This is a genomic window from Desulfuribacillus stibiiarsenatis (genome assembly GCF_001742305.1).
Classification (GTDB): domain Bacteria; phylum Bacillota; class Bacilli; order Desulfuribacillales; family Desulfuribacillaceae; genus Desulfuribacillus_A; species Desulfuribacillus_A stibiiarsenatis.
In genome coordinates, this window is record NZ_MJAT01000003.1 from 1 (window position 1) to 105,998 (window position 105,998).

Below are 105,998 nucleotides of genomic sequence, written 5' to 3' on the forward strand. Positions count from 1 at the left end.
CTCCGGTTTCCCGGGGTTATCCCAGTCTTACAGCCAGGTTACCCACGTGTTACTCACCCGTCCGCCGCTAATGTTCAGAAGAGCAAGCTCTTCATCACATCCGCTCGACTTGCATGTATTAGGCACGCCGCCAGCGTTCGTCCTGAGCCAGGATCAAACTCTCCAATAAAAGTTCAATTCTGATGTCAGAAGTCACTGACTTGTGAATAGTTTGTCTGTTCTATCAACATAGCAGGTTTCCTGTCCTGCGCAGTCTGCATTCTTTCGAATGCGAGAATTGACGTTGTTATGATTGCACTATACAGTTTTCAAGGAACTTTTTGATGGATTGTTTTTGCTTCAACCCACGCTTGTTTGTTTCGTTTGTGTCATCGCCTTGTTTTTAGCGACTTTTATATCATATCACAGCCAGTTTGTTGTGTCAACATGTTTTTTGAATTCTTTTTTAATGCTAACTCCATTTCGACTATGATATGTTTGAAACTAAAAAATAAATGCCGCTATCGGAGCGACATTTATCATAGTATCACGTTTCGTACACCAAGCGCAACAAGAAATATTTTACAACTCTATAGATAAATGAGTGATATGGACGTCTGACCTTCTACTTAAGTCAATAAAGTTATTCTCAACTTTAACTAGTGGTTTTAAAGGGGCCGAATTATTGATGAGAATAATCTCTCCAACCATTTCATTCGATAGTATAACCGTTTTTCCAATGCAGTAGTCCATTAATCCACTGACAAATTTCGTTACTACGTTAGGATCTAGTTTACCAAAAGCATCTTCGCTGATTTGTTTCAGAACATGGTATATGTTATCTGCTTCTTTATATTCCCGATTCGATGTCATTGCGTGAAAGATATCGGCTACGGCAACTATTTTACTATACGGATGAGTTTCAAAACCTTTTCTTCCATAAGGATATCCTTTTCCGTCTTCTCTTTCATGATGCTCAAGAGCTGCCAATACTACACCCTGGTTAATTCCTGTTACTTTCTCAAGAATTTCATAACTATATATAGGATGCTTTTTGATTTCATTATATTGATCATGATTTAATGGGCCTTTTTTCATTAGTATATCATTTGAAATCTTAGCTTTTCCTATATCATGTAATGTTCCAGCGAGACCAATCTGCATTAATTCATTGTCTTTATAGTTTAAAAAACGAGCAATCACAGTAGAAATAATCCCAACACCAATCGAGTGTTTATAAGTGTATTCACCAGCTGCTCGTAGCTGATTCATGACGAGTGATATCTTGGGTTGTTCACAAACCTGTTCGAGTAGCGGTTTAATTGCTGTTCGAATTTCAAGCAATGGTACCTTCTTCGTATATTCTACTTGAAGCATAATGTTTTTGATAACACTAACAGCTTGGTTATAATTCTTCTCCATTTCGATTTGAAGTGGGTTCTTAACTGTTGCTGTTGTGCTTGGAATTTTATCGCTGGCCTTCTTCTCAGGTACTTTCAATGGGGTCTGAGATTTCTTTTCCTCTATAACCTTCACTGTCTCTATAGTAAAAGCTTGTAATAACTCTTTATGATAATCCTCAGTACGAGAACCTTTATATAATATCACTCCGCCCATTGGACTTGTTACATTTTCGGCTAACTGCAACCCAGGTTTGAGCTGGTCAACTTTTATATCCACTTTAATTTCTGACAAAAAACTCACCCCAATCCTGATGGCGTATATTACTTACTCAAATTGATTCATGTATCCTTTAACATTATAATCTTAATTTATTAATATATATTATATTATAAGATGCTAAAAATCTATATATTGGACATCTAATTTTATCCATTTTTAGATTAGTTATATTCTAATTTACTAAATCTGTACGACTAAAAAACATCAGAATTCGTCAATTGTTTTTATAAAACTCTTAAGGAACAGTAGAAAACTTGGTATTGATCAGCCCCTGGCGAAGAAAAAACAGGCTACCAAAATGATGAAAAACTCATCTTATAATAGCCTGCTCATGATTTTGCTTATTTGTTTCATTTTATTTTTACTTAATTAATCTTATTCTTCATCCAATTCAACATCTTCTGTGGCAATAATTTTAGCAAATGTTGACACCTTATCATTATCTCCCACACGGATAATACGAACACCTTGTGTTCTTCTACCTAATTGAGAAATGCCTTTTACATCTTGTCGGATAACGATACCGCTTTGTGTAATTACCATGACTTCTTGTTGGTCATTCACTATTTTAAGTCCCACAACAGGACCGTTCTTATCTGTAACATTAATCGTACCAATACCCTTACCTCCACGAGTCTGTGGACGGTACTCATCTTCTTTGGTACGTTTACCATATCCGTTTTCAGTTATTACGATGACATCTTCATTCTCGACAACCACATCGATATCAACGACCACATCATCCTTAGCCAAGGATATTCCTCGAACTCCAGAAGCTGTTCGGCCCATTTGACGGACTTCTTTCTCTTGGAAACGAATTGCTTTTCCTTTTTTCGACCCAATAATGATTTCGCGGGATCCATCTGTCATAAAGACGCCAATTAATTCATCTTCTGGACGAAGCGTAATGGCAATTAAGCCACCCTTACGGATGTTTTGGAAGTCTGTAAGCTCTGTCTTCTTCACTTGGCCTTTCTTGGTTGCCATGAATAGATAGCTATCTGACTTGAAACATCTTACAGGAATCATCGCATTAATCATTTCACCAGGTTCGATTTGAAGTAAGTTAACAATTGCTGTTCCCTTAGCTGTACGACTACCTTCTGGAATTTCATAGGCCTTTAGACGATAAACCTTACCACGGTTGGTAAAGAATAATACATAATCGTGGGTACTCATCATAAATAAGTGTTGTAAGAAGTCTGACTCTTTCGTGCCTAAGGCAGATACACCTTTACCACCACGTTTTTGGCTCTTATAGGTGCTTACTGGAATACGTTTTACATACCCATAATGAGTTAATGTAATAACGACATCTTCCTCCGGAATTAGGTCTTCTATATCAATTTCATCAGAATTCTGAGTAATGATAGATCTTCGCTTATCGTTAAATTGGTCTTTAATCTCTAATAACTCTTTTTTAATAATCGCTAAGATTTTAGCTTCATCAGCTAATATAGCTTCCAATTCTTCTATTAACTTTAATAATTCCGCATATTCTTCTTCGATTTTTTCGCGTTCTAAGCCTGTAAGCTTTTGTAAACGCATATCTAAGATCGCTTTTGCTTGTTCCTCAGAAAGATGGAACGTTTCCATTAACCCGATTCTAGCATTTTCTACTGTATCGGAAGCACGGATCAGTTTAATCACTGCATCTAGGTGATCTAATGCAATGCGTAAGCCCTCTAAGATATGAGCTCGAGCTTTCGCTTTTCTAAGATCAAACTCTGATCTACGACGAATAATTTCTTTTTGATGCTCAATATAATAATGAATAATTTGCTTAAGATTCAATACTTTTGGTTCGCCGTCAACAAGTGCCAGCATATTCACACCAAAAGATGATTGTAATTGCGTCTGCTTGTATAAGTTGTTTAAAACAACGCTACCATTTGCATCTCTGCGCAATTCTATTACAATACGCATTCCCTCACGGTCAGATTCGTCGCGAAGGTCCGTAATGCCATCGATTTTCTTATCTCTAACGAGTTCTGCTATTTTCTCTATCAGCCTAGCTTTATTCACCTGATATGGAATTTCCGTAACAATGATACGCTGCTTGCCATGGTTCATATCTTCAAAATGCGCTTTTGCACGCATGATGACAGAACCTCGACCAGTACGATAAGACGAGCGTATACCTTCTTGTCCTAAAATTTCTCCACCCGTTGGAAAATCTGGACCCTTTACATATTCCATTAGTTCGTCGATTGTAATGTCATTGTCTTCTATGTAAGCGACACAACCATCAATTACCTCTCCAAGTTGGTGAGGAGGAATGTTCGTTGCCATACCAACTGCTATACCTGAAGCTCCATTGACTAATATGTTCGGGAAACGGGATGGTAATACCAGTGGTTCTTTGAGCGTATCATCATAGTTCGAACCGTAGTTTACCGTTTCTTTCTGAATGTCCCTTAATAATTCAACTGCGATCTTCGACATTCTCGATTCTGTATAACGCATCGCTGCTGCTGCATCACCATCGACAGAACCGAAGTTACCGTGACCATCAACAAGCATATAGCGATAAGAGAAATCCTGCGCCATACGGACCATCGTGTCATAAACAGCTTGGTCACCGTGTGGATGGTACTTACCGATAACGTCCCCTACAAGTCTAGCTGACTTTTTGTAAGGTTTATCTGGTGTCATACCTAATTCATTCATAGCGTATAGAATTCTACGATGAACTGGTTTTAAGCCGTCACGAACGTCTGGTAGTGCACGACTTACAATTACGCTCATCGCATAATCCATAAAAGAATTACGCATCTCATCACTTATATTAATCGGAAGTACCTTCGAACTTTGTTCTTCCATCTATCTAACCCCTCATTTCTCTGTAGAAAACTTAAACCTATACATCTAAGTTACGCACATATTTCGCGTGTTCCTGAATAAAATCACGTCGTGGGTCTACTTTATCACCCATCAATGTCGTAAATATTTCGTCTGCTTCAATCGCATCATCTAAACTTACTTGTAGCAACGTTCTACTTTCTGGGTCCATAGTAGTTTCCCAAAGCTGCGTTGGATTCATTTCTCCAAGACCCTTATAACGTTGAAGTGTTATTCCTTGATTTCCTAGCTCTTTCGATACTTCCTGCATTTCTTTATCACTGTAAGCATAACGTATCACTCTACCTTTTTTCACTTGATATAATGGCGGTTGAGCAATATATACATAACCTTTCTCTATCAGCTCTGGCATGTAGCGATAGAAGAACGTAAGAAGTAATATACGGATATGTGCACCGTCTACGTCGGCATCTGTCATGATAATTAGTTTATGATAACGTGATTTCTCAATATTAAAGTCATCACCAATACTTGTCCCAAGGGCAGTAATAATATCTCGAATTTCATTATTGGATAATATCTTGTCGAGTCTTGCTTTCTCAACGTTAATGATTTTCCCCCTTAGAGGCAGAATTGCTTGGAAGTTACGATCTCTTCCTTGCTTTGCTGAACCACCCGCTGAATCACCTTCCACCAGATATAATTCGCTGATTGTTGCATCTTTCGTTGAACAATCCGCTAACTTACCAGGCAGTGCACTAAATTCTAATGCATTCTTACGTCGCGTTAATTCTCTAGCTTTTCTAGCTGCTTCACGAGCACGACTAGCAGTAATCGATTTTTCAATAATTTTCTTGGCTGTGCTTGGGTTCTCTTCAAGGAATTCCATATACTTTTCTGAGAAGAAGGAATCAACAACCCCACGAACTTCACTATTCCCTAGTTTGGTTTTTGTTTGTCCTTCGTATTGAGGATCTGGAATTTTCACACTGATAATTGCTGTAATTCCTTCGCGAACATCATCACCCGTAAGGTTTGCATCGTTATCCTTCAGTTGATTATTCTTTCTAGCATAATCGTTAATTACACGAGTCAAAGCGCTTTTAAATCCTGCTTCGTGAGTACCGCCTTCGTGTGTGTGTATATTGTTGGCATACGAAAAAATATTACTAGTATAGCCATCGTTATACTGTAACGACACCTCACAAATAATATCATCTTTCTCTCCTTGAACATAGAAAGGAGGTTCATGGATAGGAGTTTTATTTTTATTTAAATACTCAACGAACGTAATAATACCGCCATCATATTTAAAAATATCTTGTTTTTCTGTACGTTCATCCGTAATGGCTAATTTGATACCACCGTTAAGAAACGCCATGTCGCGAAGTCTAGCAATGATTGTATCGTAATTAAATTCTTGCGTTTCCGTAAAAATAGTAGCATCCGGCTTAAAGGTAATCTGTGTACCCGTACGATCGGTTTCTCCTAATTCCTTTAACTCGGTTTCTGGTACTCCACGATGATATGTTTGTGTATATTTCTTACCATCACGGCATATTTCTACGATTAACCAATCAGATAAGGCGTTTACTACGGACGCACCTACTCCGTGCAATCCTCCTGAAACCTTGTATCCTTTACCATCGAACTTTCCGCCAGCATGAAGTACTGTAAGTACAACTTCAACCGTAGGAATTTGAAGTTTCGGATGTAATCCCACTGGAATCCCACGGCCATTATCTGAAACTGTAACACTATTATCTTGATGCACAGTAATATCAACGGTATCACAATGTCCTGCTAATGCTTCATCAATACTATTATCTAGTACTTCCCATAATAGATGATGAAGACCTCTCTCACTTGTCGATCCTATGTACATACCTGGTCTTTTTCTTACTGCTTCAAGACCTTCCAAGACTTGAATCTGGGTTTCATCATACACATTTTGATTCACGTTCATAGATTATCTCCTTCTATCCTAACTTTCTATTATTACACAACATATAGTTCTAAATTAATATACGAATGCCGATTTTTCCTCTACTCATTGTACTATAGTTTCTAGTAATTACAAATCCACTACAAATTTCCTACGTAATGCGATCGTTTTTTCAATGTAAGGGATGATATAGGGGAGTAATAAACATTCTTTGATGTGACAACGTAAGATTTCGTTTCACCTTCATCGATTGTGACGACAAAACCTTCTTCATCAGCCACATGTAAAAATTCTTTCATACTTTCAGCAGAATCTTTCATTTTCACATCAATGATAGCTATGACATCTTTAATAGGCACTAAAACATTGGCACCTAAGTGAATAAACATAAATTCACCCCTTAATTTTAACTTTTTTTCACTAGATTTCCACCATGTATAAAAAAGAAATCCGCTCTTTTCATAATTTCATGTTCGATACCTATTATATCAGTTGTTGTAACAAAAGTTTGAATATCTTGCCCAATACTATCTAATAATTGTTTTTGTCGGTGTTGATCTAACTCTGACAATACATCATCAAGTAGTAAGATTGGGTAATCCCCAGTTGATGATTGAATATATTGGAGTTCAGCAAGTTTTAATGATAAAGCCGTCGTCCTTTGTTGCCCCTGTGAACCATAAATTTTTGCGTCAATTTCATTGATTGAAAAATCAAGTTCATCACGATGAGGACCACAATTGGTAGTTCCTGTGGCCATATCCCGATCTCTATATTTTATTAGTTTTTCCTGAAAATCGTCAGCTAAACAATTAGCTGAATATGTTAATCGCAGCTTCTCTTGGCCATTGGTAATTCGATCATGAATGTCTTCTGCCAACTCTTGAATTTTATTTACAAATTGTTGGCGAGCTTTAATTACTTCTTTCCCGTACTCAATTAACTGTAAATCCCAAAGCTCAAGGGTTGGTAGAAGCGATGGCTTTTTGTATATATCTTTTAAAAGTTGATTCCGCTGCTGTAAGACTTTTTGGTAATGAGCTAAATCACTAACATATTTAGGCTTTAACTGTCCCAATGCGCGATCAATGAATCTTCTTCTCTGCTGTGGTGATCCCTTTATCAATTGTAAATCTTCTGGTGCGAATAATACAACTTTCACTTGTCCTAAATATTTGCTGATTTTCTTTTGTTCTAAGCGATTGATTAGTACTTTTTTCCCTAATGGATGAATTTGAACCTCTAATTCCGTCGGTCGATCATACAGGATCAGTTCACTCTGAATACGTGCATGCTCGCAGCCCCAATAAATTAATTCCCGGTCTTTATTGGTTCTGTGTGATTTCGTAAACGCGAGCAAATAAATCGACTCTAGAATATTGGTCTTTCCTTGGGCATTATCCCCAACAAAAAAGTGAATTTGTCCATCGAAGGAGATATCTAACTTCTGATAGTTACGATAAAACTCTAACCTCAGTCGTTGGAGGCGCATATGACGAACTCACCAATTCCTTGAATATCGATTGTATCATTGTTATATAATTTTTTTCCACGCTGAGAATTTAACTCACCATTCACACGGATCACCGCTTCCGATAAGAAAAATTTAACTTCTCCACCTGACGAAACAATGTCCTCTTTTTTCAATAGTTGCCCTAATGTAATATATTCGTCTTTAATCTTTACCTGTTTTTGTTCCATTATTTTTCACCTTTATCTTTTAGTAGATGCGAATCGGTAGTACTAAATATAAGTATTTGTCAAAATCCTTCGGCTTAATAATAAATGGGCTCATAGATCCAGTAAATTGGACTAAAATATTTTCTTCATCAATAATTCTTAAAGAATCTAATACATATTTCGTATTAAAAGCAATCAGTAACTCTTCACCCTCTACGTGGTTTGGTTGAATCGATTCATTGACCTTACCGATATCTGGTGAATTGGAGCTTATCATTATCAAATCTTGTTTTATGTTAAATTTCACTTCATTGTTTTTATTTTCGCGAGCTACCAAGCTTACTCTTTCCAAGGAATCTAACATTTCTCTTTTATTAATATCTAATGTCGTTTTCGCTTGTTGTTGGATAATACGGGTTACATCAGGATATTGGCCATCAATTAAACGGGAATAGAATAAAATGTTATCCATTTTCATTAACAGCTGATTATTTGCTATTACGATTTCGACTAATGTATCGCTATCTTCAAGAATCTTACTTAACTCTAATAAGCTTTTTCCTGGCACGATTATATTTTGGAATGAGTACTCAGAGTCTGCCTCTACAACTGCTTCCCTCATAGCAAGGCGATGACTATCCGTTGCAATAAATGTGAGAACTCCACTTTCTAAACTCCATTTTACACCAGTAAGTACGGGACGCGTTTCTTCATTGGCAACAGCAAAAACTGTTTGACGTATCATACTCTTTAATAGGTCACTAGGAACACTAAACACTCGATCTTCAATAATTGTAGGTAGCTTTGGGAATTCCTCACTATCTAAACCATGTAAGCTAAACTCCGATTGTCCACTTTTAATCGTAATTAAGAATTGATTGCTAACTTCGATTTCTAATAAATCATGGGATAGCTTTCGAATAATCTCGTTAAAATATTTAGCCTTTAAACAAATCGAACCTTCTTGTTCAACGGTAAAGTTCTGCACTTGGTTCTTTTCTTTAGGAATTGTGTATTCTACACCAATCTCAAGATTTGTTCCTGTAATGCGAATATAATCGTTTGTGACTTGCAATTTTAAGTTTTCCAAAATAGGAATAGTGCTTTTCGAAGCAACTGCTTTTACAACGTCTTGAACAGCTTGTATTAATGATTCTCTAACTATGGAAAATTTCATGGCATAATACCTCCGACTATATCATATATATATATTTTAAAATCGTATTAGTAGTAATAAGGGCAGTGGATATGTTGATAACTCTCACCGAATGGATGGAGCAAGCCTATACACAATTTAATAACATGTGCATAGGCTTCTGAATGAAAAAAACGTTATCCACAGGTGGATAATTATTTTAGTTTTAAGCAGATAGCTTCTATCTTTTTCTGAAGGTCTGTATCCTTAGCCAGCTGGGTTGATATTTTTTCATGGGCATGGATAACAGTCGTATGATCACGTCCACCGAATTCCAATCCGATTTTTGGTAAAGAACAGTCCGTTAGTTCACGACATAAGTACATTGCGATTTGTCTAGGAAATGCAACAGATTTTGTCCTCTTTTTAGCTTTAAAATCACTCATTGGCATTTGATAAAAATTCGCGACTATTTCTTGAATCCTTGGAATTGTAATCATTCTTGGAATCTCTTCATTGATAATATCTTTTAAAGCTGCAGCAGCTAGATCTAAGTTGACATCTTGATTCATTAAAGAGGAATAAGCAACGACTCGGATTAAGGCACCCTCTAACTCACGAATATTGGTGTCAATCTTATTCGCAATATAGACAAGCACGTCGTTATCGACATCTAAATTCTCAGCACGTGCTTTCTTACGTAATATTGCAATTCTTGTTTCTAAATCAGGGGCTTGAATATCTGTAATCAGTCCCCATTCAAATCTTGAGCGAAGGCGATCCTCTAATGTCGGAATTTCCTTAGGTGGCCGGTCACTGCTGATAACAATTTGCTTACCTTCCTCGTGAAGGGAATTAAATGTATGGAAAAACTCTTCTTGAGTTTGTTCTTTTCCTGCTAAAAACTGAATATCATCAATCAATAAAATATCGATATTGCGATATTTGTTACGGAAATCAACAGTTTTATTGTCACGGATGGAATTAATAAATTCATTCGTAAATTTTTCCGAGGATAGATAGAGAACTTTTAATTTTGGGTTATGCTCTAGCACGAAGTTCCCAATCGAATGCATGAGATGGGTCTTTCCAAGTCCTACCCCACCATAGATAAACAAAGGATTATATGCTTTAGCAGGAGCTTCTGCTACTGCTAACGAAGCTGCATGGGCAAATCGGTTCCCAGCACCGATTACGAAAGTCTCAAAGTTATAACGATCGTTTAATTTAAAATTAGAATCTTCAATTGCAGCTGGTGGTTTAGAAACTATAATCGGTTGTTGAGCTGGTTCAAATTGATCTATTTCATTCTTTGGTATGACAAATATTACATTCAGCTCTTTATTTAATAATTGGTACAAAGCATCCTTAATAATTAAAAAATAATGTTTTTCTAACCAGCTTCTAGCAAAATCATTTGGTACTCCAACAGTAATAGTGTCCTGTTCGAAAGTGATTACAGCCGTGGATTTTAACCAAGTTTCAAAACTAGGCTTACTAACACGTTTTTGCACAATCGAGAGTGTTTTGTTCCAGAGGTCTGCATACTGCTCAGACATGAGAAAACCTCCTTATAAGCGAAATAGTATGACATGATGATAAAAGTTAAAGAATTGAGAAATATAAATAAAGTGAAAAAAAGTTTCGCACATATAAACGTGGATAAAAATTAGGGGATAATCACGTAACAGGCATGAAAAACCGAGAAATTTGGAGAAAAAAAATACAGTTATCAACATATGTTGACAAGATGTACTAACAATCCACAAAGTATTATCCACAAGGTTATACACATGCTGTGGATAAAAATATAGCTAGAAAATTATCCACATACAAAACAATTAATAATATATCAAATAAATGGCCTAATCGCAATGGGTTTTCTCAGACTTATCCACAAATCAAGACCTAGTGGATAAAAGTTATTCACAGTACTATATTTTGTATACAACCTGTTAAAAACTATGTGGATATTTGACGAAATGAAAAAATCGTTATCCACAATCAATTTTCCTTGACATTTGCATGAATTTTTCTTATAATTTTCAAGAATGTCTTTATTAAACGTAAATCATATTGTGTAAGCGTCAATGACCAATGTCATTTTGGTGTAAACAAGTTTTAAGGAGGTGCCGCAAGATGAAACGCACATTTCAACCGAACAATCGTAAGCGCAAGAAGGTTCATGGATTCCGTAAGCGCATGAGTACAAGCAATGGCCGTAGGGTTATAGCAAATCGTCGTAGAAAAGGCAGAAAAGTATTATCAGCATAAGGCCACAATCATGTGGTCCTTTTTTTATATGTTTTTATGTATAAAGAGGAAGAAAGATATGGTGTTGCGAATACCAAGTTTTCTTTGCACTATCTGAGCTATTAAATTTAAGGTAGATAGTATAAGCGCAACTAAGGTATTCGAATTGCCCAAAAAGGCATTGCGAATACCAAGTTTTCTTTAAAATAGTTGTTTAATTACAGTAAAACTTTGCTATAATGGTGAGTGTAATAGAATCGGGGTGTCAATTTGCATAGAAAGCATCGTCTCTCAAAAAATGAAGACTATATTAAGGTGTATAAAAAGGGAAAATCCCTGGCTAACCGATTTTTTGTTTTCTACATATTCGATCGAAAAGATGCACAACCATTTCGATTAGGGATTTCTGTTAGTAAGAAGGTAGGAAATGCTGTCATACGTAACCAGGTCAAGAGGTACGTCAAAGCTGTAATCGAGAATTATATAGAGGCTATGCCTGTGGGCAAAGACTTTGTGCTCATTGCAAGAAACCCTGCGAACAAGATTAACTATCATGAGACAAAGGATGCAATTGGACATTTATTAAAGAAAAGTAAAGTAGTAGACAAGTTATAAAAAGAAATGAATATAAATATATGGGAGCGTTTCTATGAAACGTATGGCACTTGTACTAATCTATTTATATCAGAATGTCATTTCACCGTTGAAGGGGCCATCATGTAGATTTTATCCGAGCTGCTCCGAATACAGTAGACAGAGCTATATTAAGTTTGGTTTTATAAAAGGTACATACCTAACACTACGTAGGGTTGCGCGTTGTCATCCTTGGAATCCAGGAGGTTTTGATCCTGTCCCATAGGATGTAATGATAGATTTGGTACAATTACGAGGAGGAAGAGTTTTGTCACAAAGACGTTTTTCAAGCAAAGCAGCACTATTATTACTTTTAGTTTTCGTATCATCTATTTTCATGACAGGCTGTACAGTTGAACAGATGCAGCAAACAGAGTTAGATCGTAGTGGAATTTGGGGATCATTTGTAGGAATCTTATCTGATTTAATGGACTACGTAGGGGAAACATTAGGAAGTTACGGGGTTGCAATCCTTGTAGTAACCATTATCATTCGTTTCATTACTCTCCCATTCATGATTAAGCAAATGAAGAGTATGAAAGCAATGCAAAGGCTACAACCGGAAATGACAAAACTTAAGGAAAAATATAAAGATAATCAGCAAAAGCTTAATGAAGAGACTATGAAGCTTTTCCAAAAGCATAATGTAAATCCATTAGCAGGTTGTTTGCCACTGATTATTCAAATGCCGATACTGATCGCTTTTTATCAATCGATTATGTACAATGTTCATATTCGTGAAGCGAGCTTTTTATTCTTCGAGCTAGGGCAAAAGGATCCGACTTACATTTTGCCAATATTAGCAGCACTGACTACTTATTTACAACAAAAGACTATGACGATTAGTCAAGATAACCCACAAGCAAAGGCGTTATTATACTTAATGCCAGCTATGATTTTATTCATCAGTGCAACTCTACCATCTGCATTAGGATTGTATTGGGTGTATAGTAACATATTCTCAATTGCTCAGAATTATTTCATGTATCGTGATACTGGCGTAAAGCAGGAGGCAGCGAAATGAGAAAATTAGTAGAGAGCGCGAAGACAATCGATGAAGCGATTGCATTAGGTTTATCGAAATTGGGGCTTCAAAAAGAGGAAGTAGAAATTAATATCATAACTGAGCCAACCAAAGGTTTTCTTGGATTTGGTTCGAAAAATGCAGAAGTAGAAATTATCGTAAAAGATAATCCAATTGCACAAGGGAAAAAAGTGCTATCAGAGATTTTTGGAGCGATGGACTTAAATGTACAGATTGAAGATTATAAAGAAGATGACCAAATTGTTTTTAACATTGTAGGCGATAATTTAGGAGTATTAATTGGCAGAAGAGGACAAACTCTTGACGCATTACAATATCTCCTGAATCTATCTGTTAATAAAAGTAAAGATTCAAATACACGATTCTTACTAGATGCAGAATCCTATCGTGAGAGAAGAAAAAAGACTCTTGAAAGTTTAGCTCAAAAGCTCGCGAATAAAGTTCGCAAATATAAAAAAGATGTTGTCCTTGAGCCTATGGCGCCATATGAGCGCAAGATTATTCACACGTATCTGCAGAATGAGAAAGGCATTTATACAAGAAGTCAGGGGCAAGAGCCGTTCCGTAAAATTGTGATTAGTGCCAAAAAACATACAGAAGTATAATGAGAAATACTTAGTAAGATGTAAAACCACAACAAATAGTTGTGGTTTTATCTTTTTTTATGGATAGAACTGGTGTAATATAAAGTTTTAAGGGAAATATGAAAATAATGAATTCTCGTTATTTCGTTATTATAGAAGGAAGTGTGTAAAATGAACCAGGATACAATTGCAGCGATTGCTACTGCTATTGGAGAAGGCGGTATCGGTATAATCCGCGTAAGTGGTATAGATGCTATTCACATTGTGGATAAGATTTTTAAAGGAAAAGTTTCTTTATCCACAGTGGAAACTCATACGATACATTATGGTAAAATAACGAACCAAGATAATCAGATGATCGATGAAGTATTAGTTTCTGTTTTTAAAGCACCAAGAACTTATACATCAGAAGATGTGGTAGAAATCAATTGTCACGGCGGAGTTTTACCTGTAACTAAAGTATTAGAGCGTACGATTGAAGCAGGAGCACGCTTAGCAGAGCCAGGCGAATTCACAAAAAGAGCATTTCTCAATGGCCGTATCGATCTAAGTCAAGCAGAGGCTATCATAGATGTCATCCGCTCTAAAACGGATCTGTCATTAAAGGCTGCAATGTCACAGGTTCAAGGAAAGCTTTCGAATGATATCGCGAATTTACGCAATAAAATGATTGAACTTATGGCTCATATAGAGGTTACGATAGATTATCCAGAACATGATGTAGAAGAGGTTACAAAAGATCGTGTAGTAAATACATCAAAAGAGGTAGTAGTAGAAATCGACAAGCTTCTAGAAAACTCAGAACAAGGAAAGATTATTAGAGATGGGATATCAGCAGTGATTGTAGGAAGACCAAATGTAGGAAAGTCATCACTACTTAATGCCATACTTCGAGAAAATCGTGCCATCGTTACAGATATCCCTGGCACAACTAGGGATATCCTAGAAGAGTACATAAATGTAAAAGGTATTCCCGTTCGAATTATAGATACGGCAGGCATTCGAGAGACAGAAGATGTTGTTGAGAAGATTGGCGTAGAACGTTCTAGAAAAGCAATGGAAGACGCAGATTTAACACTATTAATCTTAAATGCATTTGAAGAGCTTCATGAATATGATATAGAGCTTTTAAAGGCGATTGAGGAAAAGCACGCAATTATTGTATTGAATAAAACAGATTTACCGCAAAAAATTTCTAAAGATAGTATTAATAGCTATCTAAAGAATCAACCGATTGTTTCGCTGTCTGCAAAAGAGGAAGAAGGAATCGAGGATTTGTATTCGGAAATTGAGCGCATATTTTTAAGTGGACAAATTCGCCAATCAGATTTTTCTTTTGTAACGAACACAAGGCATATTGCATTATTAAAAAGTGCAAGAGCGTCGGTGCTTGACGTATTACAAGGGATTGAACAGGATATGCCTATGGATATTTTAGCGATTGACTTAAAGACTGCTTGGGATACCTTAGGCGAAGTGGTAGGAGAGACTGTAAGCGAGGGATTGATTGATCAACTATTCTCGCAATTCTGTTTAGGGAAGTAGTACGAGCTATATAGCGTATATATGTAAGGACAGAAGTTTATGTAAGGACAGAGTCTATCGTGGGGTGAAGGAATGGAATACGTGGCCGGAGAATTTGACGTTATTGTTGTAGGGGCAGGGCATGCAGGATGTGAAGCAGCTTTAGCAGGCGCTCGAATGGGTTTAAGAACTTTAATCATTACGATTAATATGGATAGTATCGCTCATATGCCTTGTAATCCTGCTATTGGTGGTCCTGCTAAGGGCCATGTGGTAAGGGAGATTGATGCTTTAGGTGGAGAAATGGGTCATAATACTGACCGTACCAATATTCAAGTAAGAATGCTGAATACTGGAAAAGGACCTGCTGTACATGCATTACGTGCACAGGCAGATCGTCATTTATATGCAGCATCGATGAAACAGGTGTTAGAAAATACCGAAAACCTTACGCTACGCCAGGGTTTAGTCGAGAAATTATTGATAGAGAACCTGACAATCCAAGGAGTTGTTCTTCAAACAGGAGCTAAGTATCTTGGAAAAGCAGTAATTATAACAACAGGGACATACTTAAAAAGTAGAATTATCATTGGTGATGTAAATTTCAGCAGCGGACCGAACGGTATGCTAGCATCAAATAAGCTGTCTGAGAGCTTAGTGGAGCATGGAATACAGCTCGTGCGCTTTAAAACTGGAACACCACCTCGAGTGAATAAGAATACAATTGACTTCTCGAAAATGTCGATTCAACCAGGGGATCCAAGTTTTTTACCGTTCTCCCATGCACTTTGCGACTATAATCGACCTAAACATGACTGCTGGTTAACCTACACTACGGATAGAACGAAAGAAATTATATTAAGTAACCTTAATCGATCGCCTTTATACTCAGGGGCAATCGAAGGTACAGGACCTCGCTATTGTCCGTCTATTGAGGATAAGATTGTTCGTTTTAGTGATAAGCCAAGCCACCAAATTTTCCTTGAGCCAGAAGGCGAGAATACTATTGAATATTATGTGCAAGGCTTCTCTACTAGCTTTCCAGAAGATTTACAAATAGAAATGTTACGCTCGATTGCTGGACTAGAAAATGTTCAAATGATTCGACCAGGCTATGCAATCGAATATGATGCTGTGATTCCGACACAGTTAAAAGCAACATTAGAGCTAAAAGACATCGATGGACTATATACTGCTGGACAAATCAATGGCACATCAGGTTATGAAGAGGCTGCTGGCCAAGGGATTGTAGCTGGAATCAATGCGGTTCTGAAGATTCAAGGAAAAGAGCCACTGATTCTCGAACGTTCGGATGCATACATCGGTGTCATGATTGATGACCTAGTGACTAAGGGAACGATGGATCCCTATCGTTTATTAACATCAAGGGCAGAATATCGCTTAATATTACGTAACGATAATGCAGATTTACGTCTCACAGAAATGGGCTATAAAGTAGGCCTTGTGAAAGAGGAAGCATATCAGCGATTTACGCGTAAGAAAGCACTGATAGAACAAGAATTAGAGCGATTAGAGAGCATTAAGCTTCGACCGAATCTAGAGACAATTCAACAGCTCGAAGCGTTAGGGACCGCACCAATCGTCAATACGACATCATTACGAGAACTTTTACGACGTACTGAAATCGAGTATGACCATATTTTACAATTTGCCCCGATTGAGCAACCGTTGCCGAAGGAAGTCATCGAGCAAGTTGTGATTCAGACGAAATATGAAGGGTATATTAAGAAGCAATTGGAACAAATCGTGAAAAATAAAAAGCTAGAAAATCGCAGAATTCCTGAAGACATCGATTATATGAGTATATCTGGGATTGCACTAGAGGCAAGAGATAAATTGAATAAAATTCGCCCTCATTCCGTTGGACAAGCAGCTAGAATCTCAGGCGTGAACCCGGCAGATATATCAATATTATTGATCTACCTAGAGCAATTACGTAGAGGAGGTAGCAATTATCATGGACAATCTTAGGATGAAAGTTCAAGAAAACTTTCAAAGCTTAATGGAAGGACATGGTGTGTCATTAACGGATAAGCAGCTCGACCAGTTTTATCAATACTACGTGATACTTGTTGAATGGAACGAAAAAATGAATTTAACGGGAATCACAGAAATATCTGAAGTCTATATTAAACATTTCTACGATTCATTGACATTAGCATTATCATTTCCTAAGATTCAAGGGAAATTTACCGCCATCGATGTTGGAAGTGGCGCTGGTTTTCCAGGGATTCCACTGAAAATTGCGTTTCCTGAATTGGAGATTACGTTTCTTGACTCATTAATGAAACGAATTAATTTCTTAAAAGCCGTAACAGAGCAATTAGGCTTGCAAAATTGTCATTTCGTCCATGGAAGAGCAGAAGAAATTGCCCAGGATGTTAAATTTCGCGAGAAGTATGATATATCTATTGCAAGGGCAGTCGCAAGGTTAGCTGTACTTAATGAACTCTGCTTGCCGTTTGTGAGAGTCAATGGCTCGTTCTATTCGATGAAGGGACCAGATATTGACGCAGAACTACTAGAAGCCAAGCAATCTATTAAGGTTTTAGGCGGAAAAGCAAATAAAACACAAGCGTTAGAGCTACCAGAGGGGCACGGCCAACGGAGTATTATAGAAATTAAGAAAGTGTCACCAACACCAAAGAAATATCCTAGAAAGCCTGGTACACCAGCAAGGACTCCTCTCATATAGGGGAGTTCTTTGCTGTGTTTATGCGTCAGTGCAACTAAGGCAATCTCTTCCAAAGCTTGGCGAACATCTAGTTTTCTTTAATCAATAGGAAGGAAAATAGGGCAACAGTAGCGAATAGATATAGTACCTATGATTTAGGAGTGGTAACATTGAAAGAACCAATTTCTCGTTTATTTGGTAGTAAGTGGGGACAGACGGTCGCAGAAGAAGTGGTAGAAAAAGAGGTAGCTGTGACAGAGCAAACGGATAAAATCAATCAAATCTTAGTCGCACTAATCGATCCTAGCCCATATCAGCCACGTACCGTTTTTGAGGATGATAAATTAGAAGAATTGTGCCAAACAATTAAGACGCATGGTATCATTCAGCCAATTGTTGTACGTAAAATGTCAAATCGTTATGAGTTAATCGCAGGGGAAAGAAGACTAAGGGCGGTTAAAAAACTTGGTCTCGAAACAATTCCGGCGATTATTCGTGATATGAATGATACGCAAGCAGCGTCTGTAGCACTGATTGAAAATCTTCAACGTGAGGGACTTACTTCGATTGAGGAAGCTGTTGCTTACAAGAAGCTTATAGATATCCATGGATTAACCCAGGAAGCCCTTGCCCAAAGGCTTGGAAAAGGACAATCGACCATTGCGAATAAGCTTCGATTGATTCAGTTACCTGATGCTATTCAAGAGGGTCTAATGCAACGTTCAATCACAGAGAGACATGCTAGGGCGCTACTACAATTAAATGATGCTGAAGAGCAACAAATGAAGCTTTTCCAAGAGGTAGTTCAAAAGGGACTAACAGTTAAGCAATTAGAGAATAAAATAGAACAGTTAAAAGCGAAAGAGGAAGAAAAACCTAAGGCAAAACGTACGGGTTTCTCTCGCGATGTACGGATTGCGAGAAATACGATTAATCAGTCGATTGAAATGGTGAAAAAGATCGGCATGGCTTTGAACGTTGAAGAAGAAGATTTTCAGGAATTCTATCAGATTGTAATAAAAATTCCTAAATAGAGAATATCAGTAAAAAATAGTGAACATTACCTACTCAGGTTTAAGCTGAGTAGTTTTTTTGCCACTATGTATTTCCTATTAACTGTGAGATAATAGATGAACACATGTAATCGATTGAGTAAGCATTTTTGCTAGCTAATAAACGTTAGAAAACGAGGTGAAACGGTTGGCCAAAGTAATTGCCATAACCAATCAAAAAGGCGGGGTAGGTAAGACTACAACGGCAGTAAACTTAAGTGCTTGTTTAGCACAACTAGGGAAGAGGGTCTTAATTATAGACGCTGATCCTCAAGGAAATTCTACGAGCGGATTAGGAATTAATAAAGCAGATATTGAAAATTGTATCTATGATGTTTTAATTGAAGAGATTCATCCAATGGAGGCTGTCCAAGAGACTACAACCCCTAACCTTTACATACTACCGGCTACAATTCAATTAGCAGGCGCGGAAATCGAATTAGTACCGATTATGTCGAGAGAAATACGTCTCAAGAGAGCAATTCAACAGCTTTCTGATAACTATGATTATATTATAATTGACTGTCCACCGTCACTAGGTTTACTTACAATCAATTCATTGACGGGATCTAATTCAGTATTAATTCCAATCCAATGTGAATTTTACGCGTTAGAGGGGTTAAGTCAGTTATTAAATACAATACGCTTAGTACAGAAACATCTTAATACTACATTAGAGGTCGAAGGCGTATTATTGACAATGTTTGATGCTAGGACGAACCTAGGGATTCAAGTCATAGATGAAGTTAAGAAATACTTCCAAGACAAAGTATACACCACTGTTATTCCGAGAAATGTTCGCTTAAGTGAAGCTCCAAGCCATGGCAAGCCAATTATTATGTATGATGGAAAATCGAAAGGTGCGGAAATGTATTTAGAGCTTGCTAAGGAAGTGATTGAGAACAATGAGCGTAACTAAATCAAACAAAGGTTTAGGAAAAGGCCTGGGGGCATTACTAGGCACAGAGACGATTTCTGACAAAGATCAAGTTTTGAATATCTCAATTAATGATATTCGTCCCAATCCGTATCAGCCGAGAAAAGTCTTCAACGATCAGGCAATCGCAGAATTATCTCAATCGATTATAGAGCATGGCGTTATACAGCCTATAATCGTGAAGAAGACATTACGTGGGTACATTTTGATTGCAGGAGAAAGACGGCTTCGTGCTAGCAAACTAGCTGGTTTAGATACAATTCCTGCTGTTGAAAGAGATTTTACCGATGAACAAATAAGAGAAGTTGCGCTAATAGAGAATCTGCAAAGGGAAGATTTGAATCCTATCGAGATTGCAGATGCTTATGACAAGTTAATACGAGAGCTTGACTACACTCAAGAGCAGTTAGCTAAGCGAGTAGGGAAGAGTCGACCGCAAATTGCTAATTTCCTGAGACTGCTTCAACTTCCGGAAGAAATCAAGGATAATGTTTCACGTGGAACAATTTCCTATGGTCATGCTAGAGCTTTATTAGGAATTGAAAGCAAGCAACATCAGAAACTATTAGCGGAACGAATTATACAAGAAAAACTTAGTGTTCGAGAAACAGAAGAAATCGTGCAGAATCTATCAAATGTTTCACGTGAAACAAAACAGAAGAAGAAAGTACGGTATCGTGATCCGAATATAGTAAGTTTAGAGAAACAACTGGAATATGTTTTAGGTACTGGAGTTAAGATTGTACCAGGGAAGAAAAAAAGCAAAATAGAAATCGAGTATTTTACTGACGAGGATTTGGAAAGAATACTAAAGATACTAGACACGAATTAACAACCAGTTATAGGGTTGTTTTTTCTTTATAAACAAAGCTATTAGTCATCAGAAATTACCAAACTGTGATGATGGATTAAAACATTACAGGACATGCTTTGGTTTTTTGGTAAAGAGCTGCTCTTTTCAGGGCTTAAATACTTCAGACTATAGAATGAGGTGTGAGATGGAACGCTACATATACTTAGATAATGCCGCATCTAGCTGGCCTAAACCTCTGGAAGTAGCAACAGCTACTTATAATGCAATCACCAACTACGGAGCGAACCCTGGCCGTGGGGCGCATAAGCTCGGCTTGGAGGCGGGCAGAATCGTTTATGGATGTCGAGAAAAGCTGGCAAAGCTATTCCACGTAGAGAATCCAAGCAACATTATCTTTACTAAGAATACGACGGAATCTCTTAACATCCCGCTAATGTCTTTTCTGAAGGCTGGCGACCACGTTTTAACAACAAGCGTGGAGCACAATTCCGTCATACGCCCTTTAGAATATCTTTTGACAAAGGGTATTACATATTCCATGATTCCTGCCACTCAAACAGGTGAAACAGACCTCAACGAACTGGAAAAGCAACTTAAACACCATACGAATACTAAACTTTTAGTGGTTTCGCACGCTTCCAATGTGTTGGGAACAATCCTCCCCTTAGAGGAGATCTGTAAACTGGCGAAGATTTATAATATTACAGTTCTTGTGGACGCTGCCCAGACGGCAGGTGTTATAGATATACCAGTAGAGAAATGGGGAATTGATTTTCTTGCGTTTCCAGGACATAAGGGGTTATATGGGCCACAGGGGACTGGTGGGCTTTACATTCACCCTGAAGTTGTATTGGAGCCAATCCTATATGGTGGGACCGGAGGGAATTCTGAATCAAAGCAGATGCCAACAGTTCGTCCTGATCGGTTTGAAAGTGGAACTCCGAATACTCCAGGACTTGCAGGGTTAAAAGCCGGAGTTGAATTTATTCAGTCTGTAGGGATGGATAAGATACGGGAACATGAGTCTATGCTTGTGGCGCTATTATTAGACAAGTTACAACACATGCCGTTAATTCAGACGTATGGACCACCAATAGGAATTGAACGAGCAGCAGTTGTCGCCTTTAATATAAAAGGCATTGAGAGCAATGAAGTTGCTTATATGTTGGACAAGATTTATAACATCGGGGTAAGGGCTGGCATGCACTGTTCTCCTTGTGCACATACAACTGCGGGAACGTTACAACAGGGGATTGTAAGAGTTTCTCCTGGATATTTCAATACCCATGCAGATATAGATACATTTGTAGATGCAATTGAGGAAATCATCGAGGAAATTTAAATGAAATGTAAAAGTATAATATTTAGATAGAATAATATAGATATGGGGATGGGTAGTAAGTTATGGAATTGTTTTCAGTATTACAAGGGACATTTGTAAACGGTGGTGCGATTATTCTAGGCGCATTGATAGGTATTGTGCTACCGAAGATTCCAGATCAATATAAAACGACGGTCTTGCAGGCAATAGGGTTGTCAGTGATTGTGATAGGAATTGGTATGGCAATGGGGACACAGAACGCTCTTATTATGATTATGAGTGCTGTCATTGGTGGAATTATCGGAGAATTGCTTCGTCTTGAAGATCGAATCGACCAATTGGGCGTTCGAGTAGAAAAGATATTTGCTAAGCGAAGTAATGGAATATCCGATGGAAAGATTGCGAAAGGATTTGTATTTGCCACTCTCATTTATTGTGTTGGCTCAATGGCAATTGTCGGAGCTTTGGACAGTGGACTGGATCTGAATCACGATGTACTTTATACAAAATCAATGCTAGACGGATTTAGCTCCATTATATTCGCTTCTACGATGGGGATTGGGGTAATGCTCTCTGCGTTTTCAGTCCTTATTTACCAAGGTATAATTGCTTTACTAGCAAGTTCATTAACCGATGTCTTAAATGACAGTGTTGTCAATGAAATTCGTGCAGTTGGCGGTCTACTTATTATGAGTATTGGACTCAATCTATTAGAAGTTATTAAGATTCGAGTGGGTAACCTATTACCGTCGATTTTCGTAGCTGTAATCATTATGATTATACTAGAAATGTTAGGAATAATAATATAGAAGTTATAATCTAGTAATTAAAGTTTTGAAATTAAATAAAATAATCAACCTCCTTGCCGATATTATGGATAGCAATGTTTTCCATTCTATTGCGGGAGGTTTTTTTATGCTCATTGAGTCATCTAGTATCACAATGCGGTCAGAACATCGGAAACAGGAACGGTATGAGAGAAATGAGAAACTAGAAATGTGGGTTGGTACTGCGCCAAGTGCTCAAGGCAATAGTGCTACGATCAATTCGAACGGTAACCAGCGTAGCGACCTATTGATTATTTCTCAAGAGGCAAGAGAAGCACAAGCGCAAGAAGTGATTACTATATCCAACCAAGAAGAAAATGATCCATTCGAAATCACGAGCTACCAAAAACAAAAGATGTTACTTTTACAAACACTATTACAAGCGCTTACAGGGAAAAAAATTAAGTTTTATGGTATCGATGAGGAAGCAAACAGAAATCAAGAAGTAGGGCAGCATAAGGCAATAAGATTAGGGAACAATGTAGCGAACCAAGCTCCTAAAGGATGGGGCATAGCGTATGATTTAAGTGAATCCTATTATGAATCAGAGAGAATGAACTTTTCCTCGCAAGGAACGATTAAGACTACCGACGGAAAGGAAATCAACTTTTCTATTGATGTATCTATCAGTCGATCATTTGCGCAACATAATAGTATAAGTTTTCGAGCGGGGGATGCGGTTGTGGTTGATCCACTCGTGATTAACTATAAAGGGACATCAGCTGGTCTATCAGAGAAGAAGTTCTCATTTGATCTAACTATGGATGGTATGCCGGAGCAAATATCAATGTTGAAGCCGGGTAGTGGCTTTTTGGCACTAGATCTCAATGGAGATGGAAAAATCAATGATGGAAGTGAGCTGTTTGGCCCTAAAACAGGCAATGGCTTTTCAGAATTAGCTAACTATGATGAAGATGGTAATGGATGGATTGATGCTAATGACTCCATCTATGAGAAATTGCAGATATGGACCAAAGACGATCAAGGAATCGATAGACTATTTGCAATTGGCGAACTGGGGGTCAGCGCAATATATTTAGGGAATATCCACACCCCATTTGACTTTAAAGACTCAAATCAACAGCTTCAAGGCCAATTAAGTCGTACAGGAATCTTTGTCAATAAAAATGGAACAGTAGGCACAGTTCAGCAAGTCGATTTAGCAACATAACCGCTCTCCCAGCTACAGAAATGGAGTATTGGTAACGACGTTGAGTCAAAAAACAAGCAAAAACAAATACTTGAAAATAGGCGTTTTTAGAAAGAATGTTATGCTATAATAGGACCTACAATAGATACTTTAAATTACTAGAGGAAGAATAGAATGAAATCCTTTCTACAAAAATTAAAAGAATATATAACTGTTGAACGTTCTATTCTTTCGGAGATGAACGCTATTAATACGCAACGAATTCAATATATGGCATGGGTGATGTGTGTTGTACATATCGCTCATGTCTTATTCTTTTGGCTCTACACGCCAAATCCAGACGATATGAATGCGTACAATTGGCGGATAGGAATCCTTGCAATCCATAGCGTAATGTTCTTCATTGCGATGATTGTAGGGGCTATCGCTAGAATGATTGCTCGAAAAGAATTAACGGACTCAAGAATTTCATTTATCTTCCAAGGTAGTGTCATCCTTTTATATTTAACGTTTGCCGTAGTTACGTGTGTTATTGACCAATTAGTTACGGCACAAATCCTGCCTTTTTTTGCAGCAAGCATAGGAATAGCTGTTGTCATATTGATTCATCCCGCAGTTGTAGTAATTAACTATACATTAGCATTTATGTTGCTATACCATGTGCTTGAGATAACGCAGCACAATCAAGAATTATTGCTATCCCTACAAGTTAATAGTATCACTGCGATAGGTACCGGTTTTGCCGTTGCGGTCCTATTATGGAAAGTGCAAGTAGAAAGAATCAAGCAACAAAGAAAAATCGAAGAACAAACAAAAACTCTTGAAGAAAAGAATGAACAGCTTCGATATCTTGCCACACATGATTCCCTTACGAACCTATATAACCGTGCGTATTTTTTGACCCATGTGATAGATCAGTTAAAAAGCAAGGATGTAGGTGAAGCATGTTTAGTGATTTTGGATATTGACCATTTTAAATGGATTAACGATAACTATGGACATCCAGCGGGCGACTATGTACTTAAAGAGATTGCGAGCTTAATCCAGAGATTGTTACAATCGGGCGATATTGCAGCACGAATTGGCGGAGAAGAGTTCGCGTTGTATGTGGCAAATTCATCAATCGCCAAGGGTAAAGAATTCGCTGATGAGATAAGGGCTGCCATCGAGGACGAACGCTTTGAGTATGCAGGAGCTGTTATAAAGGTTACCGCTAGCTTTGGCGTTGGACAATTAAATCACAGAGACAACGAATCTTTATTAGCTACTTATACCGAAGTAGATAAGGCATTGTATCAAGCTAAGGATTTAGGTAGAAATAAAGTTCAAATAGTAGCATAACATGCGAACGGATTTGGAGCGTTAATAAGCGCCTAAATCTGTTTTTTTATGTTTACTATTAGAGAGTATCTATTTAGTGTAGAAAGTATAGCGGTGTATTAGCAATAGCAGCAGTAAACTGCTGTATTTATGGGTCAGTCAAAGATAGCACTCTAATGAGCAAACAAATATAACAGAAAATATGGTTGACAAAACCAGTCGCTGTGCATATAGTATATATACAGATATACACATTGATACACGATTTTTGGAAGGAGGATATTCATTGAACATCATTATTTCGAATACTTCACCAGAACCATTATATGAGCAGATCGTGAGACAGATAAAAGAAGCGATTGTAAAGGGAGAGCTAGTATCTGGAGAGCCATTACCATCAATACGGAATTTGGCAAAAGATCTGAATATTAGTGTCATTACAACGAAGAGAGCGTATCTGGAGCTTGAGCGTGAAGGATATATTACAATCGTTTCTGGGAAGGGAACCTATGTATCGGGCCAATCGAGTGAACTATTGCGCGAAAAGCAATATAAAAAAATTGAAGGACTAATGGTAGAGATAGTAAATCACAGCAAAGTCGCAAACATTGAAGTTGCGGAATTAGTGGATTTATTAACTCTGCTTTACAAGGAGGATTAGAATGAAGCACATATTAGAAATTAAAAATTTCTCAAAACGATATCAGTCGTCTGCCATAGAGAATATATCATTTTCTTTAGAGCCAGGGTATGTTATGGGCTTAATTGGTCCCAATGGTGCTGGGAAAACAACAATCATTAAAGCGATTATGAATCTTATTAAAAAAGATGATGGGGTAATCAACGTATTCGGCCTAGATCATATAGTTCATGAGCAAGTGATTAAAGACCAAATTGGCTTTGTATATGACGAGAACTACTTTTATGAACACTTAACACCCAAACAAATAGAGAGCATAATATCACCATTTTATTCAGAATGGAATCATCAATTATTTAAAAGTTACTTAGAGCGATTTGAAATCTTACAAAACCAGAAAATAAAACAAATGTCTAAAGGGATGAAGATGAAATTTTCTATAGCAATGGCCCTTAGCCATAACGCAAAATTGCTCATTTTAGACGAACCAACGGCAGGCCTTGACCCAATTGTAAGAAGGACAATTCTAGATATTCTAAGGGAAGTAATTGCGGGTGGCGACAGAAGCGTATTGTTCTCTACTCATATTACCGGAGATTTAGAGCAAATCGCTGATTATATCACTTTTGTTCATCAAGGGAAGTTAATCTTTAGCAAGGAAAAAGAGGAACTTTATGATCAATATGCGATTGTTAAGGGAGAAAAAGGGATATTAGATCGAGATATTCGAAAGCTTTTTCTATCTGTAGATGAGAATCCATATGGGTTTGAAGGTCTAACAGCCCATATCGATCAATTGAGGCCACTCTTAGACGAGCAAGTCATCATAGAAAGACCAACATTAGAACAAATCATGGTTTATACAGTGAGGGGGAAGTGCTGTGATTAATTTGCTTAGAAAAGAAATATTGATTCAAAGAAAAAGTTTTTTCTTTGCAGCGTCTTATTCGTTATTTTTACTCGTTGTATTTAATAATCCAGGATATGATCTAATGGCATATGTGATAGGGATAACCGCTATAGCAATTGTGTTCTGCATGAATGCAACAAGCTTAGATGAACGAAATAAGTCGAGTGTTATTTGGCGGAGTTTGCCGATTCGACATGAAGATATTGTAAGAAGTAAGTATTTGAGTGTGTTTCTATACGTGATATTTGGGGCAGTTGCAATGGGTGCTAGTGGAATCTTACTTCAACTTACACCATTGAGTGGAATCCGCTATATTCAAATTCATGATCTAATACTGGCAATAATTTTCACTATGCTTGCCATGTCGATATATTATCCAATCATATTTCGGTTTACGAATCAAACCTTCCGCTATGCAGGAATGGCGATTTTCCTAATCTTCTTCTTTTTTCCTAACTTTTTTGGTGGGTTGATTCTCTCAAGACTACATGTCAATGAAAATGACGTTAGCGGTTGGCCTGAAATAGTTCAAACCCTTGTTGGGACACCATTCATCTCACTGCTAATAATAGCAACGCTAGCGACTACGGCTTTCTATTATGTATCCTATAAGCTATCGGTAAGATTCAACAAGAGATTAGAGTTATAAAGATAACTCTAGTTGCACTTATTTCGCCTGTACCCCTTGTGGGTGAAGCTTGGCGGTACTTATCTTCTACTTTCACCTCAGGCACGTAATGGCACTAACTATTTTAAAATAGAAGAACTTTCTGTAGAAGAGGAGTATAAGTAAACGCCGCTGAGATAAATGACAATGCTGTTGCAGTGATAGCAATTAGGAAGTGCCAATTAGGCACTTCCTAATGCATTTGCGATTGCTTCTTGATAAATTGTCTTGAGTGGAATCCCAGTTACATTTGCTACTTGACGACAATCTTCGAACTCAGGAGCATAATTAATCTCTTCATCATGTAAGTGGCCTACTTTTACGCTGATTTTATGACCGCGTACTGTTACGTCGTGATACGTTCTATGTAATGACTCTCTAGCTACTGGCCAAAGCCGTACGCCTAAGGTAGAAGATTCACGAAATATCATTTCTTTGACCCTAGGGAGTGCCGAAGTATCCGTTAGAACTTTTAGGATGGAACCATTCCGCCCTTTTTTTATAATCGCTGGTACGATTGTTACTTCCTTAGCCCCAGCTGACATGATTTGGTCAATCATATATTGATACAGTTCTGGCTGCATATCATCGATTGTCGTTTCAATAGCATACATGGTTTGATGGTTGAAGGGTGTTTGAATCGATTCTACGTTAGGAAGGATTTGCGACTGTTCATCGACTTTGCTCCCTAGTACTAGACGTAAAATGTTTGGCTGCTCTAAATCCTTTTTGCCGGCACCATAACCAACTTTTTCAACGACCATGGAAGGAATTTGTGCAGAATAAGAATGAACAATTGTTTTGAGTATGGCGGCACCCGTTGGAGTTGTTAACTCATGTTCAATCATGACACTCCGGATTGGAACTCCTGCAAGGATTTCTAAAGTCGCAGGCGCAGGAATAGGGAATAGCCCATGATCACAGGACACAGTCCCATACCCCGTAGGAACATGACCACAGATAATCTGATCTACTTGTAACTGGTCGATACAAATGGCTGCTCCAATAATATCTATAATGGAATCCATGGCACCGACTTCATGGAAATGGACTTTTTCAATCGTTGTACCGTGAATTTTTGCTTCTGCTTCAGCAATGCATTGGAAAATCTGCATAGCAATCGACTTTACACTGTCACTAAGAAGACTGGTTTGAATGGTGGCATGAATATGATGTAAATGTCGGTGTGCATGCGTATGCTTCATATATTCCCCATGACCGTCGTGCACTTCGTGGGTAAGAAAGGTGATATCAGTCGCTAAACAGCGGATACCCTCTTTCTTAACAACTTCAAATGAAATTTTGAAAGGATCTACGGCTAATGACTGTAAGCTACTACACAATACCTCTTGATCCACCCCTAAATCAACGCAAGCAGCTAAAAACATATCTCCAGAAATCCCCGACACTGGATCAATATATAGCACTTTACTCATACTACGCCTCCTAATCGGTAAAATTATGAATCGCCTTGCAGATATTCCCTGCTGCTATGGCGGCACCGAAACCATTGTCTATATTCACGACAGTAATGCCACTCGCGCAGCTGTTCAGCATCGTTAAAAGTGGGGCTAGCCCTTGAAAGTGGGCGCCGTATCCGACGCTTGTAGGAACTGCAATCACTGGACAAGAGACAAGGCCGCCTACTACACTTGGTAAAGCACCCTCCATACCAGCAATGACAATGACAACTTGTGCCTGCCGTAAGGATTCAATGTGTGCAAATAGTCTATGAATACCGGCAACACCGACATCATACACTCGTTCTGTTGTAATACCAATCGCATCTAATGTAACGACTGCTTCTTCAGCTACAGGGATGTCAGAGGTTCCAGCTGCTACGATGGAAACTTTATATGGTCGTAAAGCAGTGCTTGGAGAACCTAAGGTGATACAACCTGCAATCGCATGATACATAGCTTCGGGGTTAAGTTCCTGCACAGCTTTGTAATGTTCTTGGGTAGCGCGGGTCGCAAGCACAATAGGTGAGTGCTTATAAATAGTGTTCATAATACTTGCGACTTGTTCAGGGGTTTTACCCATACTAAAGATTACCTCAGGAAAGCCATTACGTTCTGCGCGATTATGATCTACTTTAGCAAAGCCAAGGTTTTCAAAAGTTAGAAGCTGAGAAGCATCGTCAATCGATATAGAGCCTGATTGTACTTTTGCTAAAATGCTTTTTATTGTAGACAATACGGGCAACCCCTTAACTATTTGTATTCGTTGCAGTAATCCTGCGGTTCATACTCCCTGTCTGATAACCTTGTAGGTCAAGAGTGACATAATGGAAACCTAAGCCTCGTAATGCGTCGGATATCTCATGATAATTTTCCAATATGATAGGGAAATCTTTAGGATATACTTCAATACGAGCAATTGCATCATGGTGACGGACTCTTATTTGTAGGATTCCCATTGACTTCAAAAACTCTTCGGCTTCTTCAATTTGAGTAATTTTTTCTAATGTAATTTTTGTTCCATAGGGTATTCTAGAAGATAAGCAAGCAAATGAGGGCTTATTCCACGTAGGTAGTCCCATTTCCTTCGAAATTAGACGTATTTCTTCTTTCGTAAGCTTTGCTTCTAGTAAAGGGCTACGAATGGACAGGTTATGTAAGGCTTTAAAACCTGGACGATAATCGCTTAAGTCGTCATAATTCGAACCATCACAAATCGTCGATATATGTTCTAACTTCGCTATATCTAATAAATGAGTGAACAAACCAGTCTTGCAATGGTAGCAACGATCCGTATCATTATTCACGAAATTCGCATTTCGCAACTCTTCTATTTGTGTTACAATATGCCTTACCGAAAAACTTTTTGCTAACTGTACGGCACTATCGACTTCCTTTTGTGGAAAGGTTTCTGATGCAGCCGTTACTGCTAGTACCCGGTCGGAAAGGACATGCTTTGCTCTAGCTAATAGAAACGTACTGTCTACACCACCGGAAAACGAAATCATGATACGATTCATAGAAATCAACAATTGATCGAGAACTTGCAATTTATCTTGTAAATCAGGGTGTAAGTTCATTAGGTCCTCCAATGTTAAAAAATTAAGATGAGGTGTGTGAAATGTTGTTACCGTTCCCGTTAGAATATTTAGTGTTTGGTATGTTAGGTATTATCATTCTATTGTTATTCGTTGTTATTTCTCAAGCAAAGAACATTTCTAAAGTGAATAGAAAATATAATAAGCTAATGCGTGGCATGAATGACAATAATGTAGAAGAGATATTAATGAAATACATAAATCATGTAGACGAGTTTGGCAAGCGCTTACACGCAAGTGAACTAGAAATAGAGAAGATTCATGAAATAGTTGGTGCAAGGGCCGGTCGATTTGGCATTAAGCGTTACAATGCGTATGATGAATCTGGTAATGATCTAAGTTTCTCACTATCTCAAATCAACGATCAAGGAAACGGTTTCGTTCTTACTGGGATTTATGGAAGACACGAGCAAAGAATCTATGCGAAACCTGTAATAAATGGCGCTTCACAATACACTTTAACGGATGAAGAAAAAGAAGTCATAGCGAAAGCATTAGAACAAAACTTAAAGAAAACTTGACATTCGCCAAGCTTTAGCGAAGAGAATGACTTAGTTGCACTGACGCAAAAACACAGTAATTTATTACTGATGTGTTGCTAATGCAAAGCTATGTACATCAGATAAATTTATCTCAGCGGCGTTTACTAATACTCCCACTTCTATAAGTGGGAGATAAGTGCCGCCAAGCTTCGAAATAAGTGCAACTAGAGTTCAGGTGGAGTAAAAACTCCATCTGAACTAAGTTTTCTTTATAAATTCTGATATACCAAGATAATCATAACATATTTTGCATAACAAACTAACTTATGAATATATAAAAAATAAATAGAATGGGGGTACAATATGCGTCAAAATGCGTTGTTACTGTGTGTTATAGGATTAGTGGCAAGTTTCATTGTAGGTTGTGGTGGGGCAAAGACTTCTGCGAATGTGGAGGATATTTACCAAAGCTCTGTAGATGCGATGGCAAAAGCAAACTCATATTCCTTCCAAATGGAAGTAGACCAAACTTTAGACATCCCTGATGAACAAGAAATGCATACGGTCGAGTCAAACCTCGTAATGAACGGAAAGATGGTTGAGAACCCACTCGCGATGGAAATGGTAATCTCCATGAATATGAATGATAGCCTCATGGAGGAACTCGATGAATTCGAGAACCTGGACCTCAAATACTTCATTAAAGACCAAGTCGTATATATGCAAAACCCGATGTTTGGTGATCTTTGGGTGAAAGAGGCAATGACAGAGCTTGCAGATTTTGGGTTTGCCTTTGAACCGAGCGCCTTATCCACATATTTCGGCCATGGTCTTAAGCAAGCAAAGGTCACAGAAGAGGATCGATATTACGTACTTTCCATAGATGGTACGAACGAACAAGTAAAGAAGTCGATGGAAATGCTATTAGATGCGATTATCAATAATTCAGCAGTAAGTAGTTTAGCTGAAGAAGGTGCTGTCAAAACTGAAGATTTCTTGATTGAAAAGTTGAGCTTTACAATCTGGATCGATAAACAGACTAGGTATCAAGAGAAGATAGAAATGGATTTGGGCCTGAGCGTAACAGCAGAAGGACAAACGCTGAAAATTCAACAGATCATGAACGCCTCGTTCCATGACTTTGCCAAACACAAGGAAATTCTAATACCTGCTGAAGTAGTAGAAAAAGCAATAGATATTGAAACGTTATGGGATCAAAGTATGGAATTATATGATTTAGATGGGCTAATTCAAGAGCCTTAAACGACAAATTATATACTGCGAAAAGTTAACATAAACCCATTAGCTAGCCTACGATGTCAATCGTAGGCTTTTTTATACCAAATTTTGCTATAATTCGACAAAATATTTAGCCTTTTTCAACAGATTTTTAAAAAAAGCAGGAAAAATGATGCTGTAAGTAGAATTATATAAAGCTATGTTTTTTTACAGCATGCAATTTGTCATTGGGAGAGGTAACATGGACAAGGAAAAACGCAAACACTTTACCATCATGATTATCCCGCACTCCGAGAAAAAATCCGTCGTTCTCAACGTACCAGTATATATTTTTAAGATTATATCAATCATGTTGGTTATGACTTCCATTCTATCGATTATGTTTATTAAACAGTATTATGATTATCGGGAAGAAGCGAAGTACGCACAACGCAGTAAGCAAGAAAATAAGAATCTCACAAGAGAATTCGCATCTGTGGCAAAGGATGCGATTGCACTACGGGATAAAGTAGCGGAAATAGAAGAGCTTGATATTTTGATTCGTAAGCAAAATGATTTTGACCCTACGAAATCCTACTATTCAGCAGAAAACCGTAAGGCACTTGCCCAGGGTGGACCAGAAGATAAGACTAAGGTTACAGCTAGTTCAGTGGTAGCATCAGAAGCGCAAGAAGCAATTCAGTTGATTAAGGAATCAGTACCTGAATTACAAGAAAGTCTTGAGGAATTACATACCTTAATGGAGAAACGGAATTCAGAAGAATCTGCGAAGCCATCGATACGACCAACTTCAGGAAATATAAACTCAGGGTTTGGTTATAGAAAAGACCCATTTACCTTTAGACCGGACTTCCATACAGGGATTGATATTGCTAACCGTACAGGTACACCAATCTATGCGACAGCAGATGGTAAAGTCATCCATGCGAAATATGACGGCGGATATGGGCGAAGTATTCTAATCTATCATGGGGATGGAATCTCTACTCGATATGCCCATTTGTCTCGCTATGCAGTAGACGCAAACGCAGAAGTGAAAAAAGGTACATTAATAGGCTATATGGGATCATCCGGCAGGTCTACTGGACCACACTTGCATTATGAAGTAATCATCAATGGAAAGCCAACAGATCCTACAAAGTTCTTGCCATAATTCAGGAGGTCAAAATGTTTAAAAAACCAGCACAAAGAGTTGATAAAGTAGATACAGTAATAGGTCCAGGGACAGAGTTTGAGGGTCATATTAAAGCCACGGGAATCGTAAGAATCGATGGAAAAGTAACTGGAAAAATTGAAACTTCTGGTGATGTGGTTATTGGAGACCAAGGGGAATTAAAGGCAGATGTTTCTGCGAATAACATAACAATTGGCGGAAAAATATTCGGAAACGTCAATGCAAAAGAAAAGGCGACAATTCTACAAAAAGGTTTTGTCGAAGGAGATATAGAAACTAAGAACATTGCCATTGAAGATGGAGCGACATTTAAAGGTCGTTGTATTATGGGAGAAGACAAGGGCAATGGATTTAATGCTCAGAAGAAAGAGCCAATCAAGGCGAAATAGATTGTACAAGGCAAATACGACGAATATAAAAGAGGCATTTCAAAGCAAATACTTGCGATGAAATGTCTCTTTTTTAGCAATCTAGATTTTACGAATTTTCTTTATGCTCTGATACTTTGCACTTGTCTGATCGGCAAAGCGGATGGTTGCTTTGTCCGGATTAGGGCGATGCTTAAAGCCCTCGCAATCGTGTCTGCCATTTTCATGACTAGACTTAAACGCGTATTCTGTAACACAAGATACTCCATAAATCCCCCAACGTTTACCGTACCTGTGATATATACATCGCCAACCTCAGGAAGTTCTTTATTTACACCTGCACCTGGCTTGAGAGATCCAGTACCTATTGTAATATTACCAACACTGTTTAATTTACCCAAACAAGCGTCAATGGCTATAACGAACGGGTTGTGATACTTTGATTCGATTTCATTCATCGTATCCGATAGATTCATAGCATGTACAGGATCGTCGAGTGTTCCTCTGATGTCGGCCTGATTCACTTGATATGTTTTGAGCTTTGTCCCAACTAAAGGACCTAACGCATCACCAGTCGATCGATCGGTGCCAATACAAACGATAACGATTTCTTGATTATCAGCTCTATGTTGTAGAGCATTCCGAAGCAACTCTACGATTTTAAACGTTGCATTTGGAATCGTATGATCCACTTTTTGAAACGTGCTTTCTTCTTGCGCTGGGTGCTTTCTATTAAACATTCCTATCTCCCCTAAAAAATAAAGTACTCACAGTATGAGAAAGAAAGCACAGTTTTATACATACTATTGTTAATAGAAGTAATATGAATTGGTTAAACGCGCTTTTTTCCTATAAAGGGGCACTTGTCTAAAAGGGAGAATAGAAAAAGACACTTATGATTGATATAATAATAATTGCTTGGATACTGTGGGGGACAATCTATGGGTTAAGGATTCACGTACTCTTTTTAGTAGGTGATTTTTGTGCTATTCTATTAGTTACATGGCTATATCAATCACTTGCCATGCTAGCAGTTAGTGAAGTTACCTGGCAGAAATATAAGCATGCAGTTGTCGATTTTTATCTTTGGCTAGAGCCATTGCAAAGCGTACAGTTACAAGGCGACAGATTGGAGCATATCATTGTTGATATATTCTCATATGTATTGCTTATATTATTTTTGTTTGCTGCATTAGGAATATTCCGGAACCTAGTAGGGGCATTTTCAGAGACAATGATGAAAAAGAGCATCGTCAATGCGATACTAGGATGTTTACGCAACGCACTCATAGCAACAATGCTGCTAGCGTTACTTCCAAGACCTATACTAAAAACCTATTGGCTTGGAGAGATTATGAAAGATTCTATTTTTATGTTGTTATTTTAAGGAGACTAATAATGCTTCGTAGATATAATGGACTGATTACCTTTGACTCCACACATCAAGCACTGAGGATGGAATCAATTTTGGATACGAAAAATATTGACTTTGACATCCGACCAATTCCTCCGAGTATATCGGCAGGATGCGGGCTTGCGATTGAGTTTTATTTGACAGAGTTGGAAATGATTCAAGAGGTCATGCATAGTCACGAAATTGTCTATCATTCGTTATATGAGAAATTGGACAAGGCCTATCAAGTCTTGGAATAGGAGGACGCCTGATGACTGGGATACCAAACATCGAATATGGATTAAACGACGTAGTCGAATTGAAAAAAGGACATCCATGTGGGGCAAACGAGTGGAAAATCATTCGTCTAGGGATGGATATCCGTGTGAAATGCGAAAATTGTAATCGCAGTGTTTTGATCCCGCGCAATAAATTTAACCGCAGAATCAAAAAGATTCTCATGAAGGGCAATCCTAACGAGTCAGCAGAATAGCTTGTCTTTGCTTAGGAATCCATGTATTATTAGATAGAATTATAAACAGAAAAATAAAAGCAGCCTGCTCCTATTACGACAGGATGTTTGAAAGAAAATAAGGAGTTGTATATATGTCTCACTCGGTTGGTATTGTAGGTTTACCCAACGTAGGGAAATCTACTCTTTTTAATGCTATCACACAAGCAGGTGCGGAATCGGCGAACTATCCGTTTTGTACAATCGACCCTAACGTTGGAGTTGTACAGGTTCCAGATGAACGTCTTGTCAAGCTTACAGAACTTGTTGTCCCGAAAAGTGTCGTCCCGACGGCGTTTGAATTTGTCGATATTGCAGGGCTTGTCAAAGGTGCAAGTCGTGGGGAAGGGTTAGGGAATAAATTCTTAGCGAATATCCGTGAAGTGGATGCAATAGCACATGTTGTGCGTTGTTTTGTCGATGAGAACATCACCCACGTATCAGGAAAAGTCGACCCTATCAGCGACATCCAAACGATTAACTTAGAGTTAGTCTTGGCCGATTTAGATTCCGTCGAAAAGCGGGCAGATCGTGTCAAAAAAATGCTCAAAGCAAACGATAAAAAAGTACAGCAGGAATATGATTTGCTAGTAAGGCTACAAACAGCTCTAGAAAATGAGAAACCAGCTCGTAGCGTCGAACTTTCAGATGACGACAAGATTATCATGAAGGGCATCCATTTGCTAACAAGTAAGCCTGTTCTATATGTAGCGAACGTCAGTGAAGAGGAAATAACGGATGTCGAGAATAATCCATACGTGAAAATTGTAAAAGAGTTTGCTGCCCAAGAGGGATCTGGGGTAGTAGTTATCAGTGCTAAGGTAGAATCGGAAATTGCCGAGCTTGAAGGGGAAGATAAGGCGATGTTCCTTGAAGAGCTAGGTATCGAAGAATCAGGATTAGATCAACTGATTAAAGCTGCCTATAAACTACTAGGATTATATACGTACTTTACAGCAGGGGTGCAAGAAGTTAGGGCTTGGACGATTCGCAAAGGAATGAAAGCTCCGCAAGCGGCAGGTGTCATTCATACAGACTTTGAACGAGGATTCATCCGCGCCGAAGTAATCCATTATGATGAATTGGTGCAAGTTGGCTCTATGGTTGCAGCTAAGGAAAAGGGCTTGGTTCGACTCGAGGGTAAAGAATATGTGGTCAATGACGGAGACGTTATGCTATTTAGATTTAATGTGTAAACAATCAACGAGACGCTGCAGAATCTGTATGCGTCTTTTTTTGCAGTATTAGTAATAAATTTTACGGATTTCACTTGCATCTTATGTACTTAGTGCATTCTAGTATTATTCATACTTGGAGTTTCAGAATAATCAAAAATAGAGGAGGATATAGTATGAAGCTGACATTTGAAGAATGGCTAGTGAAACAGAACTTCTACGGGAAAGAGCAGTTTGTTCAACAGAACATAGAGGAGCTGAGCATTACTCGTGAAGCTGCTGAAAAGCGCTGGGTACAAGTTGAGAAGCAACTGAGAACTAGATATGAGCAAGATTTAAATAAGACATGAATATGACGTATCAAAAAAAAATAATGGGATGAAAACTAGGACTTGCATATACGCTTGTGAATTGATATAATCAACAATTGGTAGCTGTATTTTATTTAAGAAACAGCCGTCCTTGCTTTTGCACTTGCAAAAGCCGTTTAGTCCAAAAGGAGGTGAATGTATGCGTAAATATGAAATGATGTATGTTTTACGCCCTGATTTGACAGAAGAGAAGATTGCTGAGGTTGTTGAGAAGTTCAAGAACATTATCATAAACCAAGGTGGAGAAATTACTGCTTTCAAAGAAATGGGAAAACGTCGTTTAGCTTACGAGATTAAGCACATTAAAGAAGGTTTCTACTTTCTTAAGAATTTCGATGCTACACCAGAAATCGTAGCTGAGCTTGATCGTGTAACTCGTATTACTGATGAAGTAATCCGTTTCCTGATATTCCGTGTAGACCAATAATCTCACGAATAACAAGGATGATCACACAAAGTAATCGAGAAGACGGAGGGGAACGAAGATGATTAACCGTATCGTATTAATTGGTCGCCTCGGAGCGGACCCAGAATTAAGATACACTCAGCAAGGTACAGCTGTTATTTCTTTCGACGTAGCTGTCAATCGACAGTTTAAAAGCGGAGATGGAAGCCGTGAAGCCGATTGGATTCCAATCGTAGCATGGAGACAGTTAGCGGAGTTGTGTGCTCAATATCTGAAAAAGGGTAGCCAAATAGCAATTGAAGGCCGTTTACAGACTAGAAGCTACGAAAATAAAGACGGACAAAAAGTCAAAGTCTTTGAAGTACTAGCTGAGAATGTACAATTCCTAGATCGAGCTTCTGAAGCTGGACAAGGTGGAACCGGTAATAAAGGCTATCAAGGTCAAGAGAGTACGAATCGTTCCAATTATAATGACCCCTTCGCAAACAGTGATAAGGTAATCGATATTTCTGATGATGACTTACCATTTTAATGAAACAGTAAGGAGGGATTCTCTTGCGTAAACAACGTGGAACTAAGAGACGTCGCGTATGTGCTTTTTGTGTAGACAAATCAAACACAGCGATTGACTATAAAGAAGTGAATAAGCTAACGAAGTTTGTCACGGAACGTGGTAAAATTTTACCTCGACGTATTACAGGAAACTGTGCAAAGCACCAACGTAAACTTACAACTGCAATTAAGCGTTCACGTCAACTTGCTTTGTTACCATACACAAACGAGTAAGATGGAATGTAGAAAAGGGCACAAATTGTGCTCTTTTTTCATTACCAGAATTTATATAAAATTCTGGTAATAAGTAACGGCAACTAAGGCATCCACCTGCTCCTTAAAGGCTTGGTGTATGCCAAGTTTTGTTTATAATATTTTCATCGTTACATCGGATTTTTAGCAGGATATAGGTAGATAGATGTTGAAAGTATATGGATTAGGGAGGTGCGTTTTCGTGGATAATGGAAAGGACTTTAATATTGCTAAAAATGTGAAAATCATAGAGTGGCTAAAAACAGAAATACTAGATAGTATAGCCGGTTTGTTCAAAGGGTTACAAAAAGGTAGTGAACAAGTATTTGTCGATTTTCTAGCGAATATTATTGTACTGACTTATGTATTAGGTCGACGCCTAGGCTTATCGTTTCGCGAGTTAGACCAAGAAGTATTAAATCAAATCGCGCAAAACAAAGAAAGCGGTCATCAGCTAGAGGAATGGTTTGGTGATTTATCAGCACTCCAACAACACATCGATAAGAGGTAAGAGGTGAGTCATGGATAAACAGCAACAACTGCGTGGGATGATTGAAGGGGCTATTTTAAGCGCAGTGTGGGTAATTTTATTGTTTTTAACATTGTATACGCCGCTTGCTTTAGTAGGTGTAGTCATATTGCCATTACCATTTACAATATTGACGTACCGCAAAGGGTTATATACGGCAGGGATCACTGCAATTGTAGCCATCGTATTAGCATTAGTGTTTAACTTACTAGTGATTGGTTTTATCTTAATTCTCAACAGCATCATTGTTGGAATTGTGACGGGGTATTTCATACGGGAACGTAAGCAGCCAGGAGTTATATTCTTAGCAATTAGCTTGTCCATCCTTGCAAGTAATTTATTATCTCTTGCACTGTTATCTGCTGTTACGAATTATAATTTAATTACTGATTTATCGAATACCTTAAAGGAATCCATGGCGTTATCAGAATCAATTTTTGCAGGCCTTGGAGTGAGTGCCGTTTTAACAGAAGCAAATATTGATGAAATGGTGCATATGGTAAGAATCTTACTTCCGTCAATATTGATTGCTATTTCTGTTATAACTGCTTACGCATACTACCATATTGTTAGCTATGTGCTGAAAAAGCTTCAAGTACGTATTGCGAAGTTGCCTCCAATTCAAGATTTTCAATTACCGAAAAAAGTTCTATATAGCTATTTCTTTGCTACTATAGGTATTATATTTTTTATGCTTACAGGGTCAACGGATCACTTCATGTATTCACTGCTAATCAATATTGTCCAGATTTTATCACTGGCATTAGCAGTACAAGGAATAGGCTTATTGCTATACTATATGAATCGTAAGGGTTGGCCGAAAATTTTAAGGATTCCTATATTGATTCTTTGCTTGCATCCTATTCTATTGCAAATCATGACGTGGGTCGGTATGTTTGATATTCTGTTTAACTGGCGGAAATTGCCGAAATAAGTTAGGAGCTGTGCCCAGTGAAAGTATCCGCGATTTATAACCGTGGTCCAAGGTTTTTCGCATATTATTCCATGATTCTATCAATTATAGTGATTGCTATTTTATATTTCTATAATGAATTAGTATCAGCTATCGCCCTTTGCGTATGGCTCGGCTTAGTATTGTATTTTAAACGCGTGGAATTCCGATATACGGAGGACATGGAAGAGTTCGTGCTTACAATGGCTAGGCGGATTAAACGAAGCGAGAATCATGCAATGGCGTTCTTGCCAATTGGTGTTGTTGTGGTAGATGGTGACGGTGATATTGCGTGGTTTAATAACTATGTAACGGAAATCATGGATTTACCATTGCGGGTAGGAGAGAAATTTCTTAGCCAATGGGCAGAAACGTTCCATTTAATTAACAAGGCGGGCGCTATTCAGGAATCAGCGCAATTTTCTCTTTCAGAGCATGTGTATCGAGTCCAATATGTAAAAGAAGAAGGAATCGTCTACTTCATTGATCAAACGAGTTATATAGAAATCGAATCCAAACTACGTAAATCAAATGTAGTAATCGGTCTATTACAATTAGATAACTTCCATGAGATGAGTAAGGACCTAAACGAGCATGATGCATCGCTTTTGTTAGCAGAAGTCATGACCTTAATTTTCGAATGGGCCCATAAATATAAGATACTTATTAAACGTCTTCAGCAAGAAAGTTACATGCTGATATTAGATACAGAGAAACTAGAAGCCCTAGAGAATGATAGGTTCTCAATCTTAGACCAAGTTAAGCGGTTAGAAGAGCGGACAGATGTCATGATTACGGTCAGTATGGGGATAGCTGCAGGATTGGCTGATACAGTATCGAAGGGACAGCAAGCGCAAGAAGGTCTTGACCTAGCATTAGCACGAGGTGGAGATCAGGTAGCAATTAAGCGGGGCGACAAGGTAACGTATTACGGTGGTCGTTCAGATGCTGTAGAGAAGCGTACCAAAGTAAGGGCACGAGTTACGGCGCATAGTTTGCGAGAGCTTATCATTGCTTGTGATACCGTGTATATAGCGCCTCATATCGATCCCGATCCAGACGCTTTAGGGTCTGCTATGGGTGCTCTTAGTATAGTTCAAAGCGTGGGCAAGACAGGATATATTGTGATTGATAAACCGAACCCATCAATACGGAAAATCCTACGATACTTAGAAGAGCATGGTATGGGAAAATATATTGTCACACCTGAAGTAGCAATATCCGGCATGCGCAAGAAAAGTCTGTTGATCTGTGTTGACCATCATAAACCTAGTTTGACGATGGATAAGCGACTACTTACGTTAACGAGCAACATTGTTGTTATAGATCATCATCGACGGGGTGAGGAGGTTATTGATAAGCCTTCACTGTTATACGTAGAACCGTATGCATCTTCCACCTGCGAATTAATTACGGAATTAGTGGAATATCAATATAAAAAAGTACGTTTATCACAAATTGTTGCAACACTTCTGATGGCAGGGATAGTGGTCGATACCAAGAACTTTGCTTTCCATACAGGAGCTCGTACATTTGAAGCTGCATCTTACTTAAGAAGAGAAGGTGCCGATAATCTAATTATGAGTCGTCTGCTCGCCGATGATTTTGACCTATTTGTCGAACGTTCAGAAATTGTTCGCAAGGCAGAAGTGTTACCAGGTGGAATCGCCATTGCAAAGGCGAAGAAAAACGAGAAATATGGGACAGTAATCATTGCCCAAGCGGCGAATACATTAATTAGTCTGGAAGGAATTCGAGCATCCTTTGTACTGCAAGAAGTAGATTATGGCGTTGCTATATCAGCACGTAGTCAAGGGGATGTCAATGTCCAATTGATAATGGAGCAACTCGGTGGCGGTGGACACTTAACGACAGCAGCCGCGCAACTACGAGATGTGAATTTAGAAGAGGCAGAGCGAATGTTACACGAGGTATTATCAAAAGTGAAAACTGAGGGAGGATTATAAAATGAAAGTTATATTTCTTGCAGACGTGAAAGGCATAGGGAAAAAGGGAGAGGTAAAAGAAGTAGCAGAGGGTTATGCTCGCAATTTCCTACTTCCAAAGGGTCATGCTGTAGAAGCAAATACAGGGGCAGTCAAACAACTGGAGCAGAAGAAAGAAAGCGAACAAAAGAAGCAACAGAAAGAGCTTGAAGAGGCGAAGCTACTTGCTAAGAAAATCGATGAAACAACCGTTATAATCAAAGCAAAATCAGGGGAAGGCGGACGTTTATACGGAGCTATCACTTCTAAGAATATTGCCGATGAGTTAAAAAAACAAAATATCGTAATTGATAAGCGTAAGATTGACCTAGACGATGCCATTCGTACACTAGGTGTGACGAAGGTGGAAGTAAAAGTATATCCGAAAGTTACAGGAAAGTTAACAGTCCAAATCACCGAAGAATAACACATATTTGCCTAATGGGAGGCTAAACCATGGACGAGTTGTCGTTTGATCGACTACCACCCCATAATACTGAGGCTGAACAAGCCGTTTTGGGATCTATATTACTGGATAATAATGCATTAGTTACTGTAAGTGAATTTTTGCAGCCGGAAGATTTCTATCGTAAGAACCATCAATTGATTTATTCAGCTTGTTTAGAAATCTATGAGAAAAACGAACCTGTAGATTTGGTTACCCTATCTAGCTATCTATTAGATAACAATATGATCGATGATGTGGGGGGACTTACTTATATAACAGGCTTATCCAACGGGGTACCGTCTGCTGCGAATGCAGAATACTATGCGAAAAAAGTCGAAGAGAAAGCGATTCTCCGTAGGCTTATTTTTGCTGCCAACGGGATTGCCCAAAAAGGGTATGACGGTGGTCATGAAATCGCGGAACTGCTAGACCAAGCAGAAAGCAAAATCTTTGAAGTGTCACAACGGAAAGTTGGTAAGGCATTCACTCCTATTAAAGACGTATTACTTGATACGTTTCACCGTATCGAAAGCTTACACAGTAGTCGTGGGGAAGTAACTGGACTAGCTTCTGGTTTCTATAAATTAGATGGCATGACTGCAGGCTTCCAAAAGTCTGATTTGATTATTATTGCGGCAAGACCATCGGTTGGTAAGACGGCCTTTGCCCTTAACGTAGCACAGAACATTGCCGTGCATTCGAAAGCACCAGTGGCCATTTTTAGCTTAGAGATGTCAAAAGACCAGTTAGTACAACGTATGGTATGTGCAGAAGGTAACGTAGATGCCAATAGAATTCGTACGGGAAAACTACTAGAAGAAGACTGGCCAAAGCTGACAATGGCAATGGGGCGCCTGTCAGAGGCCCCTATTTTTATTGATGACTCGCCAAATGTAACAGTACTAGAGATGCGCGCGAAACTAAGAAGACTACAAGCAGAGCACGGGCTTGGATTAGTCATGATTGATTACTTGCAGCTATTAAATTCGCATCGCCGTTCCGATAACCGTCAGCAAGAAATCTCTGAGATATCTAGAAACTTAAAAGGATTAGCAAGGGAGTTAGACGTTCCCGTAGTAGCATTATCCCAGTTAAGCCGTGCCGTGGAATCCAGACAGGATAAACGTCCAATGCTTTCGGATATTCGTGAATCTGGAAGTATTGAGCAAGATGCTGATATTGTAGGATTCCTTTACCGTGATGATTACTATAATCCAGAAACAGAGAAACAGAATATTATAGAAATCATTATTGCCAAGCATAGAAACGGTCCAGTAGGCTCTGTAGAACTGCTATTTCTAAAGCAATTTAATAAGTTTGTGAACTTAGCAGAATAGAAGCTGCTTTAAAGCGCTAAAATGAAATTACGAACAAAAACGTTGAAAGCGCATTTAATGTTCGGAAAGTGTCATTGACATTACCTTCTGTGAATGCTAAACTATAAAACGGTGCATAACCACAGAATGAGTTGGAGGTGTTCGCCAATGGCAACAGTTGTTGTAGTTGGAACCCAGTGGGGCGATGAAGGAAAAGGCAAGATTACAGATTATCTAGCAGAGAAAGCAGAAGTTATCGCAAGATATCAAGGCGGTAATAACGCTGGTCATACGATTTGCATTGGAGATAATAAATATAAACTGCATTTAATACCATCGGGCATATTCTATTCCGAGAAGATTTGCGTCATAGGCAATGGTGTTGTGATTGATCCGAAAGTACTGATTGCTGAACTTAAGTACTTACATGATTTGGGTTTCTCAACGGCTAACCTACGCATTAGCGATCGCGCTCATGTGATTATGCCATACCATATAAAACTTGACGAAGTGGAAGAACTTCGTAAAGGTGATAACAAGATTGGTACAACGAAAAAAGGAATTGGCCCAGCATACATGGATAAGGTAGCTAGAGTCGGTATCCGTATGGCTGATTTATTAGATAAAGAAATTTTCAAAGAAAAGCTTGAGCGTAACCTTCAGGAGAAAAACCAATTGTTAGAAAAGGTTTTCGGAGTAGAAGGCTTTTCATTTGATGAAATATTTGAGACATATAATGACTACGCAGAACAAATCCGTCACTTTGTAACGGATACAAGTGTAGTGTTGAACGATACAATTGATGAAGGTAAGAAAGTTCTATTTGAAGGCGCGCAAGGAGTAATGCTTGACATCGATCAAGGTACGTACCCATTTGTAACTTCATCAAATCCAGTGGCTGGTGGAGTTTGCATCGGTTCTGGAGTTGGACCAACAAAGATTGAGCAAGTCATAGGGGTAGCGAAGGCATATACAACTCGTGTAGGCGACGGACCATTCCCTACGGAGCAGAACAATCCTATCGGCGACCGCATCCGCGAAATTGGAAAAGAGTACGGTACGACTACAGGAAGACCTCGTCGTGTGGGCTGGTTCGACAGTGTAGTATTGCGCCACTCGCGTAGAGTCAGTGGTATCACAGGCTTATCATTGAACTCTATTGACGTGTTAACGGGCTTAGATACCGTTAAGATTTGCAAAGCGTATGAGTACAATGGTGAAACTATTACGACCTACCCTACAAGCCTAAAGGTTCTAGCAGATTGCAAACCAATCTACGAAGAGATGCCAGGCTGGAATGAAGATATTACAGGTGTGCAAGCGTTTGAAGAGCTACCTGTAACGGCACAGAACTATTTGAAGAAAATCGAGGAATTGACGAATATTCCAATTGCGATTTTCTCAGTGGGTCCGAACCGAAAACAAACGATTCAGTTAAAAGAAATTTTCTAATAAAGTATTCCAATAAAATATTCCAATAAAAGTATTCTAACAAAATAATATCTATCTATTGGATAGTGAAATAGTGCCCGCCAAAAACGTGAATTTGCGATATGGTGGGCATTTCTCATGTTTGCCTTTATCAAGATTCCATTGCAAAAAAACCAATATGACTTAGTTGGGCATTATTTCCTTTATATAAATTTACAATAAAGTGTTGCAATATAATTTGTACCATGGTATAGTAATTTTTGTCGTCAAAATTAAACAATTTTTGTACGAGCCATTAGCTCAGTTGGTAGAGCACCTGACTTTTAATCAGGGTGTCGCTGGTTCGAGTCCAGCATGGCTCACCATGAGTGGAGCTGTGGTGTAGAGGCCTAACATGCCTGCCTGTCACGCAGGAGATCGCGGGTTCGAATCCCGTCAGCTCCGCCAAAACAAATTGCGAAAAAACCTTTAGGACTATCCTAGAGGTTTTTTTGTATCCACCTTCAATTCCCAGTCAACTAGCAAGCAAATTTTTGTTACAATTATATATAACTTGTGAAATACTTTTAAACTATATTAGCATCTATATTAGTATCCATACGCTTACCCATACTCTTATCTATAGTCTAGCCTATACACTTATTCATACACTTGATTATAACAGCAATGCAAGTCTGTATAAGCAGCAATGTGCATTATTCATCCGTAATTCAGGTTTAGTCTAGCAATAGAGCGCACCAAACACACAAATATACAACTAGAAAATGGTGATGAAAATGATAAATAAACGTTTCGGATGCATGTTACTCGTTTGCCTATTGTTTTCTCAGCTATTCATAGTATCTTATACGAATGCCCAGCTAATAGTAGATGAATGGCAATCAGAAACAGATGACGAGAACAAATCAAAGTACATGGTTTTTTTTCATGAAGAAATACATCATCGCGTCTTAGAAATGCTAGGCGTAGAGATTATATATCAGTCGGAAAATCTTCCTGTTGTAACGGTTCTGGCATCAGCGCAGGCTATACAGGAAATTCAGAAGGACTTAAGAGTCGCATATATAGAGAAGGATCAAAGGGTACAAGTAAGTTATGAAATTACGAACTTTAGTGAAGAAGTCATCATTGGTAACCAACAGCAAGTCAATTGGGGAACTGATCGACTACATGCTAAGAATGCTTGGGATAAAAAATTATATGGGATTGGTGTGAAGGTAGCAGTACTTGATACGGGGATTGCTAGTCATCGAGACTTAAAGATAGCCGGAGGCAAATCTTTCGTAGCATATACGAAATCCTATCAAGATGATAATGGACACGGCACCCATGTCGCAGGTGTAATTGCTGGTCAACATAGTAAAGTACTTGGTGTAGCTCCTCAAGCCAGTCTATATGCTGTAAAAGTATTAGATCGAAAAGGATTTGGAGATTTATCAGATATTATTGCTGGTGTAGATTGGTCTATCTCTAACAAGATGGACATTGTGAACTTGAGTTTAGGCTCGATTGACACCTCACAAACGTTAGAGAAGCTGTTTGAAAAGGGAGCTACAGAAGGTATAGTCTTCGTAGCGGCAGCAGGAAATGATGGAGCATCAATCGACGATAATGTAGTGTACCCAGCATCGTCTGAACACGTAATAGCTGTTGCAGCTACCACAATCCTAGATAATCGAGCAACATTTTCGGCCCAGGGAAAACAAGTAGAGATTGCAGCACCTGGTAATAAGATTACAAGCACATTTCTTAATAATCGATATGTTCAGGCGAATGGAACTTCTATGGCAACACCTCACGTCACAGGGGTTCTAGCACTATGGAAACAGCAGAAACCGCTGGCAACTCCACAAGAATTAAGAAATTTGTTAGCACAACATACAATTGACTTAGGAGTACCAGGCAGAGACCGATCGTTCGGACATGGAATTGTACAAGTACCGTTCTTTGATACACCTAGGATTCAATATTTTAGTTATTTGCGAGCACCTTTTTCGCCAGAGCAAGGAAGCATTGATTATTATATCTCTCCAACAACCAAACAGCAGCTGGAAAGCGGATCATTCAAGCATGTGACAATTCAAGTCGGACCTACTGATCCAACCGGGAAAAGTGAAGAAAGGTTCTTCGAATTTAAAAGTAGTTCGCATACATCATATAAACCGACGGATATATCCAATCATTGGGCCTATGCGCAGTTGCGAGATTTCCTTCATGCTGACCTAGTGAAAGGCTATAAAGGACTGGAAGGACAGAACTTTGTTGCGCCAAATCAGTCAATCACAAGAGCAGAATTTACAGCGATTATAGTTCGTGCCCTAAATCTTCACAGTAATGGTTCTGGGAAAAACTTTCGCGATGTCAAAGTAACAGACTGGCATTATGAACCGATACAGATTGCAAGTCAGTACGGAATTGTACATGGAATTACGGAATCTACTTTTGAACCAAGTCGGCCGATTACACGAGCAGAAATTGCTGTTATGATTGTAAGGGCATATGGAGCAAGCGTATCCTTTGAAGGGGTGCAAAAGCTCCTTACCGATATTGATACACACTGGGGTCATAATGAAATTTCCAAAGCGACCCAAGGCGGGTTGATTCATGGATATCCAGATTTCACTTTTAGACCAGACGATCATTCGACAAGAGCAGAAGCGATTGCAATGGTACATCGTGCATTAACACAAGAGCAGACTTCACTTGCTTCAAAAGCCGATATTATCAATACAGTCCTACAATATGAAAGACAGAGGATGCTATTATACGCACAATCACAGACTACAGGGCTTGTAGCGGTTAACGCAGAGTATGCAACCGGATATTACCTAGGGCTAGTAGATGCATTGGATTCGAGTCTAGGCTACTGGCATACTACGGCAAAACCTGTCCTTGCTGAGGATGGGAAAGCGTTAAACATAGTAGTTCAAGATATTACTTTACAATCGAATCGTATGACTAAGGTACAAGTAGAAATATCCATGAACTTAGAATTTGAACAATTCAGCGAGCCCGAACAATATTGGAAACACGGCACTTTTTCATTAAGGAAAATGCCAGATGGCAGTTGGAAAATATTCGACTATATAAGCAATGAATAAATCATCATTCAACAATTAGAAAGGTGGGGTTGAAATGGCACTGCATCAAGAAGATAATCAATCAAAGAAACCATTCCTCTGGATTGCTATTTCAATGATTCCCATTTTGATTATATTGGGCTTTGTATACAGCAGCTATCATAATCAGAAGAATATTACGTCCTATGCCCAACCAGCAGTGCGGGTAGCAGTGGATACTAGTGCGAAGAATTTCTTCAGAAATTGGGATGTAGTTACTAACGATACTGTTTCTGTACAGTATCAAGATACGGATATAGCAGAAATTCACATGGTATTGGAGTACGCAACAGAAATTCGTGCTGCTTTAGATGATAAGTACAACTTCTATTACAATAAACCAATTTCTATCGTAGTCATCCCTTCCCGTGAGATTATGAGAGAGTTCTTTAAATGGGATACCCATACGAGTGCAGTAGGTGTGTTTTATGGGAATCGAATCTTTGTATTACAGCCATCGTTATGGATTGAAGCGGATTCTTTCGATGAGCTAGAATTAGAGTTTCGCGCAAATGGACCAATCGCCCATGAGTATATGCATTTACTATTGGACCATAAATTGCATAATAATTTTCCGCGTTGGTTCACTGAAGGGGTTGCTCAATATGAAGAATTCATATATCAGGAGTACGAGTGGATTGAAGAAGTAGGGACTCTAGATCGTGAGCTATATAAATATTATGAAATGAAAGATCAATTTGACCGACTACAAAACCAGCCGTTAGCCTACCGACAATCATTTAAGTTTATTGAATATTTGATGGAGAGATATGGAGAAGAGAGATACTGGCAACTGATTGGTGAGCTGGAAAAGCGGGTTCACTTTGAGCAGGCCTTTTTCAATGCATATGATAAAGAGCTTTACGAAGTATGGGGCGACTGGACGAAATATGTAAAGGCATTTGAAATTCGTTAATGGAAAATCAGCAGGATTTTATATGTAAAATAGAGAACTCTAATAATTAGACATAATAAGTGCAACTAAAGTTCAGGTGGAGTAAAAACTCCATCTGAACTAAGTTTTCTTTATTTACGGTAGATTAGGAGGGTTCTTATGGCAAATATATTAGTAGTAGATGATGAGAAACCAATTGCAGACATATTGAAGTTTACCCTGGAGAAAGAAGGCTATCAAGCGGATGTCTGCTACGATGGGGCAACAGCAGTGCGCAAGATTTCTTCCATGCAATACGACTTAGTGCTCTTAGATGTCATGCTACCCCAAAAGGATGGGTTTCAGGTTTGCAAGGAAGTGCGACAAATCAGCAGCATTCCAATCATTATGCTAACGGCAAAGGATGCTGAAGTGGATAAAGTGCAAGGATTAGAACTTGGTGCCGATGACTACATTACGAAGCCTTATAGCAGTCGAGAGCTGTTGGCTAGGGTGAAGGCCAATCTGCGTAGATATCAGGCGCCAGAAACGGCTACAAGTGTGATTCAAATCGATGAATTAGTGATAGATCCAGCGATGTATCAGGTGAAGAAAAAGGGCGAAGAAGTAGACCTGACACACCGTGAATTTGAGCTACTGACTTATTTAGCGAAACACCGGGGTCAAATCTTCACGAGAGAACATTTGCTACAAAGTGTATGGGGATATGATTATTTCGGCGATGTCCGAACAGTTGATGTAACCATTCGCCGGCTACGTGAAAAAATCGAGGATGATCCAGGCAATCCTACGTATGTAGTAACAAAAAGAGGCATTGGGTATAAGTTACAAGGATCTGAAAAAAGCAATGAATAGGTGACCTATATGTTTAAAAGTATCCGTTGGAAGCTGATGGTTGTATATTTGCTGATGATTGTATTCGCAATGCAACTCATCAGCTTATATTTTATGAAGTCTTTAGAGAACTATCATCTGCAGAATCATACAGAGAACATCCAATCTCAGTCAAATGTTTTGGCAGATTTTTTGGAGCGTTATTTTGTCGCTGGAATTCAGAACGATAGAAGAGAACTTGATACTCTTGTTAGGGACTTCGCAAAACAGACCCGTGCTGAGATTCAAATCATTGACAGAGAGGGTGTTATCGTCAGTGACTCTGTCAATCCGCAATTCGTCGGACAAAAGAGTGTACAAGTAGAGGTCACTCGCGCGCTTCTTGGGTCGCGAGGAGAGGCGATTCGCATGGACGCGGATTCAGGACAGCGTAAAAAGATTTTAGCTACACCAATCAAAACCAATTACGATGTCGTAGGCGTAGTATATATCCAATCGTCCTTAGAACCGATTTATAAGACGCTAAAAGAAATTAATACGCTAGTCACCACAGCCATGATATTCGTGTTAGGAATTACATCAGTTTTGGTAATAGTCCTTGCAAGAACAATAACGACACCACTGATGGAAGTGACGAAAAAAGCTTCGGACATGGCAGAGGGGAATTTTGATCAAGAGGTGAAGGTTACCAGTGATGATGAAATCGGAAAACTTGGGACAGCCTTCAATCAACTGACGTATCGATTAAGAGACGCCCTCGATGAGAATGCCAAAGAAAAGAATCGTTTACAAGCGGTACTTGATCACATGAGTGACGGGGTGATTGCTGCTGACGCAGACGGAAAAATTCTTATTATCAACCCAATGGCCCAAAAAATGATTGGCATTACAGAAGAGCAGGCAATGATTAAGAACATTTTAGATGTACTAGAAATTCAAGAGTTTAAGAAAGATTGGCTACATCTGAAGAAGAAGCATACCTTTGAAACCATTATAGAACACCAAGAACTTATGTACCAATTGCATGTAAGCCCTTTGAAGACTGACGAAGCAAAAGATTATGGGATTTTGATGATTCTTCACGATATCACGGAACGTGAACAACTGGAGCAACAGAGAAGAGAGTTCGTAGCAAACGTGTCACATGAACTTCGCACGCCACTGACTACGATTCGAAGCTATACAGAAGCTCTTGTTGAAGGAGCAGATGCAGACCCTGAATTGCGCGGGAGATTCACCGAAGTCATTCAAAACGAGACGGAGCGAATGATTCGCTTAGTGAACGACTTGTTGGAACTGTCCAAATTAGATTCAAGAACGATTCAATGGAAATTCTCTAAAATCGATGTCAATGTGGTAATCGAAGATGTATTGGATCGCTTTTATATGCAATTGAAGAATAAAGGGATTCAAGGGATTCTAGATCTAACAGAGAAGCCTGCCTATGCTATCATTGATCGTGATCGCGTTGACCAAGTGCTTAATAACTTACTGTCGAATGCGATTAAGTACACAGGCAACGGCGGTAGTATCACAATTAAGAGTGAAGAAGTCATCGATCAGGGTCGAAAATGTATCAAAATCAGTGTGAAGGATACAGGGACAGGAATTGCGCCGAAGGACATTGATAGGATTTTTGAGAGATTTTATACTGTTGATAAAGCACGTTCCCGAGAAATGGGTGGAACAGGGTTAGGGCTAGCGATTTCTAAAGAAATCATTAAGGCTCATCAAGGAGATATCCAAATTTCCAGTGAGATCAATCAAGGGACGACCCTTAGCTTTACATTACCGGTAGAGCGAGGAGGGCTGTAACATGCTTGAGAGAATGAAGACCGTTATCTTAACGACGCTTGTGATCACAAGTCTTATGTTATCAGCAATCCTTTCTTACGTATCACCGGAATATTCACCACTGGTTTATACGGAAGAGCCTAGTAAAAATCAAGATTTTAATTATGTATATGTAGATGAAACGCTCATTCCCCGGGAAATAAGAGCCTTTTCTGGACAAGAGAAGAACACAATCTATCCAATGAGTCAAGACTTTAATGAAATCTATCAGTCGATTCAAAAACTGACAGTAACCAACATTGAAACAACTACGGTAGTAGATTTAACAAAACACGGGAAGCGAGTCCAACTCAGTTTCTATAAAGCAGTACCTTACGAGCTCTTAAGCCATTTACTAGACATTGAAGTCAGTGATATACGTAAAATTGAAGGTAACATCGTTCGTGCGACCTTATACATCGATGCGAAAACAGATCAATTAAAATGCTTATTGGAAGGCGATCGTAATTATCTAGCCAGCATTCATGGGAATAAAGGACAGTTGAATGAAGTCATTCAGCAGATTATCAATATCACGAAAGTGGAGATGCTTCCGTTAGTAGAAATAGAACTTCTGTCAATCCAACCGAGGGAATATAGCAATCTGTTGTTTGAGGATTTAACGCAAGTTCGACAAATCCTTGAAAAGGATAAATCAATCATCTATACCGATGGAAATCGTGGACTTCGTGTGAATATTGATTCGAATACTATGGAATATACAGACCCAAGCGCAGAAGATGATTTTCAACAACTAAGTACAAAGGACATGCTTTTAGAATCTGTATACTTCTTAAACGAATATCAGAGCTGGGCGGGAGAGTATATAATAGCGAATATAGATGCGATATCTAAATCCCGAAATGAGTATAGCTTAGTATTTCAACAGTTATATTACGGCCTGCCAATTATTTCTCCTAACATACTTCCGCTTTCTGAATTACAATTTAAGATGCAGAATAATCGAGTCAATCGTTTTCTTCGGTCCACGAAATATCTTGGGGCCGAGATGGATTCAAAAATGGTTAGCATACTACCATCAGAATATATGGCTGCAATTATCAATCGACAGTTCTCAAGGCCAGAAGATAAGTGGGATTATTTCTTAGCTTACTATCCGGAACAAATTACCGCTCAAAAAGTGCAAATGAGGCCGGTATGGGTTGTCGTTAACAAGCAATCTGTAAGTGCGGCATATGATGCTAGGAACGGTCAAGAGATTCATCAGATTGGTGGGTGGGCGTATGGATCTAGGTAAGGCGAAGACAATTTTGATAGTAGCGTTTCTGTTCCTTAACGGTTTATTAGCCTATCAACTATATTTGAAGTTTGCTAGTGATCAGGATTACCTTAATATTCTTCAGGAAGAAGTAAATGAGGTAGAAGAACTACTAGCAAAACACAGAATAAATATAAACGTTCCAATACCATTGGATGCAACAGATATGGCCCACCTAAAAGTGCTGAGAGAACTCTATTATGTGGAAGACGTTATGGATAAGATTGACCCGATAATTCAGCTGCATGTAACGATGGATGTCAATACATTCCAAGGCATTCATTATACATGGAACAGGGAAACAAACAACCAGGCGGAAGCATATGATATATCTATGGGGTATAAGGAATTTCTCGATAACTATGTAGTCAATGGGTATAAGTACGAATTGCAAAAAGAAGATATTGTGAATGGAAATGGCGAGGTTATTTTTGTACAATATTATGGTAGGCACCCGATATACGGAACAACCATTATTGCAACTGTAGAAAACAATAAGATTATCGAGTGGTATCAACAGATGATTACGAATGTAAGTTTTGAACCGCAAAAGAGACCAATTCTTGCAGCGGCAACAGCTTTAAGGAAACTTGTTACGATTATCGGAAATAGCAAGGCAGTGATTGAAAAGGTAGAACTAGGGTATTATAGTCGCTCAATCGATACCGAGACATGGCTGTTACCACCCGTTTGGTATATCGAACTAAAGGATGGGCAACGTTTCTATATTAATGCCTTTACAGGGGAGTTGGAGGGTTTACAAGCGCAAGCAAATGTAGGGGAGGACCAGTAATGAGATTATTCTTAGTACGTCATGGGCAGACTGTCGCCAATGCCGAGCGTAGGTTTCAGGGTCATAAGGATTTCCCCCTATCGAATATAGGGGAGAAACAAGCGGAACGAGTGGCCGAAAGATTTAAGAAAACTAGAATTCAGCAGATTTACTCTAGTGATTTGGGAAGGGCATATAACACAGCGCAGACAATTGCATCGTATCATCAATTGCCAGTTGTCAAAGAAAAGCTTTTTCGTGAATATAGTTGGGGTGTATTCGATGGATTAACATTAAAGGAAGCAGCCATTCAATTTCCTGAGATTGCGGAGAACAATGCTTCGGATTGGAGCGCTGTTGATATACCAGAAAAAGAAGCATATTTAGAATTTTTGCAAAGAGCGCAAGATGCATTACAATTACTAGTGGATCGGCATATGGGGGAGAAGGTCTTGGTCGTTAGTCATGGGAGATTTCTGAATGCGCTCATGACACAGATTTTACGTCTAGTGGAAGATCACGTTTGGGCATTTACCTTTGCGAATACTTCCGTTTCTGTGGTAGACTTTGCTCATGGTCAACACCCGAAGGTCCGTTTGTTTAATGACACTTCTCATTTAATAGGATTACCAGGTATCGAAGATTATTTTAATAGATAAGATATTGCAGGAGAGGAATTACACAATGGTCCGATATAGTGTGTTAGCTAGTGGAAGCACAGGAAATGCTATTTTGATTCAGACGGATACGACAAGTATTCTAGTTGATGCTGGTCTAAGTGGCAAACAGATAGAGAAAGCAATGCACGAGATTGGAGTATCAGCCGATTGTCTAGATGGGATTGTTATTACCCACGAACACCAGGACCATGTCAAAGGCGCAGGGATTTTATCTAGACGATATAAAATCCCTGTCTTTTGCAATCAAAAAACTTGGGACGGAATGGAACATATTGTAGGGGAAATTAAGACAGGCTATCAAGAAATATTCTGTACTGGAGATCGTATGGAAATCGGGAACCTAGCCCTAGAATCATTTGCAATTTCACATGATGCGAAGGATCCGGTTGGTTATTGTGTGTTTGCTGGTAATACCAAGATATCCGTAGCTACAGATATGGGGTATGTAAATGCGAAAATGAAGCAACGCATTATCGATTCCGATGCTTTGATCATTGAAGCGAACCATGATGTAGAAATGCTTCGAATTGGTCCCTATCCTTGGCATTTAAAGCAAAGGATTCTAAGCGACCACGGTCATTTATCGAACGAAACAGCCGCAGAGATACTCACAGAGGTAATCACAGCCAATACGCAATGCGTACATTTAGCGCATTTAAGCGCTGAGAATAATATGCCTGTGTTAGCGCATATGACCGTAAAAACAATACTAGAGCAAGAGCAGTTTAAAGTGGGACAAGAGTTCGACCTAGAAATTACATACCCAGATAAACCAACGAAGCTTCGTTCTGTACGTAGAAGATAGCAATCATAGATTGCTTGGCTAACTACTGGACACGTATGCGCTTTTGGTCAATTTCAACTTCATGCCCGAGATCTAATGCTTGGGCTCTTTCTATGATTTCTGAACGAGTGATAAGACCCTTTTCCGCAAGGATTTCTACCAAAGCGGTAAGAACTAAAGTGTTCTTATAGTCTACTTCCTTCAAATCTGCTATTTGTCCGAATATCTGCAATAAGCTCATACAATCCTTGGATCGATTCATACGTAAACAGCTCCTTTTATATTTCATTTGTTACAACAAAGTGAACTTTCACTAGTAACAGTATGGCAGGTTTTACCTTGTCCTATACTAAGTGATACCTATATAAATCAAGATATGCTTGTACTACCGAAATATGCGTAGAGAAAATTGAAATGATAAAAAGTTCACAGCATTGTCAAATATGATAAATTGCAGCGGGTTTTTTTTATAAGTATAATATGTTACATCAGGGAATAATTAAGAATATCCGTAATAAAGGAGTGCAGTTAGATGACTTACGATGATGAGTTTTTTGAGAGAAAGCCTAAGAACAAAGGTTTTAGTGGGTTTACTTTAATTGCAATCGCACTAATCGCTTCTTTAATTGGGGGCGGAACAGTGGCTATGTTTGTACCAACTATGATTAATAATGGGATGATTAACATAGGTGCGGTACAAAATGCTAATAATGACACTGGACTATTTCAGATTCAACAACGAGGGAATAACACAGGGGATCCACGGCAGGTTCAATTAGAAGTGACCACTGCGATAGTAGAGGCAGTCGATCGGGTGAAGCCTGCAGTAGTGGGGATTATTAATATCCAAAATGCGGGGAGAGGGTTCTTTACGAACCACCAATCGTATGAGGCAGGAAGCGGCTCTGGTGTCGTGATTAATGTGAGAGATGGAAAAGCGTTAATCGTTACTAACCATCACGTCATTGAAGGGGCTACGGATTTAGCAGTAACTCTTCCAGAGGGAGAGCAAGTGCAAGCCCGTTTAGTCGGAACGGATGAATTAACGGATTTGGCTGTTATAGAAATTGATGCCACACACGTAACAGCAGTTGCAACCTTTGGTAACTCAGACGCTCTTCGTCCGGGGGAACCAGCAATTGCGATTGGGAATCCTCTAGGCTTAGAATTTGCCCAAACAGTTACCGTTGGAGTTATCAGTGCTACCCAACGAGCGCTCCCAGTTCAGATTGGCGGTAATAAGGTATATGAAGTGAACGTCATTCAAACTGACGCTGCGATTAACTTTGGGAACAGTGGTGGGGCATTAGTGAATATACAAGGGGAATTAATTGGTATTAACAGTGCGAAGATTGCTCGTGCAGGAGTCGAAGGGATAGGATTCTCGATTCCAATCAATGATGCAGAGCCAATTATCAACGATTTAATTCGCCATGGAAGGGTTATAAGACCGTATTTAGGGATTGCACCGAGAGACCTAACGACTGTACCTGACCAAATGCGTCCGAACATTCCAGTCAAAGATGGTGTGATTTTAGCAGATACCCCAGTGGGCCCTGCAGCAGCGGCGGGATTACAGGCATATGACGTAATTGTTGAGATTGATGGAAATGCCATTGATAACAGTGTCACATTACGTCAAGTCCTGTATGGAAAACGTGTAGGCGATGTGATTAATGTTGTGTTCTATCGGGAAAGAGAACGTCTGCAGACGCAAATTACATTATCAGAGCTACCTGAGACACCATAATAGAAAAAATTCATACATCAATAGAGCAAAGCAAAATACCATAATAGCAAAGCAAAAAACATAAAGTAATACTCAATAGAGTAAATTTGAAATGTGTAAAAGAAGCTTAGGAATTTAAAATCCTAGCTTCTTTTTTGCACTTAATATCTTTACGATAGAAATAGTAGGTTTTCTGTTATTAATTAAAGTTATACATTTCTCCACGAGATATAAGAGGGTTAAATTCAATTAGCTTAAAAACATTCTTCAATTTAAGTGGTTTGACCTGTTTGTTTTGGAACAAGCGCTCAGACACCATTTGAAACTCAGCAAATGTGGTAACCTAATATACGTCCTTAGAGCCAGGGGATTTGGCGACTTAGTAATTAGTGGAAGGTTGATTCGACATCTTGTTGTGTTGGGGAGTTGCGTTTATTGAAATATTCACAAAGGAATTCCACGGTATTATACATATCTAGGCGACTAGCTCCTTTTACAAGGATGATTGCCCCTGGCTGAATCAACTGCGTTAATTCACGATGTAAAACCTTACGATATAAAGGTGTTTTATGCTTAACTTTATCCTGTGGGAATCCAGCGGCTATTGCACCAAGACTAATATGGGCAGAAATGTTGCCATAGGTATACAAGAAGTCGAGGGACTTTGTTGCCGCATAACGACCAACATCTTCGTGGTACTCATTGATTTTCTCACCAAGCTCTGGCATGCTACCAAGGATGACGATTTTTTGCCTGTTTGTTCCTAAAGTTTCTAATACATCAAGGGCGGCTTTTATTGCCGGTGGATGAGCATGGATTGTATCGTCGATGACGGTAATCCCATCTTTTAATTTGATTACATCTAAGCGATGCTTCGGACGCCTCACATTTCTAAGGCCGCGGACAATCTCTTGAGGGAGAAAGCCAAGCTTGTCAGCGACTGCAACCGCGAACAATGCATTATAGACATTATGCGTACCAAACATAGGAATTAAGAATTCATGCTCTTGTGAGTTAAGTATAACTTTGAAAGACATACCATTTTCTGTGTAAGAAACATCAAAAGCGCGGTAATCTGCTGACTCATTATCGATACCAATCGTGAACTTTGCACCCTTAAAGCTATTGGTATGCAGTAATTGTGAGTTAGTATCATCGAGATTTGTAAAGATCATTCCGTTATCCTCAACGCCGTATAGGAGCTCTGACTTTGCTGCTGCAAGCAGCTCAAGCTTTCCTTCAAAGTTACCAATATGAGCAAGACCAATGTTTGTGATAACTCCAATGTTTGGCCGTAGAATGTTACAATGCTCAGTAATTACGCCAGGATACGCCATCCCGTATTCCACAACAGCGGCTCTATGAAAGTAACTGATTTGCTTCACGTGTTGTTTGGTTTTCTCTGTGGTGTTGTTATTATGATGCGATTCAAATACAACCCAACGTTCCCTAAGCACAGCAGATATCAGCGTTTTTACAACGGTTTTCCCTGCACTACCAGTAACAGCTATCGTAGGTTTATCGAAGTCAAATATCATAGAATCACCTCCCAGTAGAATCAGAAGCTTTTGTTGTATCATTTGACGTAATCATTGCTCAGTAAATGGCATTACCTGAATTCTATGTGCTTTTGTACAATAGTGAAAACTTATACATTATATGCACGACATCTTAAAAAGGATTAAGGAGGACAAGGAAAAGCGAAGAAAAAGTCAGTGAAATAACAAAAATAAAAAAGCAGGGAATAGAAATTATCTTGTCACTGGAATTTGTGGAGTTACTCTAAATTTATCAGTAGAAGTCTTAGGTTGTACAGTCTTATCCTTGTTCGCATACTCATTTTTAAAGTAGCCAATCACTTTCGAGATGATGGCAATTGAAAGAATTGAGAATAGGCCACGCGTGATCCCTAACGCATACATACTAGACATGACAACCATAAAATCGAAGATGAAATTCGTCTTCCCTGGGTTAATGTTATAGCGCTTTTGGAGAAACAACGCGAGAATGTTAGCGCCACCTAGGGACGAACCATTTTTGAATAAAATAGATAGACCCAAGCCGATAATAATGCCACCAGCAATAGCGCCAAACCAGATTGGTAGCGTGAACGCTGGCAACCATTGTGTAACACTTGTCATAAGCGATAAGAGCGTGACGGATATGATACTAGAAATGGTAAACTTCCATCCCATACGAAGTACTGAAAAGACATAAAAAGGTATATTCACAAGAAAGAACACAAGGGAGAAAGGTACATTCAAAAGATACGAAGCACTTAAGGATAGGCCTGCCGTTCCACCAGTTCCAATCATGGAATGTTTTAATAGGATGACGCCAACACTTGCAAGAAAGCATCCTAACAATATATTCAATATTTTTTTCATTTGCTTCCCTCTATTCTATTGTTTGAATACAGATGCGATTATTAATAACATTAATGTTATGATATAAATTGATGAAATGACATAGCATTCTGCAGGAAATTAAGCATTTGTATATTCGTTTTGAACCAAATACATAAGAGTGGCGTGCATATTGAAATCGCGATATAATGTAGCAAGGCAAAACTTTATTAGTTTAAAACCTTGTCTGATGGAGGGGTAATATGGACGTCATTGACCGTAATATGTTAGCAATTCTTCAAAGAGATGCGCGTATCACGATTAGCGAGCTTTCGAAAGAGTTAGCACTGAGCCGACCGAGTGTAGCAGAGCGGCTACATCGTTTGCAAGAAAAGGGAGTCATCGAAGAGTTCACTGCTAGAGTTTCTTTGCCTGCTTTAGGGAAAGATATTCTTTTGGTTATACTAGTGAGTGGGTTGAAAGTATCGATTGAAGATTTTGAGCAATTCGTGAAGAAGGAAGAGGAAATTATCGAGTGTCATCGTGTAACAGGGGAAGTCAGCTATTATCTGAAAGCGGCAGTGTCCAATATGAACTCCATGAGACTATTGATTGACCGTTTGATTCCTTATGGTAGTATTAATACATCTACTGTACTAGCCTCACCAGTTCCGTATCGGCATCTTGTTCCGTGAAAGCACTAACCTTCGAAGATAAATAGTAAAGCCTAAAGATAGAAATAAAACATAAAGATGGGAAAAATCCTAAAGGTGGAATAAACCTAAAGATGAAAATAAAACCTGAAAGAAAACAAAAAATTCAAAAAAATACACAGGAGGTTGATATATATGGAACAATATACATTTTCGTATGATGGCAAAGAGTTAGTTTTACATGAGGGGAATTGTATCGAATTTTATAACGATGAGGAACAACCTGTTGAGGGGTTGTCGCTTCCGCAAATCCTTCAACTCCTTAAGGAGTATCCAGACGTTACCTTTGACTTAGAATATTATAATGGTGCATGTCCCAGTTGTTTGGCTGGAAAAGAGGAGAAAGCAAAGGTATTCAAATTTCTAGCATATAACTTCTCCGTGTATACACTAGAGAGACAATATGTAATAAGCTCCATTTCGAAAGATAAAGACGCAACCTTTAGCCAAATGTTAAAGCATGGCAAGGTTGATAACAGCTATAGTGTGAGTGTTGTTGTTTGCCCTAGTTGTGGGGACTATTCTATTGAAATTCTAGAATGCGAAGTGTAAAGGTTAATAGTGAATTTCTAAAGATAAGAACGTAAAAAATTTTGAGTACCACAGACGGTGATTCTGTGGTACTTTTCTTAATTTAGTCACTATTCTTAGTAGCATTAATCATAAATTCTTAAGAATTGTCATGAAGAAATATTAAGATTTACCTATTAAAATGAAATCATCCTGCAGGAGCAATATGTTATATTTGAAAGAATGTAGAAAAGAAAAATGACGCAAAAGGCGGCGAACAACCATGAGCAATCATTATGTACTTGTTGTTGATGATGATAAAGATATAAGAGACGGAATCGAAATCTATCTGAAAAACGAAGGCATTACGGTCGTAAAGGCGAAAGATGGAATAGAAGCAATAGAGATGCTAGAAGAGCATGACATTCACCTTATTCTTCTCGATATCATGATGCCTCGTTTGGATGGTATTGCGACGACCTTTAAGATTCGTGAAACTCGAAATATACCAATTATTATTCTGAGTGCAAAGAGTGAAGATACGGATAAGGTATTAGGGCTACAAGTCGGTGCCGACGACTATATCACGAAACCCTTTAATCCGATTGAACTAATTGCTAGGGTAAAGTCCCAGTTGCGACGCTATGTTACCTTAGGAACATATGAAGGTATCAAGAAAGTCATTGATTTAAATGGTCTAACGTTAGACAAAGAGACGAAGGAAGTTACTGCTCATGGCGAAGTAGTGCGCCTTACGCCGATAGAATACAAGATAGTAGAACTCTTAATGTCACATGCAGGGCGCGTCTTCTCTATTAGCGAAATTTATGAACGCGTATGGCAAGAGCCTTGCTACAATGCTGAGAATATCGTAGCAGTGCACATTCGTAAAATCCGTGAAAAGATAGAAATCGATGCGAAAAATCCAAGATTTTTAAAGGTGGTATGGGGAATTGGATATAAAATGGAAAAATAGAGGTATAGCATTAGTATATATCATACTTCTGACTATAGGCTTAAACGGTCTACTTGTAGGTTTAACTCGAAGTGATCAATTGCTCGATCGAAACTACTTCGAGTCTTATCAATTTGCACGTGAGGTCGATAGATTTGCGGAATTGTTAAACGTACTGATTCTAAATAAGCTATCGCTAGAAGAAGCGAAACAAACTATAACAGCTAGCAAAGAGGAAATTGACGAGCATCGCTACTTCTATGGTGATCTGTCGACGCAGCTTACCAATATACGTGATCAGTATGAACTTAAAATTGAAGAGGCATTAGCGAATAGCCAATCATTAGCTGACTATTACATAGCAGAGCGAGATCGCAAAATTGAAGATATTACATTAAACTTTGTCGATGACGAGCATGTTCGCATCAAAGTTCAGATGGAAAAAGAACAAAAACTAGAGGAGCACTTTCGAGAAATAGAGAACTATCGAACGGAATTATTACAATATACATCAACTTTTCAATATTACTTTCGTGACGTAAATACAGGGGAGATTTTTACAAATATAGACGGAATAGATGTCCCAATTCAAGAATATATGAGTTCAAAACATATGCATTATGTAAGAACATTCCCATCGGTTAACAGAGGATTTATCTCCAATGATCAGCCGTTTCCTTTTGAAAACCATGACGTCATTAAGCAAGCTAGAAAAGCAAATGTAAAGGTTTTCGAAGGGTATATCGGTTTACCGAAAAATGTACCATCAACCAATTCGCTAATTACAGAGTATAACAAACATGAAGCTCTGCGCACCGTATTCATACTATATGTAATCTTCTCCATTGGCGTGTTAATAGGCATATGGTATCTCAATCGTAAAATACCAATGACTCAATTCGTATCAAGCTATAAGAATTTAGAACCTTGGTATCGAAAGGTTCCGGTAGATTTACGTGTCATTATATTCGGATTCTCGGCGATGCTAACATTCGTGTTCTTAACAAGGAACTTAATCTATGAATTTCAATATAATGTGTACGCCGGTTTTATGGAATCATTAGCTCACATAGTGATTACGGCTTTCTTAATATCAATTACTGCTATCCAAGGGAGATTATTATTTGATCAATACCGAGGAATTGATGAAATCCAAGGAGATTGGAAACACAGTATAGTCATGAAGTCATTGGCGCTAATAAAGCAATTTTTTGCGAATTGGCGTCTCGGCACTCAGGTATTACTGATTATCGCTGTAATATTTGGATTTGGAGCGGGAGCAGTCATAGTTTTAATAGAGCCACCAGTCATTGTTGTATATTTGCCATTATTGCTATTGATTGGCGCACCACTGATTGTATTATTGGTAAGAAGAATTCGTTACTTCCATAAAATCGCACAACATGCAGACAAATTAGTAAAAGGTGAGATGGACTCAGACTTGCCAGTAGTGGGTAAATCAGTGTTTTCGGACTTAGCACAAAGCTTAAATACTTTAAAATCTGGTGTAAAGATTTCGCAGAAAGAGCAAGCAAAGAGCGAACGGCTCAAAACCGAACTCATTACGAATGTCAGTCATGATTTGCGTACGCCTTTAACGTCCATTATCACCTACACGGAACTGCTGAAAAAACCCGACCTTACCAACGAAGACCGCAGTTCCTATGTAGAAATTATAGATCGAAAATCGCAACGTCTGAAGATTTTAATTGGGGATTTATTTGAAGTTTCAAAGATGGCAAGCGGGAACATGGAGCTATCGAAAGACAAGGTAGACTTATACCAGTTATTACAGCAATCCCTAGCTGAAAATAATGAACGAATGCAGGAATCTACATTGCATTTCCGATGCGACAAGCCAGAAGAAGCAATATATGCATATGTCGATGGTCTGAAAATGCATCGTGTTTTCGATAATCTCATTGGTAATATTCTGAAGTATTCACTAGAAAATACACGGGTATATATCAATTTTAAAGCGACCCCTCAAAAAGCAACTATCTATTTTAAAAACGTTACGAAATTTGAGTTAGGCGAGAATACGGATGAGCTTTTTGAACGCTTTAAGCGTGGCGACGTGTCTCGTAACACGGAAGGGTCGGGGCTTGGACTAGCGATAGCGAAGTCAATTGTAGATATACATGGGGGAGATATGGACATAGAAGTAGACGGCGATCTATTTAAGGTAACAATCACAATAGATCGAATCAAGTAGTAGAACTCTGAAAAATAATAAGATGCCTAAAAAACAGCAGAAACAAAAAACTCAACCAAAATCACTTGGTTGAGTTTTTTGTTTCCAGCATTTCTTACTATCTGGCGTTAGGCTGCTCCGCTATAGATTTTGAATTGAAGTGATTTTGGGTACAGACGTTGATTTTCCATGATTCCCAAACAAAAATGTCAGCTGCGCAATATAATGAATACTATAGATAAATGTATTTTTGACAACTTATAGCAGCTTATATTACAGATAATAGAATCCAATCATAAAACAAACTTTGGGAGTTGGTGGGATAAAGAGCAAAATTTTTCGAAGTTGCGCAGAAGACTTAACAAGAATTGCAATGGAATGTAAAGCACACTCTGCGAAGTTTTGTGGTTAAAACTTACCAGGGTAACAGAAAGGAAGAATTTATCTGTGAAAATTTTCCATGGGATTATAGAGATTGCTGGACAAATGGGAAACTTATGTGGTGCATTGAAAAATCGCAATCATATTGCTGTTGGATATAACACATTTCATTCTTATCTAGGTTATAAGGACCATCTCATTAATACGGATTCCATTGACATACAAGGAATGTTTAAATACATCTCAAATTTTTATGATGTTTTTCATTATCATTATGGCGTTACTATATGGAATGACTACAGAGATATAAAGTTGATGAAATCAAAAGGTAAAAAAATGATTATGCACCATTGGGGAAATGATGTTCGCTTCCATGACCTAGCGCGAATCAATAACCCTTATGTTTATACTGGCGATTCCCCGCCAAATAATCAGATAGGGCATAATTTAGCGAATATTTCGCAATACATTTCAGAGGCAATTGTCCAAGATCATGAAGTATTGCCTTATGTAACACCGTATTATAAAAAAGTACATGTGTTACCCTTGGCTATCGATCTACGCAAATTTCAACCAACTTATCCTAATGTGACAAAAAAACGACCATTAATCTTACATGCGCCAACCAATCCAGACTTTAAGGGGACTGTCATTATAGAGGCAGCCATAGAATCTTTGAAAAGCACCTACGACTTTGAATATAAGCGAATTGAAAAAATGAATCATGAACAAGTCATTCGCCTATACGCAGAAGCTGACATTATCGTAGATCAAATTCTGTGTGGCTCATATGGTCTCTTGTGTGTTGAATCAATGGCCCTCGGCAAGCCGGTTCTCTGCTATATAAGACCTGACTTAATAGAATCATTTCCTTCTGGATTACCTGTGGTAAATGCAAACCCTGACACAATCCAAGAACAACTAAAGATGTTATTAACCAATCCTTCACTAAGAAATAGCCTTGGAAAAGCAGGCAGAACATATGTCGAGAATTATCATGCTCAGGATACAGTTGTGAGTCAGTTACTATCTATTTATATGAATTTAACCTGATGGAGTGATGTAATATGCCTTCACTAGAAAAGAAAATGTTTTTTTTACCATATAAGCTTTTTGTTAGACAAAGTCGCCTATACATTGCATTTAATCTATCCGTCATTCCGAGAGATATGGAGATAACATCGATGTACCTCCATGTGCAATTACCAAAACACCATACACCTACCACCGTATATTTAAAGCGGTTGCTAACCTACTGGGACGAAGCATCTCTGCGTAATGGTATAGTTCCATCACGCTCTCAAAAGGCTCGCCTATTACGATATACACCAGAACAAACTGAACTAATTATAAATGTAACAAACTATAGAAACCTTTGGCGCAAGAGAAAGAAAAATAATCACGGAATTTATCTGTGGGCAAAAGGAAAGAATTTCAAATATATTGAAAGTAATCCTCCATATCTTGTTTTAGAAACTATCTAACGTATTGACCGCTGCCATAATGAAAATAGCTTGTGGATTTCCTCCTCTGCATGTAGCAGCGCTGGATATCGTAGAAGAAATATAGCCTTTGCGAAAGGACTATAGAAACCAAAAGGGGTGCCTACAAGGGCATCCCTTTTGGTGTTAAGAAATTTCCAATCTTTCTTCGAGTAATTGTTTATTGTGTAATACTCTTTTATCTTCTGGTCTGTACTTCTTAGCCTGCTCATTATGTTCATAGGCTTTCTGATAGTTTTGCATATTATAATAGCAGACACATAGTTGCAAGTGTGGATACCAAGTATGATACGCAGGATACGTAAAGCTCCACCTACTCGAATCAGGCACTTGCTGCGTCGCTAAAACATACCAAAAAATAGCTGTTGGGTAGTCTCTTCTTCGTTGGAAGACATAACCAATACGAGAGCAAGCTTCTGCCTTTGGTTCTGAAAACTGAAACGATTGGAACAAAGATAGCAGCTCGTTATCGATATCTCTAAGGTATCGATAACAGTCGCCACGATAAATACAAGCAAAAATCTTGTCTTCTAACCAACCTTCTTTCATTGCTATATTTTTACTATAGCTTTCAATAGCTTTTTCGTAATGTTCATTTTCTCTTAATTCATTTCCATAATAGAAATAGTCTCTAGCCGTAAAAGTATCTCCACGCTCAATTTTTTTCTCGTATATAGATATCGTTCGCCCTACCGAATGACGAACTTTTTTATGGGTAATGGCTACGTCAGAATTGATAATTTTCCCATGTGCAGCTAAGTATTGATGGCAGTCACCGTGCCAAGTAAAATCTTTTTCCCTTTTGATCAGACGGTTGCGCCGATAAGTTAGAGTAACATTTCCATATTCGTCAACACCCGCATTATAATACATCGATACAGAAACAACAGAGGGATCTAAGGTTTCTTTTAGTTTCTTAAAGGCAACTCGATCTTTTTCTAAGATAACATCATCTGCATCTAAGTATAAAATATAATCCTTCGTAGCATATTTAAAAGACTCGTTCCTGGCAGCTGCGAAGTTATTGATCCATTCAAAATCATAAATCCGATCTGTATATTGGGAAGCTATTTCTTTGGTTCGATCCGTTGATCCTGTATCAACGATGTTTATCTCATCCACAAGATCTTTTGCGGACTCCAAACATCTGCTAAGAAGTTCTTCCTCGTTTTTAACAATCATGCATAAGCTTATAGTTACCATATTATAGCTCCTTTCTTCTAGAACATTTCACTGTTGCCTCATTAGTCGTGTTAAAAAAACAACAGAACTACGTACTTGATAATTTCCAACTGGAAACTCATTTTAATAATACGATGCATGAAGTTTATATCTTTTTTATCGTCTTCAGCATTATATCCAATAAGACAGGTCCCCCGATATCGAAGAACCCATCCATTATTCTGGGAATACTATAATATTCAAGCGCTTAGCTGAAGTTATATTAGTTGCAGCAGTGACAATTACTCTAACGCGATTTTAGTTATCTCTGTAGCAAGAGCGATGTCTACGATTGTATTGACGGTGGAAATCTTTTTGTTCCCTACTAACAGTTCAAGTTGTTTGTCTTATATTAATTAAATGCTGCCAGCCATGGTGTTAATTCGTATTGCTATCCGGCAGTTACTGGCACAGTTTGGAAGATGTAGGAATTTACCGCTCCACCTGTTAAACGTGCAGCAAAAAATCCTGAATGACTATCCTGACTGGTTATTGCTGCGTTTAGGCCAACCCATGGTGCTAAACCTCCAGTTTCAAAGCCTCCATTTACAATCAATTCATTAAATGACATAACTTCCCCCCTAACATACATTTCAGGCAATATTCATAATTGTTAATATTGTCTTACTTATATGGTATTCACAAATATATAAGGTGAAAGTTATAACGACCTAACCATGTAGCCTGTTTTAATATTACTAGAATTTATTAGTGAAATATAATAGACACACCCAATTGGTTGATAGTAACCACAATTGAGTGTGCCTATTTATCCTTTACAAATCATCATAATCTCTGTCCTACACGTTCACACTAATGTACTTATACTTGTTATGTCCACCTTTAGAATATCTTTATTATTTATCTTTGATCACTGATAGTAGCATTACTATTATTAGTAGATAATGCCGTTAGAGGATCATATGGAGCACCAGTTATCGTTCCAAACAATAATGCTATATCAACGGCATTCTCTGGAATCCCCCATGAATTTCCTGAAAAAACAAATATTGCTTCATCAACGACAAATCCTCTAGTATTATAAACTACATTATTAACGATATCTCCCTCAATATTTGGATTTAAATAAGCAGGCTGGCGAAGAGAAAAGAAAATATTATTTCTTACTAAGAGATTGGTCATATTATTGGCTTGGGTAACAAAACCACGATTCACCACCCAACCACTAGAAGGTCCTGCTTGTTCTGGTCCAAAGATAATATTATTGATAATGCTATGGTTAGTCCCACCAACTTGAATAAATTCAACGGCATACGGATCATCACTAGTAATGCTTAATCCGTCAATTGTTACTCCGCTTCCTATGACAGTGAAAACAATAACAGCTGCTTGAAGTTCAATTAAAGTATCAGGGTATCCTTTAAGAGTGATACCTTCTTTGTTTATTGTCATTGTCGTGGTAATGGGATATGTTCCACCTAGAATATGAACGGTTCCTGTTGGAGATACAGCCGTTATACCTTCTTGTATAGTTCCAAATGGATTGGCCTGTGTACCATCCCCACCAACTGACCCAGATTGAACATACACTTCAAATGGATTTGGCTCAATCGAACCCGTTGGGCCTGTTGGCCCAGTTGGCCCACCTGCTGGACCTGTCACTCCTGTCACTCCTGTTGCACCTGTTGGTCCAGTCGCACCAGTCGCACCAGTCGCCCCCGTTGTACCCGTAGCACCAGTAGATCCCGTCGGCCCTAGCGCACCTTCTACCTCCACAAGAGATACATCATCAACAATAATGTCTGCACTACCTGCTAAAGGTAATTTATTCACAAGTATAAGGGCTTGCGTAGCTCCTACTGGTGGTGCGGAAGTTAATTTATAGACTTCGAGCCAATCTACAACACTTGTAAGCCGACTTGATGGAATATTTTCAATTAACCCATATTCAATAAAATTAAAGTCCGCATCATAGTATGTTATTGATAGTGATACAGTTGCACTTACGGCAGTTCCCAGTTTGGACAATGATACGAGAAATTCGTATCGCTGTCCGGCAGTTACTGGCATAATTTGGAAGATGTAGGAATTTACCGCTCCACCTGTTAAACGTGCAGCAAAAAATCCTGAATGACTATCCTGACTGGTTATTGCTGCGTTTAGACCAACCCATGGTGCTAAAGCTCCAGTTTCAAAGCCTCCATTTACAATCAATTCATTAAATGACATAACTTCCCCCCCTAACATACATTTCAGGCAATATTCATAATTGTTAATATTGCCTTACTTATATGGTATTCACAAATATATAAGGTGAAAGTTATAATGACCTAGCCATGTAGCCTGTTTTAATATTTCTAGAATTTATTAACGACATATAATAGACACACCCAATTGATGAATAGTAACCACAATTGAGTGTGTCTATTTTTCCCTTACAAATCTGTCGTAATCTCTGTACTACACGTATCACACTTTAGAATTTTATCTGTTTTCTTAATAATCGTTTCACCACATTTGCAAATCCAGCCTTGGATTTTCCCTGGATTACCATAAATGATAGCATGATTGGGTACATCTTTCGTTACAACAGAGCCTGCACCAATAAGAGCGTGCTTGCCAATTTGGATTCCACAAACAATGGTAGCATTAGCCCCGATAGATGCACCCTCTTTCACCAGTGTTATTGCATAATCAGAGGAAGTGTTTCTTATGAATTGACTTCGGGGCGTTTTAACGTTGGTAAATACCATGCTCGGACCGCAAAAGACATTATCTTCTAAAATCACACCCTCGTAGACACTGACATTATTTTGAATCTTTACATTATTCCCAATCTTGACATTTGAAGCAACAAATACGTTTTGACCAAATTTGCACGCATTACCAATCTGAACACCAGGCATAATATGACAATTGCGCCAAATCTGTGTGCCATCACCTATCTTAGTTGGAAGTTCTATAGTAGCTGAATCATGAACGAAATATTTATTTTGCCTTTTTGTTTTATCCAATGCTTGAGTCGCTTTTTCCAATACTTTTATCACATCAATTCCTGATTGACTGCTTGTTATTGGTATCTTCCTGTGTTTCATGCAATCCAAAAAATGCATTACTTCCTGGTTTAGAATATTGACCGTTTCAAAATCTATTTCTTTTACTTCACCATTCTCGCAAGATAACTTATTGTCTACTATTTTACGATGAATTTCTAATTTATTCTCTTTTTCGTTATAAATCATCATACCTGTTGTTCCAACAATGGTTGTTTTCCGGATATCTTCTGGCCATAGCCATGATACATGAATATGTGCCTTGACCTTATTAGCAAAATCAATATGCATGTAGGCATCATCTTCTATCTCTGGTTGAATTACACACTGGCCCTTTACTGATACTTCTTCAACGGTTGAGTCCACTAGAGCTAGTATTACGGCTAAATCGTGCGGCGCAAAACTCCATATCACATTTTCTTGATCACGTACTTTTCCTAACTTGGTTCTTTGCATTTTGATATAACATAATTCGCCAATTACTTTGTTCTGGACTAACTGCAGAATTTTCTGTACAGCTGGTTTGTATAGCAATAAATGCCCCACCATAAGAATCCTATTAGATTGAATTGCCATTTCATGCATTTCGATAGATTCATGTACCGATAATGCCATCGGCTTTTCTACAAGTACGTCTTTTCCTGCTCTCAATGCATCCATTGTAACTTGATGATGGGTAGCTGCAGGGGTCGCAACTATTACTCCATCAATTTCGGGGCTTACTAGTAATTGCTTATAATCTGCTACTATTTTAATATTTGGATACTGCTTACTAAATTTCGTCCTAATCTCCTCTTGGGGATCAGCTAATGCCGTCAGTACATCTAGCTCGTTGAGTACTTTGACATAATTTTGTCCCCAATGACCAGCACCAATTACAGCTATTTTTATTGTTTTTGACAAAATAATCACCAAACCCTTTTCTTTGGATTTATCCACGATTTCGATATTTTTAAGCAGTTCAAAAATATATTTTTCTTAAACACTTCCTTGCATTATCAGAATGTATAAAAATTCATGATTCATCAGGATTAAGCCTAATGATAGACCCTGAAAGATTTCAGTTAAAAAACAAACCCCTTGGAAGGGGTTGAAAAATCAAGCATCGGTAGCTAGGATATGCACTATATAAGTGTAACTTTTTTATCGCTACCAGATAATCCTCTCGTAGCATTTCTTGTGTCGATAATCCTCTCGGCAGTTTCCACTAGCCATTGATAGTCTATCGATGAGTGGTCTGTGGCAATTAACACGATGTTTGCACTTTTCACATATTCATCTTCTAGAGGAATTGACTGGAGTTTCTTCGAAGATACTATGATTTGCGAAACATAAGGGTCGTAATAAGAAATTTCAACCCCCTCTTTTAATAGTAACTCTATTAAATTAATGATAGGAGATTCTCTAAAGTCATTTACGTCTTTTTTGTAAGTTATGCCAACAATCAGTACTTTTGATTTCGATGGAGATACCCCTAGACTGTTAAGTGTACGCAGAACTATCTGACTAACAAATTCTGGCATATGGCGATTGATTTCACCAGCTATTCCAATAAGTTTGGTGATATAGTTATATTCTCTGGCTTTCCATTCTAAATAGTGGGGGTCGACAGGAATGCAATGGCCACCTACTCCAGGACCAGGATAAAATGACATAATGCCGAAAGGTTTAGTGAAGGCAGCATCAAGGACGTCCCACACGCTAATACCCATTTTGTCACACAACAAGGCAAATTCATTAGCTAATGCGATATTTACAGACCTGAATGTGTTTTCATATATTTTTGCAAACTCTGCGACTTTAACACTCGAGACAGGTACTATATGATTAATTAACTGACTATAAAAAGCAACTCCTACTTCAAGAGAATCATTGGCTATACCGCCAACAATTTTGTTAGTATTTTCTGTCGTATAGATTTTATTACCAGGGTCAATCCTCTCTGGTGAATGACATAGAAAGAAATCATTTTCCACCTTTAATCCTGAGCTCTCTAAAATAGGCAACACTACTTCATCTGTCATTCCTGGATATATCGTAGACTCGATACAAATTAATTGCCCTTTTCTTAATTCCTTTGCAATTGCTTTTGTAGCGCCTATAACGTGTTGAAGATCTGGAACAAGATTTTTTGTTAATGAGGTGGGAACACAAATGATAATAACATCCATTGTGCCAATTTTAGAAAAATTCTCAACGGCTGCGAGCTTTCCCTGTTTGACTAAATGATTCAGCTCGATTTCATTCACATCAGAAATATAATTAATGCCGTTATTTAGTTTTTCGACCCGTTCCTTGTTCGTGTCTACACCAGTAACATGAAACCCCACTTTAGCCAACTCTATAGCCAAAGGCAAACCAACATACCCTACTCCAACTACAGAAATGAGGGCCTTTCGGTTTTCAATCTTTTCTTTCAATTCATGTTTCACTATAGATTCACCTCCTTAATGCTGCTGTTTGAATTGCGTTGAAAAACGAACTATTTGGAAAAGAAATCTATAATGGATTGAACTACATAACCAACCTCTTTATCTGTCAACTCAGGAAACATTGGTAAAGACAACACTTCATTGCAGGCTGCTTCAGCTATAGGGAAATCCCCATCGCCATATCCAAGTGGAGCAAATACCTCTTGTAAATGCATAGGAATTGGGTAATATACCGTTGTTTCAACACCATTTTGTTTTAGATGCTCCTTAAGTTGATCACGTTGTTTTGTTTGAATAGTGTATTGGTGGTACACATGATAGGCGTAAGTTGGTTCATGGGGTAACTTTATATTAACTCCGTCTACAATAATGCTTTGTTTTTGGAATAAATCATGATACTTTTTTGCGATTTGTCTACGTCGGTTCGTCCATTGTTCAAAATATTTGTACTTAGTTCTCAGAATGGCTGCTTGTAACTCATCTAATCTACTATTGCATCCTAGAATTTCATGACAATACTTCTTTTTTGCACCATGTACCCTTAGTAACTTTATCCTTTCTGCAATGTCAGGATTATTAGTGAGTACCATGCCTGCATCACCGAAAGCACCTAGATTTTTTGTTGGAAAAAAACTTATACAGCAAGTATCCCCGAAGGAACCGACCTTCTGCCCTTTAAATTCGGCTCCCAGCGCCTGGGCAGCATCTTCAATAACCTTTAGCTGATATCTCTTGGCTATTTCCATAATTGCATCCATCTCTACAGGACAACCATATAAATGGACTGGTAGTATAGCTTTCGTTCTTGTAGTAATTTTCTCTTCTATTAAATTCGCGTCGATATTCCAAGTTTTGGCATCTATGTCCACAAATACTGGTTTAGCTCCAGTGCGGGTAATCGCCCCAGCAGTAGCAAAAAATGTGAATGGCGTCGTTATAACCTCATCTCCATTACCTACACCACAGGCTAACAACGATAAGTACAGTGCATCACTTCCATTAGCAACTCCGATACCCTGTTTCACATTACAGAAATAAGATATTTGCTCTTCTAAGATGCGCACATTATCACCCAATACAAAATTGCCTGATTCAACTACCTGAGAAAAGCACTTCTTTATTTCTTTCTTCAGAGTCTTGTTTTGACGATGCAAACTGAAACTTGGGACGTGTTTCTTTTTATCTTGTTTTGCCAAAGGCCCTCCCCCTCTTTTATTGAATTCTATTTATTATATGGATTGAACCTCAAAGCCGAAACCTTGTCATTCGCTCATTTTCCTAACGTGGAGCATTTGTCTAGTACAAATATTCACCGTGAACATATTGTATTTATATATTCACAGTATAAGTTATCAGAGTTATAACATACCAAATAATGGGGGTTAGTTGCATATGACTGAAATTAAACATGTTCAATTACGCCTTGGAACAAATGAGTATGCAATTATAGAGTTCGCAGATTCTACCATTGACAAATTCTCTGAAGGCAAACATATCATACATGTTGGTCAAAAAAAGTTATTAGTACTTGTTAAGAAATCAACAACGAAAACGAATAGCAACATACTATACTTGAATCAATTGACATTTCATAAATTACAACTTCCAGAAAATATCGTGTTGACGTTACGGTATGAGAAAGGTGTTATTCTACTTGGTCCCATTTTAGGCATATTCACCACTAGCGACGACATAGAAGAACTTTTACGCGGTAAAGCGGACAACGCATTTATGGATTTAGAGTTTCGTAAAAGAGGACAAGGCCTATATTATTTTTTCACTACTAAAGATATTTGTTGGAGCACCCAATCCGTGAACGCTTATTTTTGGGATAAAGAAAGACGTTGGAAACGTCAACAATTCCCGTTGCCTGATATAATCTATGACAGTTCATTTGGCAAGGATGCAGCTATAGAGTCTTACGGTCTACGGGCAAAAATTATAGAGAACAAATTAGATATACGTGTATTAAATGATCCCATCGTTCTTTGCATAGAAGAAGTCTTTCAGCATCTTAATAGTGAAGCAATTATAAGAGAACATCTGCAGCCTAGTGTCCCATTAGCTACTTTCTTAGATAATCCTTTCATACTGCAAGCGCTATTACAGAAAACTCCTGATTTGAAATGGAATTCATTTGAAACGATAATAAAAATATCTTCTGAAAAGAGTACTTCAGCTTGCGCTATTAACGATGATAGATATCTGAATTCAAAAGATGTGATAGACTATTGTTTTCCTTATCAATCATCTTCAATTCTAGAAGCTTGCAAAGCATTATCACAACAGGTTGCTAAGATAATCGAGATTCATTTTGGTACAATTCTTGAATTAGAACTTGATTTCGGAATTGACGCAACAGGGAAAGTTTGGCTGCTCCGGGTAAATAGCAATCCATCAAAGCAATCTTTCTTACTGAGAAATAATCCTTCTGTCATGAACCGAGTCATTCAGTTGCCAATATTAACTTGCTTTTCATTCGCTGGATTCATCCCAACCATTACTGTGCCTACTAAGGCATATCCTACGTTTGGATTGGCAGTATCAAAAAAAGTATGGAATCGAATTGACAAAAATGCATTACTCAAAGACAAAGCCCTTCTGGCTCAATCTAAAGGTCTTTCTTTCTATTGTTTTAAGCTTTCAAACGTAAATTGGGATCATAATCTCGTAGAAGCATATGATTATAACCCCCTCCTTTCAGGCTGGATAAAAAAACAAATACCAGTCCCAGATGTTATTCAATATAGGGGAGGTACTCCTACGCTTGAGGATTTCAATAATCCTACTTGCCAAGGAAAAGTATTCAATATTCAATGGATAAACGCTACTAAAGTTTTTGGAAAGTGGGAAACATATAAGGCATTGCGTTTCTTCGAGAAAACAACGGCATACCTACCTGAAACAACACTGTTAACCCTCTCAAATCTACAACAATATTTGCAAAAGCACGCATTCTGCTATATTAAAAGTAATTCTGGCAAATGCGGTTACAACGTGTTTCGTATTGAAAGAGGCATTAATGGTTATCTTTGTAAAGCAGGCGGGAGCATGATTCAAATTAAGAATTTCACTGACCTAAAGGGGCTATTTGAATTTCTCATAAGAACAATTGGGAAGGATGGAATTTTACAACAGGGGATTAATCTTGCGCAAATGAACAACTGCCCTTTTGATATGCGGGTTTTAGTACAGAAAAACGGGCATTGTGAGTGGATAGTCTCAGCTCTAAACTATAGAATTGGAGCTCCTAATGCTGTAGTAACAAATTTTGCCGCAGGGGCTACAGACATTCTAAAAATACCAGGAGAAAAGCTATTGCAGTGCTGTCTAACGTGGGAAGCATTAACAGAAATTTCTCTAGATACAGTTTACGCCCTTGAGAGCTATTTCGGTAGAATTGGTGAAGTAGGTCTAGATATCGGATTAGACATACATGGGAAGCTCTGGATCATTGAAGCGAACAGTCGTCCTAGCAGTATCGCCTATAGAAACGCTACTTCAGAAACTCGTCAAAACATATTCGGCATGCCTTTTGATTATGCTATCGCTTCCGTGCAACATATGTAAACATAAACAAAAGTACAGGAACTTGACTACTGATTCTCATACCAATATATTCGTTATTTGTACAAAAGTTTATATTTAAAACATCCCTTGAAACTAAGTTCAAGGGATGTTTTAATCGCTACTTCTGGAGCAAAAATCTCGTGCCAGATTTACATAGTGCCTTATTCTCGTACTTTCTTTAACCATTGGTAGGTTTTTTCAAGTCCTTCCGTTAAAGTATGGATACTCTTCCAATGTAAGTCATTTTTAATCACCTGGGTGTCAACGCTTCTTCTCCTTACGATGTCGACTGGGCGCTTGCCTTCATATTCAATAGAAGTAACTGGGTTATTTGTAACTTTAAGAACTTTATCAGCCAAATCGTTTACACTTGTTTCTATGCCAGTGCCAACATTATATGTTTTGCCAATGGCAGAACAATCAACAGCAGCGAGAAGTATAGCATCCAGTGCATCGTCGATATAGGTGAAATCCCTAGTTTGTTGTCCGTCCCCATAAATTGTTAGCGGTTGCCTCTGCAACGATGCTTCAAAAAATTTAGCTACTACTCCGCAGTAAGGATTGATTGTTGTTTGACCAGGTCCAAATACATTAGATAAACGCAATATTGAAGTAGGAAGCCCATACATATGGTAATAAACATTACAATAATGTTCTGCCGAGAATTTACTAGCTGCGTATGGAAGACGAATCTCATAATAGGATTCTGGCGTAGGCAGTAAAGCTGCATCGCTATAAATTGAGGCTGTTGAAGTATATATGAATCGTTTCAGATTAGGGCAATGGCTATAAGTGTCTTGTAACAAAAGCAATTGACCATATAGGTTGACTTGAAAATCGCGATCTATATTGGAGACCGATTGTATTAAGTTTGCACAAGCTAAATGAAATATATATTCAACTTTTGGCAGAATATCTTTCAGAATTTTCCTATCCAAGATGCTTCCTTCTATAAAAGTTACTTTATCACTAACAGGAACTGCTGCTCTATTTCCAGTAGAGAGATCATCAAGTACATAGATATGCTGACTGATAGGCAATAGTTTACTGATTAGCTGAGATCCTATGAAACCAGCACCACCAGTGACCATTATATTACCTAACATACGTATCACCCCCTTCTTAGAAAATGTTTAGTTTCTGATTTATTAATGGCTCTATATTAGGCCATACCTTTTCTATTTGCTGACAATAAGTATAATTATCAAGTGTTTTTTTACGTGCATTATTACCTATTTTGTGACGAAGCTCCGTCTGATTTAGATAATAGTTTACTAGCTCAATAGTTTCTTCTGGTGAACTTGTTAGAACAAGATCTTCATTCTCTACAAACATTTCCTGAAGAGCGGGAGTTCTGCTTGCAATCATAAAGGCACCTGTACCTAATATTTCAAAGGTACGTTGGGTTACTTGATGTTCAGCATTTTGAATGCCTAATACAATTTTTGAAGCGCGATATACAGCAGATGTACTTTTGTAGGGTAATGGACCACGCAACCATTCTTGAGGCACAGTACTTTTGAACTCTTGTTTAATTAATGTTCGATGTTTGTACCATCCGGAACCCCAAACATGAGTCGTAATATTATGATTAATCAGAGGGAACAATAGATGTTCAAGACTCTCATAACGATAAGTTCGCTTGATTAGATGGGCGTTTCCAATTAAGGCTATATCAAATGTTTCTACATCCTCTTCTGACTTTTTTGGGAATAGGCGTGGGTTTATAGCGAAATTGAAGTAGCTTGCTGGTATCCCTAAATAGTTGTATTTTTCAACACAGTCGGGATGAATGGTAAGAACATAGTCGGGTTTAGCTGTTTGCACAGCCTTTAACGACCAGCTCTCATAATGAATGATGTCTTCCGTAGCCCAGTAAATATGATACAAATGATATTTTTTGCATAGATCAGGGATTTTTTCCAGAAACCCTCCGAATAGTGAGTAATTAAAACCAACAGTGATTAAGATATCAGGTCTGAAGTAAGCGATTCCTGCCTCTACTTCTTTCGATATCCAAGACGACTGATAAAAAATTTCATGGCCCATTTGAGCAAGCGAATCTCCTAAACTATTCAGGCAATAGGAACGATGATCAAGAAAAAAGATTTTGTATTTTTGCATATATGTCTCCCTTCAGGCGGCAACTTGGCCGAAAACAGCTATAGATTTCAAGTGTTTATAATACTTATTATATTAATCAATATTTATTTTGCTTGGGATACTAGCTGAGAGTCGTATAGATTATTTTATAACCGTCATGACGATATACAATGATTGCTAGCAATGGAAAACATTACACCAACAGCAAGTGAACCCTCCTACTTTGTTTGTGCGTCTTTATATGTGTAAGAAACAAACAAAAACAAAAGGAGAGTTCAAATAATGAAAAGAAAAATTATGATGGCCGTCACTGCAGGTATGGTATTCGCAGCAGCAACACCGGGCTTTGCAATGATCACAGACTCAGATGAGATGAATAAAAGGATGATTCAAGAGAATCAAGACCGCATCGAACAGAGCATTGATCCCATTGCTGGAGTGATTGGTGGAGACGAACCAGTGTTCAAAATTATGGCAATTGATGGAGTAGAAGGTGAAATCCCGGAAGAATTTATGAGAATCACGGCTGTCACTGATGGCAATGAGCAAATGGAAGTGGCAGAAGACATGGTAACATTAACAGGAGCGGCTGAATCAGGTATAGCAGAAGAGCTATATACAACAACAGTTGCAGAAGAAAAGAAAGGTCTATTCGGAAGAATTGCAGATTTCTTCCAGAATATTTTTCACTGGATTATTGGGTAAATAAGAAAACCCCACGCAATAGGTGCTGGGGTTCTTTGCATTAAGGAAGGGGGAAGTGAATGGTAAAGGAAGTGCCATGTTCGTTAGAAGCAACATCGATTCTACCGTTATGACGTTCTACAATACTATAGCATACTGCTAGCCCTAGTCCAGTTCCGTGGCTCTTAGTGGTAAAGAAAGGGGTACCTAGTTTGCCTAGTACATCGCTTGGTATTCCATGACCAGTATCTTCAATGCGCAACACGACAGAATGAACGGTACTATAAGTCTGAATCTTTACACATCCACCTGAGTCTATTGCTTCAAAGCCATTCTTCACTAGATTTAATATTAGTTGGCGAAATTCCATCTCGTTAATATCAACCTTCGGGATATCTTCTAAAAGGAACGAAATATTTTTATTCTCTTTTAAAGCTTCAGATTGCAGTAAAGGGAAGATATTTTCCACGAGAAGGTTTATATTATGCGATTGCCTATCATAATGTTTATAGCCTGCGAGCGATAGAAATTCTGTAATAATATGATTGGCACGATCTAATTCAGAAATCATTAGCTCGAAATGATGGCTATGGTTAGCGAAGTATTCCTTGCTCATCATAAACTGTAGAAATCCACGGACGGTCGTTAATGGATTGCGAATCTCATGGCCAATGCCAGCCGCCATCTGACCAATTAGATTTAATTTATCAAGGCGAGCAATTTCACGCGTAAGTTTCTCGTTTTCCGTCACATCTAGTGCAACATATAAGAAACACATCTCGCCAGTAACCTCGATAATCTCCGATGAATGGATTAACTCCCTGATATGTCCCTGTTTTGTTAAGCATTTAACTTTAAAATTCGACCGACTACCGGAAGACCCTGAATCCAATACGTCAGAATCAATGGGATAGTGATTGGAGAAAACCGTTAGCACATCAGTGCATTGTCCAATTACTTCATCTTTGGTATATCCCGTAAAGAAACACCAAGCATCATTCACATCCAGGACTGTTCGCTTCTCAACTGAAATTAAACACATCATAGCTGGGCTTAAATGAAATGACTTAAAGAACAGTTCTTCTGAGCGTTTTGCAGCTAGTTGAAGTTCTTTTTTTGCTGTAATATCGCGGACGATCACAGCATATCCGTCTTCATATGGATACGCAGTGATGTCGTAGTATGTATTGTTGATTGGGTCTAAACATTCCGTACTGTTGGAGAGCCGAGCCTGCGATAGCACTTGAATAAAATCAAAAATTGTAGAGTTGATGAATTCAGGGAATACCCGAAAGAGGTTGCGGCCTAGTAAATCGAGCTTGCTTTTATTCAATAGTTCTTCGATTTTAGGATTGATGTAAAGAAACCGCCAGTTCTGGTCGAAAATCGCAAAGCCATCGGACATACTAGACAAAACGATGGCTAATTTTGATAAATTCTTATCAAGCTCTTCCTCTAATTTTCTCTCCATTGTAATATCATCCCAGCTCACGACTACACCGTCGGTAAGTTTCGCAACAGATACCTTAATATAGCTAAGTTCCCCATCTCGATTATAGGTGGATGTTTCAAGTACAGCAGGGCGATTCGTCAAAACCACTTCGCAGTATCGATCGAAGAGTCCAGACTCGACGTATCCAGGATATAGTTCAAGCAAAGAGAAGTTGGATGCTTCTTCTATAGGAACGCCAAGGAATTCGCTCGCTGCTTGATTGATGCTTTCAAAGCGAAAGTCAATAATCCGCTCCTCAGCATCTCGTATCGCAGAAAATATTACAAAACAATCCATCAAAACGTTTAACGCAATTTTATATTTTTCATGAGCTTCATTAAGTTGCTGTTTTAAGAAAGCAACTTCATTGGACAAGTATTGGATACGTGGTTCAGACATAATCTATCAACCCTTCCAAAAAGATCCGTAGAAAGAAACGTAAAAATGCCATATATTACTTATGTAAAATAATACTATAGCAAAATATGGATGGCAACAGTTTAGAAGCACAAGTGGAAGTCATAATGACGAACCGATAAGGTTGTAATAAATTTACAGAATATCGCGCAAATTACAGATATGTGATTTCACAGGGAAAGTGCTGGCTTTATTGAGGGGTGAGATAATGGATCTGTATGAATTATTTCAAGCTGTGCTATATCCTATCGTAGTTTTCATCTTACTCATCATCCTTGTAAGATTGGTTGGTAAGAAAATGTTGGGGCAGCTGACGTTCTTCGACTTTGTTACGGGAATTACGCTTGGGAACATCGGAGGGGCTTTTGTTACATCAGAGGTAAAGGGTAACTATGTATTATTAAGCTCTGTCGTGTTTGCAGGAATGGCTTTAATTACGGGGTTTATTACATTGAAGAGTGTTACAGCTAGAAAGCTCATAGAAGGAGAGCCAATTATCGTTATCCAAAATGGCAAAATTCTCGAGCATAACATGAAATCTATCCGCTATAATCAAGATGATTTGGTCATGCAGCTCCGTGATAAAAATATCTTTGACATGACAGAAGTTGACCTGGCAATGATAGAGCCTCATGGAACACTTAGTGTAATCAAAAAAAATGCTAAACATGGGATATCCACAGAGCTCGTCCGAGATGGAAGGATTCAAGAATTGAATCTAAAACAATTAAACAAAACCCATGAGTGGTTATATAACGAGCTAATGAAACATGGAGTAAAGGATGTAAATGAGGTTTTTCTAGCGGCATTGAACAAGAACGGGAATATCTACATAGACACTAGGGATGATAAGATAGAGGATGTGTATAAAGTAAAAGATGATGACTCACTGATTGAATGATTCAGATAGACGTTTATACTCTTTACGTGCCTCAAACATGCGTTTCGAGACCTCTTGTTCAGTCATGGATAAGGCCTCAGCAATTTCCTTATAAGTAAAGTTCGTCATATATCGGAGTCCTAAGACTCTTTTGTTGATTGGTGATAATAATTCAAATATATTGAGTGTCGTAATAGACATATATCATGTACTCCTTTACTAAAGTCCGTGAATCAACTAAAAAATTCCGTATTAACTGCACTAGTAATTGTAGTACAGCAATAAGTATATGAAAATAATTGGAAAAAATCAATACACTTAAGAAAATCTTAAGATGTTTTACATATTCTACATTAACTGTCAATATTCTACAATCATTAATTTGGAACAAAAAAAGTATAAGATACGTCTATACTTATAGGTTTCGAATACAAACTGAGAAGAGGGAAACAATGACAACGCGAAATAGCCGAAGTACTGCACTTATTTTAGGATTTTGTATCGCACTCTTAGCATTTTTAAGCCTTTTTATCGGCGTGAAAGTTATCTTGGGTAATCAATTAGAAATCATCAACCTTGTTGCTTTTAGTGGATTTGCACTAATTATGGGAATTATAACCATGTTGTTATTTTTGTTTGCGTATAGTATAGCATTAAGTCTCTTTATAGGTGGTCTAATTATAGGTAATTATGTTATGTTTCAAAGCTTTGTGGATGGAATGACGGGTTGGGGAGATCTTGTCGGGATTATTTCACTATTTACTTGGGTTATTATCGGATTAGTGGCAGGAATAGTAGCGCAACTTGTCTATAGTTGGTACCGCAAGTTTAAGAAATAAAGAGAAGATAAAATAAGAAATAGAATAAAAATAAGAGGAAATAAAAAATCTAGGGGAGACATTAAAAGTCTCCCCTAGATTTTTTGATTACTTATTACTTATTCGCTAATTTCAGAAGGGCTTCATAACGAGAACTAAGCAGCTTTTCATGGCCTTCTTCTTCCTTTACCATTTGCTCGAAGACCTTTTTCAACAGTGGATCCTCCGCTTTTTCTGCTAGCATTTTGTAATGCTTTTGTGCTTTTCGCTCATCTTCAATGGCTTCTAGCAATCCGTCCAAAATCTCTTGCACTCACGTACACCCCTTCTATATTTAATGACGTAAAATTCTACTACTTATAATCTACTCTTTTAATGGTAACTGTGCAATTACTAAGGTGATGTCGTCAGTGATTTTTTCTAATTTGCTGAATGCAAGGAAATCATTGGATAAATGTTCAGCAATCAGATCAGGATTCTCTTTCGCGTGCGTTAAAAAGGCTTGTTTCATACGACTGTCATATAATTCTCCAGCGACAGATTGCTCGGGCATTCCATCAGTCGTGAACAAAAATGTCATACCAGGAGAAATGCTCCGCACATGCTCAGGGTAATTCATAATGATTTCGTCCAAAGCTGAAGAGATTGGCATACCTCCACAATTTAATTCTTCTATGCCAAGGTTTGCCGTAGTATGTTGAATCAGGAGTGGGGGATTTTGAAATCCAGCACTAGAGTATATGAACTCCTCGTTTTTCAAATCGAAGACTGCTAGTAGCATACATACGAAATAGTCCTCTGGATAGCCTTCCTTTAAATATTCCTGCACAAAATACTGTAATATTTCTTTGGGTGATAGGGTCTGACCTTCAAAATGTTTATGATCGAAATAGGATTGAATCGTCTCTTTTGCAAATAAAGAAAGCATCGCACTATCTAAGCCGTGTCCAGTCACATCACACACAAATACGACATACTGCTCAAAGAAATCATTAAGCATGCCATGATTTACTTTAAACACATCGTAGATATCTCCACCAATATCCTCTGCAGGGCGGTAGTATGCTGCGAATTGTATGGTTTCCGTTGTAGGGAGACTGTCAGGGAGTGAACGTTGATAGATACGGTATGCGTTCTTAATTTCTGTATTATATTTTGATTGAAGGCGATGCAGATGAGCAATGTATTTATTTCCGTGAATATAAAGGTTTCCAGCACTTTCTCGAATTGAAATCTCTAAAGGTGCTCTAATTAGATTCTTTTTTTGAAACATTAGTGTTTCTTGAAATGAAGAATTAGAGGATATCTTATCAAGAAGCTTTGCTAACTTTATATGATCCGCATCAATAATAACATTGTATATGGAAGAGATCCTACATGAGTCAAAATCATTCGATGTAAGCCCAAGAAAATCCTGCATCGCGAGATTCACAAAGAGTATGCGACCAGTACGATCGCATACTAAATAGAAATCCTCAGTTGTATTGACGATATTTTCAAAGATATCATGTAAATCTTTAGGGTGCCCCATAAGCCTCTCCTCGTGAAGTCGTATCTAGGTAATATATGACACAGCGAAAATCTAAACCGTGTTTATTTTAACATATTTTTTAAAAGATTTCATAGAAGATTTGCGCTATCGGGGCTAGTATGAATTACTTTCTAGCTACATGTAACATTCGTGACAAAGCCTTCTAAAATGATAGGCCCTGTTCTACCAGTAACAGAGTTAAATGGGGTAACTACAATTTGCGAATTTGGTGTAATAGAAGCGACAGTAGGTAGTTCTACCCTAGTTGACCAATTCGGTGGGGCCTGCGGAGTAGGGGATAATTGATTTCCAAACCCACCGATATCTGGGATGAAAATATCTCCAGTATAAATATCGTAATCCCCAAAAAACGATGGCTGCGGCAAAGTGGCCATAATATTAACGGCTTGCCCGCCCTGCGGTGCGAAGTTGATATATCCTACGCCGCCAGTTCCAAACGGTACGCGCCCTCTTGCATGTAAGGAGACACAACAAGGGAAAGCAACTAACCCAGGTACACATAACACATCCCCGGGATATATGATGTTAGGGTTGGTAATGTGCGGGTTATTGACTGCTAAGGCTTCCAATCGTACGCGGAACATTTGAGCAATCATATAAAATGTGTCGCCAGGTTTTACGGTATACCTTGCTAGAAATCCAGGTGGACAGCTTTGCGGAACTCTTGCTTGTTGTATATTCATAACATAAATACCTCCATATGATTTTACTAGATGAAATCAGGCTCAAACATATAGCCAAAAGTCATAGAATATCATATGAAATTTTATTGAAAATGCTAGTATCTAAGCGTTATCAAGAAAACGAAATACATCGCTATCATAGAATATAGGAGAGGGATGGAGGATATCACCTCCATTCCTCGTTTTATATAGCATATTAACGGAATTAAGAAAAGGAGTGTGCCATATACTATGAAACGGAATATATGTATCTCGTAAAGATGTAGATATAAAGAAAGATATCAATTCCACAATAGTAATAAAATGTTATAATAGGAAAAAGATATTTTTGCCAAATTGGAGAGGGAATATATGACAAAGAAAAAGATTATGATTATTATCAGCACTTTGTTTAGTATCTTGGTGCTAGCAGGGTGCAGTTGGTTTACAGGGGAAAAGGATTTACTAGACCCTAAAAAGCCAACAACTATCACTATTTGGCATTATTACAACGGCCAGATTAAGGACAAGTTCGACGCTTTGGTGGCAGAGTTTAATGAGACAATTGGTATGCAAAGAGGAATTGTTGTAGATGCGCAAAGTCATAGCGATGTGCAACAATTAGCCAATGCTGTGTTTGATGCTGCGAATAAAACACTTGGTGCACACCCGATGCCTGATATTTTTGCAGCCTATCCTGAAAATGCCTATAGAGTTAATCAAATTGTTGAGCTAGTAGAGTTAGAGTCATATTTTACAGAGACAGAACTACAGTCTTTTCGCCAGGATTTCTTAGAAGAAGGTCGATTTACTGAAGATGACAAGATTAAGATCATACCAATAGCAAAATCAACGGAAAATCTTTATTTAAATAAGACGGATTGGGAAGTCTTCGCCAATGCAACAGGGGCTAATCTCAATGATTTGCGCACCTGGGAAGGGATCGTTGCAACAGCGCAGAGATACTATGAGTATTCTGGGAAAGGGTTTATGGGTATTGATGCGACTGCCAATTATATGCTATTAACAGCAATACAATTGAGCAATATAAATGATGACAAGAACTTCTATAACAGTAAGACGAATACAATAAACTTTAATCAAGTAGTTGCGAAGACCATATGGGACCACTATTACATACCATACATAGAAGGCTATTTTGTAAAAACAGGTCGATTTAGTTCCGATGATGCTCGCACGGGGACAGTATTAGCTTATACAGGTTCATCTGCTGGTGCGGCGTACTTTCCTAAGGAAATCACAATTAGTCAACAAGAGATTCATCCAGTGGACTCCTTAGTATTGCCCTATCCGCATTTTCAGTCAGGCATTCCCTATGCAATTCAACAGGGGGCAGGTATGTGTATAACCAAAAGTGATAAGGCCCACGAATATGCGGCAGCACTGTTTTTAAAGTGGTTCACAGAGCCGGAGCAGAACGTTGAATTTGCAGTAACCACTGCATATTTTCCTGTGAAAAATGATGCTTTAAAAGAAGAAGTAATATTACGTGCGCTAGAGGGAACAGAAGTGGCAAATGAAGCGATAAAAGGATCAATTAATACAACGATGAAGATGCTTGACACCCACACTTTTTTCTCAAATAAGCCGTTTGAAGGAAGTTATGAAATACGCGTGTTGCTAGAAAACCACTTAAATCAGCGAATTAAAAATGACCTTGAAGCACTACAGAAAAGAGAACAAAAGGGTGAAGACCGTAAACTTATCATTAATTCCCTAAGCTCAGAAGAACAGTTTCAAAGTTGGTACAAACAATTCATGATGGAAGCAAATTCAATCTTCACAAGGTAGAGAGAAGGGCAGTGGATTTATGAAAAACAAAATAAAGGATAAAAAATCCATTGTCTTTAAATTAACAGCATTTGTAATCCTATTAATTGTCATTCAAGCTGTCCTGCTAACTATTACCATGATAGTTGCTGGTGTATTGAGCCAGGCTAAAGAGAACGCGTATCAGGCATTCTATGAGAAAGTAAGCAACCGCAAGAACATCATACAAGAAGAAATGAAAAATAGATGGACAAATATGGACCCTTTTGTGTCCAAAATCTCTCGGGTTTTGTCAAACAATACGGATACACAATCATTTTTTGATGAAGCGATTCAAGATGTGATCGCTATGTTAAGGGCTACAGAGGTAACGGGGGCTTTCATTATATTGGAAGAAGACGAGCGTGAGGAGAATGGCAAGGCGGCTATTTATGTTAGGGACTACGACCCGTTACTGAATGACATTAGTAATTCAGATTTGTATTTAGTAGCCGGGCCCTCCGAGCTAGCAAAGAAACTACGAATTCCTCTAGACCAAATGTGGGGTTACAATTTAAAGCTAGATGAAAGTAATCGAATCTTTTATGACAATCCATATACTAATGCATCATTGACCTTTCAAACGCAGCTATTGGGGTATTTGAGTCCACCATTTCAGATGTCAGAGGACGATTTGCCGATTATAACATATACAATGCCGTTGTTCGATGCCGAAAAAAGGTTGCGAGGTGTAATTGGTGTTGAAGTGTCTGTCAATTATGTAACCCAGTTTCTGCCCGCAACCGAGATACTATCAAAGGACTCCTTGGGTTATATGATTGGCTTTCAAGGTGACCAAAGTACTGATATTCATCCGATTGTTATGACAGGTGCTTTACAAAAACGAATGATACGAAATAGTGAACCACTAATTTTCCATAACGTAGATGAAGAACGCGATATCTATAGTATAGAGAACCACAAGAGTGGCCAGCCAATATTTGCCTGTGTCAAAGCGATAGAGTTATATCATTACAATACGCCTTTTGAGGGTGAAAAGTGGTATTTAATTGGGATGATAACGGAGAGCCATTTACTTAACTATGTTGTCAAAATCCAACGTATCCTTTGGGTATCTTTACTCGTATCCATTGTAATTGGGGCATTTAGTGGTTACATTGTCAGCTATTATTTCACAAAGCCGATTATACAGTTAGCAAAGCAAGTTCGCGAAGGTGATAAAGAAACAGCACTATCTTTTCAGCCTACAGGCTTTACGGAGGTTGATGAATTAGCAACTGCAATAGTATCGGCGAATAATGCACTATTAGAGTCCACAATTAAGATGTCCAGAATCATAGACCTTGTGGAAGTTCCGATTGGAGCCTTTGAATGTCGAGATGAATCGAACCATGTATTTGTTACGGATCAGCTTCAACAGGTCCTTTCCATTGACAATAAAAAAATGAGTAGGCTAGTACAGCATAAGGAATTATTTAAGAATATGATAGAAGATATTTTTCGTCATCCAGAGCCGGATGAAGAAGGAGTCTATAATATCAATGGATACAAATGGGTGCGAATCAAAACGGTTTCTTACGAAACAAGTATTCTGGGAGTAGTCATTGATGTAACAGAGGAGATATTGCAGAAGAAAGTAATAAAGCAGGACCGCGACCATGACCCGCTTACCAATATATTGAATCGTAGGGCAGCACAGCAAGGTATAGAAGAGCTTATGAAGATGGGTTCCGAGCTTAATACAGCTGCATTATTAATGTTTGATTTAGACAACTTGAAAATAATTAATGATACGTTTGGTCATAAGTGGGGAGATATATATATTAAGGAAGCAGCGCGACAATTAACCCTAATTGCAGACGGGCGAAAGATTGTAGGTAGGCGCTCAGGGGATGAATTTGTTCTGTTCTTACATGGCTACCCAAGTAGAGATGCTATTGAAGAAGTGATAGCGCAATTGTATCGCAATCTAGAACAAGAGCCGATAGAATATCCGAATGGAGAAAAGAAGGCTATATCAATTTCCGCTGGTTTAGTGTGGATTGAAAACTGGGAAATATCCTATGATGAACTGTTACAACAGGCAGACGAAATGCTATATGAAGCAAAGGAACAGGCAAAGGGTACATGTAAATACTGAAGATAGATGAATAAAAGTAGGCCGCCATTGATTGGCGGCTTTAAATATGAACAAAACGGGTTGTCCAGGGTAAATTCTGTAGGGTATGTGCTATACACTATAAAAAGATAAATAGATGTTTGATAGGAAGCTAAATTACCCTTGTTTCATACTCTATAGTAGGAGTTGCTATCCTAAGCAAGATAGGGAGAAATGGAGGTGTAGTTATGGGGAAACCTTATTTAGGCATCTTAATTGGTAATCGTGATAGGAATGCAATTTTAAATGGTGAAGGCTATGAAAAGGTTGACCTGTATCTTGATGCTGCTAAGAAATATGGACTACAGATATGTTTCTTCCGATTCAACGATATCGATATGAAGTCTAATGTTGTAATTGCCAAATTCCCTAAGGGTCATAATACGTGGACAACAAGAAAGATTTCAGTTCCTAAAGTCATTCATAATAGAGCTGTTTATGGTACTCGGCAACAAAATCAAATAGTAAAGCTACGCAAAAGAGGATTCGTCTTATTTAATGGTTGGAACACGTATAGTAAGCTTAAAATTCACCAGTTGCTCGAGAAGCATAGATCGCTAAAAGCATACTCGCCTATCACTCGATTATTTACGAAAAGAAACCTCAATTACTTTTGTCGCTTTTCATCTTTTTTCTTGAAACCTGACCGCGGAGCAGTTGGCAAAGGAATAGTCAAATTGTCAAAAGTGGAAGCTAACCTTTGGAGAATTACCCATCAGAACAAAAATAGGAAGCTAATTTTTGAAAAGACAAAAGAAGAACTATTTGATTTTTTAGTTCGATATACCAAAGGTTCTAGATGTATATTACAACAGACAATCGTATTGCAAACCTATAACAAAAGGCCATTTGACATCCGTGTTTCCGTTCAGAAAAATTTCGAGGGAAAATGGCAAGTAACTGGCATGGTGGCAAAGGTAGCAGGGAAAGGTCATTACTTAAGCAACGTTTTTCAGGGTGGCACCGTTAAGAGACTAGATGAAATATATTGGAATAGCTCATATTTAAGAATAAAGAATAAAATCTCCACAGTTGCTTTACAAATTATTAGGTATCTTGAAAAGAACTTATCAAATCTATCGGATGTTGGATTTGATTTCGGAGTGGATGATGAAGAGCGAATCTACTTTATTGAAATGAATAGTCGAGACCAACGCTATAGTTTTCTTCTAGCGGGGATGGAACAGACCTTTCAAGAGACGTACGAGAATCCAATAGCTTATGGGAAATATCTTATTTCTCAAAATCTTTAATCCATTGATTCACAAGCATAGGGAGGAGGCTTTTACGATTAATCAGAAATTTTTTCAGAAGGCTTTTTTCATGACTAGTCAACAGGGTATCAGGAGTATCCTCAATGATTTTACTAACGTGGTCATTGGGGATTTTTTGTAGCATGTTGGCGTATTTGCGTAATAAACTTTTGTGCTTTAGAAGGTACGTAGGAAGACCATTAAGATAGCGATTGTTGTACTTCGCGACGCGATTCCAATAGGTACTCGTAGCAGCTCTTTTTTTCCATGCGATTGCACCTAACAGGCTTAATCCATGGTCGATAAGGTAGAAGTTGAATATATTGGTAGCGTTTAAACTACTCGAACGATCATCCAATGCTTTACGATATAAGATAATATTACGGTTGTTACGGTCAATGTTGAGAATCCAAATATCAAAAACAAACATTTTAACTAGGCGTTCTGGTTTATAGATATGATTGAAAATGTTTTTAGAGTTAAATTGACTATATAGGTTTGTCCAGTTCAGTAGTCGGTTAGCAGAATGCTTGATGGAAACAGTACCTAATTGTTCATTAATCGTCTGCAGTTCTACGGTAGCAACAGGGAGCTTTGCTAAATTTGCTAATTTGTAAGCAATGTATTCATTGGCAGATAACGGACCACTATATTTCTTACTCTTAGCAGTGGGGAACTTGAAGTAACCCCGCTTATTCGTTGGATCTACATGAGAGACATACCATACGGTGCCAACGCTCTCCTTGCTAGCTACAACGTTCTCGAATTTCCATTTACCTGCCATTAAGATGCCCCCATTCGAAATACTATATAGTATTCAGCAATAGCTGAATACGGGAGCATTCGGACTCAAAAAACAAAGACCTTTGCCAAATTAGCAGAGGTCTTGTGCTTTAGTAGTTATTGTTTATAAAATGTCCTTAAGACTCTATTCCATGAACAACAGGATCATTCGCTTCGTCTATTACCTCATCCGACACCTGCGAATAGACAAGGGTCGCGACTACGGTATCTAAGTCAGCTAGAATTTCAATATCCCTATTTGCTGCGATATTTAAATCTGCTAATGTAATCGTATCTTTTTCTAATAACATAGCAGCATCAAATTCAACAGTCTCTGGCATATAGCGAGGATACATCTCAATTTCTACATCGTGAGTCTGAACCTGTAGGATTTTGCCTCCCTGCTCTACAGCATCACGGTGAAGAATATGTATGTTACTTACAAGCTTCACCTTCTCATTTTCATCTAAAGGCTGAAGATCTACGTGTAGATATTGGCCACGCAAGCTATTTTTTTGGAATTGCTTAATAATTGCAAAGGAAATTTCATTGTTAAAATTAACTTCGACTTTTCTGCTTGTTCCATACGTACTTAATAGCTTTGCCAAATCAGCCTCGTTCACATAGAAGGGTTGCGACTGATTACCTTTGCTATACATTACCCCAGGAACATGCCCATCCCTAAGGGCTGCTCTTGCGTTAGAATACGGCTTTGACTTTCTATCGAATAGCTGTAATTTTGGGTTTTCCATAATACCAAACCTCCAAAAGTTAGAATATCCTTTTCATTCCTTTCCCTAGTCTCGCCCATTTCCTTGATATTTACACAAATTTCATATAAACAATTTTAAAAACAGAAACATTGTGTACTGCCGCTTAAAAACTTTTTATTAATCCCATCAGTTAAGATTTAGGGTATGATAATGAAAACGTTATAACGGAGGGCACCTATGCAAATCACAATTATTACAGTTGGGAAATTAAAAGAGAAGTACTTGCAAATGGGAATCGATGAATATGCGAAGCGGCTATCCAGTTATGCCAAGCTTCAGATTATAGAATTACCAGACGAGAAGGCTCCTGAGAACTTAAGTGAGGCAGGGGAAATTCAAGTTAAAGATAAAGAGGGGCTGAGGATTCTAAGCAATATTAAACCAGATAGCTATTGCATTGCTCTAGCAATTGAAGGGAAGCAGCAATCCTCAGAGCAGCTGGCTGAATCCATGGACAAGCTAGCAACCTATGGCAAAAGCCATATCACCTTTGTCATTGGTGGGAGTTTGGGATTAAGTCAAGAAGTACTGAAAAGAGCTGATGAGAAACTATCATTCTCGAAAATGACATTTCCACACCAGCTCATGCGGTTGATATTGTTGGAGCAGGTGTATCGGGCGTTTAGGATCATAAAGGGTGAACCTTACCATAAATGATTACGGTTTTAAGAAAATTTAGCATTTTCAATACATAGAGGTGGTGAGATGAAGGCGAGCAATCGAACAAAGGAAGTTCATATCTTTCTCATTTATGTTAAAGAAAAATAGTGTAAATGGTCTGAGTTTTCATAATAGAGCAGGGATATTAGTTAATTATATAATAAGGGATAGTAGCATATATACAGAAAACCATAAAAGAGATGCTTTTCAAAATAGAAGGGGGAATTTCAATGGAGAATAGGAGAAAGGTTGTTTTGTATATAGCTCAAAGTCTTGATGGTTTTATTGCAAGGGGAGATAATGATATCAGTTGGTTATCCATTGTTGAACGCGATAATGAGGATTATGGATATAATACTTTTATTAAGACAGTCGATACTGTATTCATGGGAAGAAAAACGTATGAGAAAGTATTATCCTTTGGTATCGAATTTCCACACAAAGGGAGAACTTGCTACGTGCTTTCAAAAACACTTCAGGGAACCGATGAAAATGTCCAGTTTTTCAGTGGCAACATTGGCGATTTAATAACTAAGATTAAAGAACAAAAAGGCAAGGACATTTTTATTGATGGGGGTTCTGAAGCAGTAAGGGAGTTTAGAGATAACGATTTGATTGACGAGTATGTAATCTCAATCATCCCAATCTTACTGGGCAAGGGAGTACGGTTATTTAGAGAAACACATACAGAAAATAATCTGAAATTAATAGAAAGTAAAGTTTTTGATTCTGGCTTGGTACAATTAAAATATGCTAGAGTGAAATAGTAGAATAGTGACAAAAAGGAGTCATTGGGGACACTTATCCTTGCAGTGTTGTTCCAGCGTATAAATGAAAAATAATAATATAACTATGAAACAAAAGCCATATTCTATGACCATAGAATGTGGCTTTTGCGATGGTTTCTTACCCTATTGACAGCATCAGATAGATGTGGCATATTTGTCATAGACTAGTTGGTCTAGACTGTATGGTCTATAAAAATGATAGAGGAGGCCAATAAAAGTTGAAAGAGAAGTTTTTTGAAAGAAAAGCAGAATTGCTGGAGGCAGCATTAGATGAATTTATAACAAAAAACTATGAAGATGCTTCGCTCAATAACATTATAAAGAATGCAGAGATTAGTAAAGGCACTTTTTACTACCACTTTAAGGATAAACAGGCACTTTACCTATTTTTATTAGAGTCTTCTGCAAAAACCAAATGGGAATTTGTAAGTAATAGGATCGATGGATATACAGAAGCATATGAGGGAAAGGGCATTTTTGAAAAATTTAAGATGCAAGCGAGAATTGGTGCAGAGTTTGCCGTTGCTTTTCCACAGTTTTATAGGTTAAGTAAGATGTTTACGAAAGAAAAGGGTAACAAAATATACGAAATTGCAAAGAGTATCTTAGGAAGTGAAACGGAAAAGTTGCTTGAAGAAATGATAGACAAAGCCATAGAAAATGGGGACTTTAAAAAGGAATTTTCTAAGGAATTTCTTGTAACAACTATAAGTTACCTGTTTATCCATTTTGATGAGATTTTTTATAGACCAGAGGATTTTGAACCTGAAAAAATGATAGAAAATCTTGATTGTTTTGTGGACTTTATGAAAGGCGGATTAGGTAAATAGAGAGCTTATCCAAATATAAGATGGGAGTGAAAACTATGGGGAATGGCCAATTCAGACGTTATGACAAACTGTTGGCTTTAACTTTTACAGTACTTACATTATTATTTTTTGTTTTGGCATTCACGAATAAGAGCTTTTTTGATTGGGCTTATGAACGCCACCAAAATCAATTAAGCTGGTATTTGAGACCACTGTTCCTTGTACCCTTTTGTTATTTTGCATATAAAAGAAGTTGGGCTGGTATTTTTGGAACGGTTTTTTTTCTTTTGACGAGTATGTTCTGGTTTCCAAAGCCGGAAGTTGTAAGTGACCAAGCAAAACAATTCTTGGAAATGGAAATGGAATATTTAAGCGGTGATTGGGGAGGAGCAAAAATACTGATGTCACTTCTTGTACCCGTTTCGTTTACCGCACTAGGCATAGCATTCTGGAAGCGCAGCTTATGGTTTGGATTATCCGTTGTTGTCTTTATGGCTGTAGCTAAAATGATTTGGAGTGTAGCCTTTGGAGGCGAAGCAGGAAAGTCCATCTTTATTCCTGCAATCATAGGTCTAGTAATTTGTGTTGGTTTAATTTATCTGGGATTTAGGAAGCTTGAAAAAAAGAATAAATGATATGATTGATGATTTGATGTTGGGAAACAAAAATATCTATAGGAGCACTGATGACCTTGATTTCCAAGGAGATTAGGGCTCTTTATTCATATTGAGTCGATGGGGGCGGTTCTCAATTATTTTGTTAATATAAAACCGCAGTTACACGATATAGGGACTCTCTCATAATTAACTGCTGTTTTTTTGTTGACCTGACTATAACTTCATACTTTATCATGAAGATAAAGGAGTGATGGTATTATGGATCAAAAGGAAAAATTAATTCGAAAGTATCAACAAATTTTAGAAGGAACTAAAGAGGAAATATTTCCATTGTTATGTCCTGTTCGTGAGAAGGAATGGTTGCAGGATTGGGAGTATAAGATGATTTATTCGGAAAGTGGGTTTGCAGAGAAAGGATGTATATTTGAGACAAATAACAACTATGGTAGCTTTCAATGGGTTGTAACTGAACATGATAAAGATAATCATAAGCTGCAATTTATTAAAGTAAGGGCGAATGATATATATGTAATCATAGATATTGACTTAACGGAGAAAGGTGAAAAGTTGACCCTAGGTAATATTCAATATACTTTTATACCATTAGGTAATGAAGCAGCCGAGATTATGTATAGAGAAAATACAGAAGAAGCATTTAATAAACATATGGAAAAATGGGAAGATTCACTAAATTACTATTTAAAGCATGCTAAAATGTTATTGTAACAATAAATAGTAAAGAAGGATTATACATGTATAAAATTGGGGATTTAGTAAGAAAGTTTAATTTATCAAGGAGTGCGATACTATATTACGATAAATTGGGCTTATTAAAGCCGATGGAGAGGAAATATAATAATTACCGATTGTATGGGCAAAAAGAAGTATTGAAACTAGAAAAAATTTTATTGTACAGAGAGTCAGGAATCTCATTGAGTGATATACAGAAGCTATTGGATGCTGAAAACAATAGTAACACAGGCATACTCGTGGAGCGTCTTAATAAGATACAAATGGAAATTAAGAATCTAAAAACTCAAGAGAAACTAGTACTGGATGTTTTAAAAGAAGAAGTCATTATGGGTAAAAGCATCTTCTCCACAAGTAAAACATGGACGGAAATGCTTATAAAGCTAGGGTATGAAGAAAAGGATTGGCTGAATTGGCATCGAGAATTTGAGTGGGATAATCCTGAGCAGCATAATAAATTTCTTAGAAGTTTAAATATGAAAGATGACGAAATTGATCATTTACTTGTATTGATTAGGGAAGATACAGATTAATTTTTTTTGAGAAGATATGAATGAATTTACATATTGGGCAATACTCATGAAACCGTTGTTACATGTTACACCGATACACCGAACCGTATTGTTGTAAATGAGGTTTCTATAGTATCTAATGCAAGTTGATTTTTCGCATAGTAAGAATATGCTTGCAATTTTTTCTCGTCAGTCTTCTCGATATCCTAAATCACTTAAGGTTAAATCTTTATATGCTTCTCCAATTCGGTACGAAGTAATTCTTTCGTTACCACTCGCTCCTTAAATAATACCTCTATTGAGCCAGGATATAGACCATTTAGTAATGGTAATTGGCTTGACGTGAAACAACTCCGCAATTTCCTTAATAGGAATTGGCAATTCTTTTTCAGTGTGAATCCATAGTACCAATGCTTCCATCAATGGTGGTACATCTGAATATTCGGGGGGAATATATTCTGGCTGTCTGGTTTTATTATCATATACAGCAAATAATACACCAGGAGGCATGGATCCCCTATAGTTACTTTTTGCAGACTTTCTACCAGTACCATGCTTTACAATAATCGAGTGGAGCTGTTTTATAAAATCCTCCGTTATAGAGTTTTATTTTGTTTTTCTTGCGATAAGAAAGAGATCGCAATAATTTCTTACTCTTCTACAACAGGTATTCTTAAGTCGTCTTTTTTCTGTTTAACTACACGAGCAACTTGTTCTAAATCAAGAGTATTTCCTTCTATACGTGTAGAATAATGAGTGGCTTTTAGTTTTACTTGTTCTCGTAGATCGTTTCTATATGTGGGGTATAGGCATTAATTCGATTATAGCTCGGGAGCGCTCAATTGACATTAGGTCTTTTACAATTGATTGGGAATAACCAAATTTAGGCAGGTACAAAAAATCCACCATCATATTTAATTCAAATTATAATTTAATTATACACTATTATACGCTAATTGGCATTTATAGCATGCAATTCATACGCTATTCATACGCTAATTTAAAAATTGAACTGCGATATAGAAAGGGCAGCTATCCTCGGGGCAGCTTGCCGAATCCATGGACAAGCTAGCAACCTATGGCGAAAGCCACATTACCTTTGTGATTGGTGGGAGTTAGGGTTAAGTCAAGAAGTACTGAAAAGAGCTGATGAAAAGCTATCATTATCGAAGATGACATTTCCACATCGCTCATGCGGTTAATTCTGTTGGAGCAGATATACAATAAGGCGCTTAGGATTAATACAGGTGCGTCGTATCATAAGTAAGCACAAAGTCATTGTTTTTAAGAGAAGCATCAAAGAACAACTGAATTTCTTTAATGCTCACTGCTGGGAGTTTACTAAATTGATTCATTAAGTGTGTTTCTACAGTGTTGGGCGGGATACACACGCATCATTCAAAATAAGCGAAACCGTATGAGCTTTCGTGTACAAACGTGAACGTTTTGTGACAGGATTTGCAAAAGTGGTTTCAAAACAACGAATGCTATGGGACAGGCTGAGCAGCGGGGTGGGTGGTATATTATACATAGAATATTAATATATAAGCGATGCTACTTATAGTCTGTCGATTACCATGGAAGATACTTATAGTCTGTATATATATAGTGTTCTTTTCTGTCCATATTTGTATAAGGGTGTAATAATAATGAGTATATTGGGAAATTTTGGCGAAACGGTTAAAGAACATAGGAATCAATTAGGCCTGTCGCAAGAACGCTTAGCGGAACTTTGCAATCTTCATAGAACATATATAGGCGCGGTTGAACGTGGCGAAAGGAATGTATCGTTAAAAAACATTGTGAGGATTGCCAGTGCTCTAGGAATAACTTCATCTGAGTTGTTATATAACATTGAAGGATGTGCTGAAATTGACCAGAGTAAGAATTACTAGTGAAAAAGCTTACTTAATGGGGCTTATTGTAGGCGGCGGAGTATTTAGAAATAATAACCAAATGGTAATCAATTTACCCTATAGATTGTGGGGAAGGGCAAAAATTAATCCAGCAAGAGCAGGTCAGTTAGCAAGTGATATCTTAAATAGAGTGAGACCGCTATTTGAAAGAACTTATAATATGCCGGTTACATTCTTACTTGAACCTGAGTGGCAAATTAGAAGTACTACGCCTCTCTCAAACGAACTTATAACTGACATGAATGCTTTTGGGATTATTCCAAACGGGAAAATAATCGAAACCGGCGACCTTACAACCTTAAGGACATTTTTGAATGCGGAGTTGTTTAAGAGAAATTTTATTGCTGGAATTGCCGATAGTATTGGAAGTCTTAATCCAAACCACAGACGGTTTGATTCTAACTTTCAAATAATTTCTTTTGAGTTTGCCGCTAAAAATAATTATAGACTTGTCTTTGATGTGTGCCAGGTACTACAAGAAGTGAATTGTTATACCGACCAATTACTTTGGAATCATCCGAATTTACATAGTTCGTCAAATCCCTATTATAAACCATGGAAAAAGGGTTACAAGGTTAGGGTGCTCATTGATTCCTATGTCGCGGCAGGTTCGTTTTTATTTCAAGCAAAGGCAGAAGCAGCAAATGAAAATTTAGCCACTCAAAATACAAATCATAACGCATTAAGGTGTGATGAAAAGGGTATTGATGAACATTCGATAAAAACAATTCATGAAGGCGAATCCTCTATGTGGATACCAGAAGAAATTAGGGGGTTACATTTTCTTCACAACAAGCACATATGTGCTGTATTGGGCTGTCAATACGCACCAATTCGTGAATTGGAACAGTTTGTTCGGAGAGCTGAGTATTGGATTAATCCATTCCCTATATATGTAAGAGATACATTGCAATATGTGCAAGAAAAAATTAACGGATCTGATGTTATGAGAAATAGAACTTATTCTTCCCAACCTTTCTCAGTGCGTCAACTTATACAATGTAGTGAAGAAGGACAAAAACTAATTTGGGGTAATTGCGAGGAATCGGGTTACCCTATTACACAGATTCTCCAAGGATTAGTTTGGCTGATTCAGAGAACAAATGGAGACACCAACAAGACTAGAATAACGGGGAATTATTTGGATTATTTGCATCAAGAACTGGATGCAGGTTTGCCGAATCTTGTAAATATATTAATAGAACGGCCAGACAAACTAACACCTATTCTTATTCGGAACGGTAGCTTTGCAGTAATTATAGGTCCAAATAATCCGCGAGTTTATAGAAATCTAATTACACGGCATGATAACCTACGAATTTCCGTTCGTGAAATACAGGAAGGTGATTTAGATTAGTAACGAAAAAAAGTATTACGCCGAAATTCTGAACAATCTTAAAGAGGAGTTTATTGCGATTTTTCAGAGTGAAGGATTGCCTTATCTAGTGTTGGGGGATATAGATACACTTTTGTCAGTCGGCATTATAAAGGTATCGACTGAATCGGGAGTTTATTATGATGAAATAAGGTATTATGCAGAGAGTCTTGGGCAGTTAAAAATTGATTTGTTTTTAATTATCATAAATCCAGAGAATAAGAAATTTGAGATTGTTATTGGCGAAGTAAAAGATATATCTTCCTTAGGATTAAAAGAGTACTCTCAATTAATCGGTTATTGTCTTAGTAGTTACTCCGGTTATGGGTTGTTAATAAATGTTAATGGGGGTGCAAGTAAGAATTTAACTGACTTATTAGCACTAGATGAAGATTTATCAATTGTGAGGAGATTAACCCAAGCGGGCGAATTAATAGAACATCAATTCGGAGTTTTCAAATGGAACTCAAAAAATAGTCAAGCCGAATCACTTCAATTGGGCAGAATATATTCATTACCTGCAATGATAATTGAGCTATGTGACAAAATAAAGACAGGAACATAAGTTCTATTTTTCTGTTGTCATATATAAAGTTATTTGTTAAAATTACTTCAATGAGAGTTATAAAGGATGTGCAAACAATGTTCAAATTGGTTTCATTGTTTAGTGGATGTGGGGGAATGGACTTAGGTTTCCATCAGTATGGATATAATATTGTTTTTGCTAACGATATTGATAATGACGCAGTAAAGACCTATAGAAAAAATCTTGGTGATATAGTTCAGAAAGACATCAAAGAAATTCATGAAGACGAGATACCTGACTGCGATGTGTTAACAGCAGGTTTTCCTTGTCAACCTTTTTCAAGCGCAGGTAACAGAAAAGGAGTGGCAGATGAAAGAGGCACATTATTTCATGAATGTATAAGAATTATCAAAAAGAAGAAGCCGCAGGCTGTGGTATTTGAAAATGTTAGGGGTATCTTATCTATAAAGAATGATGATGGAAATAAATTGATACATAGCATTGAACGAATGATGGATGATGTAGGGTATTATGTTGAATATAAATTGGTTAAAGCAAGTGATTACGGAGTGCCGCAAAATAGGTATAGGGTTCTTATTGTTGGTTTAAGAAAAGACCTAAATAAAAGGTTTGTATTCCCTAAGCCCATCAAATCGGACAAGCTAACTCTTAGGCATACACTGAACAATCTTAAGCCAGATATTCCGAATAGCGAGCATTGGAAACTTTCCCCTCAATCACAGGAGATAGTGCCATACATTAAAGAAGGCGGTTCATGGAAAGATATCCCTTATGATAAGTTGCCTGAAAGAATGAAAAAAATTCGTGATAATATTAAAAAGTACAAATCTCCCAATTTTTATCGTAGATATAGTTGGGATGAAATTTGTGGAACAATAACTGCCGCTGCAACACCTGAAAACTGTGGGATACTACATCCAACTGAGGATAGAAGATATACTGTAAGAGAGATTGCACGCATTCAATCATTTCCTGACGATTTCGTATTTGAAGCAGGTTCTATCGCTGGAATGTATAAAATCATTGGTAATGCAGTACCCCCAAGGCTTGCTTACGCAATTGCTGGGCAAATCTCGGAGATTCTCGAAGGAAAAGTTAATGTTGAGGAAGAATTTGCAGAACAATTAGCTATACTTTAATATGGGAGCCTAATTACTAAACAATGTAGTTAGGCTCTTTTGTTTAATGTAAAGTCGCTAGAGTTAAGCTACTGAAATTAAGTATTCCAATAAGTATTAATGTTAAATGGTAATATAAATTTTATGTTGAAATATCTGCTCGTGCTTAGATACAGTGAGGTGAACCATATCACAAGTGACGGCGGTTTTTTGATGGGAGTATTGAAATACAGGAATATAAAAGGATTTACATATCTGTGTATTTATATTCATCTATGTGAAGCAAGGTCAAGCTAGGCTTAGGAACGTCTTGAATGCGAGATGTCTTACGAATTTTTTATAGTAATTATACTTTTATTTACTAGAGATGAGGTAAGGTGAGAAAAGTGAGTAGTTCTATAATAAAAAAAGAACAAGTAAAAGGGGCAGTTAAATCATTTGGAAAATTCATACACAATATTGCCTATCACAAAAATGGTAAATCGGTGTTGAAACCAATTGATGCAATAAAGAAATATTATGAAGACAATAAGTTGGACTACGATTATTACTACGATTTTGAAACTTTAGATAGAGTATTGTGGATAAATGCAGCATTTCTATGTATTTCGAAGATTACTAATCATAAAGAGGTCTATTTGGATTATTTCGGTGACAATATTAAACTCAAGAGTTTAGAACCTATATATAAAGACCAGATGAATGGCTATACAGATAAGGAGAAGTTAATATTACTTCGAAATAGTTTTTGTCACAATCATTATGATATTACTGACTCTTGTGGGATCAGAATAAAACGTGATTCTCGGTATGGGAGTATAAAACTAAATTTCACTATTAAAGAATTGTACTCATTGATAATGGATCTTGATACCAATCTGTTTTACTTACGATTTACGCCGTGGATAGATAAGGACAAAGTTCAAAATTATAAAGTAAATAGCTCCGATGACGCACTAGATTATTGCATTATTCTTCTAGAGAAAAACTCAGATGAAGTTCAAAATGAGGAAGTAACATATATAAAGAAACTAATACAACTGAATGCACATGAATTTAAAGAAGGATTAGTAAGCAAAATAGAAAATGAGACATCTCAGAATATTATAAATGACAAAATATTGGATTATCTTAATAAATACATGGAGAGAGTATACAAGGACTTAGTAGTATTTCAGAATATGTATGATTCGCTGTTTGTTTTTGTCGATACTATGAGATTCTTCATTATATTTTGTAGGCAAAACATGTTGGAATATGACTATCACATGCTTCAAGATAATTATACTCGCTTTTATTTTCTAACTACTAGGATAGATCAATATCCAGCATCAACTTATATGCAAATGTATGAGCCAAATGTTGGAGAGGAATATGAGAATATGATGTCAACAGACTTTAAATACGTTGAGGATCCACGTAACAGAACTATACAAAAGATTAAGTTATATGACGAGCTCATGTTATCAGCTAAGTATTACTTGGTGTTCATATTTCTTCCTCTGCTTCAAGAGAATTCATTGTATTTTCCTTATGACAAGTTGGAGATTATGGATGAGTTCAAAAACAAGGATGAGGAAGATATAAAAAGACATCTAAGAAACTCATCTCAACATCATAATTTTATGATCAAAGATGATGAAATTCATATATTCGATTACAACCAGAGAAGCATGAAAAAAACATTCAGTGCTGTATTGAAGTACAATGATTTTTTCAATGCAGTAGAATCAGCATACTTTCACATCCCATTTGAAATGCCTTTTTATAGGTTTTCATAGATTTAGAAACACTATAAAAACATCGTCTAACATTTCAATCCCCAACATGCCCCGTTTTATACATAACGGAGTTTTTATTATACAGTAAAATAATGTTAAAAATTCAAGGGGACGGTTCAGATGATTTGTATGTTTTGCCACCGCCGATATAACGATAGGTGAGCCAAATCATAAATAACGGTAAAACAATATATTAATAACGGTAAAATTGGAAGTATTGTAGTATATAATAATAAATAAAAGAATATGGTGGGTGGTATTAGTGGAATATCAGTACATAGATATTATAAAAGATAACCGAGTGAATTGTTTTTCTGTTTTAAGGAAAATGAATGTACGAGAATTTTTAAATTATATCGAAGTAGCTTACTCTAACCGTGGGGGGATAGAGGGACAAAGGGCACCACTAAAAACTAAAACAGCTATGAGCATCCGAAAGAGGATGATTGAAGATTTAAAGAAAGGTGCTGTTTTACCGCCTGTAGTATTAGGTATTATTATTAGTGAAGAGATAATGGAAAACTTAGATATTGATAGTGAAAGTGAGTTCCTTAAAGTGATAAAAAATGCTAGCCCAGATGAAATTGCTATTATAGATGGTATGCAGAGAACAACAGGGTTACTAGAATCAATTGAAGAGATTTCAAAAGAAACTAAAATTAGAGTGGAATACTGGATAGCAACAAATATGAACAGTTTAATTTACAGGATGTTAGTATTAAATACTGGACAAATCCCATGGAATTTGAGGAAGCAACTAGAAGTTGTATTTGACCAGTTAATTTCTAAGTTTAGTACCAGAATTCCATCTATGACGTTATTGAAAGCTGATGATAATAATTATAGAAAAGAAGCAGGGCAGTATCAAGCACATGAATTTGTTGAGTTATTCATACTCTTTGGAACGAGAAAACATAAGGTTGAAATTCAAGATCAGTTAGCGGAAGAGTTTGCAAAGCTTGATTTAATTGAAGCTAGTTCGAATAATGATTTTTTAATGTATTTCTTTGGAGTTGCTGATTTATTGGTAAAGTTAGACATTACCTTTTCAAAAGTAACAAAAATTGAAAATGAGAATTTGCTGAAATTTAAAAATGGAAAGGATATCTTTAAGTCTCATCCTGCTAGAGTAGGTTTTGTGGCAGCTTGTTCTAGATATATTTTTGGTAAGCCTGGGATTGAAAGAGAATTAATAAGACAGCATGATAAGTTCAAAGTGCTAAATAGAGATGTTAATTTACTCATAAAAAAACTTGAAAATTCGAGTATAGAAGAACTTAAATTATTTATGGAAATAGAAGAGTTGGATGAGATAATTACCAATAAAAAGTCAGGTAAGGTAGGGGAGTTTGAACGGGAGTTTTTTCTTAAAGCATTTGAAATCCTACTAGAAGAAAACGTTTCACTAAATAACCTTTCTCCTTGCTGGAGGGCATTAGTTTAATGAGTAGAAATACTGATAAGGCAAGTCAATCTGTTTTTAATATTCTTAAGAAAGTAGTACAAGAAAGCGAAGAATACTGCGAAGAGTTAGATGAAATACGGTGGGTTTATGGTGATAAAGAAAATACAAAATTCTTAACTGAAGCGCAGATAGTTAATAGTTATGAAATTATGCCTAAAAAAAAGAGTGCAATAATAGCGTACGAACATAGAAAGTTTTTTGTAACCTCAGGATTCGGTAAGGAGACTGTATCGCCTACATTCTTAGACCCATTTGAAATAAACCCAGGTCTCTTTACGTTAATTATTCATGAGTTGGAAGTAAATATCGCTTCAAATGTTCGTCCGAGAGAAATAATAAATGAAGTGATGTCATCATATAAAGGTATTTGCGGATATACTGGTCATGATTTTAAGGAGTTACTTAAATATTTCGAAACGATATGTATTTTTGAAATTTTACCGACTTGTCCTTTAGTAGTTGAAGATATCGAGAGCTTTATTGGATTATATCTTTGTTATGAAAATACTCTTAGAGTTTTACCCTTTTCAAAGGATACTCTGGAGAAATACATGCTTGTCTTTGAGCAAAAATTCAGTAAACAATTTAAAGAAAATATATTAGTTAGTTTGTCCAGTACTAACTTTAAATATTGCTATTTAGATTTATATCGTTGCATCGAAATGCTATATCCTTTTATATACTTGGGTAAGTTTTATGAAAACTTAGAGCCTACAACCCTTACCATGGTGGATTTAGCTATAAAACTTCATGATGACCTTGCATGGAAACCTGTTGAACGTAATGCAATTAAAAAGATTATAGATGAAACTCCTGCCCAGTTTCTGGAACGACTTACGAATGCTAAATATATTCATATTAATGAGGAGCGCCATTGTGGTGACTGGATATACGATATCCGAAATTCTATAGTACACTTACGACATAATCAGAAATCTATGAATTTAGAAAAAGTACCATGGGATATGCTAGTCATTGGAATGTTAGATTTATTAGAGTATTGGTATAATCATTTTTCAAAGCATTTATTAGATGAGAAAGATATTTTAAAGCCTGAATAATTCATTAATAAAAGATTGAATCTTTATTATCTACCACCAATCTTACCTTATATCCCTAAATGGGTTATTTTTTTATATAAACGAAAACTCTTAAAGGTAAATAAGGAAACCACTTTGGTCTTTGACACTCAAAACCAGTTATTTAGGAAACATCTTCTAGAATAAAGAATCTGTGCAGTCTAATAGATATTGCGTAAAATAATTCCAGAGTGTATACAATTATGTATTGAGTTGGATATTATTTATACACATTTGTATTGAAGATCGGCATATTGGATCAAAATTAAAAGACTAAAGTAATGAACTGCACCCCAATTGTTAGACAGACCTAATAATTGGAGGTGCAGTTTTTATTATGACCAAATATAGTACAGAACTAAAATCAAAGGCAGTTTTAGCTTATCTACAAGGCACGGCTTCATTTAAAACGATTGCTGATCAATTTAATATTAGCTTAACCGTAAGCGCTTAATAACATGGTGCCTTACAATTTAATATGATCCATGTAATAATACCTTCAAATAACATTTATAGTTTTTAGAGTTAGAGTTTTTCAAGTTTTTCAAGTACTCTAAAGCTATACGATGGAGGTATTATTCATGGATGAAATAACCAAGTAAAAATCCAGTTCCGCAAGGAACAGTGGTCAAAGCTAATAATGGAATGCCAAGATAGTGGAATGACCGTACGAACTTGGTGTAAGCAAAAAAGCATTAACGAAGCATCTTACTACTACTGGCTGAAAAAAATTCGGAAAGAAGCTTGCAAACAACGACTTCCAGCTACACATGTGAATCAAAAACCAGTTGAGTTTGCAAAACTATCATTCGACACAAGACCAATGAAAACACTAGGGTCCATCACTATTCATCTTCCAGTAGCGACTATTGAAGTGAAAGATGGTACCTCTAAAGAAACACTTGAAAATGTTTTGCTAGCTTTAAAATCTATATGCTAGGCGACATCACAGTAGCAAAAGAAATTTACATTGCCTGTGGCTATACAGATATGCGCAAATCGATAGACGGTCTTGCTGCCCTTGTTCAAGAAACCTTCGGAATGGACCCTTTTACCCCTAGACTCTATCTGTTCTGTGGCAGAAGACGTGATCGCCTCAAAGCACTGCTTTGGGAAGGCGATGGATTCATCCTCTTGTATAAACGTCTTGAAAACGGAAGCTTCCAATGGCCCCGATCGACAGAGCAAATCAAATCTCTTACCTGGCAGGAATTG

Annotated in this window: 104 protein-coding genes, 2 tRNA genes, 1 rRNA gene and 1 pseudogene; 76 read left to right on the forward strand and 32 right to left on the reverse strand. The window is 37.7% G+C overall.

Annotated elements, in window-relative coordinates:
* The 9 genes from BHU72_RS02515 to dnaA all read right to left on the reverse strand — a co-directional run.
* Positions 1–169, reverse strand: a 16S ribosomal RNA gene (locus BHU72_RS02515); the annotation flags it as partial.
* 392 nt (positions 170–561) lie between these two features.
* The gene (locus tag BHU72_RS02520) at positions 562–1,674 is read right to left on the reverse strand and encodes an HD-GYP domain-containing protein (protein ID WP_069701064.1); all 1,113 of its coding nucleotides are present in this window, start codon (positions 1,672–1,674) and stop codon (positions 562–564) included.
* A 363-nt stretch (positions 1,675–2,037) separates the two neighbouring features.
* Complete coding sequence (gene gyrA / locus BHU72_RS02525; RefSeq protein WP_069701065.1) at positions 2,038–4,485, reverse strand: DNA gyrase subunit A; 2,448 nt, start codon at positions 4,483–4,485, stop codon at positions 2,038–2,040.
* Positions 4,486–4,522: 37 nt separating this feature from the next.
* The gene (gene gyrB, locus BHU72_RS02530; RefSeq protein WP_069701066.1) at positions 4,523–6,430 is read right to left on the reverse strand and encodes a DNA topoisomerase (ATP-hydrolyzing) subunit B; all 1,908 of its coding nucleotides are present in this window, start codon (positions 6,428–6,430) and stop codon (positions 4,523–4,525) included.
* Positions 6,431–6,549: 119 nt separating this feature from the next.
* Positions 6,550–6,798, reverse strand: a complete 249-nt coding sequence (gene remB, locus BHU72_RS02535; protein WP_069701067.1) for an extracellular matrix regulator RemB — start codon at positions 6,796–6,798, stop codon at positions 6,550–6,552.
* A 17-nt stretch (positions 6,799–6,815) separates the two neighbouring features.
* A complete protein-coding gene (gene recF / locus BHU72_RS02540) occupies positions 6,816–7,901 on the reverse strand; it encodes a DNA replication/repair protein RecF (RefSeq protein WP_069701068.1) in 1,086 nt (361 codons plus the stop codon).
* Positions 7,883–8,110 (reverse strand): S4 domain-containing protein YaaA, encoded by a 228-nt coding sequence (yaaA, locus tag BHU72_RS02545; RefSeq protein WP_069701069.1) that lies wholly within the window; start codon positions 8,108–8,110, stop codon positions 7,883–7,885. Before yaaA ends, recF begins: the two co-directional genes overlap by 19 nt.
* Before the next feature lie 19 nt (positions 8,111–8,129).
* A complete protein-coding gene (gene dnaN, locus BHU72_RS02550) occupies positions 8,130–9,266 on the reverse strand; it encodes a DNA polymerase III subunit beta (protein ID WP_069701070.1) in 1,137 nt (378 codons plus the stop codon).
* Positions 9,267–9,439: 173 nt separating this feature from the next.
* On the reverse strand, positions 9,440–10,783 hold the full coding sequence (gene dnaA / locus BHU72_RS02555; RefSeq protein WP_069701071.1) for a chromosomal replication initiator protein DnaA: 1,344 nt from the start codon (positions 10,781–10,783) through the stop codon (positions 9,440–9,442).
* Between the two features lie 580 nt (positions 10,784–11,363).
* Here dnaA and rpmH point away from each other — a divergent pair.
* The 18 genes from rpmH to BHU72_RS02640 all read left to right on the forward strand — a co-directional run bounded on the left by rpmH (position 11,364) and on the right by BHU72_RS02640 (position 27,578).
* Positions 11,364–11,498 (forward strand): 50S ribosomal protein L34, encoded by a 135-nt coding sequence (gene rpmH, locus BHU72_RS02560; protein ID WP_069701072.1) that lies wholly within the window; start codon positions 11,364–11,366, stop codon positions 11,496–11,498.
* A gap of 249 nt (positions 11,499–11,747) precedes the next feature.
* Positions 11,748–12,092, forward strand: coding sequence for a ribonuclease P protein component (rnpA, locus tag BHU72_RS02565; RefSeq protein WP_069701073.1), 345 nt, complete (start codon positions 11,748–11,750; stop codon positions 12,090–12,092).
* Positions 12,093–12,126: 34 nt separating this feature from the next.
* Entirely contained in the window at positions 12,127–12,336 is a 210-nt protein-coding gene (gene yidD / locus BHU72_RS15330; protein WP_083248214.1) for a membrane protein insertion efficiency factor YidD, read from the forward strand.
* Between the two features lie 6 nt (positions 12,337–12,342).
* The gene (locus tag BHU72_RS02570) at positions 12,343–13,134 is read left to right on the forward strand and encodes a YidC/Oxa1 family membrane protein insertase (RefSeq protein WP_069701074.1); all 792 of its coding nucleotides are present in this window, start codon (positions 12,343–12,345) and stop codon (positions 13,132–13,134) included.
* Positions 13,131–13,760, forward strand: coding sequence for an RNA-binding cell elongation regulator Jag/EloR (gene jag, locus BHU72_RS02575; protein WP_069701075.1), 630 nt, complete (start codon positions 13,131–13,133; stop codon positions 13,758–13,760). Before BHU72_RS02570 ends, jag begins: the two co-directional genes overlap by 4 nt.
* Before the next feature lie 150 nt (positions 13,761–13,910).
* A complete protein-coding gene (gene mnmE / locus BHU72_RS02580; protein ID WP_069701076.1) occupies positions 13,911–15,284 on the forward strand; it encodes a tRNA uridine-5-carboxymethylaminomethyl(34) synthesis GTPase MnmE in 1,374 nt (457 codons plus the stop codon).
* A 72-nt stretch (positions 15,285–15,356) separates the two neighbouring features.
* Positions 15,357–17,255, forward strand: a complete 1,899-nt coding sequence (mnmG, locus tag BHU72_RS02585) for a tRNA uridine-5-carboxymethylaminomethyl(34) synthesis enzyme MnmG (RefSeq protein ID WP_069701077.1) — start codon at positions 15,357–15,359, stop codon at positions 17,253–17,255.
* Complete coding sequence (gene rsmG / locus BHU72_RS02590) at positions 17,242–17,979, forward strand: 16S rRNA (guanine(527)-N(7))-methyltransferase RsmG (protein ID WP_069701078.1); 738 nt, start codon at positions 17,242–17,244, stop codon at positions 17,977–17,979. Before mnmG ends, rsmG begins: the two co-directional genes overlap by 14 nt.
* 149 nt (positions 17,980–18,128) lie before the next feature.
* Complete coding sequence (noc, locus tag BHU72_RS02595) at positions 18,129–18,992, forward strand: nucleoid occlusion protein (protein ID WP_083248215.1); 864 nt, start codon at positions 18,129–18,131, stop codon at positions 18,990–18,992.
* Positions 18,993–19,158: 166 nt separating this feature from the next.
* Positions 19,159–19,929, forward strand: coding sequence for a ParA family protein (locus BHU72_RS02600; RefSeq protein ID WP_069701079.1), 771 nt, complete (start codon positions 19,159–19,161; stop codon positions 19,927–19,929).
* Complete coding sequence (locus BHU72_RS02605; protein WP_069701080.1) at positions 19,916–20,779, forward strand: ParB/RepB/Spo0J family partition protein; 864 nt, start codon at positions 19,916–19,918, stop codon at positions 20,777–20,779. Before BHU72_RS02600 ends, BHU72_RS02605 begins: the two co-directional genes overlap by 14 nt.
* Positions 20,780–20,945: 166 nt before the next feature.
* Positions 20,946–22,103 (forward strand): aminotransferase class V-fold PLP-dependent enzyme, encoded by a 1,158-nt coding sequence (locus tag BHU72_RS02610; RefSeq protein ID WP_069701081.1) that lies wholly within the window; start codon positions 20,946–20,948, stop codon positions 22,101–22,103.
* Positions 22,104–22,165: 62 nt separating this feature from the next.
* On the forward strand, positions 22,166–22,891 hold the full coding sequence (locus BHU72_RS02615; protein WP_069701082.1) for a DUF554 domain-containing protein: 726 nt from the start codon (positions 22,166–22,168) through the stop codon (positions 22,889–22,891).
* Positions 22,892–22,997: 106 nt separating this feature from the next.
* A complete protein-coding gene (locus BHU72_RS02620) occupies positions 22,998–24,080 on the forward strand; it encodes an SPM autocatalytic domain-containing protein (protein WP_069701083.1) in 1,083 nt (360 codons plus the stop codon).
* A 153-nt stretch (positions 24,081–24,233) separates the two neighbouring features.
* Positions 24,234–25,400 carry a GGDEF domain-containing protein gene (locus tag BHU72_RS02625; protein ID WP_069701084.1) on the forward strand — a complete coding sequence of 389 codons (1,167 nt, stop codon included), beginning with the start codon at positions 24,234–24,236 and terminating at the stop codon, positions 25,398–25,400.
* 265 nt (positions 25,401–25,665) lie between these two features.
* On the forward strand, positions 25,666–26,040 hold the full coding sequence (locus tag BHU72_RS02630) for a GntR family transcriptional regulator (RefSeq protein WP_069701085.1): 375 nt from the start codon (positions 25,666–25,668) through the stop codon (positions 26,038–26,040).
* Between the two features lies 1 nt (position 26,041).
* A complete protein-coding gene (locus tag BHU72_RS02635) occupies positions 26,042–26,908 on the forward strand; it encodes an ABC transporter ATP-binding protein (RefSeq protein ID WP_069701086.1) in 867 nt (288 codons plus the stop codon).
* On the forward strand, positions 26,901–27,578 hold the full coding sequence (locus BHU72_RS02640; RefSeq protein WP_069701087.1) for an ABC-2 transporter permease: 678 nt from the start codon (positions 26,901–26,903) through the stop codon (positions 27,576–27,578). The genes BHU72_RS02635 and BHU72_RS02640 overlap by 8 nt, the downstream gene beginning before the upstream one ends.
* Positions 27,579–27,778: 200 nt before the next feature.
* Here BHU72_RS02640 and larC read toward each other — a convergent pair whose 3' ends face one another.
* From larC to larE, 3 genes are read right to left on the reverse strand one after another with little or no spacing between them, the layout of a single operon-like run.
* Positions 27,779–29,032: a nickel pincer cofactor biosynthesis protein LarC gene (gene larC, locus BHU72_RS02645; RefSeq protein ID WP_069701088.1), complete on the reverse strand. Its 1,254-nt coding sequence runs from the start codon at positions 29,030–29,032 to the stop codon at positions 27,779–27,781.
* A 10-nt stretch (positions 29,033–29,042) separates the two neighbouring features.
* Entirely contained in the window at positions 29,043–29,792 is a 750-nt protein-coding gene (larB, locus tag BHU72_RS02650) for a nickel pincer cofactor biosynthesis protein LarB (RefSeq protein ID WP_069701089.1), read from the reverse strand.
* A 13-nt stretch (positions 29,793–29,805) separates the two neighbouring features.
* Complete coding sequence (larE, locus tag BHU72_RS02655; RefSeq protein WP_069701090.1) at positions 29,806–30,636, reverse strand: ATP-dependent sacrificial sulfur transferase LarE; 831 nt, start codon at positions 30,634–30,636, stop codon at positions 29,806–29,808.
* A 41-nt stretch (positions 30,637–30,677) separates the two neighbouring features.
* Here larE and BHU72_RS02660 point away from each other — a divergent pair, with 41 nt between their 5' ends.
* The 4 genes from BHU72_RS02660 (at position 30,678) to BHU72_RS02675 (ending at position 33,938) form a co-directional block, all read left to right on the forward strand.
* Positions 30,678–31,175, forward strand: a complete 498-nt coding sequence (locus tag BHU72_RS02660) for a DUF4446 family protein (RefSeq protein WP_069701091.1) — start codon at positions 30,678–30,680, stop codon at positions 31,173–31,175.
* Between the two features lie 324 nt (positions 31,176–31,499).
* Complete coding sequence (locus BHU72_RS02665; RefSeq protein WP_069701092.1) at positions 31,500–32,399, forward strand: DUF6612 family protein; 900 nt, start codon at positions 31,500–31,502, stop codon at positions 32,397–32,399.
* Positions 32,400–32,616: 217 nt separating this feature from the next.
* A complete protein-coding gene (locus tag BHU72_RS02670; protein ID WP_069701093.1) occupies positions 32,617–33,528 on the forward strand; it encodes a M23 family metallopeptidase in 912 nt (303 codons plus the stop codon).
* A gap of 14 nt (positions 33,529–33,542) precedes the next feature.
* On the forward strand, positions 33,543–33,938 hold the full coding sequence (locus BHU72_RS02675) for a bactofilin family protein (RefSeq protein ID WP_069701094.1): 396 nt from the start codon (positions 33,543–33,545) through the stop codon (positions 33,936–33,938).
* A gap of 101 nt (positions 33,939–34,039) precedes the next feature.
* Here the strand turns inward: BHU72_RS02675 and yyaC are convergent, their stop codons facing one another.
* Complete coding sequence (yyaC, locus tag BHU72_RS02680; protein ID WP_069701095.1) at positions 34,040–34,657, reverse strand: spore protease YyaC; 618 nt, start codon at positions 34,655–34,657, stop codon at positions 34,040–34,042.
* Between the two features lie 155 nt (positions 34,658–34,812).
* Between yyaC and BHU72_RS15745 the strand changes: the two genes are divergently transcribed.
* The 24 genes from BHU72_RS15745 (at position 34,813) to BHU72_RS02795 (ending at position 55,455) form a co-directional block, all read left to right on the forward strand.
* Complete coding sequence (locus BHU72_RS15745; RefSeq protein WP_069701096.1) at positions 34,813–35,304, forward strand: hypothetical protein; 492 nt, start codon at positions 34,813–34,815, stop codon at positions 35,302–35,304.
* Between the two features lie 11 nt (positions 35,305–35,315).
* Positions 35,316–35,570 carry a putative Se/S carrier protein gene (locus BHU72_RS02690; protein ID WP_069701097.1) on the forward strand — a complete coding sequence of 85 codons (255 nt, stop codon included), beginning with the start codon at positions 35,316–35,318 and terminating at the stop codon, positions 35,568–35,570.
* An 11-nt stretch (positions 35,571–35,581) separates the two neighbouring features.
* Positions 35,582–35,803 (forward strand): DUF951 domain-containing protein, encoded by a 222-nt coding sequence (locus tag BHU72_RS02695; RefSeq protein WP_069701098.1) that lies wholly within the window; start codon positions 35,582–35,584, stop codon positions 35,801–35,803.
* A 113-nt stretch (positions 35,804–35,916) separates the two neighbouring features.
* Positions 35,917–37,017 (forward strand): redox-regulated ATPase YchF, encoded by a 1,101-nt coding sequence (ychF, locus tag BHU72_RS02700; protein ID WP_069701099.1) that lies wholly within the window; start codon positions 35,917–35,919, stop codon positions 37,015–37,017.
* Positions 37,018–37,172: 155 nt separating this feature from the next.
* On the forward strand, positions 37,173–37,346 hold the full coding sequence (locus BHU72_RS15750) for a hypothetical protein (protein ID WP_176720384.1): 174 nt from the start codon (positions 37,173–37,175) through the stop codon (positions 37,344–37,346).
* Between the two features lie 160 nt (positions 37,347–37,506).
* Positions 37,507–37,794 (forward strand): 30S ribosomal protein S6, encoded by a 288-nt coding sequence (rpsF, locus tag BHU72_RS02705; RefSeq protein WP_069701100.1) that lies wholly within the window; start codon positions 37,507–37,509, stop codon positions 37,792–37,794.
* 58 nt (positions 37,795–37,852) lie between these two features.
* Positions 37,853–38,305 (forward strand): single-stranded DNA-binding protein, encoded by a 453-nt coding sequence (locus tag BHU72_RS02710; RefSeq protein WP_069701101.1) that lies wholly within the window; start codon positions 37,853–37,855, stop codon positions 38,303–38,305.
* Positions 38,306–38,322: 17 nt separating this feature from the next.
* Positions 38,323–38,559, forward strand: a complete 237-nt coding sequence (gene rpsR / locus BHU72_RS02715) for a 30S ribosomal protein S18 (RefSeq protein WP_245671844.1) — start codon at positions 38,323–38,325, stop codon at positions 38,557–38,559.
* 220 nt (positions 38,560–38,779) lie between these two features.
* Positions 38,780–39,088 carry a MazG-like family protein gene (locus BHU72_RS02720; protein ID WP_245671840.1) on the forward strand — a complete coding sequence of 103 codons (309 nt, stop codon included), beginning with the start codon at positions 38,780–38,782 and terminating at the stop codon, positions 39,086–39,088.
* Between the two features lie 10 nt (positions 39,089–39,098).
* Positions 39,099–40,040, forward strand: coding sequence for a YybS family protein (locus BHU72_RS02725; RefSeq protein WP_069701104.1), 942 nt, complete (start codon positions 39,099–39,101; stop codon positions 40,038–40,040).
* A gap of 17 nt (positions 40,041–40,057) precedes the next feature.
* On the forward strand, positions 40,058–42,025 hold the full coding sequence (locus BHU72_RS02730; protein WP_083248218.1) for a DHH family phosphoesterase: 1,968 nt from the start codon (positions 40,058–40,060) through the stop codon (positions 42,023–42,025).
* Position 42,026: 1 nt separating this feature from the next.
* Positions 42,027–42,470 carry a 50S ribosomal protein L9 gene (gene rplI / locus BHU72_RS02735; protein ID WP_069701105.1) on the forward strand — a complete coding sequence of 148 codons (444 nt, stop codon included), beginning with the start codon at positions 42,027–42,029 and terminating at the stop codon, positions 42,468–42,470.
* A 29-nt stretch (positions 42,471–42,499) separates the two neighbouring features.
* Positions 42,500–43,828: a replicative DNA helicase gene (gene dnaB / locus BHU72_RS02740; RefSeq protein WP_069701106.1), complete on the forward strand. Its 1,329-nt coding sequence runs from the start codon at positions 42,500–42,502 to the stop codon at positions 43,826–43,828.
* Between the two features lie 147 nt (positions 43,829–43,975).
* Complete coding sequence (locus BHU72_RS02745; protein ID WP_069701107.1) at positions 43,976–45,259, forward strand: adenylosuccinate synthase; 1,284 nt, start codon at positions 43,976–43,978, stop codon at positions 45,257–45,259.
* A gap of 268 nt (positions 45,260–45,527) precedes the next feature.
* Positions 45,528–45,603 (forward strand) — tRNA-Lys (locus BHU72_RS02750).
* Positions 45,604–45,608: 5 nt separating this feature from the next.
* Positions 45,609–45,685, forward strand: a tRNA-Asp gene (locus BHU72_RS02755).
* 329 nt (positions 45,686–46,014) lie between these two features.
* Positions 46,015–48,339 (forward strand): S8 family peptidase, encoded by a 2,325-nt coding sequence (locus tag BHU72_RS02760; RefSeq protein WP_069701108.1) that lies wholly within the window; start codon positions 46,015–46,017, stop codon positions 48,337–48,339.
* A 34-nt stretch (positions 48,340–48,373) separates the two neighbouring features.
* Entirely contained in the window at positions 48,374–49,273 is a 900-nt protein-coding gene (locus tag BHU72_RS02765) for a peptidase MA family metallohydrolase (RefSeq protein ID WP_069701109.1), read from the forward strand.
* 138 nt (positions 49,274–49,411) lie between these two features.
* Positions 49,412–50,107, forward strand: a complete 696-nt coding sequence (gene yycF, locus BHU72_RS02770) for a response regulator YycF (RefSeq protein WP_069701110.1) — start codon at positions 49,412–49,414, stop codon at positions 50,105–50,107.
* Positions 50,108–50,116: 9 nt separating this feature from the next.
* Complete coding sequence (locus BHU72_RS02775; RefSeq protein ID WP_069701111.1) at positions 50,117–51,901, forward strand: ATP-binding protein; 1,785 nt, start codon at positions 50,117–50,119, stop codon at positions 51,899–51,901.
* 1 nt (position 51,902) lies between these two features.
* Positions 51,903–53,177, forward strand: coding sequence for a two-component system activity regulator YycH (gene yycH, locus BHU72_RS02780; protein WP_069701112.1), 1,275 nt, complete (start codon positions 51,903–51,905; stop codon positions 53,175–53,177).
* Complete coding sequence (gene yycI, locus BHU72_RS02785) at positions 53,164–53,991, forward strand: two-component system regulatory protein YycI (protein ID WP_069701113.1); 828 nt, start codon at positions 53,164–53,166, stop codon at positions 53,989–53,991. The genes yycH and yycI overlap by 14 nt, the downstream gene beginning before the upstream one ends.
* Positions 53,991–54,629: a histidine phosphatase family protein gene (locus BHU72_RS02790; RefSeq protein ID WP_069701114.1), complete on the forward strand. Its 639-nt coding sequence runs from the start codon at positions 53,991–53,993 to the stop codon at positions 54,627–54,629. Before yycI ends, BHU72_RS02790 begins: the two co-directional genes overlap by 1 nt.
* A 25-nt stretch (positions 54,630–54,654) precedes the next feature.
* Positions 54,655–55,455 carry an MBL fold metallo-hydrolase gene (locus BHU72_RS02795; protein ID WP_069701115.1) on the forward strand — a complete coding sequence of 267 codons (801 nt, stop codon included), beginning with the start codon at positions 54,655–54,657 and terminating at the stop codon, positions 55,453–55,455.
* Between the two features lie 22 nt (positions 55,456–55,477).
* Here the strand turns inward: BHU72_RS02795 and BHU72_RS02800 are convergent, their stop codons facing one another.
* Entirely contained in the window at positions 55,478–55,696 is a 219-nt protein-coding gene (locus tag BHU72_RS02800; protein ID WP_176720385.1) for a hypothetical protein, read from the reverse strand.
* Positions 55,697–55,966: 270 nt separating this feature from the next.
* Between BHU72_RS02800 and BHU72_RS02805 the strand changes: the two genes are divergently transcribed.
* Complete coding sequence (locus BHU72_RS02805; protein ID WP_069701116.1) at positions 55,967–57,184, forward strand: S1C family serine protease; 1,218 nt, start codon at positions 55,967–55,969, stop codon at positions 57,182–57,184.
* 365 nt (positions 57,185–57,549) lie between these two features.
* Here BHU72_RS02805 and BHU72_RS02810 read toward each other — a convergent pair whose 3' ends face one another.
* Together BHU72_RS02810 and BHU72_RS02815 are read right to left on the reverse strand one after the other, a co-directional pair.
* On the reverse strand, positions 57,550–58,701 hold the full coding sequence (locus BHU72_RS02810; RefSeq protein ID WP_069701117.1) for a UDP-N-acetylmuramoyl-tripeptide--D-alanyl-D-alanine ligase: 1,152 nt from the start codon (positions 58,699–58,701) through the stop codon (positions 57,550–57,552).
* Positions 58,702–58,914: 213 nt separating this feature from the next.
* Positions 58,915–59,550 (reverse strand): YitT family protein, encoded by a 636-nt coding sequence (locus BHU72_RS02815; protein WP_069701118.1) that lies wholly within the window; start codon positions 59,548–59,550, stop codon positions 58,915–58,917.
* 221 nt (positions 59,551–59,771) lie between these two features.
* On the opposite strand from BHU72_RS02815, the gene BHU72_RS02820 reads away from it, so the two are divergent.
* From BHU72_RS02820 to BHU72_RS02845, 6 genes are all read left to right on the forward strand, one after another.
* Positions 59,772–60,203, forward strand: coding sequence for an Lrp/AsnC family transcriptional regulator (locus BHU72_RS02820; protein ID WP_069701119.1), 432 nt, complete (start codon positions 59,772–59,774; stop codon positions 60,201–60,203).
* Positions 60,204–60,356: 153 nt separating this feature from the next.
* Positions 60,357–60,773, forward strand: a complete 417-nt coding sequence (locus BHU72_RS02825) for a DUF3785 family protein (protein ID WP_069701120.1) — start codon at positions 60,357–60,359, stop codon at positions 60,771–60,773.
* Positions 60,774–61,014: 241 nt separating this feature from the next.
* The gene (locus BHU72_RS02830) at positions 61,015–61,707 is read left to right on the forward strand and encodes a response regulator transcription factor (RefSeq protein WP_069701121.1); all 693 of its coding nucleotides are present in this window, start codon (positions 61,015–61,017) and stop codon (positions 61,705–61,707) included.
* Positions 61,685–63,901: a sensor histidine kinase gene (locus tag BHU72_RS02835; protein WP_069701122.1), complete on the forward strand. Its 2,217-nt coding sequence runs from the start codon at positions 61,685–61,687 to the stop codon at positions 63,899–63,901. The genes BHU72_RS02830 and BHU72_RS02835 overlap by 23 nt, the downstream gene beginning before the upstream one ends.
* Positions 63,902–64,327: 426 nt before the next feature.
* A complete protein-coding gene (locus BHU72_RS02840) occupies positions 64,328–65,314 on the forward strand; it encodes a glycosyltransferase family 4 protein (protein WP_069701123.1) in 987 nt (328 codons plus the stop codon).
* Positions 65,315–65,328: 14 nt separating this feature from the next.
* On the forward strand, positions 65,329–65,745 hold the full coding sequence (locus BHU72_RS02845) for a hypothetical protein (RefSeq protein WP_069701124.1): 417 nt from the start codon (positions 65,329–65,331) through the stop codon (positions 65,743–65,745).
* 144 nt (positions 65,746–65,889) lie between these two features.
* Here BHU72_RS02845 and BHU72_RS02850 read toward each other — a convergent pair whose 3' ends face one another.
* The 6 genes from BHU72_RS02850 to BHU72_RS02875 form a co-directional block, all read right to left on the reverse strand.
* Entirely contained in the window at positions 65,890–66,966 is a 1,077-nt protein-coding gene (locus BHU72_RS02850) for a glycosyltransferase (protein ID WP_069701125.1), read from the reverse strand.
* Positions 66,967–67,375: 409 nt separating this feature from the next.
* Positions 67,376–67,540 (reverse strand): NTTRR-F1 domain, encoded by a 165-nt coding sequence (locus BHU72_RS02855; protein ID WP_245671841.1) that lies wholly within the window; start codon positions 67,538–67,540, stop codon positions 67,376–67,378.
* Between the two features lie 305 nt (positions 67,541–67,845).
* Positions 67,846–69,174 (reverse strand): NTTRR-F1 domain, encoded by a 1,329-nt coding sequence (locus BHU72_RS15575; protein WP_141709233.1) that lies wholly within the window; start codon positions 69,172–69,174, stop codon positions 67,846–67,848.
* Positions 69,175–69,380: 206 nt separating this feature from the next.
* Positions 69,381–70,910 (reverse strand): Gfo/Idh/MocA family oxidoreductase, encoded by a 1,530-nt coding sequence (locus BHU72_RS02865; RefSeq protein WP_176720386.1) that lies wholly within the window; start codon positions 70,908–70,910, stop codon positions 69,381–69,383.
* Positions 70,911–71,122: 212 nt separating this feature from the next.
* Complete coding sequence (locus tag BHU72_RS02870; RefSeq protein WP_069701128.1) at positions 71,123–72,430, reverse strand: nucleotide sugar dehydrogenase; 1,308 nt, start codon at positions 72,428–72,430, stop codon at positions 71,123–71,125.
* 50 nt (positions 72,431–72,480) lie between these two features.
* The gene (locus BHU72_RS02875) at positions 72,481–73,626 is read right to left on the reverse strand and encodes a DegT/DnrJ/EryC1/StrS family aminotransferase (protein ID WP_083248221.1); all 1,146 of its coding nucleotides are present in this window, start codon (positions 73,624–73,626) and stop codon (positions 72,481–72,483) included.
* A 196-nt stretch (positions 73,627–73,822) separates the two neighbouring features.
* Here BHU72_RS02875 and BHU72_RS02880 point away from each other — a divergent pair, with 196 nt between their 5' ends.
* Complete coding sequence (locus BHU72_RS02880) at positions 73,823–76,000, forward strand: YheC/YheD family protein (protein ID WP_069701129.1); 2,178 nt, start codon at positions 73,823–73,825, stop codon at positions 75,998–76,000.
* 161 nt (positions 76,001–76,161) lie between these two features.
* Here BHU72_RS02880 and BHU72_RS02885 read toward each other — a convergent pair whose 3' ends face one another.
* Both BHU72_RS02885 and BHU72_RS02890 read right to left on the reverse strand, forming a co-directional pair.
* A complete protein-coding gene (locus tag BHU72_RS02885) occupies positions 76,162–77,106 on the reverse strand; it encodes an NAD-dependent epimerase/dehydratase family protein (RefSeq protein ID WP_069701130.1) in 945 nt (314 codons plus the stop codon).
* Between the two features lie 16 nt (positions 77,107–77,122).
* Positions 77,123–78,124, reverse strand: a complete 1,002-nt coding sequence (locus BHU72_RS02890; RefSeq protein WP_069701131.1) for a CgeB family protein — start codon at positions 78,122–78,124, stop codon at positions 77,123–77,125.
* A gap of 261 nt (positions 78,125–78,385) precedes the next feature.
* Between BHU72_RS02890 and BHU72_RS02895 the strand changes: the two genes are divergently transcribed.
* Positions 78,386–78,808 carry a hypothetical protein gene (locus tag BHU72_RS02895; RefSeq protein WP_069701132.1) on the forward strand — a complete coding sequence of 141 codons (423 nt, stop codon included), beginning with the start codon at positions 78,386–78,388 and terminating at the stop codon, positions 78,806–78,808.
* Between the two features lie 40 nt (positions 78,809–78,848).
* Here the strand turns inward: BHU72_RS02895 and BHU72_RS15335 are convergent, their stop codons facing one another.
* Positions 78,849–80,678 (reverse strand): PAS domain-containing protein, encoded by a 1,830-nt coding sequence (locus BHU72_RS15335; RefSeq protein WP_083248222.1) that lies wholly within the window; start codon positions 80,676–80,678, stop codon positions 78,849–78,851.
* A 226-nt stretch (positions 80,679–80,904) separates the two neighbouring features.
* Here BHU72_RS15335 and BHU72_RS02905 point away from each other — a divergent pair, with 226 nt between their 5' ends.
* Positions 80,905–81,597: a DUF421 domain-containing protein gene (locus tag BHU72_RS02905; RefSeq protein WP_069701133.1), complete on the forward strand. Its 693-nt coding sequence runs from the start codon at positions 80,905–80,907 to the stop codon at positions 81,595–81,597.
* Here BHU72_RS02905 and BHU72_RS02910 read toward each other — a convergent pair.
* On the reverse strand, positions 81,583–81,777 hold the full coding sequence (locus BHU72_RS02910) for an RNA polymerase sigma factor (protein ID WP_069701134.1): 195 nt from the start codon (positions 81,775–81,777) through the stop codon (positions 81,583–81,585). The genes BHU72_RS02905 and BHU72_RS02910 overlap by 15 nt on opposite strands.
* Positions 81,778–82,028: 251 nt before the next feature.
* Here BHU72_RS02910 and BHU72_RS02915 point away from each other — a divergent pair, with 251 nt between their 5' ends.
* On the forward strand, positions 82,029–82,415 hold the full coding sequence (locus BHU72_RS02915) for a hypothetical protein (protein ID WP_069701135.1): 387 nt from the start codon (positions 82,029–82,031) through the stop codon (positions 82,413–82,415).
* Positions 82,416–82,509: 94 nt separating this feature from the next.
* Here BHU72_RS02915 and BHU72_RS02920 read toward each other — a convergent pair whose 3' ends face one another.
* From BHU72_RS02920 to BHU72_RS02930, 3 genes are all read right to left on the reverse strand, one after another.
* Complete coding sequence (locus tag BHU72_RS02920) at positions 82,510–82,707, reverse strand: ferritin family protein (RefSeq protein ID WP_069701136.1); 198 nt, start codon at positions 82,705–82,707, stop codon at positions 82,510–82,512.
* 51 nt (positions 82,708–82,758) lie between these two features.
* A complete protein-coding gene (locus BHU72_RS02925) occupies positions 82,759–83,925 on the reverse strand; it encodes a SpoIIE family protein phosphatase (RefSeq protein WP_069701137.1) in 1,167 nt (388 codons plus the stop codon).
* Between the two features lie 131 nt (positions 83,926–84,056).
* A complete protein-coding gene (locus BHU72_RS02930) occupies positions 84,057–84,629 on the reverse strand; it encodes a LysM peptidoglycan-binding domain-containing protein (protein WP_069701138.1) in 573 nt (190 codons plus the stop codon).
* A gap of 351 nt (positions 84,630–84,980) precedes the next feature.
* On the opposite strand from BHU72_RS02930, the gene BHU72_RS02935 reads away from it, so the two are divergent.
* From BHU72_RS02935 to BHU72_RS02945, 3 genes are all read left to right on the forward strand, one after another.
* Positions 84,981–86,420: an extracellular solute-binding protein gene (locus tag BHU72_RS02935; protein WP_069701139.1), complete on the forward strand. Its 1,440-nt coding sequence runs from the start codon at positions 84,981–84,983 to the stop codon at positions 86,418–86,420.
* Positions 86,421–86,439: 19 nt separating this feature from the next.
* Positions 86,440–88,539: a sensor domain-containing diguanylate cyclase gene (locus BHU72_RS02940; protein ID WP_069701140.1), complete on the forward strand. Its 2,100-nt coding sequence runs from the start codon at positions 86,440–86,442 to the stop codon at positions 88,537–88,539.
* Between the two features lie 206 nt (positions 88,540–88,745).
* Entirely contained in the window at positions 88,746–89,810 is a 1,065-nt protein-coding gene (locus BHU72_RS02945; protein WP_069701141.1) for a YheC/YheD family endospore coat-associated protein, read from the forward strand.
* Here BHU72_RS02945 and BHU72_RS02950 read toward each other — a convergent pair.
* Both BHU72_RS02950 and BHU72_RS02955 read right to left on the reverse strand, forming a co-directional pair.
* Positions 89,791–90,594 carry a HipA family kinase gene (locus BHU72_RS02950; protein WP_069701142.1) on the reverse strand — a complete coding sequence of 268 codons (804 nt, stop codon included), beginning with the start codon at positions 90,592–90,594 and terminating at the stop codon, positions 89,791–89,793. The two genes, BHU72_RS02945 and BHU72_RS02950, sit on opposite strands and share 20 nt — an antisense overlap.
* Positions 90,595–90,730: 136 nt before the next feature.
* Positions 90,731–91,345 (reverse strand): 50S ribosomal protein L25, encoded by a 615-nt coding sequence (locus BHU72_RS02955; protein ID WP_069701143.1) that lies wholly within the window; start codon positions 91,343–91,345, stop codon positions 90,731–90,733.
* Positions 91,346–91,543: 198 nt separating this feature from the next.
* Between BHU72_RS02955 and rlmH the strand changes: the two genes are divergently transcribed.
* The 6 genes from rlmH (at position 91,544) to BHU72_RS02985 (ending at position 95,523) form a co-directional block, all read left to right on the forward strand.
* Positions 91,544–92,023 carry a 23S rRNA (pseudouridine(1915)-N(3))-methyltransferase RlmH gene (gene rlmH, locus BHU72_RS02960; RefSeq protein ID WP_069701144.1) on the forward strand — a complete coding sequence of 160 codons (480 nt, stop codon included), beginning with the start codon at positions 91,544–91,546 and terminating at the stop codon, positions 92,021–92,023.
* A gap of 233 nt (positions 92,024–92,256) precedes the next feature.
* Positions 92,257–92,793 (forward strand): dihydrofolate reductase family protein, encoded by a 537-nt coding sequence (locus tag BHU72_RS02965; protein WP_069701145.1) that lies wholly within the window; start codon positions 92,257–92,259, stop codon positions 92,791–92,793.
* 239 nt (positions 92,794–93,032) lie between these two features.
* On the forward strand, positions 93,033–93,644 hold the full coding sequence (locus BHU72_RS02970) for a TetR/AcrR family transcriptional regulator (protein ID WP_069701146.1): 612 nt from the start codon (positions 93,033–93,035) through the stop codon (positions 93,642–93,644).
* Between the two features lie 35 nt (positions 93,645–93,679).
* A complete protein-coding gene (locus BHU72_RS02975; protein ID WP_069701147.1) occupies positions 93,680–94,258 on the forward strand; it encodes a hypothetical protein in 579 nt (192 codons plus the stop codon).
* A 240-nt stretch (positions 94,259–94,498) separates the two neighbouring features.
* On the forward strand, positions 94,499–94,966 hold the full coding sequence (locus tag BHU72_RS02980) for a hypothetical protein (RefSeq protein WP_069701148.1): 468 nt from the start codon (positions 94,499–94,501) through the stop codon (positions 94,964–94,966).
* A gap of 26 nt (positions 94,967–94,992) precedes the next feature.
* Positions 94,993–95,523: a MerR family transcriptional regulator gene (locus tag BHU72_RS02985; RefSeq protein ID WP_069701149.1), complete on the forward strand. Its 531-nt coding sequence runs from the start codon at positions 94,993–94,995 to the stop codon at positions 95,521–95,523.
* A 261-nt stretch (positions 95,524–95,784) separates the two neighbouring features.
* Here BHU72_RS02985 and BHU72_RS02990 read toward each other — a convergent pair whose 3' ends face one another.
* On the reverse strand, positions 95,785–96,012 hold the full coding sequence (locus BHU72_RS02990) for a hypothetical protein (RefSeq protein ID WP_069701150.1): 228 nt from the start codon (positions 96,010–96,012) through the stop codon (positions 95,785–95,787).
* A 525-nt stretch (positions 96,013–96,537) separates the two neighbouring features.
* On the opposite strand from BHU72_RS02990, the pseudogene BHU72_RS16010 reads away from it, so the two are divergent.
* From BHU72_RS16010 to tnpB, 10 genes and pseudogenes are all read left to right on the forward strand, one after another.
* Positions 96,538–96,769 (forward strand): annotated as a pseudogene (locus tag BHU72_RS16010) (23S rRNA (pseudouridine(1915)-N(3))-methyltransferase RlmH); the annotation flags it as partial.
* Between the two features lie 382 nt (positions 96,770–97,151).
* The gene (locus tag BHU72_RS02995; RefSeq protein WP_069701151.1) at positions 97,152–97,397 is read left to right on the forward strand and encodes a helix-turn-helix domain-containing protein; all 246 of its coding nucleotides are present in this window, start codon (positions 97,152–97,154) and stop codon (positions 97,395–97,397) included.
* Entirely contained in the window at positions 97,366–98,775 is a 1,410-nt protein-coding gene (locus BHU72_RS03000) for a hypothetical protein (RefSeq protein WP_176720387.1), read from the forward strand. Before BHU72_RS02995 ends, BHU72_RS03000 begins: the two co-directional genes overlap by 32 nt.
* A 76-nt stretch (positions 98,776–98,851) precedes the next feature.
* A complete protein-coding gene (locus tag BHU72_RS03005) occupies positions 98,852–99,358 on the forward strand; it encodes a hypothetical protein (RefSeq protein ID WP_141709237.1) in 507 nt (168 codons plus the stop codon).
* Between the two features lie 77 nt (positions 99,359–99,435).
* Entirely contained in the window at positions 99,436–100,479 is a 1,044-nt protein-coding gene (locus tag BHU72_RS03010; protein WP_245671842.1) for a DNA cytosine methyltransferase, read from the forward strand.
* A 356-nt stretch (positions 100,480–100,835) separates the two neighbouring features.
* Complete coding sequence (locus tag BHU72_RS03015; RefSeq protein WP_069701155.1) at positions 100,836–102,239, forward strand: hypothetical protein; 1,404 nt, start codon at positions 100,836–100,838, stop codon at positions 102,237–102,239.
* Between the two features lie 262 nt (positions 102,240–102,501).
* Entirely contained in the window at positions 102,502–103,683 is a 1,182-nt protein-coding gene (locus tag BHU72_RS03020) for a hypothetical protein (protein ID WP_069701156.1), read from the forward strand.
* Positions 103,683–104,765 (forward strand): hypothetical protein, encoded by a 1,083-nt coding sequence (locus BHU72_RS03025; RefSeq protein ID WP_069701157.1) that lies wholly within the window; start codon positions 103,683–103,685, stop codon positions 104,763–104,765. Before BHU72_RS03020 ends, BHU72_RS03025 begins: the two co-directional genes overlap by 1 nt.
* Before the next feature lie 622 nt (positions 104,766–105,387).
* Positions 105,388–105,723, forward strand: a complete 336-nt coding sequence (gene tnpA / locus BHU72_RS03030; RefSeq protein ID WP_436796447.1) for an IS66 family insertion sequence element accessory protein TnpA — start codon at positions 105,388–105,390, stop codon at positions 105,721–105,723.
* Positions 105,717–105,998 (forward strand): IS66 family insertion sequence element accessory protein TnpB (tnpB, locus tag BHU72_RS15350; RefSeq protein ID WP_083248225.1); only part of this gene is annotated, 282 nt, incomplete at its 3' end. The genes tnpA and tnpB, both read left to right, overlap by 7 nt.

Coding starts and splice junctions, on each gene's coding strand:
- BHU72_RS02850 (WP_069701125.1), bottom strand. CDS start 66,966: ATGGTAACTATAAGCTTATGCATGATTGTTAAAAACGAGGAAGAACTT.
- BHU72_RS02885 (WP_069701130.1), bottom strand. CDS start 77,106: ATGTTAGGTAATATAATGGTCACTGGTGGTGCTGGTTTCATAGGATCT.
- BHU72_RS02930 (WP_069701138.1), bottom strand. CDS start 84,629: ATGAATATACAACAAGCAAGAGTTCCGCAAAGCTGTCCACCTGGATTT.
- BHU72_RS02990 (WP_069701150.1), bottom strand. CDS start 96,012: ATGCCTCCTGGTGTATTATTTGCTGTATATGATAATAAAACCAGACAG.
- BHU72_RS15745 (WP_069701096.1), top strand. CDS start 34,813: ATGATTGATATAATAATAATTGCTTGGATACTGTGGGGGACAATCTAT.
- BHU72_RS02800 (WP_176720385.1), bottom strand. CDS start 55,696: ATGAATCGATCCAAGGATTGTATGAGCTTATTGCAGATATTCGGACAA.
- BHU72_RS02815 (WP_069701118.1), bottom strand. CDS start 59,550: ATGAAAAAAATATTGAATATATTGTTAGGATGCTTTCTTGCAAGTGTT.
- BHU72_RS02790 (WP_069701114.1), top strand. CDS start 53,991: ATGAGATTATTCTTAGTACGTCATGGGCAGACTGTCGCCAATGCCGAG.
- BHU72_RS02710 (WP_069701101.1), top strand. CDS start 37,853: ATGATTAACCGTATCGTATTAATTGGTCGCCTCGGAGCGGACCCAGAA.
- gyrA (WP_069701065.1), bottom strand. CDS start 4,485: ATGGAAGAACAAAGTTCGAAGGTACTTCCGATTAATATAAGTGATGAG.
- BHU72_RS02765 (WP_069701109.1), top strand. CDS start 48,374: ATGGCACTGCATCAAGAAGATAATCAATCAAAGAAACCATTCCTCTGG.
- BHU72_RS02660 (WP_069701091.1), top strand. CDS start 30,678: ATGTTGTTACCGTTCCCGTTAGAATATTTAGTGTTTGGTATGTTAGGT.
- dnaB (WP_069701106.1), top strand. CDS start 42,500: ATGGACGAGTTGTCGTTTGATCGACTACCACCCCATAATACTGAGGCT.
- BHU72_RS02980 (WP_069701148.1), top strand. CDS start 94,499: ATGGATCAAAAGGAAAAATTAATTCGAAAGTATCAACAAATTTTAGAA.
- BHU72_RS02965 (WP_069701145.1), top strand. CDS start 92,257: ATGGAGAATAGGAGAAAGGTTGTTTTGTATATAGCTCAAAGTCTTGAT.
- BHU72_RS02890 (WP_069701131.1), bottom strand. CDS start 78,124: ATGCAAAAATACAAAATCTTTTTTCTTGATCATCGTTCCTATTGCCTG.
- rpmH (WP_069701072.1), top strand. CDS start 11,364: ATGAAACGCACATTTCAACCGAACAATCGTAAGCGCAAGAAGGTTCAT.
- BHU72_RS02945 (WP_069701141.1), top strand. CDS start 88,746: ATGGGGAAACCTTATTTAGGCATCTTAATTGGTAATCGTGATAGGAAT.
- ychF (WP_069701099.1), top strand. CDS start 35,917: ATGTCTCACTCGGTTGGTATTGTAGGTTTACCCAACGTAGGGAAATCT.
- BHU72_RS02675 (WP_069701094.1), top strand. CDS start 33,543: ATGTTTAAAAAACCAGCACAAAGAGTTGATAAAGTAGATACAGTAATA.
- BHU72_RS02915 (WP_069701135.1), top strand. CDS start 82,029: ATGACAACGCGAAATAGCCGAAGTACTGCACTTATTTTAGGATTTTGT.
- BHU72_RS02615 (WP_069701082.1), top strand. CDS start 22,166: ATGGAATTGTTTTCAGTATTACAAGGGACATTTGTAAACGGTGGTGCG.
- larE (WP_069701090.1), bottom strand. CDS start 30,636: ATGAACTTACACCCTGATTTACAAGATAAATTGCAAGTTCTCGATCAA.
- BHU72_RS02690 (WP_069701097.1), top strand. CDS start 35,316: ATGCTTCGTAGATATAATGGACTGATTACCTTTGACTCCACACATCAA.
- yycH (WP_069701112.1), top strand. CDS start 51,903: ATGCTTGAGAGAATGAAGACCGTTATCTTAACGACGCTTGTGATCACA.
- BHU72_RS02635 (WP_069701086.1), top strand. CDS start 26,042: ATGAAGCACATATTAGAAATTAAAAATTTCTCAAAACGATATCAGTCG.
- BHU72_RS02760 (WP_069701108.1), top strand. CDS start 46,015: ATGATAAATAAACGTTTCGGATGCATGTTACTCGTTTGCCTATTGTTT.
- recF (WP_069701068.1), bottom strand. CDS start 7,901: ATGCGCCTCCAACGACTGAGGTTAGAGTTTTATCGTAACTATCAGAAG.
- remB (WP_069701067.1), bottom strand. CDS start 6,798: ATGTTTATTCACTTAGGTGCCAATGTTTTAGTGCCTATTAAAGATGTC.
- BHU72_RS02695 (WP_069701098.1), top strand. CDS start 35,582: ATGACTGGGATACCAAACATCGAATATGGATTAAACGACGTAGTCGAA.
- yidD (WP_083248214.1), top strand. CDS start 12,127: ATGAAACGTATGGCACTTGTACTAATCTATTTATATCAGAATGTCATT.
- BHU72_RS02605 (WP_069701080.1), top strand. CDS start 19,916: ATGAGCGTAACTAAATCAAACAAAGGTTTAGGAAAAGGCCTGGGGGCA.
- BHU72_RS02880 (WP_069701129.1), top strand. CDS start 73,823: ATGACTGAAATTAAACATGTTCAATTACGCCTTGGAACAAATGAGTAT.
- BHU72_RS02995 (WP_069701151.1), top strand. CDS start 97,152: ATGAGTATATTGGGAAATTTTGGCGAAACGGTTAAAGAACATAGGAAT.
- BHU72_RS02665 (WP_069701092.1), top strand. CDS start 31,500: ATGCGTCAAAATGCGTTGTTACTGTGTGTTATAGGATTAGTGGCAAGT.
- BHU72_RS02570 (WP_069701074.1), top strand. CDS start 12,343: ATGATAGATTTGGTACAATTACGAGGAGGAAGAGTTTTGTCACAAAGA.
- BHU72_RS02910 (WP_069701134.1), bottom strand. CDS start 81,777: ATGTCTATTACGACACTCAATATATTTGAATTATTATCACCAATCAAC.
- BHU72_RS02975 (WP_069701147.1), top strand. CDS start 93,680: ATGGGGAATGGCCAATTCAGACGTTATGACAAACTGTTGGCTTTAACT.
- jag (WP_069701075.1), top strand. CDS start 13,131: ATGAGAAAATTAGTAGAGAGCGCGAAGACAATCGATGAAGCGATTGCA.
- larC (WP_069701088.1), bottom strand. CDS start 29,032: ATGAGTAAAGTGCTATATATTGATCCAGTGTCGGGGATTTCTGGAGAT.
- BHU72_RS02845 (WP_069701124.1), top strand. CDS start 65,329: ATGCCTTCACTAGAAAAGAAAATGTTTTTTTTACCATATAAGCTTTTT.
- BHU72_RS02805 (WP_069701116.1), top strand. CDS start 55,967: ATGACTTACGATGATGAGTTTTTTGAGAGAAAGCCTAAGAACAAAGGT.
- BHU72_RS02795 (WP_069701115.1), top strand. CDS start 54,655: ATGGTCCGATATAGTGTGTTAGCTAGTGGAAGCACAGGAAATGCTATT.
- BHU72_RS03025 (WP_069701157.1), top strand. CDS start 103,683: ATGAGTAGAAATACTGATAAGGCAAGTCAATCTGTTTTTAATATTCTT.
- BHU72_RS02745 (WP_069701107.1), top strand. CDS start 43,976: ATGGCAACAGTTGTTGTAGTTGGAACCCAGTGGGGCGATGAAGGAAAA.
- yyaC (WP_069701095.1), bottom strand. CDS start 34,657: ATGTTTAATAGAAAGCACCCAGCGCAAGAAGAAAGCACGTTTCAAAAA.
- BHU72_RS15335 (WP_083248222.1), bottom strand. CDS start 80,678: ATGTCTGAACCACGTATCCAATACTTGTCCAATGAAGTTGCTTTCTTA.
- BHU72_RS15575 (WP_141709233.1), bottom strand. CDS start 69,174: ATGTCATTTAATGAATTGATTGTAAATGGAGGCTTTGAAACTGGAGCT.
- BHU72_RS02810 (WP_069701117.1), bottom strand. CDS start 58,701: ATGATATTTGACTTCGATAAACCTACGATAGCTGTTACTGGTAGTGCA.
- yaaA (WP_069701069.1), bottom strand. CDS start 8,110: ATGGAACAAAAACAGGTAAAGATTAAAGACGAATATATTACATTAGGG.
- dnaA (WP_069701071.1), bottom strand. CDS start 10,783: ATGTCTGAGCAGTATGCAGACCTCTGGAACAAAACACTCTCGATTGTG.
- BHU72_RS02905 (WP_069701133.1), top strand. CDS start 80,905: ATGGATCTGTATGAATTATTTCAAGCTGTGCTATATCCTATCGTAGTT.
- rplI (WP_069701105.1), top strand. CDS start 42,027: ATGAAAGTTATATTTCTTGCAGACGTGAAAGGCATAGGGAAAAAGGGA.
- dnaN (WP_069701070.1), bottom strand. CDS start 9,266: ATGAAATTTTCCATAGTTAGAGAATCATTAATACAAGCTGTTCAAGAC.
- mnmE (WP_069701076.1), top strand. CDS start 13,911: ATGAACCAGGATACAATTGCAGCGATTGCTACTGCTATTGGAGAAGGC.
- BHU72_RS02830 (WP_069701121.1), top strand. CDS start 61,015: ATGAGCAATCATTATGTACTTGTTGTTGATGATGATAAAGATATAAGA.
- BHU72_RS02940 (WP_069701140.1), top strand. CDS start 86,440: ATGAAAAACAAAATAAAGGATAAAAAATCCATTGTCTTTAAATTAACA.
- BHU72_RS02670 (WP_069701093.1), top strand. CDS start 32,617: ATGGACAAGGAAAAACGCAAACACTTTACCATCATGATTATCCCGCAC.
- gyrB (WP_069701066.1), bottom strand. CDS start 6,430: ATGAACGTGAATCAAAATGTGTATGATGAAACCCAGATTCAAGTCTTG.
- BHU72_RS02985 (WP_069701149.1), top strand. CDS start 94,993: ATGTATAAAATTGGGGATTTAGTAAGAAAGTTTAATTTATCAAGGAGT.
- BHU72_RS02935 (WP_069701139.1), top strand. CDS start 84,981: ATGACAAAGAAAAAGATTATGATTATTATCAGCACTTTGTTTAGTATC.
- BHU72_RS03010 (WP_245671842.1), top strand. CDS start 99,436: ATGTTCAAATTGGTTTCATTGTTTAGTGGATGTGGGGGAATGGACTTA.
- BHU72_RS02625 (WP_069701084.1), top strand. CDS start 24,234: ATGAAATCCTTTCTACAAAAATTAAAAGAATATATAACTGTTGAACGT.
- rlmH (WP_069701144.1), top strand. CDS start 91,544: ATGCAAATCACAATTATTACAGTTGGGAAATTAAAAGAGAAGTACTTG.
- BHU72_RS02895 (WP_069701132.1), top strand. CDS start 78,386: ATGAAAAGAAAAATTATGATGGCCGTCACTGCAGGTATGGTATTCGCA.
- BHU72_RS02610 (WP_069701081.1), top strand. CDS start 20,946: ATGGAACGCTACATATACTTAGATAATGCCGCATCTAGCTGGCCTAAA.
- BHU72_RS15750 (WP_176720384.1), top strand. CDS start 37,173: ATGAAGCTGACATTTGAAGAATGGCTAGTGAAACAGAACTTCTACGGG.
- BHU72_RS02775 (WP_069701111.1), top strand. CDS start 50,117: ATGTTTAAAAGTATCCGTTGGAAGCTGATGGTTGTATATTTGCTGATG.
- BHU72_RS02950 (WP_069701142.1), bottom strand. CDS start 90,594: ATGGCAGGTAAATGGAAATTCGAGAACGTTGTAGCTAGCAAGGAGAGC.
- mnmG (WP_069701077.1), top strand. CDS start 15,357: ATGGAATACGTGGCCGGAGAATTTGACGTTATTGTTGTAGGGGCAGGG.
- BHU72_RS02820 (WP_069701119.1), top strand. CDS start 59,772: ATGGACGTCATTGACCGTAATATGTTAGCAATTCTTCAAAGAGATGCG.
- yycI (WP_069701113.1), top strand. CDS start 53,164: ATGGATCTAGGTAAGGCGAAGACAATTTTGATAGTAGCGTTTCTGTTC.
- BHU72_RS02825 (WP_069701120.1), top strand. CDS start 60,357: ATGGAACAATATACATTTTCGTATGATGGCAAAGAGTTAGTTTTACAT.
- BHU72_RS02725 (WP_069701104.1), top strand. CDS start 39,099: ATGGATAAACAGCAACAACTGCGTGGGATGATTGAAGGGGCTATTTTA.
- rsmG (WP_069701078.1), top strand. CDS start 17,242: ATGGACAATCTTAGGATGAAAGTTCAAGAAAACTTTCAAAGCTTAATG.
- BHU72_RS02955 (WP_069701143.1), bottom strand. CDS start 91,345: ATGGAAAACCCAAAATTACAGCTATTCGATAGAAAGTCAAAGCCGTAT.
- yycF (WP_069701110.1), top strand. CDS start 49,412: ATGGCAAATATATTAGTAGTAGATGATGAGAAACCAATTGCAGACATA.
- rpsF (WP_069701100.1), top strand. CDS start 37,507: ATGCGTAAATATGAAATGATGTATGTTTTACGCCCTGATTTGACAGAA.
- BHU72_RS02620 (WP_069701083.1), top strand. CDS start 22,998: ATGCTCATTGAGTCATCTAGTATCACAATGCGGTCAGAACATCGGAAA.
- BHU72_RS02925 (WP_069701137.1), bottom strand. CDS start 83,925: ATGGGGCACCCTAAAGATTTACATGATATCTTTGAAAATATCGTCAAT.